77 protein-coding genes, 1 tRNA gene and 1 rRNA gene (1 of these 79 cut by a window edge) are annotated in these 97,630 nt (G+C 40.6%); 33 read left to right on the top strand and 46 right to left on the bottom strand.

The window, feature by feature from the left end:
• The 12 genes in view from ftsA to mraZ are tightly spaced (at most 33 nt apart) and all read right to left on the bottom strand, a layout consistent with a single transcriptional unit that may run on beyond the window.
• A protein-coding gene (gene ftsA / locus ACK2WI_RS11495) for a cell division protein FtsA (protein ID WP_093098379.1) crosses the window boundary here: on the bottom strand, window positions 1-631 show its 5' end (the start). It extends 752 nt beyond the left edge of the window; only the first 631 of its 1,383 coding nucleotides appear in the window; it begins with the start codon at window positions 629-631; the stop codon falls past the left edge of the window.
• 33 nt (window positions 632-664) lie between these two features.
• The gene (locus ACK2WI_RS11500; protein ID WP_312696518.1) at window positions 665-1,495 is read right to left on the bottom strand and encodes a cell division protein FtsQ; all 831 of its coding nucleotides are present in this window, start codon (window positions 1,493-1,495) and stop codon (window positions 665-667) included.
• Window positions 1,485-2,843, bottom strand: coding sequence for a UDP-N-acetylmuramate--L-alanine ligase (murC, locus tag ACK2WI_RS11505; protein WP_409150902.1), 1,359 nt, complete (start codon window positions 2,841-2,843; stop codon window positions 1,485-1,487). The genes ACK2WI_RS11500 and murC overlap by 11 nt, the downstream gene beginning before the upstream one ends.
• Window positions 2,844-2,846: 3 nt before the next feature.
• The gene (gene murG / locus ACK2WI_RS11510) at window positions 2,847-3,947 is read right to left on the bottom strand and encodes an undecaprenyldiphospho-muramoylpentapeptide beta-N-acetylglucosaminyltransferase (RefSeq protein WP_409150904.1); all 1,101 of its coding nucleotides are present in this window, start codon (window positions 3,945-3,947) and stop codon (window positions 2,847-2,849) included.
• 12 nt (window positions 3,948-3,959) lie between these two features.
• Window positions 3,960-5,153 (bottom strand): FtsW/RodA/SpoVE family cell cycle protein, encoded by a 1,194-nt coding sequence (locus ACK2WI_RS11515; protein WP_093098385.1) that lies wholly within the window; start codon window positions 5,151-5,153, stop codon window positions 3,960-3,962.
• An 11-nt stretch (window positions 5,154-5,164) separates the two neighbouring features.
• Window positions 5,165-6,538, bottom strand: coding sequence for a UDP-N-acetylmuramoyl-L-alanine--D-glutamate ligase (gene murD, locus ACK2WI_RS11520; protein ID WP_409150907.1), 1,374 nt, complete (start codon window positions 6,536-6,538; stop codon window positions 5,165-5,167).
• A gap of 6 nt (window positions 6,539-6,544) precedes the next feature.
• Window positions 6,545-7,789: a phospho-N-acetylmuramoyl-pentapeptide-transferase gene (gene mraY, locus ACK2WI_RS11525; protein ID WP_093098388.1), complete on the bottom strand. Its 1,245-nt coding sequence runs from the start codon at window positions 7,787-7,789 to the stop codon at window positions 6,545-6,547.
• A 5-nt stretch (window positions 7,790-7,794) separates the two neighbouring features.
• Window positions 7,795-9,252 carry a UDP-N-acetylmuramoyl-L-alanyl-D-glutamate--2,6-diaminopimelate ligase gene (locus ACK2WI_RS11530; protein ID WP_409150909.1) on the bottom strand — a complete coding sequence of 486 codons (1,458 nt, stop codon included), beginning with the start codon at window positions 9,250-9,252 and terminating at the stop codon, window positions 7,795-7,797.
• Between the two features lies 1 nt (window position 9,253).
• Window positions 9,254-11,380: a penicillin-binding protein gene (locus ACK2WI_RS11535; protein ID WP_409150910.1), complete on the bottom strand. Its 2,127-nt coding sequence runs from the start codon at window positions 11,378-11,380 to the stop codon at window positions 9,254-9,256.
• 16 nt (window positions 11,381-11,396) lie between these two features.
• Window positions 11,397-11,807, bottom strand: a complete 411-nt coding sequence (locus ACK2WI_RS11540) for an FtsL-like putative cell division protein (RefSeq protein ID WP_093098392.1) — start codon at window positions 11,805-11,807, stop codon at window positions 11,397-11,399.
• Window positions 11,808-11,819: 12 nt separating this feature from the next.
• Window positions 11,820-12,737, bottom strand: coding sequence for a 16S rRNA (cytosine(1402)-N(4))-methyltransferase RsmH (rsmH, locus tag ACK2WI_RS11545; RefSeq protein ID WP_312696513.1), 918 nt, complete (start codon window positions 12,735-12,737; stop codon window positions 11,820-11,822).
• Entirely contained in the window at window positions 12,724-13,197 is a 474-nt protein-coding gene (mraZ, locus tag ACK2WI_RS11550) for a division/cell wall cluster transcriptional repressor MraZ (protein ID WP_093098394.1), read from the bottom strand. Before mraZ ends, rsmH begins: the two co-directional genes overlap by 14 nt.
• Window positions 13,198-13,632: 435 nt before the next feature.
• Here mraZ and aspS point away from each other — a divergent pair, with 435 nt between their 5' ends.
• Complete coding sequence (gene aspS, locus ACK2WI_RS11555; RefSeq protein WP_409150913.1) at window positions 13,633-15,387, top strand: aspartate--tRNA ligase; 1,755 nt, start codon at window positions 13,633-13,635, stop codon at window positions 15,385-15,387.
• Between the two features lie 185 nt (window positions 15,388-15,572).
• Window positions 15,573-16,958, top strand: a complete 1,386-nt coding sequence (locus tag ACK2WI_RS11560; protein ID WP_409150915.1) for a LutB/LldF family L-lactate oxidation iron-sulfur protein — start codon at window positions 15,573-15,575, stop codon at window positions 16,956-16,958.
• Window positions 16,959-17,515: 557 nt separating this feature from the next.
• Here the strand turns inward: ACK2WI_RS11560 and ACK2WI_RS11565 are convergent.
• Window positions 17,516-19,348: a von Willebrand factor type A domain-containing protein gene (locus tag ACK2WI_RS11565; protein WP_409150917.1), complete on the bottom strand. Its 1,833-nt coding sequence runs from the start codon at window positions 19,346-19,348 to the stop codon at window positions 17,516-17,518.
• Window positions 19,349-19,427: 79 nt separating this feature from the next.
• On the opposite strand from ACK2WI_RS11565, the gene ACK2WI_RS11570 reads away from it, so the two are divergent.
• Both ACK2WI_RS11570 and ACK2WI_RS11575 read left to right on the top strand, forming a co-directional pair.
• Window positions 19,428-20,003, top strand: coding sequence for an RNA polymerase sigma factor (locus tag ACK2WI_RS11570; protein WP_409150919.1), 576 nt, complete (start codon window positions 19,428-19,430; stop codon window positions 20,001-20,003).
• Window positions 19,996-21,288 carry a carboxypeptidase-like regulatory domain-containing protein gene (locus ACK2WI_RS11575; RefSeq protein WP_409150921.1) on the top strand — a complete coding sequence of 431 codons (1,293 nt, stop codon included), beginning with the start codon at window positions 19,996-19,998 and terminating at the stop codon, window positions 21,286-21,288. Before ACK2WI_RS11570 ends, ACK2WI_RS11575 begins: the two co-directional genes overlap by 8 nt.
• 235 nt (window positions 21,289-21,523) lie before the next feature.
• Here the strand turns inward: ACK2WI_RS11575 and tsaD are convergent, their stop codons facing one another.
• Complete coding sequence (gene tsaD, locus ACK2WI_RS11580; protein ID WP_313367667.1) at window positions 21,524-22,525, bottom strand: tRNA (adenosine(37)-N6)-threonylcarbamoyltransferase complex transferase subunit TsaD; 1,002 nt, start codon at window positions 22,523-22,525, stop codon at window positions 21,524-21,526.
• Window positions 22,526-22,673: 148 nt separating this feature from the next.
• Between tsaD and ACK2WI_RS11585 the strand changes: the two genes are divergently transcribed.
• A complete protein-coding gene (locus ACK2WI_RS11585) occupies window positions 22,674-27,041 on the top strand; it encodes a translocation/assembly module TamB domain-containing protein (protein WP_409150923.1) in 4,368 nt (1,455 codons plus the stop codon).
• Here the strand turns inward: ACK2WI_RS11585 and ACK2WI_RS11590 are convergent.
• The 3 genes from ACK2WI_RS11590 to ACK2WI_RS11600 all read right to left on the bottom strand — a co-directional run bounded on the left by ACK2WI_RS11590 (window position 26,986) and on the right by ACK2WI_RS11600 (window position 30,238).
• Window positions 26,986-27,273: a hypothetical protein gene (locus ACK2WI_RS11590; protein WP_409150925.1), complete on the bottom strand. Its 288-nt coding sequence runs from the start codon at window positions 27,271-27,273 to the stop codon at window positions 26,986-26,988. The two genes, ACK2WI_RS11585 and ACK2WI_RS11590, sit on opposite strands and share 56 nt — an antisense overlap.
• A 94-nt stretch (window positions 27,274-27,367) precedes the next feature.
• On the bottom strand, window positions 27,368-29,617 hold the full coding sequence (locus ACK2WI_RS11595) for a Tex family protein (RefSeq protein ID WP_409150927.1): 2,250 nt from the start codon (window positions 29,615-29,617) through the stop codon (window positions 27,368-27,370).
• 75 nt (window positions 29,618-29,692) lie between these two features.
• Entirely contained in the window at window positions 29,693-30,238 is a 546-nt protein-coding gene (locus ACK2WI_RS11600) for a twin-arginine translocase TatA/TatE family subunit (protein ID WP_409150929.1), read from the bottom strand.
• Window positions 30,239-30,392: 154 nt separating this feature from the next.
• Between ACK2WI_RS11600 and ACK2WI_RS11605 the strand changes: the two genes are divergently transcribed.
• The gene (locus tag ACK2WI_RS11605) at window positions 30,393-31,769 is read left to right on the top strand and encodes an MATE family efflux transporter (RefSeq protein WP_409150931.1); all 1,377 of its coding nucleotides are present in this window, start codon (window positions 30,393-30,395) and stop codon (window positions 31,767-31,769) included.
• Window positions 31,770-31,815: 46 nt separating this feature from the next.
• On the opposite strand, the gene ACK2WI_RS11610 is transcribed toward ACK2WI_RS11605, so the two are convergent.
• The 3 genes from ACK2WI_RS11610 to ACK2WI_RS11620 form a co-directional block, all read right to left on the bottom strand.
• Complete coding sequence (locus ACK2WI_RS11610) at window positions 31,816-33,240, bottom strand: dihydrolipoamide acetyltransferase family protein (RefSeq protein ID WP_409150933.1); 1,425 nt, start codon at window positions 33,238-33,240, stop codon at window positions 31,816-31,818.
• A gap of 107 nt (window positions 33,241-33,347) precedes the next feature.
• Window positions 33,348-34,598: a competence/damage-inducible protein A gene (locus tag ACK2WI_RS11615; protein ID WP_409150935.1), complete on the bottom strand. Its 1,251-nt coding sequence runs from the start codon at window positions 34,596-34,598 to the stop codon at window positions 33,348-33,350.
• A gap of 27 nt (window positions 34,599-34,625) precedes the next feature.
• Window positions 34,626-37,238 carry a putative LPS assembly protein LptD gene (locus ACK2WI_RS11620; RefSeq protein ID WP_312696498.1) on the bottom strand — a complete coding sequence of 871 codons (2,613 nt, stop codon included), beginning with the start codon at window positions 37,236-37,238 and terminating at the stop codon, window positions 34,626-34,628.
• Between the two features lie 207 nt (window positions 37,239-37,445).
• Here ACK2WI_RS11620 and ACK2WI_RS11625 point away from each other — a divergent pair, with 207 nt between their 5' ends.
• The 13 genes from ACK2WI_RS11625 (at window position 37,446) to ACK2WI_RS11685 (ending at window position 54,597) form a co-directional block, all read left to right on the top strand.
• Window positions 37,446-38,339, top strand: a complete 894-nt coding sequence (locus ACK2WI_RS11625) for an N-acetylmuramoyl-L-alanine amidase (RefSeq protein WP_093098418.1) — start codon at window positions 37,446-37,448, stop codon at window positions 38,337-38,339.
• Window positions 38,340-38,408: 69 nt separating this feature from the next.
• Complete coding sequence (locus tag ACK2WI_RS11630; protein ID WP_409150938.1) at window positions 38,409-39,257, top strand: N-acetylmuramoyl-L-alanine amidase; 849 nt, start codon at window positions 38,409-38,411, stop codon at window positions 39,255-39,257.
• 55 nt (window positions 39,258-39,312) lie between these two features.
• Window positions 39,313-40,260, top strand: a complete 948-nt coding sequence (locus ACK2WI_RS11635) for an MlaD family protein (RefSeq protein WP_312696495.1) — start codon at window positions 39,313-39,315, stop codon at window positions 40,258-40,260.
• Between the two features lie 290 nt (window positions 40,261-40,550).
• Complete coding sequence (locus ACK2WI_RS11640; protein ID WP_312696494.1) at window positions 40,551-41,117, top strand: RNA polymerase sigma-70 factor; 567 nt, start codon at window positions 40,551-40,553, stop codon at window positions 41,115-41,117.
• A 96-nt stretch (window positions 41,118-41,213) separates the two neighbouring features.
• Window positions 41,214-42,353 (top strand): FecR family protein, encoded by a 1,140-nt coding sequence (locus ACK2WI_RS11645; RefSeq protein ID WP_409150941.1) that lies wholly within the window; start codon window positions 41,214-41,216, stop codon window positions 42,351-42,353.
• Window positions 42,354-42,396: 43 nt separating this feature from the next.
• Complete coding sequence (locus ACK2WI_RS11650; protein WP_409150943.1) at window positions 42,397-46,497, top strand: secretin and TonB N-terminal domain-containing protein; 4,101 nt, start codon at window positions 42,397-42,399, stop codon at window positions 46,495-46,497.
• A 10-nt stretch (window positions 46,498-46,507) separates the two neighbouring features.
• Entirely contained in the window at window positions 46,508-47,881 is a 1,374-nt protein-coding gene (locus ACK2WI_RS11655; protein ID WP_409150945.1) for a RagB/SusD family nutrient uptake outer membrane protein, read from the top strand.
• A gap of 38 nt (window positions 47,882-47,919) precedes the next feature.
• Complete coding sequence (locus ACK2WI_RS11660) at window positions 47,920-49,431, top strand: BT_3987 domain-containing protein (RefSeq protein WP_409150947.1); 1,512 nt, start codon at window positions 47,920-47,922, stop codon at window positions 49,429-49,431.
• A gap of 11 nt (window positions 49,432-49,442) precedes the next feature.
• Window positions 49,443-50,555, top strand: a complete 1,113-nt coding sequence (locus ACK2WI_RS11665; protein WP_409150949.1) for a redoxin domain-containing protein — start codon at window positions 49,443-49,445, stop codon at window positions 50,553-50,555.
• A gap of 23 nt (window positions 50,556-50,578) precedes the next feature.
• The gene (locus ACK2WI_RS11670) at window positions 50,579-51,280 is read left to right on the top strand and encodes a DUF4369 domain-containing protein (protein ID WP_409150951.1); all 702 of its coding nucleotides are present in this window, start codon (window positions 50,579-50,581) and stop codon (window positions 51,278-51,280) included.
• Window positions 51,281-51,310: 30 nt separating this feature from the next.
• The gene (locus ACK2WI_RS11675) at window positions 51,311-52,408 is read left to right on the top strand and encodes a redoxin domain-containing protein (RefSeq protein ID WP_409150953.1); all 1,098 of its coding nucleotides are present in this window, start codon (window positions 51,311-51,313) and stop codon (window positions 52,406-52,408) included.
• Window positions 52,409-52,410: 2 nt separating this feature from the next.
• Complete coding sequence (locus tag ACK2WI_RS11680) at window positions 52,411-53,349, top strand: serine protease (RefSeq protein ID WP_409150955.1); 939 nt, start codon at window positions 52,411-52,413, stop codon at window positions 53,347-53,349.
• Between the two features lie 3 nt (window positions 53,350-53,352).
• Entirely contained in the window at window positions 53,353-54,597 is a 1,245-nt protein-coding gene (locus ACK2WI_RS11685) for a thioredoxin family protein (protein WP_409150957.1), read from the top strand.
• Between the two features lie 112 nt (window positions 54,598-54,709).
• Here ACK2WI_RS11685 and ACK2WI_RS11690 read toward each other — a convergent pair whose 3' ends face one another.
• The 5 genes from ACK2WI_RS11690 to ACK2WI_RS11710 all read right to left on the bottom strand — a co-directional run bounded on the left by ACK2WI_RS11690 (window position 54,710) and on the right by ACK2WI_RS11710 (window position 59,922).
• On the bottom strand, window positions 54,710-56,818 hold the full coding sequence (locus tag ACK2WI_RS11690; protein WP_409150959.1) for a S9 family peptidase: 2,109 nt from the start codon (window positions 56,816-56,818) through the stop codon (window positions 54,710-54,712).
• 138 nt (window positions 56,819-56,956) lie between these two features.
• Window positions 56,957-58,450 (bottom strand): cell envelope integrity protein CreD, encoded by a 1,494-nt coding sequence (gene creD / locus ACK2WI_RS11695; RefSeq protein WP_409150961.1) that lies wholly within the window; start codon window positions 58,448-58,450, stop codon window positions 56,957-56,959.
• A complete protein-coding gene (locus ACK2WI_RS11700) occupies window positions 58,440-58,946 on the bottom strand; it encodes a Coq4 family protein (RefSeq protein ID WP_409150963.1) in 507 nt (168 codons plus the stop codon). Before ACK2WI_RS11700 ends, creD begins: the two co-directional genes overlap by 11 nt.
• A gap of 53 nt (window positions 58,947-58,999) precedes the next feature.
• The gene (locus ACK2WI_RS11705; protein WP_409150965.1) at window positions 59,000-59,302 is read right to left on the bottom strand and encodes a winged helix-turn-helix domain-containing protein; all 303 of its coding nucleotides are present in this window, start codon (window positions 59,300-59,302) and stop codon (window positions 59,000-59,002) included.
• Window positions 59,299-59,922: a hypothetical protein gene (locus ACK2WI_RS11710; protein ID WP_312696481.1), complete on the bottom strand. Its 624-nt coding sequence runs from the start codon at window positions 59,920-59,922 to the stop codon at window positions 59,299-59,301. The genes ACK2WI_RS11705 and ACK2WI_RS11710 overlap by 4 nt, the downstream gene beginning before the upstream one ends.
• 571 nt (window positions 59,923-60,493) lie before the next feature.
• Between ACK2WI_RS11710 and ACK2WI_RS11715 the strand changes: the two genes are divergently transcribed.
• Both ACK2WI_RS11715 and ACK2WI_RS11720 read left to right on the top strand, forming a co-directional pair.
• Window positions 60,494-60,575, top strand: a tRNA-Leu gene (locus tag ACK2WI_RS11715).
• Window positions 60,576-60,647: 72 nt separating this feature from the next.
• Window positions 60,648-61,982 (top strand): trigger factor, encoded by a 1,335-nt coding sequence (locus ACK2WI_RS11720; RefSeq protein WP_093098447.1) that lies wholly within the window; start codon window positions 60,648-60,650, stop codon window positions 61,980-61,982.
• 807 nt (window positions 61,983-62,789) lie between these two features.
• On the opposite strand, the gene ACK2WI_RS11725 is transcribed toward ACK2WI_RS11720, so the two are convergent.
• The 3 genes from ACK2WI_RS11725 to ACK2WI_RS11735 all read right to left on the bottom strand — a co-directional run bounded on the left by ACK2WI_RS11725 (window position 62,790) and on the right by ACK2WI_RS11735 (window position 65,722).
• Window positions 62,790-63,443: a hypothetical protein gene (locus ACK2WI_RS11725; protein WP_409150968.1), complete on the bottom strand. Its 654-nt coding sequence runs from the start codon at window positions 63,441-63,443 to the stop codon at window positions 62,790-62,792.
• A gap of 42 nt (window positions 63,444-63,485) precedes the next feature.
• Window positions 63,486-64,154 (bottom strand): hypothetical protein, encoded by a 669-nt coding sequence (locus ACK2WI_RS11730; RefSeq protein ID WP_409150970.1) that lies wholly within the window; start codon window positions 64,152-64,154, stop codon window positions 63,486-63,488.
• A gap of 98 nt (window positions 64,155-64,252) precedes the next feature.
• Window positions 64,253-65,722, bottom strand: a complete 1,470-nt coding sequence (locus ACK2WI_RS11735) for a DUF3943 domain-containing protein (RefSeq protein ID WP_409150972.1) — start codon at window positions 65,720-65,722, stop codon at window positions 64,253-64,255.
• Between the two features lie 165 nt (window positions 65,723-65,887).
• Between ACK2WI_RS11735 and ACK2WI_RS11740 the strand changes: the two genes are divergently transcribed.
• Window positions 65,888-66,577, top strand: a complete 690-nt coding sequence (locus ACK2WI_RS11740; RefSeq protein ID WP_409150974.1) for a hypothetical protein — start codon at window positions 65,888-65,890, stop codon at window positions 66,575-66,577.
• Between the two features lie 66 nt (window positions 66,578-66,643).
• Here the strand turns inward: ACK2WI_RS11740 and cysM are convergent, their stop codons facing one another.
• From cysM to ACK2WI_RS11765, 5 genes are read right to left on the bottom strand one after another with little or no spacing between them, the layout of a single operon-like run.
• Window positions 66,644-67,516 (bottom strand): cysteine synthase CysM, encoded by an 873-nt coding sequence (cysM, locus tag ACK2WI_RS11745; protein WP_093098451.1) that lies wholly within the window; start codon window positions 67,514-67,516, stop codon window positions 66,644-66,646.
• Complete coding sequence (locus ACK2WI_RS11750) at window positions 67,516-68,325, bottom strand: serine O-acetyltransferase (RefSeq protein WP_373865688.1); 810 nt, start codon at window positions 68,323-68,325, stop codon at window positions 67,516-67,518. The genes cysM and ACK2WI_RS11750 overlap by 1 nt, the downstream gene beginning before the upstream one ends.
• 30 nt (window positions 68,326-68,355) lie before the next feature.
• Complete coding sequence (locus tag ACK2WI_RS11755) at window positions 68,356-68,739, bottom strand: DUF3037 domain-containing protein (protein WP_409150977.1); 384 nt, start codon at window positions 68,737-68,739, stop codon at window positions 68,356-68,358.
• On the bottom strand, window positions 68,729-69,517 hold the full coding sequence (locus ACK2WI_RS11760; protein WP_409150979.1) for a HipA family kinase: 789 nt from the start codon (window positions 69,515-69,517) through the stop codon (window positions 68,729-68,731). Before ACK2WI_RS11760 ends, ACK2WI_RS11755 begins: the two co-directional genes overlap by 11 nt.
• Window positions 69,518-70,051 carry a DUF4269 domain-containing protein gene (locus ACK2WI_RS11765; protein ID WP_093098456.1) on the bottom strand — a complete coding sequence of 178 codons (534 nt, stop codon included), beginning with the start codon at window positions 70,049-70,051 and terminating at the stop codon, window positions 69,518-69,520.
• A 127-nt stretch (window positions 70,052-70,178) separates the two neighbouring features.
• On the opposite strand from ACK2WI_RS11765, the gene ACK2WI_RS11770 reads away from it, so the two are divergent.
• The 5 genes from ACK2WI_RS11770 to ACK2WI_RS11790 all read left to right on the top strand — a co-directional run bounded on the left by ACK2WI_RS11770 (window position 70,179) and on the right by ACK2WI_RS11790 (window position 74,148).
• On the top strand, window positions 70,179-70,718 hold the full coding sequence (locus ACK2WI_RS11770) for a DUF1599 domain-containing protein (protein ID WP_093098517.1): 540 nt from the start codon (window positions 70,179-70,181) through the stop codon (window positions 70,716-70,718).
• An 8-nt stretch (window positions 70,719-70,726) separates the two neighbouring features.
• Window positions 70,727-71,932 carry a BT_3928 family protein gene (locus ACK2WI_RS11775; RefSeq protein ID WP_409150981.1) on the top strand — a complete coding sequence of 402 codons (1,206 nt, stop codon included), beginning with the start codon at window positions 70,727-70,729 and terminating at the stop codon, window positions 71,930-71,932.
• Window positions 71,929-72,459: a shikimate kinase gene (locus ACK2WI_RS11780; protein WP_313368908.1), complete on the top strand. Its 531-nt coding sequence runs from the start codon at window positions 71,929-71,931 to the stop codon at window positions 72,457-72,459. The genes ACK2WI_RS11775 and ACK2WI_RS11780 overlap by 4 nt, the downstream gene beginning before the upstream one ends.
• Window positions 72,449-73,402: a glycerophosphodiester phosphodiesterase family protein gene (locus ACK2WI_RS11785; protein ID WP_409150984.1), complete on the top strand. Its 954-nt coding sequence runs from the start codon at window positions 72,449-72,451 to the stop codon at window positions 73,400-73,402. Before ACK2WI_RS11780 ends, ACK2WI_RS11785 begins: the two co-directional genes overlap by 11 nt.
• Window positions 73,403-73,560: 158 nt before the next feature.
• Entirely contained in the window at window positions 73,561-74,148 is a 588-nt protein-coding gene (locus ACK2WI_RS11790; protein WP_093098522.1) for a hypothetical protein, read from the top strand.
• A 121-nt stretch (window positions 74,149-74,269) separates the two neighbouring features.
• On the opposite strand, the gene ACK2WI_RS11795 is transcribed toward ACK2WI_RS11790, so the two are convergent.
• The gene (locus tag ACK2WI_RS11795) at window positions 74,270-75,757 is read right to left on the bottom strand and encodes a succinate CoA transferase (protein WP_093098459.1); all 1,488 of its coding nucleotides are present in this window, start codon (window positions 75,755-75,757) and stop codon (window positions 74,270-74,272) included.
• 386 nt (window positions 75,758-76,143) lie between these two features.
• Here ACK2WI_RS11795 and ACK2WI_RS11800 point away from each other — a divergent pair, with 386 nt between their 5' ends.
• Window positions 76,144-76,923 (top strand): AraC family transcriptional regulator, encoded by a 780-nt coding sequence (locus ACK2WI_RS11800; RefSeq protein WP_236736504.1) that lies wholly within the window; start codon window positions 76,144-76,146, stop codon window positions 76,921-76,923.
• Window positions 76,924-76,933: 10 nt separating this feature from the next.
• The gene (locus ACK2WI_RS11805) at window positions 76,934-77,791 is read left to right on the top strand and encodes a DUF1080 domain-containing protein (protein WP_236736505.1); all 858 of its coding nucleotides are present in this window, start codon (window positions 76,934-76,936) and stop codon (window positions 77,789-77,791) included.
• 161 nt (window positions 77,792-77,952) lie between these two features.
• Here ACK2WI_RS11805 and rpsT read toward each other — a convergent pair whose 3' ends face one another.
• Window positions 77,953-78,207, bottom strand: a complete 255-nt coding sequence (gene rpsT / locus ACK2WI_RS11810; protein ID WP_093098462.1) for a 30S ribosomal protein S20 — start codon at window positions 78,205-78,207, stop codon at window positions 77,953-77,955.
• A 118-nt stretch (window positions 78,208-78,325) separates the two neighbouring features.
• Between rpsT and ACK2WI_RS11815 the strand changes: the two genes are divergently transcribed.
• Together ACK2WI_RS11815 and sucD are read left to right on the top strand one after the other, a co-directional pair.
• Window positions 78,326-78,865, top strand: coding sequence for an RNA methyltransferase (locus ACK2WI_RS11815; RefSeq protein WP_409150986.1), 540 nt, complete (start codon window positions 78,326-78,328; stop codon window positions 78,863-78,865).
• 73 nt (window positions 78,866-78,938) lie between these two features.
• On the top strand, window positions 78,939-79,811 hold the full coding sequence (gene sucD, locus ACK2WI_RS11820) for a succinate--CoA ligase subunit alpha (protein ID WP_093098465.1): 873 nt from the start codon (window positions 78,939-78,941) through the stop codon (window positions 79,809-79,811).
• Window positions 79,812-79,885: 74 nt separating this feature from the next.
• Here sucD and ACK2WI_RS11825 read toward each other — a convergent pair whose 3' ends face one another.
• The 5 genes from ACK2WI_RS11825 to ACK2WI_RS11845 all read right to left on the bottom strand — a co-directional run bounded on the left by ACK2WI_RS11825 (window position 79,886) and on the right by ACK2WI_RS11845 (window position 82,768).
• Entirely contained in the window at window positions 79,886-80,437 is a 552-nt protein-coding gene (locus tag ACK2WI_RS11825; protein ID WP_409150987.1) for a DUF4252 domain-containing protein, read from the bottom strand.
• Between the two features lie 19 nt (window positions 80,438-80,456).
• Window positions 80,457-80,933 carry a DUF4252 domain-containing protein gene (locus tag ACK2WI_RS11830; RefSeq protein ID WP_093098525.1) on the bottom strand — a complete coding sequence of 159 codons (477 nt, stop codon included), beginning with the start codon at window positions 80,931-80,933 and terminating at the stop codon, window positions 80,457-80,459.
• A 13-nt stretch (window positions 80,934-80,946) separates the two neighbouring features.
• Entirely contained in the window at window positions 80,947-81,606 is a 660-nt protein-coding gene (locus tag ACK2WI_RS11835) for a hypothetical protein (protein ID WP_409150989.1), read from the bottom strand.
• Complete coding sequence (locus ACK2WI_RS11840) at window positions 81,584-82,090, bottom strand: RNA polymerase sigma factor (protein WP_409150991.1); 507 nt, start codon at window positions 82,088-82,090, stop codon at window positions 81,584-81,586. The genes ACK2WI_RS11835 and ACK2WI_RS11840 overlap by 23 nt, the downstream gene beginning before the upstream one ends.
• 183 nt (window positions 82,091-82,273) lie before the next feature.
• Window positions 82,274-82,768: a DinB family protein gene (locus ACK2WI_RS11845; protein ID WP_312698296.1), complete on the bottom strand. Its 495-nt coding sequence runs from the start codon at window positions 82,766-82,768 to the stop codon at window positions 82,274-82,276.
• An 84-nt stretch (window positions 82,769-82,852) separates the two neighbouring features.
• Between ACK2WI_RS11845 and ACK2WI_RS11850 the strand changes: the two genes are divergently transcribed.
• The gene (locus tag ACK2WI_RS11850; RefSeq protein WP_409150992.1) at window positions 82,853-84,742 is read left to right on the top strand and encodes a CocE/NonD family hydrolase; all 1,890 of its coding nucleotides are present in this window, start codon (window positions 82,853-82,855) and stop codon (window positions 84,740-84,742) included.
• A 127-nt stretch (window positions 84,743-84,869) separates the two neighbouring features.
• The gene (locus ACK2WI_RS11855; RefSeq protein ID WP_093098472.1) at window positions 84,870-85,718 is read left to right on the top strand and encodes a TraB/GumN family protein; all 849 of its coding nucleotides are present in this window, start codon (window positions 84,870-84,872) and stop codon (window positions 85,716-85,718) included.
• A 69-nt stretch (window positions 85,719-85,787) separates the two neighbouring features.
• Here ACK2WI_RS11855 and putP read toward each other — a convergent pair whose 3' ends face one another.
• From putP to rrf, 6 genes are all read right to left on the bottom strand, one after another.
• Window positions 85,788-87,284 (bottom strand): sodium/proline symporter PutP, encoded by a 1,497-nt coding sequence (gene putP / locus ACK2WI_RS11860; protein ID WP_313368726.1) that lies wholly within the window; start codon window positions 87,282-87,284, stop codon window positions 85,788-85,790.
• A 25-nt stretch (window positions 87,285-87,309) separates the two neighbouring features.
• Window positions 87,310-90,183, bottom strand: coding sequence for a tetratricopeptide repeat protein (locus ACK2WI_RS11865; RefSeq protein WP_409150994.1), 2,874 nt, complete (start codon window positions 90,181-90,183; stop codon window positions 87,310-87,312).
• Between the two features lie 58 nt (window positions 90,184-90,241).
• On the bottom strand, window positions 90,242-91,714 hold the full coding sequence (locus tag ACK2WI_RS11870; RefSeq protein ID WP_312698291.1) for a S10 family serine carboxypeptidase-like protein: 1,473 nt from the start codon (window positions 91,712-91,714) through the stop codon (window positions 90,242-90,244).
• Between the two features lie 44 nt (window positions 91,715-91,758).
• Window positions 91,759-93,282: a SusD/RagB family nutrient-binding outer membrane lipoprotein gene (locus ACK2WI_RS11875; protein ID WP_409150995.1), complete on the bottom strand. Its 1,524-nt coding sequence runs from the start codon at window positions 93,280-93,282 to the stop codon at window positions 91,759-91,761.
• 12 nt (window positions 93,283-93,294) lie between these two features.
• The gene (locus ACK2WI_RS11880; RefSeq protein ID WP_312698289.1) at window positions 93,295-96,522 is read right to left on the bottom strand and encodes a SusC/RagA family TonB-linked outer membrane protein; all 3,228 of its coding nucleotides are present in this window, start codon (window positions 96,520-96,522) and stop codon (window positions 93,295-93,297) included.
• Window positions 96,523-97,425: 903 nt separating this feature from the next.
• A 5S ribosomal RNA gene (gene rrf, locus ACK2WI_RS11885) occupies window positions 97,426-97,537 on the bottom strand.
• Window positions 97,538-97,630: the final 93 nt, after the last annotated feature.

Raw genomic sequence — 97,630 nt, forward strand, 5'->3', positions numbered from 1 at the left:
CTGCAGTCTTTTCCTCTTCATCCAACACAGCCTCGGATGATGCAAGAGGTTCAAGGATCAATTCAGAAACTTCAAGATCAGAGTTGTCCACACATCTCTTGATGTTCTTGATATCGGTAACACGACCTGAGATGATATGGAAGTTTGCTTCCACGCGTCTACCTGCCATACCGATAGGTTCTTTGATACCCGGTTCGTTGTCAATTGTAAATTCTTGTGGTAAAACATGGATGATCTCTTCTCCCGGAGGAAGGACCAATTTGTACATGTCCGAGATCAAACGCTCGATATCTAGGCGTCCGATTTCATCATCGTCATTCTTTGTTAAAATACCACGGTGTTGGATACTCTTGATGTGCTGTCCGGCAATACCTACATTGACAACTTTGATGTCAACGTTGGATTGACCTTCAGCCACAGCAACAGCCTCACGGATACTGGTCACCGTCTTCTGGATGTTGGCAACAACTCCACGATTAACGCCGGCAGACTCCGCTTTCCCTACACCTAATAACTCAACCTTGTTCGATCCACTACGACGACCTACAGTGACGCAGATCTTTGTCGTACCGATGTCCAATCCAACGATAATTGGATTTTCTTTTTCATTTTCTACAATTCTAGGTTTCATATGCTGTGTTTGATGCTGTATGTAATTTATTTCTTAAATCTTCTTGTTAATTTTCATTTGTAGGCTATCGATAAACCAATCGCCTTTGCGCTCGCAGACAATCTGTCCACTGTATTTCACATTCACCTTGCTATATGCATCGGATCCTACCTTCGGAAGGATATGTGTATAAAATTTCTTCAATCGGTCCAATTTGTAACTTAAAGAGTCCGCATTGCCGATGATCAGCTGCTGGCTACCCACTCTAGGAACGATCTCAATATCCTTTTCATCGTTGACATAAAGCTGAACGATCTGGTTGCTCCAAAGCTCATCGGTTTTGGTCTCTTCAACGATTTTCACCAAGTCCTTCACCAATTGGCTGTTTACAGGCTCCAATGATTTTTTGTAGCCCTCTTTAATATTTCCATTGGCAACCATCACATGTGGTACATACTTCAAAGTCACCGGGATCTTATTGCCTTTGGAGTCTACATAAAACTCTTGTCCGCCTTGATTGATAATCCTTACAACAACCTCGCGCTGTTGAACTGCAACTCGCATCGTTCCATCCATATCCATATGAACATCCGCATTGGATACATAAGGGGATTTCTTTAGTTCTGTTTCGATCTGTTGCAATGGCAATTGGTTCAATTGCTTGCCAACCACTGCTCCAAACTTCTCTTTGATCATCGATGAAATATCATTTTGATCAATGAAAGTCTCTTTCCCTTCTACCATTACTTTCAGTGCCGTACATTCCTGCACCTGGTCTTTCTTGTTGACCAAACTCATCAACATCCCCACTCCAACGATCGCCACTAATCCTAAGAAAAAATAGCCGACTTGACGCCATTGAATATTTCTTATTCTATTTAGCATGGTTCAATTCTTCTTTAAGTGGTTTAACCAGTTTGTCAATATCTCCAGCTCCAACAGTTACCAATAACTCTGGATCTTCTGTTCTCACGATTTCCAGAACTTCTTCTGGGCTTACTAAGCGTTTGTTGTCCAATTCAATTTTATTCAACAACCAAGTTGAATCAACACCTTCAATTGGCAATTCTCTTGCCGGATAGATCTCCATCAAAAGAAGTTCATCTGCCAATGCTAATACCTCTGCAAAGCCATCCACGAAATCCCTAGTCCTGCTGAACAAGTGCGGTTGGAAAACCACTGTTAGTTTCTTATTTGGATATAGCTTTCTCATCGAGGTCAAAAATGCCCTCAACTCTTCTGGATGATGTGCATAATCATCGATGTACACATTCTTATCAGACTTTACGATGTATTCAAAGCGTCTTTTCACACCTTGGAAATCCGACAATGCCGCCACGATTTTATCTGCTGCAATATCCAATAAATGGGCAACCGTAATGGCCGCTACTGCATTTTCAACATTATGCAATCCCGGAATCCCCAAATGAATATCCTTGATCACTAAATCAGCAGAATGGTAGTCAAAATAGAACTCACCATTCTCTACCCTTACATTTTCAGCATAGGCATCGCAAACCTGCTCTCTTGCATAGCTGATATCACCTGTAAATGGCAGTCCTACTTTCACGATTTTCTTTCCACCATCTACGACTCTATCCAGGAACATCTCAAAAGAAGTAATCAACTCTTGAGGGTCGCCATAGATATCCAAATGATCTGCATCCGCAGAAGTCACGATGGCAATATTAGGATGCAGGGTCAAGAAGGAGCGATCATATTCATCGGCCTCCACCACCACTACATCATTTTCTCCAAAAAGCACGTTGTTCTGATAGTTTGTACTGATTCCGCCCAAGAATGCCGAGCAATCAAAACCAGAATGTTTCAAAACATGTGCTACCATGGTAGAAGTTGTTGTCTTTCCATGCGTACCTGCAACGGCGATAGTAAATCGGCTCGCCGAGATAAAACCTAATACCTGAGAGCGTTTGAACAGTTCATGACCATTATCAACAAAAAACGCTTTCAATTTAAGGTCCTTCGGAATTGCAGGAGTGAAAATGATCAGGGTCTCATCGCTTGCCGAATTAAAAGCAGCAGGAACTGAATCCACATCATCAGCATAACTGATTGGCATTCCTTCCGCTTCTAAAGTTCTGGTAAGCTCTGTGGAGGTACGGTCATAACCAGCCACCTCACAGCCCAAACGACTAAAATAACGAGCCAATCCGCTCATGCCGATTCCGCCGATACCCAGGAGATAAACTCTTTTTATTTTGTCGATATTCATTTTCTATTTTTCTATTATACTCAATACTTCTTGTGCGATAACCTCATCTGCATCAGCCAAGGCCAATTTCAGGATGTGCTCTCCTAGTTCCCTTTGTTTAGCTCCATCCTGGAACAATCCAAGGACCGTATTCACCAACTCTTCCCTAGCCACTTGGTCTTTTACCATCAATGCGGCATCTTTCTCAACCAGGGCATTTGCATTCTTGGTCTGATGGTCATCTGCGACATTCGGCGAAGGCACTAATACCACTGGCTTTCCTACCACACATAGTTCCGATATGGTTCCTGCACCTGCTCTAGCCACGATGACATCAGCTGCGGCATAAGCATAATCCATGCGCTCTAAGAATGGCATCAACTTGATCGAGTCTGGTAATTGATCTGCTAATTCAGAATTCAATTTCTCGTAATAGTAGCTACCACATTGCCAGATCACTTGAATCCCCGCCGTTACCAACTTCTCCAGCCCTCCTTTGATGCTATCGTTCAAGGTCAATGCCCCCAAGCTTCCTCCAGTAACCAACAAGGTTTTCTTGTCCAGGTCCAATCCAAAAGCATGGATAGCTTCCTCTCGTTTACCTTCGATAGCAACTGAGGATTTACGGATAGGATTACCGGTCAACAAGACGCGATCCGCTGGAAAGAACCTTTCCATACCTTCATAGGCTACACAGATCTTCTTTGCCTTTGCTCCCAACTTCTTGTTAGTAACCCCAGCAAATGAATTCTGCTCTTGGATTACGGTAGGCAATCCCATCATATTCGCCATCATCAATAATGGACCAGATGCATACCCTCCAACACCAATTGCTGCTTCCGCTTTAAAATCTTTAAGAACTTTCCTCGCCTTCCACAAGCTTTTTACCATCTTGAAGGGAAGACTAATATTTTTAAGTAAGGACTGGCGGTTGATCCCAACGATATCCAATCCTACTATTTCATATCCCGCTGCCGGAACTCGTTCCATCTCCATCTTACCATTAGCTCCTACAAACAGGATCTCAATATCTGGAGACAGGTTTTTCAACGCATTGGCTATCGCTATCGCAGGAAAGATATGTCCTCCCGTTCCACCACCACTTATGATTACTCGATGCGCCATTCAATATTTCAATTAAATTGTTCCAACTACCACTTTGCGTGGAGCCTTTGCAACTTCTTTTTCTTCTTTAACTTTCAATTCTTCCACATTACGGCTCACACTTAGGATAATCCCCAAGGCTACACTCGTAAATAAGATCGATGTCCCCCCCATACTCACTAAGGGAAGTGGAACCCCGGTCACTGGTCCAAGACCAACGGCAACCGCCATGTTTGCCAAAGCCTGAATCGTCAGACTGAAGCCCAAACCGGCTGCCAGGAACGCCCCGAAGGCCCTCGGACTTAAGGTGACAATCCGGATACATCGATACATCAATGCGATATACAGGAAGAGCAATACCGCCCCTCCAATCGTGCCATACTCTTCAATGATAATGGCAAAAATAAAATCTGAATATGGGTGAGGTAATACGTTACGCTGAACACTGTTACCAACACCTTTACCAAACATCTCACCTGTAGCAATCGCTATCTTGGCATTATTAGCCTGGTAGTTTTTATCATCCTGGAAGGAACCTTTTCCTTCATGCACTTCTTCTGTATTGAAGAAACCTTGAATACGGCTCAGGTAAGTAGCCCGTCTAGGTCCCATAAAGATCACCAGCATCAATAGAACCCCACCGCCCATACAAACCACCGCAATCTGTTTGAAACTGATACGACCGATCAACAGCAACAAAACACTAACACCAAACAGCATCAAAGCTGTAGATAAGTTTGCCCATGCGATTAAAACGAACACAAAACAAACCGCTCCCATGATCGGAATAAAGGATTTCTTCACGTCCTTGATCTCCTCTTGCTTACGGGATAGCATCCTTGCCAAGAAGGTAATCAAAGCCAATTTCGCCAAATCCGAAGTCTGGAAAGTCTGATTGATCACCGGGATGGTCAACCAACGACTGGCATCATTTACCTTGCTTCCGAATACTAGGGTATATAACAACAATGGAATCGTGACTACCATCAGCAATTTGGAAATCCCAGCATAATAGCGGTAATCCAATTTATGTGATAGATACATCATCACTAAACCGGCCACAACAATGAAAAGGTGTTTGAATAAATAAAGTTCAGTACCCTTTCCTTCCTTGTAAGCCAAGGTTCCTACCGAACTGTAAACAGCCAATAGTGACCAGATGGACAACAAGATCACAATGATCCAGATCCATTTATCGCCTTTTAGTTTAGAAAAAATGTATTCCATTGTCCTCCTAATTATAAAGTCATTACTGCTTCCTTAAATTTGTCACCACGATCTTCGTAGTTCTTGAACCAGTCAAAGCTGGCACATGCTGGCGATAACAATACCGTATCACCCTTCTTAGCCAGATGCGAAGCAATCTGAACGGCATCACTCATCGATGCACTATTCACGATCACATCCGTATCATCTTCAAAAGCCTCATGGATACGGCCAGTATCCTTTCCGATACAGATGATCGCTTTCACTTTTGACTTCACTAAGTCCTTCAACATTTCGTAGTCGTTTCCTTTATCCACACCACCCATAATCAACACGATATCTGTAGAGAAACTTTCCAAGGCGTACCAAACCGAATTGACATTGGTCGCTTTAGAATCATTGATATAATTAACCCCACCGATACAAGCTACGTGCTCCAATCTGTGTTCCACGTTTACAAAAGAACCCATGCTCTCCTTCATCGTTTGGTTTCTCAATTCCTGAGCCTTAGCAACCAGTCCTGAAGCCATGTTGTTGTAAACATTGTGCTTGCCTTGCAGTGATAATTCTTCGATATTCATGATAAAAGCTTCTCTATTTGGTATTAAAATGTTCAAATTCTTCTCGTCGTCCAGATACGCTCCGGTATCTACTATCCCCTCTTGTGTAAATGGCAGGTGCATTGCTGCGGTTGGATGCTTCTCCAGGGCTGCCATGGTCTCCGGATCATCCTTACAATAGATAAAGTAATCCGTCGGCCTTTGATTTTGAACCATGCGGAACTTCGATGCCACATAATTCTCCATCTTATAATCATATCGATCTAAATGATCGGGTGTGATATTCAAGATCACGGCAACATCAGCGCGGAAGTGGTACATATCATCCAGCATAAAACTGGAGATCTCCAAAACGTAAGCATCATGTTGCTCTCTAGCTACCTGCAAGGCAAAGCTATTTCCTATATTTCCGGCTAGGCCTACATTCAAACCTGCATTCTTCAATATATGGTAAGTCAACAAAGTGGAAGTTGTCTTCCCGTTTGACCCGGTGATGCACAATAACTTGGCATCGGTATATTGAGCGGCAAACTCGATTTCCGAAATGATCGGAAGGCCTAAACCTCTTAATTCCTTTATCAATGGAGCCTTCTCTGGAATCCCAGGACTCTTCACCACTAGGTCGGCATTGATCACCGATTCCTTTGTATGCTGTCCCTCTTCAAATGCGATCCCCTCTTTTTCCAAAGTGGCTTTATACGTATCAGCTATAGCGCCCATATCTGACACAAACACATCAAAACCCTTATCCTTTCCCAGGATTGCTGCACCAACTCCACTCTCACCTGCGCCTAAAATTACTAGACGGCCAGTTTGGGGGTAATATGTATGTGCTATGTTCGGCATCTTCTACTATCTTACTTTTAATGTGACAATGGTCAAAATGGCCAGCATGATCGACACAATCACAAATCGTGTCACGATCTTGGACTCATGGTAACCTTTCTTCTGATAATGGTGGTGCAATGGCGACATCAGGAAGATCCTTCTGCCCTCACCATATTTCTTCTTGGTATACTTGAAGTAAGAAACCTGAAGGATAACCGATAGATTCTCAATCAAGAAAATACCACACAACACCGGGATCAATAATTCTTTACGGATCAGGATCGCGAATGCAGCAATGATACCACCGATTGCCAAACTCCCTGTATCACCCATAAACACTTGTGCAGGGTAGGCATTGTACCAAAGGAAACCTGTACAGGCTCCAACAAATGCACCCGCAAAAATCACCAGCTCACCCGAATTCGGGATAAACATAATGTTTAGGTAATCCGCAAAAATGATGTTACCCGACACATAGGCTAGGATAGCCAAGGTAATCCCCATAATAGCGGAGGTTCCCGTGGCGAGCCCGTCTATACCATCTGTAATATTCGCTCCATTGGAGACCGCCGTGATAATAAACACGACAACGACCAAGAAAACAAAGAACGTAGCCAAAGGGCTATTGACACCGAATACGTCCAATACTTTGGCGTAATCGAACTCATTGTTTTTGTAAAATGGAATGTTTGTCTTTGTAGACTTCACATTCTCAGCATAAGTCTTCTCGCCAGTTGATGGATTGATAATCACTTCCACCGGTTTTGAAGAAGTTGGATTTGCTACCTGTTGTCTTGCAACAATCTCAGGATGGAAATACATAGTAATCGCGATCAGCACACCTAATCCTACCTGACCAATCACCTTAAACTTCCCAGCCAATCCTTCTTTATTCTTACGGAATACTTTGATGTAGTCATCCAAGAATCCGATTGCACCCATCCAGATCGTCGTAATGATCATCAGGATGATGTAGATATTATCCAGTTTTGCAAAGAGCAATGTTGGAATCAAGATACCGGCGATAATGATCAGTCCACCCATGGTAGGGGTTCCTTGCTTTTTCTTCTCACCTTCCAATCCTAAATCGCGGATGGTCTCTCCAACTTGTTTTTGGTGCAGTAAGCGAATCAATCGGCTACCGAATACCGTTGTGATGATTAACGAAAGGATAACTGCCATGGCTGTACGAAACGAGATATATTGGAATAATCCAGCACCAGGAATATGGACGTGCTCGTTAAGCCAAGTGAATAAATAGTAAAGCATGCAGTTTAATTATGTTCGTTAAAAATCTTTATTAATTCCTCTTTATCGTCAAAGTGATTTTTCACCCCATTGATATCTTGATATTTCTCATGTCCTTTTCCAGCCACCAAGATTACATCACCTGGTTGCGCTAGGTGGAAAGCAGCACGGATGGCTTCTCTTCTATCCGTAATCGAGAAAACATTCTTGCGCTTATCCGCGGAAATACCAACCTCCATCTCTTTGATGATGGTAGCAGGATCTTCCGTCCTTGGATTGTCTGAAGTCAAGACCACTTTATCGCTTAACCTCGATGCCACTTCAGCCATCTCCGGGCGCTTGGTCTTATCACGATCTCCACCACAACCTAAAACCGTCAAGATCTGCTGTCCAGGTTTCCTCAATGCGCCAATGGTTTCCAATACATTTTCAACCGCATCTGGCGTATGGGCATAATCCACAATGGCAACCACACCTGTTGAGGATTTCATGGTTTCAAAACGTCCTTCTGCTCCAGTGATCTCGCTCAATGCCATCAAAACCTTCACTGTCTCTTGCTCCAATAAAATCGAAGCACCATACACAGCCAATAGGTTATAAGCATTGAAATCACCAACCAACTTCACCCACACTTCCTGTCCATCAACCTGCAATAGCATCCCATCAAAATGGCTTTCAAAGATTTTAGCCTTAAAGTCTGCCATTTGGTGCAAACCATAGGTTTTCTTATGCGCAAATGTATTCTGAAGCATCACCTGACCGTTTTTATCATCGATATTGGTCAATGCAAATGCATATCTGTCTAAATCATCAAAGAACTTTTTCTTGGCCTTGATATAGTTGGCGAAAGTTCCATGGAAGTCCAAGTGATCATGCGTGATATTGGTAAAGATGCCACCCGCAAATTTCAACCCGGCAATGCGTTGCTGAACAACCGCATGCGAACTCACTTCCATAAAACAGTAGTCACATCCATCTTCCACCATTTCCTTCAACAGTGAATTCAATGATATCGGATCAGGAGTGGTATGGGTCGCTTCCACCACACGCTCACCTATTTGGTTCTGCACCGTGGACAATAAGCCCACATGAAAACCTAATCGGCTGAACAGGTTAAAAAGCAAGGTCGCCACGGTCGTTTTCCCATTGGTACCTGTTACCCCTACTAATTTCAATTTCGAGGAAGGATTTCCGTAAAATGTAGAAGCCATTACACCTAATGCATAAGCCGAATCGCCGACTACCACATATACTACATCTTCTTTGATCTCCTCTGGTAATTCTTCTACCAGCACCACGGAAGCACCTAATTCAATCGCTTTATTAACGAATAGATGTCCATCGGTCTGATGCCCACGAACTGCCACAAACGCACTGCCCTTAACCGCTTTCCTTGAATCCAAGCATAGCGCGCTAACCTCTGTGTCCAGAGACCCACGGTAATCGATTACCGGAATGGCATGTAGCAACTCTTTCAACAACATATTAATTCAATTCTATTAGAACACGGGTGCCAGGTTTCAATTTCTGACCGGCCACCAATGATTGATTTATTACTCTTCCCTTACCTTTTACTGTAGTTTTAAAACCAGCGTTCTCCATCGCGTAGATTGCATCAACCAAACCCATCCCCTTCACATTCGGAACAACACCCTCCTTGTACTCGGAAACCGTAAAGGCTTCTGCCGAATGGTTCGCCGAATCTTTATCCGCAGCCACGATTGAATTCCAGTTCACCGATTGCACACCCAACATCTCATAAACCTTCGCAGTTGCATCTTTAGAACCTTTCAATGTGTATGGAACTTTATTTCCAGCTACATTCACTTTTCTATTGTTAAATGTTTTGTGCAATGACAAATCATTTGCAAAAACCATATCCGCCAACTCCCTGAATACCGGACCAGCAACTGAACCACCATAGTATCCATTTCTAGGATTACGGATCACCACAATCATGGAATACTTAGGGTTCTCCGCCGGGAAATATCCCGCAAAGGAAGATTGATACCTTCTAGCACCATATCCCCTTGACCCATCAGCCATCTGTGCTGTACCCGTTTTACCAGCCGAAGAATAAAGTGGGCTTTTCAATTTCTTACCAGTCCCTTCAACCATCACCCCTTCCATCATCTTCTGCATTTTGCCGATCGCTTCTTTTGAAGCAATTTGTTTATTGATCACCCTAGCTTCAAACTTCTTAACGGTAGTTCCTAGGTGTTGAATTTCTTTTACGAATAAAGGAGCTAACATCTTTCCATCATTAGCAACTGCATTGTACAAAGTCAATGTTTGCAATGGCGTCAATTTCAACTCATAGCCATAGGCCATCTGTACCAATGACAATTTACTCCAAGACCTGCTATCCGGCATTTTCACCCAAGGGTTAGCCTCTCCAGGGATCTGCAAGCCCAAAGGCTTAGCCATGCCCCATTCGTGCAACTTGCCAGTGAATTTCTCTGGATTCTTGCCATAAGCATTACCGATTGTCTTAGCGACCCCAACGTTTGAAGACTCTTCAAAAGCCTCCTTGATGGTCACCTTAGATTTCTTCGGTGGATGCGAATCCTTAATGGTATGCCCAGGAACTTTCCAAGTACCATTACCGATATCGATCACTGTATTGGTATCAACCTTATTATCATCCAATGCCACTAGGTACGACGCAACCTTGAATGTAGACCCAGGGTCAGCACCTTGTGCAATGGCATAATTGAATTTCTCTCTGTACACCCCTTCGCCATCTCTGGTAAAGTTGGCTATCGCACGCACCTCTCCGGTTGCCACCTCCATCAAAATCACGCAACCATTATCTGCATTACTTACGATCAACTGTTTTTCCAAAGCACGTTGTGCCATGTCTTGCATATTCACATCTATGGTGGCAATGATATCCGAACCATCCGTTGGAGCAACCTCCACCTCACGGTTCACTGGAATCCAAACCCCACCTGCTATACGCTGCATCAACTGCACGCCGCTCTTACCTTCGATATAATCGCCGTAAGCACCTTCCAGTCCAACACGAACCGTATCGCCCTTACTGTTTTTATAACCAATGGTACGAGCCGCCAAATTGGTAAATGGCAGAATACGCTTGTTTTCTCTAACTGCTATCAAAGAACTCGAGAATCTTTCCTTCTCTTCCTTAAAGTTTCTCAACAAAGGAAAGGTCTTCAAGACCTTCAACTGTTGGTGTGATACATTACGCTTGATTAATACGTAACGTTGTTTTTTAGCCCTTGCCTCTTTTAAATAAGTCAGGTACTGTCTGGCCGATTTATCCTTAAAAAAGGTCGCTAGCTTACTGGCCAAAGAATCCACCCGAGCATTGAACACTTGGTTGTGCTCGGATGGAATGGCCATCGCATCAAACCGTATCTCATATTCCGGAACAGAAGTAGCCAGTAAACTTCCGTCATTGGAATAAATATTTCCTCTTGCCGCTTCGATCACACGTTCGCGGATCGTCAAGCTGTCTGCAATCTCACGCCACTTATCCCCGTCCACATATTGCAAATGCAACAACTTCCCAAATACCATTAAAGCACCAAAAACCATCAGGCCAAACGCCAGGTACACCCTAATCAATATGGACTTCCTAATATTCATGTTTTGGTCTTAATCTTTATTTTACTTCCCTTACTATCTCCAACTTGATTGGCGGTTCTGTTCTTTCTTTCAATCCCAAGGTATCCGCACGCTTTGCAATCTCAGTCTGCGTCGTCAATTTCATCAACTCGGCATTCAACGATTTATAATCCCAACTCAACTCCTTCACTTCCCTGCCCAACTTATCGATCCTTCTTACCGTGTTCTCTGCCAAGTGACGGTTTGAGATATACAGCAAACCTAATAAGGCAAGAAATGCCACGAAAGGTAGATTCTTGGCAACTAGGTATGTAGAAAGCTTTTTCTGAGAAAAGAAGGTTTTCAGGAAGTCCTGGGTTTCCTCAACCTTTTCTTCCAACGCATCAGACATCTCCTCTTGCACTTCTTCACTCAGCTCATTTTGCTTTATAGTATTTCTCTTTGCCATATACCTACTCTACTATATTTTTTCTGCAATTCTCAACTTGGCACTGCGCGCCCTGTTGTTCTGTTTCACTTCATCTTCCGAAGCAACGATTGCTTTTCTACTGATCACTTTAAATGGTTTGATCTCGTTACCAAAGAAATCCTTCTCCACTTCTCCCTTGAACTTTCCTTTGGCCATGAAATTCTTCACCAACCTGTCTTCCAACGAATGGTAAGACATCACTACCAAACGACCTTCTGGCTTCAAGACCAAGGAGGTCTGCTCCAAGAACTCCTGTAATGCTTCCAGCTCCTTGTTTACCTCTATGCGCAAGGCCTGAAAAACCTGGGCATGGTACTTATGCTCTTTCCCCTTAGGGACCAGTTTCTGGATGACCTGCTTCAATTCGGCAACCGTCTGGATCGGATTGCTCAATCGGCCGGTAACAATCGTTTTGGCCAATGATTTAGCATTCTGAATCTCACCGTACATCCCAAAGATCCTGTGCAATTCTTCTTCAGGATAAGTGTTCAGCACTTTACGGGCGTCCAAATCAGCCACCTGATCCATTCGCATATCCAGGTCCGCATCAAAACGGATGGAAAAACCACGATCAGCAGCGTCAAATTGATGTGATGAAACCCCCAAGTCAGCCAAAATCCCGTCCACTTGTTTCACCCCTTCCAGTCGCAAATAATTTTTTAAGAACTTAAAATTTTGATGAATCAATGTAAATCGATCATCAGGAAGTGTGTTTTTGATGGCATCTGGATCTTGATCAAAAGCGATCAACCTCCCTTGAGGTCCCAAATGCTTCAGGATCTCCTTCGAGTGTCCGCCACCCCCAAACGTTACATCCACATAGATTCCGTTTGGTTTTATTGCTAGTGCGTCTATACATTCCTGCAACATGACAGGAACGTGATATCCGATCTCCTTATTCATTCCCATCTCCTGCAAAGTTAAATCCACCCATTACTTCCTCAGCCAATGCAGAAAAATCTTCGTCAGTACTACTGTCCATCATTTTTTCGTATTCGTCTTTCGCCCAAACCTCAATTTTATCAAACTGGCATTGCAAGAAAACTTCGCCTGTTACATGCGCATATTCCAACAATGATTTTGGCAAAAGCACCCTACCCGCAGAATCCAAAGAAAGCTCCGTAGCACCACGCATAAACTGACGGATGAAAATCCTGTTCTTCTCGTTGTACTGGTTCAATTTCGAAAGTTGAAGCATTTTTTTGCTCCATTCTTCTTTGGTATAGATCACTAAATTCTTCTCGAAACCGCGATTCATAACAAGCCCCTCGCGCTCTACATCAGGCAGTTGCCTTTTGAGCGCAGCAGGGATCACCATTCTTCCTTTGGTGTCTAGCTTGCATTCGAATTCTCCGATTAATTGAATCATTTGACCTATTTCTACTCTAATTTTAATGTAAAAGTATACACTTTCTCCCACAATCTCCCACAATGCCCCACAAAAAAGTTTTCCACATAGCCTATCGACTACAAAAAAGCCCTTCAACGCACTTTAAAAGCATAATAATATTGAAACACAATAAATTAAGAATTGTAAAAATCATCGCCATAACAGTAATATTTAGCCTCAATTCTCTTGTTTTTAAGGAATTGTAAGCCCCAAAAACAGCAAAAGTGGGGCAAAGTGGAGCAACTGAAAACAAATGATAGGTCAAGTGGGGGAAAGTGGTAGAATCAGGTGATTTTTGACCTGGAATTCATCGGACATGGAGGCAAGCCCTTCCCTCTTGCTGCTTATTGCTTAAATATTCTTTATTCTCGCATAAATGCAATAATTTTGTGGCTCAATAAAAATGAGATAATCATGCACAGAACACATACTTGTGGCGAATTAAGAATTGAAGACCTAGGAAAAACCGTAACCCTGAGCGGATGGGTACAAAAATCACGCGATTTAGGTGGAATGACATTTATTGATGTTCGTGATAGATATGGTATTACTCAGCTCACTTTCAATAGCGAAGACAATGAATCCCTTCGTAGCCAAGCCCGCGAATTGGGTAGAGAGTATGTTATCAAGGTGACTGGTACCGTAATAGAACGTTCCAGCAAAAACCCTAAAATCCCTACTGGAGATATTGAAATCAAAGTCAGCAACCTACAGGTGCTGAACGAATCCAAATTACCTCCTTTTACTATAGAAGATGAAACAGACGGTGGTGAAGACATCCGTATGAAATACCGTTATTTGGATATCCGTAGAAATCCAGTAAAGAACAGCTTATTGTTCCGCCATAAGGTGACGCAAGAGGTAAGAAACTACTTGTCTGCATTAGATTTCTGTGAAATCGAAACTCCTTATTTAATAAAGTCTACTCCAGAAGGTGCTCGTGACTTTATCGTACCATCACGCATGAACCCGGGACAGTTTTACGCACTTCCTCAATCCCCTCAAACCTTTAAACAATTGTTAATGGTGGGTGGAATGGATAAATATTTCCAAATCGTGAAATGTTTCCGTGATGAGGATTTACGTGCCGATAGACAACCTGAGTTTACACAGATTGACTGTGAAATGTCTTTCGTAGAACAAGAAGATATCTTGAACGTATTCGAAGGCATGACCCGTCACCTATTAAAGACTATCCATGGCATTGAATTAGATCAATTCCCGAGAATGACTTTTGATGAAGCAATGCGTACTTATGGTAACGACAAACCAGATATCCGTTTCGGAATGAAGTTTGGCGAACTGAACGCAGTTGCTCAACATAAGGACTTCGCTATCTTCAACAACGCTGAATTAGTGGTGGGTATCGCCGTTCCAGGCGCTGCTTCTTATACCAGGAAACAAATCGATGAATTGGTTGACTGGGTTAAGCGTCCTCAAGTAGGAGCTTCCGGAATGGTCTATGTGAAATGTGAAGCTGATGGAACTTATAAATCATCAGTAGATAAATTCTACGATCAAGCGGATCTTGCTCAATGGGCCGAGGCAACTGGCGCACAAGCTGGCGACCTGATCTTAATCCTTTCGGGCCCTGCCAACAAAACAAGAGCACAGTTAAGCGCCTTGCGTATGGAATTAGGCAATCGCATGGGCTTACGTAAGCCAAATGAATTTGCTCCTCTATGGGTTGTCGACTTCCCTTTATTGGAATGGGATGAGGAAACTGAAAGATTCCACGCCATGCACCATCCATTTACTTCACCGAAGCTAGAGGATATGCCTTTATTGGACACTGATCCAGGAAAGGTTCGCGCAATTGCTTATGACTTGGTATTGAACGGAAATGAAATCGGTGGTGGTTCCATCCGTATCCATGATAAGGACATGCAAGCCTTGATGTTTAAGCACCTAGGCTTTACGCCAGAACAGGCACAAGCTCAGTTTGGTTTCTTAATGAATGCTTTCCAATATGGAGCCCCTCCACATGGTGGTTTAGCTTTCGGTCTAGACCGTCTGACGGCTATCTTGGGAGGTCAGGAAACCATCCGTGACTTTATCGCATTCCCGAAAAATAACTCCGGACGCGATGTCATGATCGACGCTCCTGCCGAAATTGCCAAAGAACAATTGGACGAACTAAGCATCAGCTTAATCGAACCAAAAAAATAAAAAAACATAAAAGCAAAAATAGCGGTCAACGAAAATTGGCCGCTATTTTTTTGTTCTCTTGTCAAATTTTGAACAGAACTATAGTTATAAACATTATACTGCCTTTAGCAGATATTTTTTTATCTTTAAAATTGGTTGATTTTCACGCTCAACCTTTATTTTTGCATTAGCAACAGAACATCCCTATGGCACAGACAGTAGCTGAGAAATTCCTGAAAGATAGTGCTTCAAAATCCTTTGATTTACAGCATAGGCAGATTATCAATAATAATATTGATAAATATGAACATGCTTTTGAAAAAGGGAAAAGTAAGTTCCTTGACCTGGAGAATTCCAAGATCAAGGCAAACCTGATCAAATGGAAGGTGATTGAAAACCTAGATCGCTATCTCTTGGATTTTGAATCAAATTTCACAGCTCGTGGCGGCAAGGTAATCTGGGCTAATGATGCAGAAGAAGCGCGCGAGGAAATCTGGAAGATCATGGAACAGCATCAAGCCAAATCGGTGGTGAAATCCAAGTCCATGGCAACCGAAGAAATTGAGCTCAACCATTTCCTGGAAAAGAAAAACATCGAGACCATTGAAAGTGACCTCGGTGAATTCATCATCCAGCTCTTGGGACAAAAACCCTATCACTTCGTTACTCCAGCCATGCACCTGAGTTTGGAAGAAATTGCCAAACTATTCCATGAGAAATTCGACACACCTCTAGAAGCTACGGCGGAGGAGCTGACCATGAAAGCTAGGGAGATCTTGAGAGAGAAATATACCCAAGCGGATATTGGGATCACTGGTGCAAACTTCCTGATTGCAGATACTGGTGCGATCGCCATTACCGAGAATGAAGGTAATGCTCGATTGACCACCACTTTCCCTAAGGTACATATTGCAGTTGTAGGAATAGAAAAGGTGCTTCCCAGCTTAAATGACCTTGATCTTTTCTGGCCTTTATTGGCAACCCATGGAACAGGGCAAAACCTTACCGTATACAATACGGTCTTAAATGGTCCACGTAAAAACACAGAATATGACGGTCCCGATGAGATGTATGTTATCTTATTGGATAATGGCCGTACCAATGTCCTTGAACAGAAGGAACAACGCCAAGGATTGTATTGCATCCGTTGCGGCGCTTGCCTGAATGTCTGTCCAATCTATCAAAATATTGGTGGACATACCTACGAAACCACCTATCAAGGTCCAATTGGATCCTTGATCTCTCCGCACCTCAATGGCATGAAAGAGTTTAAGCACTTAAGTTATGCTTCCTCTTTATGTGGAAAGTGTACGGAAGTTTGCCCTGTAGGCATCGATATCCAAAAGATGCTTTTGGTCAACAGAAGGGATGCCGTTCAACAAGACCTCGTTTCATCCGTAGAGAAAAAAGGCTGGAGTATGTTTACCTGGGCAATCCAAAAAAGAAAGATCATTGATTTCTTTGGTGGCAAGACCAAAAACTTCTTTATCCGCAAGTTCTTCAAAAAAGCTTGGGGCAACCAACGTGAACTTCCGAAAATCGCTGATAAATCATTTTCGCAACAGTGGAAAGAAAAGCAGAAGGATAAATAGTTTATCCATACTGTATGGATGTTCGGGATAAGAGGGTTTTTGAACCAGGATGTTCGGGATAAGAGGATAGACCAAGATCTGGGAAAGAACCTGGATTTGGCTACACGGTTATCGAGCGAAGCCGAGATGCTCCTCCTTTAGCTTTCTATGAATCCCTCTCCAGCGCATTTCCAATTCTGAACGATCAGTGAAGAATCTGTTCGGTTTTCCTCCATCAGGCCCTGTCATCGTGCACCGAAAGGTGCAGGAACTGTACGCCAATAAACTTATTGATTGTATGGTTTCGATACTCTTTTTGCCTTAAATTAACGCGAAAAAGCAACAAAGAAAATTGTTGTCAACTCAACGGTTATCGAGCGAAGCCGAGATGCCGCTCGCCAACCGTGGATTCGGTGTTCGACAGGCTCACCCATCGGATAGACCAAGATAAAGACGCCTGATATGGTATCAAGCTTGGTATATATCATGGCTTATGGCTTATTTTCTATTTAAAAAAAGGTTCGCTTTCGCGAACCTTTAATAATAATAACCTTAAAAAATTATTTCCCTTCCCCTTTTTACTTTTCTGTATCAACAATTGACTTACTATTTTCTGCCATACGAATAAATTCTGCGCGATAGCCTTCATCATCTTTTCCTTTTGCTGATTTTGCACGGGCGATCAAGCTTGAAAAGCTTGAATTTTGCTTGTAATCTGAATTACGAAGCAACATCCCGAACTCAGCAACTGCAGTTGCAAAACGGAAATCCTCGCTTATGGAATCAAATGCTTTGGGGGCATCTTTCACGACAGTCTGTTGCAATTCGCTCTTATCAGATTTTGGATCTTTGTACCTAAATTTCACAGTCGCCAACTCTCCGTTCTTGGAACCCAAGTTTGGTTTATCATTATTCTGGTATTTCAAAGGGTCCACCGTTCCAATAATCGAACTCTTTACTCCTACTGGAATGATTTCATAAATCGCAGTTACGGTATGTCCAACGCCCATATCACCGCCGATCTTAGCATCATTGTTGAAGTCTTCTGCTTCCAATAAACGGTTTTCATAGCCAACCAATCTATAGGCCTGTACATAGGCAGGATTAAACTCCACCTGAATCTTCACATCCTTAGCAACGGTAAATAATGTTGCCCCAAATTCAGTCACCATCGCCTTTCTCGCTTCAGAGATATTATCGATATACGCATAGTTACCTCTTCCTTTGTCAGCCAAAGTTTCCATCTTGCTATCTTTCAGGTTGCCCATTCCATATCCAAGTACAGTCAGGTTCACTCCACTTTCACGTTCCTTAGCGATCAGGTCCTCCATCGCTTCATCACTGGACTCACCCACATTGAAATCACCATCCGATGCCAGGATAATTCTATTATTGCCATCCTTAATAAAATTCGCGCGGGCAATCTGATAGGCTTTCTTGATCCCTTCTCCACCAGCAGTAGATCCACCAGCGGTCAGTTCATCGATCGCAGTCTTGATTTTCATTTTTTGATCACCGCGGGTACTTTCTAATTTAACGCCCGCTGAACCTGCATAGGTCACAATAGCAACCTTATCTTCAGGTCTCAATTGATCGACCAACATTTTCAAGGAAGACTGCACCAATGGCAATCTATTATCACCCATCATGGATCCCGAAACATCAATCAAGAAAACAAAATTGGAGGCCTTTAAATTTTCCTTAGGAATATCTTTTGCCTTCAAGGCGATTCGCATTAATTGATGCTCCTTGTTCCATGGCGAAGTGGTCAATTCGGTATAGATCTTCACTGGGTCGCCATTGTTCGGCCCCTGTAAATCATATTGGAAATAATTGATCATCTCTTCAACCCTTACTGCATCTTTCGGAGGCAATTGACCAGCATTGATCATCCTTCTTACATTAGAATAGGAAGCAGCATCCACATCCACTGCAAAAGTTGACAAAGCTTCTTTTGTAGGGGAAATAAAACCGTTCTCATCAAAACGACCGTAAGTTTCCGTATTTTGAGGTCTAGGTTGAACATAAAGACCGTATGCACGTCCTTGTATACTTCCTATCATTTTACTTTTTGCCGTATTGCCATGGCCAATGACAACAACCTCTTCTAACAAAGTATTTTCGGCTTGCAGTATTACCTTGATGGTTATCTTCTTGCCTACCTTTACTTTTTTAGTTTCGTACCCTAAAAATTTAAAAACCAAAATATCTTTTTCAGCAGCTTTTATGGAGAATGCACCTTGCTGATCGGTCAGCGTTGATTGCTGCTTTCCTTCCACACGAACCTCCACACCAGCAAGTGCGGCTTGTGTTCCCGCCTCAGTTACAATACCTTTGATGATTCCTTCTTGGGCTAGTCCGCTACTACCTAGAGTAAGCAAAAAGACTAATAATGCAAATATTTTATTCATGACTAGTAAGTTTTGCCAAGGGATGCAGAAAAAATCAAATTTCCATAAACGAGAAAAAAAAATTAATTTTCAGCAGTAAATGAGCACTAGGACCTTGTCAAAACAGAAAAATCTATCGGATGAAGATCTGCTAAAACTCTATCTGCTGGATGGCGACCTCAACCATCTGGGTGACCTCTATCAAAAGCATAGTGAAATGGTCTATTATGTGTGTTTACGCTACTTTAAAGAGCCTGAGCGCAGCAAGGATGCCGTCATGCAGATCTTTGAAGAACTTATCGACAAAGTCAAGAAACAAGAAATCCAGGACTTCCCACGCTGGCTCTATGTAGTCAGTAAAAACCATTGCCTGATGGCCTTGCGTTCTGCAAAAAACAAACAAGAAATTGTTACAGATAATTTTGTGGAATTTTCTATGAACCTGCATCAGGAGGAAAACTATCAAGAAAGGGAGGAACAGTTATTGAGACTGGAAAGCTGCTTGGATACCTTAATAGAAAAACAAAAGAAAAGTATTCAGCTCTTTTTCATCGAACAAAAATGCTACAAAGAAGTGGTCGAAATAACCGGCTTTAGCATGAACGATGTAAAAAGCTATATCCAAAATGGCAAAAGGAATTTGAAGAACTGTATGGAAAGGAATTCTCATGAATAAGAACTTTGACATAGCATATCTACGTAAATACGTGAACGGAGAACTGAGCGACTCCGAAATGTATGCTATTGAAAAGGCATCTCATGAAGATGAACTTTTAATGGATGTATTGATGGGCTTGGAGGAAGAGAAAAAACTAAACAGCCCGCTTGAAGTTGCAGACCTACATACCGCTATTTTCGAAAGAACGCATCCAGCAAAGGTAAGACCAATCAGCTTCTATAGAAACCTATCCATCGCAGCTTCGGTGTTACTGGCATTAGGTATTGGCAGCATTTGGTATTTAAATAGAGACCAGAACAAGGTTGCTGAGACGATGGAAACCGTTGCCATGGACAACTCCGCTGAGGTCCCTACAGATACCACCTTGAACAGTATCCATCTAGATAGTTTAGATGGTATCTCGGATGAGGATAACCTGATTGCACTTGCAACTCCTACCGAACCAGTACAAGCAGAAACTGCAAAACCAGGGGAAAGAAAGCAATCTAACAAGACAAAAAGGCCTACCGTTGAAGAAATCTTAGCAGATAACCAAGATGTTTTCTTGCGGGAAGTACCCCGTGCTGATACCAGCACATTCCATGATAAACACGACAATATGATAGCTTCCAACGAGGTTGGATCGTTCAAAAGGGCAGACAAATCTAATGTTATCGTGATGAATGGCAAAGCGCCAGCCAAGGCAAAAATTACTGGACAGGTTGCCGGTGTAGCTGCCGACCGCATAAGCTCGCTTCAAGATGTCAAGAAATTAGCCACTGGCCGTGTACTAGACCAACAATCGGGAAGACCGATTGTCAGTGCTTCGGTACGTGATGTCAAAACCAACGATGTGGTCATGACTGATTCTTCCGGACAATATATCATGCCATTGACTTCCGATAACCAAAAGCTGGAAATCCTTTCCCTCGGTTATGAAAAGGAATTGATTACTGCTAGCAACAATAAAATCGTCCAGCTAAAACCTAGCTTCGGAGATTTAGATGAAGTCGTGGTGGTTGGTTATGGGAATAAGACCCAAAAAGTAAAATCAGAACCATTGGTGGGTTGGGTGGCCTACAAGAAATACATCAATGATAATTCTTACCAGACCCTCTTAGGCAAGGGCTCTGTTACCTTGGTCTTCGATATCTCTACTTTCGGAAGACCGATCGATATCAGCATCAAGAAATCCAGCAATCCAGACCTAAGCCAAAAAGCCATTCAGATTATCCAGAATGGACCTGATTGGAAAAAAGGAAATGATGGCAAAAAGATTGAAGTCAAGATCAATTTCAGATAAGATAAATCCGATTTAATTTTTAGTCAGATTAAAACATTAAAGGATAAATGAGAAATTTATCCTTAGCAATGCTGCAATTATCCTTCGGGAATGGTTCGAGACTTATTCGAGACATATTGCGAGATTTCCGAATAAGTCTCGAATAAGGTCAAGTGGTATGCTGAAATATAAATACTAAAAATTTTCTGGCGATTGCATGCCTGGAGAATCCTGAGGAAGCTCCAATTGAGCTGGGTTACACTCCCATTCTAGCTACAGGCCCTACTTCTTGTCCGATAAAATCTTCTTTCAAGAACTTTTGGTAACCGGCAATGGCAATCATGGCCGCATTGTCGGTGCAATACTCGAATTTAGGGATAAATACATTCCAATTATATTTCTTTCCCATTTCGATCAGTCCATTCCTTAATCCAGAATTCGCAGATACACCACCCGCAATAGCGATGTCTTTAACGCCGGTCTGTTTGGCGGCTTTCTTTAATTTATTCAATAGGATGGAAACGATACGGCTCTGAACAGAAGCACATAGGTCATCCATTTTTTCGTTCAAGAAATTAGGGTTCTGCTTTACTTCAGCTTGTACCAAATATAAAATTGCGGTTTTCAGACCAGAGAAACTGAAATTTAGATCAGCGATCTGCGGTTCGGGCAACTTAAAGGCATCAGGGTTCCCGTTTTGGGCGTGCTTATCGATCAAAGGACCACCTGGATAAGGCAGGTCCAAAATCTTTGCTGTCTTATCAAAGGCCTCTCCAGCTGCATCGTCCAAGGTTTCGCCTAACAATTCCATTTCAAAATAATCCTTGACCAAAACGATCTGGGTATGTCCACCTGAAACCGTGAGACATAGAAATGGAAATTGGGGTTTCGGATCATCGATAAAATGTGCCAAGATATGCGCTTGCATATGATTGACATCGATCAAGGGGATATCCATAGCCAAGGCAAATGATTTTGCGAAGGAGGTTCCAACCAATAATGCACCTAAAAGTCCAGGCCCACGCGTAAAAGCTACTGCATCTATGTCATTTTTCCGTATTTTAGCAGCAGCGATAGCTTGGTCTACTGTTGGAATGATGTTTTGTTGATGTGCGCGTGAAGCTAACTCAGGAACCACACCCCCATATTTAGCATGAATTGCTTGACTTGCAATAATATTTGACTTAATTTCGCCGTCTATACATATAGAGGCCGAAGTTTCATCACATGAAGATTCTATTCCTAGAATGATGGCCATTTTGAGAGAAGTATAAAATTTAATTTACAAAAGTATCAAAAAAATACTTAAAATAACGCTTATTAGCCTGCTCAGCATCCTTGCTCTGCTGTCGGTGATTTTATTCTCTTTACAATTTTCATCTGTTCAAACATTTGTCACTAAAAAAGTGGCTAAATACCTTTCTAAAGAACTCAATGCCAAAGTAGAAATTGGCAGCATTTACTTTAAGCCTTTCTCCGAACTGAATCTATATGATTTCAACCTTTCGGACCAAGATGGGAATCCCATTCTTTCTGCAAAAAAATTAAATGCAGATCTTATCCTAACTGATTTTTTCCAGAATAAGATTGTCATTGAAAAACTGAATATTGAAAGTGCCTATGTGGATTTCCAGGTCTACAAAGACAGTTCGAACATCAAATTCCTGCTAAACTATTTCAGTCCCAAAAAGAAAAAGAAAACAGGTCCAAAGAAAAAAATGGAGCTGAAATTATATGCCCTGAATCTGGTTGACAACCATGTCAAGATTATCAACCATACCCAAAAGCACCATAGCCGAGGGGTAGATTTTTCAGATATAGAACTGACCCATCTATCCGGTAATTTCAGCAATATAGAACAGGATAGCAGCTCGATAAAGGCCAAGATCAAGAAGTTGACTTTCCAGGAGAAATCAGGTTTTATCGTTCGGGAACTAAGTGCAGATGCTTTTGTCACGGATAAATCGATGGAATTTGAGCAGTTGCGCCTAATCACCAACAATTCTACTTTGGGAAGACACTTAAAATTCAGCTATAAAGATTTTGGGGACTTTGGCGATTTCGTCAAGAAGGTCCAGATCGAGTCCAGCATGCACAATGTATTCGTTGATTCTAAGGATATTGAATACTTTGCTCCAGACATGAAATTTGTCAAGTTCAAAGCCAAGGTAAACCAAGGAGAAGTAAAGGGTACGGTCGCCAATATGTCTGTGAAAGATGCCGATATCCAAACCGGTGAAGAAACTAGGTTAGTTGGAGATTTCAGTATCAAGGGTCTCCCCGATATCAATAAGACCATTTTTGATTTCCAAGCCGACCAATTGCGGACCAGTGCTTCGGATGTGGAAAAGTTGGTCCCTGAACTGTCGAACCAGAGTTCCTTCGCTTTGCCTGAGCAACTCCATCGATTGGGACTGATCAATTTTGCAGGGTCCTTCAAAGGATTATACAATTTATTTGATGTGGAAGGATCCTTCAACACGGAATTAGGAAAGATCGAAACCAACAGTAAAATTGATATCCAAAAGAATATTCAGTATGCTGGGAACATGAAATCCGAGGAGTTTCAGATCGGGGACCTGATCAACAGCAATACCATCAAGAATTCAGCTTTTAACTTGGAATTTGATGGCCAAAACCTAGATTTCAAAGAAATTCAATTGAATATCATTGGCGATTTGCGAAGATTCCAGCTCAACAATTACCAATACGATAGTGTATCGGTCGATGCCTTTCTATTTGAAGAACAGATTGAGATGAATGGCCATATCAGCGATCCGAATATTGCCTTAGCCTATGATTCAAAGATCAACCTGAGTGGAGAATTCAATATTTACAATGTAGACGCCCAGATCGATCAAATCAACCTGAAAAAATTCGGTTTGGTAAATAAGGATAGCATCATTATCTATGATTCCAATATCAGCACGCACCTTACAGGAAATAACTTGAACAATTTGAATGGTGATCTAAGAGCCAATCAGATCTCCATGCAGACCAGTAAGGGGAAATTCAGCATCGATGATGTGTTCTTTGCGGCTGAAGGGAATGAAACAGACAGGCTCTTGACCCTAAAATCCAATGTGATGGATGGGGAGATGAAAGGCGTAATCGACTTGAACACCCTTGTACCCTATTTCAAGGCTCTAGCCATGAAATATGCGCCTGCCATTGGCTTGGAAACCGAAAGCTACAATCCACAGATTTTTGATCTGGAACTCAATATCAAGTCTTTTGAACCAGTATCGGCTTTCTTGGATCCAACCTTAACCCTTGAAGATGGAGCCACATTGGAAGCGCATTTTAACTCTGAAGATTTTACGGCACAATTCAATGCCTTTAGCCCTTTTGTAAAATATCAAGGAGTTAATCTTCAGAATTTAAGCATTGATGAAATTGCCGATGAGCATGCCTTCTCCTTAAACCTAAAAGCAGATAAGGTCTTTTTGACGGACTCTGTTTTTGTCAATAATGTAGAGATCAACAATGTGCTTTCCAAGGACAGCCTTTTATTCAACATCAAAGGTGCAGAGGAAACCGAAAAGAATTATATGCGCTTGAATGGTAACATTCACTTCGCTCACAATAAACCCGCTTATATCCGATTTGAGGAGTCCACGATCGTGGTGAATTATGAACCTTGGGCTTTCAACAAAGACGCTGAAATGCGGGTTTCCAAAGGGAAATTCTATTTAAATAACTTAATTGCTTCCCAAGGAAACCAGCGGGTGGAATTCAATGGAGTACTATCCAATGAGGACGATAAGCTGGACATCCGCTTCGAAAGGTTCAACCTGCATTCCTTGGAAACGGTTACCAAGCCGATGGGGGTACATTTGGATGGAGAATTGAATGGAAATATCGAATTACATTCCATTTTCAAAAAACCTTATCTCTCAGCAAACGTTACAACGACACCATTGGTATGGAATCAAATTCCGATTGGACAACTGGTCCTTTTGGCAGATTTTGAGCCGGAATCTAAAGTAGCGAATCTGGATTTCCAATTATTAGATGATCGTAAAAGAGGCTTGACTTTGAACGGCACCTATCAGGTCGTATCGGGTGAGCAAGCCATTAATCTAAAAGGAAACCTGAACCAAACGGAGCTGATCTTGTTCCAGCCTTTTATCCGCACATTAGCTTCGGATCTGGAAGGAAAGATGGATGCCGACCTACAAATCACGGGGACACTTCAAAATCCGCAGATCAATGGTACAGCAAAAATAGAAAGTGCATCCTTTAAGGTCAATTATCTTAAAACCACCTATAACCTGAACAATCAGTCCGTGATGATTGATAAAAATGCGGTCATGATGAATAATTTGACCTTTACGGATTCCAAGGGACATCAGGCAGTGGCAGGTGGGGTGGTTAACCTATCTCAACTGAGCAATCCTTATATCGATGTCAATGTCGCGACGAATCACGTCATGATCCTGAACACGACCTACAAGGACAATAATTTGTATTATGGTACTGCTTACGCTACAGGAACATACCAGTTTAAAGGGTATACCTCAGCGATAGACATCAATATCAAAGCAAGATCCGAAGATAATACGGTAATCAGCATCCCTTTCAATACCGCAATGACCGTTTCAGAAAGTGACTTTATCTACTTCGTGAGTAAAGACTCAACGGTAAACAAGGAAAACGCAAATCGATATTTCCTTAAGGGCATGACGATGAACATGGACCTGGAATTGACGCCAAGCGCAGAGGTTAATTTGCAAACCGACATTGGCTCGCTGAAAGGTACGGGAACCGGAGAGATCAGTTTGAAGGTTTCCAGTTTAGGTGACTTTGAGATGTTTGGGGATTATGCGATCAATTCAGGAAAATTCCACTTTACGGCGCAGGATTTCATCAATAAATATTTCGACATTAAGCAAGGCGGAACGATTCGCTGGACGGGTTCTCCTTCTGGAGCAACCGTCAATATTACGGCAGTTTACCAACAACGAACCTCCATTGGCGACCTATACAATGCGGCTGGGCGTGCAGGGACTGATGAAAGAGTATTGGCGCAAGCAGACATGATCATCAAGGGGACCTTGAGCCAACCCGATGTCTCTTTTGACTTGAACTTCCCACAAACACCATACGTCAAGGATGAGCTTCAGGCTTACTTCAGTGATGCCAATAACGTTAACCAACAGGCATTGAGTTTGATTATCCGCAGAAGTTTTACAACTGGAAACTCCGGTGAAATCGGTAGAGAGGTGAACAATACCCTATTATCTGCCGGAACGGAAATCGCCTTTAACCAGTTGAACAATATTTTGGCACAATCCCTAAGGATCAATTTCTTGGATTTCAATATCCGATCGCTAAACGATGCCTCGGCCTCATTCCGCTTCTTTGATGATCGATTGGTACTGACAGGGGGAATCGTGGACCGCAGGAACATACAGACCACCGACCTGACCTTTTTCTCGAACCAAGTAGCAACCGATGCGGAATTGACCTATAAGATCAGAAGGGATGGAAGTTTGATGTTTAGGGCCTATAATCGATTGAACACGAGAAATATCTTATTTACACCGACGGATGACTACATCAATGCGGTAGGTTTGGTATACCGTCAAGAATTTAATACCCTTGGCGAGTTTTGGAGAAAGATGTGGACCTGGAAGCCAAAGCGTGACAGTATCCCATCAATCCCTAACATTCCGCAGGACAGCATCAGGAACTCCTCAGACAGCAGCAATAACGCTAGCCAAGGTAAAGTTCCAAAAGCCGGTTATGTTCCTCCTCCAGGCTTCCAGTAAACTCAGGCTGCTTTGCACGGTTGTACCAATACCTTGCATTCCATAGATCACCCTCCACGCGGTGGAGATAAGCATGCACATGAGCCGATACCTTATCATTCAGATGATCGATCAAATCATGGGCTTTTTTCCAATCTCCTTTCGCATCATACCATAGTGCTTGGATCTGTACCTCCCAGTCAGGATTAGGTTGCGGGTCTTTCAAGGTGGAATTAAATTCTTGTATAGTCATGGAATTAAGATATTCATTTTTTCAAGATATATGAAATCGAGAAGATGATCTTGTCGATAAAAACAAAAGGGCGATAAACGCCCTTTTGTTTTTATTATTTAAACTTGCTTGCCAGAGCAGCCAATTTAGCTGCCATGTCGGTTTCAGGAGCTCGCTCCTGACGCTTATCTGATCTTTTATCAAATCGTTTTTCCGACTGTTTCCTAGGCGCTTTTTCCTCAGTTTTCATCGACAGACTGATTCGGTTTCTTTTCTCATCAACTTCAGTCACCGTTACGGTCACTTGTTGTTGAACTTTTACGACTTCATGTGGGTCGGAAACAAAGTGGTTAGCCAATTGGCTCAGATGTACCAAACCATCTTGGTGAACGCCAATATCGACGAAAGCTCCAAAATTGGTGATATTCGTTACGATACCCGGCAGTTTCATGCCGATCTTCAGATCTGAAACTTTATTGACACCTTCGGTAAAAGAGAAAGCTTCAAATTTCTCACGTGGGTCTAATCCAGGTTTAGCTAATTCAGCCATGATATCGTTTAGCGTAGGCAATCCTACCTCATCGGAAATATATTTCTTCAGATCGACACGCTTTCTTACCTGATCATCTTTCATCAAGTCTTGGATAGATACATTGATATCTTTCGCCATTTGCTCGACCAAGGCATAACGCTCTGGGTGAACAGCCGAAGCATCCAAAGGATGATCCGCATTGCGGATACGCAAGAATCCAGCCGCCTGCTCGAAAGCCTTATCCCCTAGCCTAGGCACCTTTTTCAATTCTCTACGCGAACTGAAAGGTCCATTTTCTTTTCTATAATTGACAATCTGTTGTGCCAATGCAGGACCTAATCCAGAGATATAGGAAAGGATCTGCTTGGACGCTGTATTCAGCTCCACACCTACCGAGTTCACACAGGACATCACGGTATCATCAAGTGCAGACTGTAATTTATTTTGATCTACATCATGTTGGTATTGGCCAACACCGATTGACTTAGGGTCAATCTTTACCAATTCAGCCAATGGGTCCATTAATCTCCTACCAATGGAAACTGCACCCCTAACCGTTACATCATGGTCAGGGAATTCTTCCCTTGCCACTTCAGAAGCAGAATATATAGATGCTCCACTTTCATTTACCATAACGATAGTAGCACCGGGCATGTTCATCTTACGGATAAAATCTTCCGTTTCGCGACCCGCTGTACCATTACCAATAGCGATGGCTTCGATATCATGGGAAGAGATCAATCTTTTGATGATACGCTCAGCTTCAGCCTGTCCGCCAGCGCCATTGTGCGGGAAGATAGCTGTATTTTCCAACAGGTTTCCTTGGGCATCTAAAACGACCGTTTTACAGCCCGTTCTAAAGCCGGGGTCAATCGCCAACAATCTCTTTTGCCCAAGCGGTGCCGCCAATAGCAATTGACGAACATTATCGGCAAAAACCTTAATGGCTTCTTCATCCGCTTTCTGTCTGGTCAAGACGCGGATTTCTGTTTCCATAGAAGGCTTTAGCAGGCGTTTGTAGCTATCGGATAGCGCCAAGGACACTTGCTTGCTGGCATCATTATTTCCTTTGATATAAAGCTTCTCAATCCCTGGAACCACATCCGTTTCAGCGACATCGATATCCAAGTACAATAACTCTTCCTTTTCCCCTCTTCGCATTGCCAATACCCGGTGCGAAGGCGCATCTTTCAAAGATTCTGACCATTCAAAATAATCTTTATATTTCAATGCTGCTTCTTCCTTGCCTGGAACAACACGAGATACGAACTGTCCTTTGTTCAACAAGGTTTTACGGGCATGAGCACGCACTTCTGCATCTTCAGCGATTTGTTCTGCGATGATATCACGCGCACCGGCCAAGGCTTCTTCCATGGAAGCCACGCCTTTTTCTTCATCAATATAAGAAGCTGCATTGGTTTCCACATCCATTTTATCTTGGCTTAGCAAAAGCTCGGCAAGTGGCTGCAATCCTTTTTCACGGGCAACAGAAGCTCTAGTTTTACGCTTAGGTTTGTAAGGCAGGTAGATATCTTCCAAAGCCGCCATGGTTTCGGCAGATTTCACTTGGATTTCAAGTTCCGGAGTAAGTTTACCTTGTTCAGCGATCGACTTCAGGACGGCTTCCTTACGTTTGTCCAAGTCTCTCAATTGCTGCATGCGATCACGGATGGCGGTAATCTGCACTTCATCCAAGCTTCCGGTCAGTTCCTTGCGGTATCTGGAAATAAAAGGAACTGTTGCACCTTCATCCAATAGGTTGATGGTGGTATGCACTTGTTTCTCGCTAATCGACAATTCTTTCGATACGATAATCTCGTGGGATGTACTCATAAAATATTTTAAAATGAAAAAACAAAGCTGTTGAATGGATTCCAACAGCTTATCGATATAGAATTCTTAATTGTTTTAGGCTTTCTTAGAATTATTCTCTTCTAATGGATTTTGCTCAACTTCAGGTTCAGGAGTTTCAGTTGAGTTCGCTACTGCTTGGGTGTCATCAGCAGCTGGGCTGTCATTGCTTCCAAAATGGTCATTATAACCGTAGCTATAGTAATCGTCTTGGGTTGGCGTGCTGTATGGCTTATGCTCATACGTTCCAGCAGGAGCTGTAAATTGAGGAACTTTCTTCTCTACTACACCTTCTTCGGACACTTCCCCAGTTTCTGTAGCTGCATTGGCCTGTTCAAAGTCTTGAATAGGTGTTGCAGCAGGTTTTTTTGTTTCAGGCTCTTTATCAATATCTGTTTTTATATCGTCAATTTCTTTTTCGAAGTTATTGATCTGATCTGAAATCTCTCTCTTAATCCCCTCAGAAGCATCTTTAAATTCCCGGATACCGCGCCCCAGTCCTCTAGCCAATTCTGGTAATTTCTTGCCACCAAAAAGTAATAATGCAACTAAAATAATAAGCATCATCTCCTGGGTACCAATGTTCAAAAACGCTAAATTCATCTCTACTTTATTAATTGTTAATAAGCTAAGGTAAGTCTATTATTTTTTTTCAGCAATTTTTTGATGTAAATATTTAGAAACAAAAAGTTAACCCAAACATGATTCGCTAAGCAAGTTTTAACTCGTACCTTTGTGCTCTTTACTTTTTTCGTATATGCTGCAGAATATCAAATCCAACAAAATTTATTACTTAAGTACGATGGCTTTAGCGGGTCCGGTTGTGATATCACAATTGGGTCATACCTTGGTGCAAACAGCAGATACCATTATTGTCGGTCACTTCGCAGGGACCATCCCATTAGCTGCGGTTTCCTTGGTGCACTCTGTATTTATGGTAGTGCTGGTGATTGGATTGGGGATAGCTTACGGCTTGACTCCGCTGATTGCCCAAGAAAACGGCAGGCAGAATTATAAGGAATGTGCAAAATTACTATCCAATAGTTTTTGGTTGAACATTGTATCAGCCATCCTCCTGTTCCTATTCGTTTTTTATGGATCTATGTTTGCCATGGAGCATGCCGACCAGGACCCTGAGGTGGTAGAGACTGCAAAGCCATATCTGTTGATCTTGAGTCTTTCTATCATGCCCTTAATGATCTTCAATACCTTTAAACAGTTTGCTGAAGGTTTGGGATTCACCAAACAGGCGATGAACATAACCATCTGGGGGAATGTGCTGAACGTAATCATTGCTGTAATCCTAGTGAAAGGGATGTTCGGAATCGAACCGATGGGCGTACGTGGTGTGGGTATTGCGACCTTGGTGGACCGCATCTTGATGATGACCGTGATGGCTTGGTATGTATTGAAATCTAAAAACTTCAAGCGCTATATTGACCATTTCTCCGTTAAGTTTATTGACTTTATTAGAGTAAAACAGATTTTCAAGATAGGTGGTCCTGTGGCAATGCAATATGTATTTGAAATCGGAGCATTTGCAGGTGCGGCGCTGATCGCAGGTAAGATCGGTGCAATAGAACAGGCAGCTCACCAGACGGCGATAACATTGGCGGCAATGACCTATATGATGGCAAGCGGAATTGCTTCTGCGGCTACCATCAAGGTGGGCAATGCCTATGGAAATAAAAACTTCTTCCGATTACAGAAGTTCGCAACCGTGTCTTACCATTTGGTATTGATTTTCATGGTTATCTGTGCGATTATTTTTGCTGTGTTCAATCAGTACCTACCATACATTATCAGCAAGGATCATGAAGTGGTGGTTATGGCCTCACAGTTATTGATCATTGCAGGTATGTTCCAAATATTTGATGGTACCCAAGTGGTAGGTCTTGGTACATTACGGGGTATGGGCGATGTCAATTCCCCTACTTTCATTACCTTCTTTGCATACTGGGTAATCGGTTTACCGACAGCCTATTTCTTAGGAATTGAATTGAACATTGGAGTTAAAGGGATATGGTACGGTTTGACCTTGGGCTTATTGACCTCCTCGATATTACTATATTTCAGATACCGCTATATGGTGATGATGAAGTTGCCGATGCATCAGGCTATGATAAATGGATAAAACAAAAACGCTCTTCGGATGATGAGCGTTTTTGTTTTATTATGGATTAGATAACTCTTTCAGAGTCCCAATTTTCTAAATAATCCGCCACACGTCGGATGAACTGTCCACCCAATGCACCATCAATAACACGATGGTCATAAGACATGGAAATGTACATCATATGGCGTACTGCAATGACATCACCGAATTCGGTCTCCAGAACTGCAGGTTTCTTTTTGATCGTCCCTACGGCTAGGATAGCTGCTTGAGGTTGGTTGATGATCGGCATGCCGAAGATATTTCCAAATGCACCGATATTGGTGAAGGTAAAAGTACCACCTTGGGTATCGTCTGGTTTAAGCTTGTTGCCTCGAGAACGGTTTGCCAAGTCATTCACGGACCTAGAGATTCCGGTTAAGCTCAGTTGATCTACGTTCTTGATGACCGGAACGATCAGGTTTCCAGAAGGCAATGCGGTAGCCATTCCGATATTGATGTTCTTTTTACGGATAATATTATAACCATCTACAGAAACATTCACCATTGGGAAATCTTTGATTGCTTTGGCAATCGCTTCGATGAACAATGGCGTAAAGGTGATATTTTCACCTTCAGTTTTCTTATAGGCGTCTTTTACTTTATTTCTCCAATTCACCAGATTGGTAACATCAGCTTCAACAACCGAGAACACATGTGGAGAGGTCTTGACACTGTTTACCATGTGGTCGGAAATCAACCTACGCATGCGATCCATTTCAATGATTTCAGAATCTCCAGTACTGCTTTTCACTACTTGAGCGGCTGGAGTTTGAGGTTCTTCAACTTTTGGTTGAGGCCTTTCTTCTGAAACTGGCTGAGCAGGTTTGGGCACTTGAAGACCTTTGTTCTTTTCCAGGTAACTCAAGATATCTTGTTTGGTCACACGGCCTTCGCCCCCAGTGCCTGGAATACTGTCCAGCTCTTTTTGGGAGATACCCTCTTGTTGGGCTATATTTCTTACCAATGGGGAATAAAAGCGGATTCCGGAATGGATCTCCTGATGGTTAGGTTCAATCTGAATATTTTTATCCTGAACCTGATCAATACCTGGGATATCCTCATCTGGGATTTCTATTGGCGGTAATTCGACATTCGTGACTACCTTTTGGTAAACATCGGATTCGCTTGGAGAATCAATAGGAGTATCTGAGCTTTTATGATCCTCTTCTTGGGAGGTAGATTGAGGCTCTTGGTTTTCAATTTCAGGTCCTTCAATTTCAATCAATGCAATGACATCACCGACTTGAACCACCTGATTTTCTTCGAACAATCTTTCTTTAAGAATACCAGATACTGGCGATGGAACTTCAGAATCGACCTTATCGGTAGCAAGTTCTACGACTGCATCATCCTCATCAATATGCTCCCCAACCTGCTTTACCCATTTGGTCAGAGTCGCTTCAGATACGCTCTCCCCCATCTTAGGTAACAAAAGTTTATATATTGCCATCTATTATTATTTGGATTGTTAGATTACTAAGTTAATTATTAATACTTACTTGACAAGTGAACAAAATTAAATATTTTATCATATATATTTAACAAAATATCGTTCTGTTAAAATTCCGATTCTTGTTGAAATAAGTTCCAGAGCAACAGTAATGCCTGAGCAGTAGTACGTTCTATGTTAATCAAGCGATCATGGTGGAAGTGAAACAACTTGGTTTTTACTTCATTCGGACCCGCGATAGCTACCCAAACCGTGCCAACTGGTTTCTCTGCACTGCCCCCATCGGGTCCTGCGATGCCACTGGTTGCAATCGCATAATCTACATTTAACTTTTGCTGAACACCCTTTGCCATTTGGATAACGGTCTCTTCGCTCACGGCACCATGTGCTATCAAAGTTTCTTCCTGTACCCCTAGCACATGCATCTTGACTTCATTGGCATAAGCTACGACAGCACCTTGGAACATTTTGCTAGAACCCGGTATTTCAGTGATCAGCCTGGCGATATTACCGCCAGTACAGCTTTCCGCAGTCGCTAGGGTCTTTCCCTTTTCAGCGAATGCATGGACAATGACTTCCTCAAAGCTGACATCCTCGGTAGCCACTACTGCATTTCCTATTCGATCGACTAATTTATCCTTCCAACCTTCGGCTTCCTCTTCGAGCTTATCGAGATCGGTTCCTGTTGCAGTCAGCCTCAATCGCACGAGACCAATCTTGGGTAAATATGCCAAATGGATATGAGGCGGAAATTGGTCTTCAATTTCTGCAATATGTTCGGCTAAATGGGACTCGCCTATCCCTACCGTCAGGATATATTTATTGACTACCTTTTCTTCGGTTTTATAATCCCTTAATTTAGGAAGGACTCGATAGGTCATTAGGTTCTTCATTTCAAAGGGAACCCCCGGAAGGAACACATAGACCTTGCCGTCCTTTTCTACCCACATACCCGGGGCAGTTCCCCAATCATTGAAGAGGACATCGGCAATGGCCAAGACCTCTGCCTGCCCCTTATTGATCTCGGGCATGGTACGTCCGAATCGATGGAAGATCTGTTGGACATGTTCCATCACTTCGGGATTGTGGACCAAAGTGGTATTAAAGTATTTTGCGGCCGTATATTTGGTTACATCATCTTTGGTTGGCCCTAACCCGCCTGTACAGATGATAATATCTGCCCTGCTGGCTGCATCATGCAATGCTTCTAGGATATGGCTTTCCTGATCGGTAATGGACGTGATTTGTTGTATTTGGATTTGCTGGGCGAATAGCTCTTGGGCTATCCAAGCAGAATTGGTATCTACTATCTGTCCGAGCAAGATTTCATCACCAATGGTAATAATTTCAGCTTTCATAGATATAGTTTTATGCAGAGTGGCTATTTAGTATGTATAGTGACTCTGTCTTTTGGTCAATTTTAAATCCTGTAAAATGGATGCTTTCGCACGTATGGTAATATTGTAACTCTTATATGTTCCGAAAGGGACCCATCCGACCGACATATCCCAACAGTGCAGGTCTCTGTAGATGCTGATCTGGGTCATGGACGCCTCTTTCTGCACAAAGTCATAGCCGGTATTGAATTGGACTTTCCATTTTGGAGTCACATTAAAATCACCATGCACGTTTACCGTACTGGTCAGTCTGGTCTCCATTCTTTGCTTTTCGCGGCTGAAAACACGGGCATAGTTCATGCTGAATGAACCTGCCAAGTTCCATGGAATATTGAAATCCACGAATGCATTGGGATCGGTACTGATCCTTGCCAAGGCTTGTGCCTGTTCAGGAGTCAGGTTAGGCATTGAACTTCTCAAGGAGTCGATATTATCGCTTCTGTTTTGGTTTGCTTTTGGGTTCAAACTATAGTCAAAGGACAAACCAAAGTTGGTCAATCGCGCTAGTGTTCCGTCTTTGATCGCAAAACGGTCAATACGGTTACCGGTATATTTATCGTAAGTATAAGGATCGAAATTACCGTTGAAGTTGACATTTACTTTTTTGTCAAATAAGGCAGTACGGCCGGAGAAACTAATCTGGGAGAGCTTCAGGGAATCTGCCGCAACGTTGTAGTTACCACTGAAAGTCAGACCTTGGATAATAGGAACCTTTTTGACGCCAGTACCGGTGGTGTCTTTATCATTCCGGATCTTGGCCTCGATAGTATTGTCTACGGAGAAGCCGATACCGAAGGATTTACCTTGTGATGGAGTTCCGTACATAGCATTTTCAAAAATGGAATATCTACGATAGGTCCCGTTTTCGTCTGTGAAGTCCCTATAGAAATTATAACGCTCATCCGAGAAATCCGGACGGTAGTTCACATTGATGGATGGGGTAACGGTATGGCGCATCGCTTCGATCTTACCGATCTTCTTGTTCATCTGACCATAGATCTTGGTCGATAGGCCTGAAGATACCGAATAGTCGTAAGCACGTTTAAAGCCTTGAAGGGTATCCTTTACGCTTTCGAATCCATACGGCTGGTTTACCAATCGGTTCCTTACAGATTGTAGGTACCAACGTTCGGTATAGTTGAATGAAGTATTGAACTGGAAGTACTTCATCACATTCAAGCTTAAACTTACCGGGATATTATGTTGCATACCATTGGTAAATTTTTTCAGTGATTCTTTTCTGAACAATAGGGAGTCAGTCGTTACGATCCTGTTTTGACCTTGAAGGCTATATCCAACAGTGATTCGCTGATACCATTTTTGTTCGCCGATACGATCTTTGGAATCGAATGGGTTAAAAGTTGCCACGTTCAAACTGATCGTTGGTAAATCCAAGGTCAAGGCTCCTGTCGAAAGGTCTTGTTCATGGGACATATTTGCCGTGAAATTCACCTTGCCATCTGCAAATACTTTTCCGTAGGCCACAGAGGAACGCATGCTGTTGTTGATAGCCTGTTGCGGATTATATCCTCCTGTGGTAGCGGCATTACGGTAGGCATTACGGGAACCGAAGTTTACCGATGCTGAGAATGACGTTCCTGGATTTGCTTCTTGACGCTGCGAGTGGTTCCAGGTAAATCGGAAGTTTTTATCACGACCATAATTATCTGTTCCCTCTACCCCTTGCACGTAGGATCCATATTGCAGGGAGAAGTTACCGTTGAATTTGTAATTCACCATGTATTGGGTCCGCACATTGGCTTCCCAAGTACCTTTGGAGTACAAGGTACCCCTGATTTCTGAATCCCAGTAATCATTGAATGTAAGGTACCAACCTAGGTCGCGCATGGCAAAACCTCTGGCGGCATCTTCACCGAAGGACGGAAATAAGAATCCGGAGCTCTTCTTGTCCTGCTTAGGAAAAAAACCAAAAGGGATGGCCAAGAATTTTATGGGAATATTCGCTACCACCAAATAAGATGGACCGGCAATAATCTGTTTCTGGGTAATGACCCCTTTGGTGATCTGAATACCAAAGTGGGTATGCGGATAAGGCAAGTTACAGGTAGAATACAGCCCTTTATAGAGGGACATTTCATCGTAGATGTTTTTCCTGACCTCTTTGGCCTGAATATATCCCCCATCTACTTCGGTCATGACACCGAAGGTTTTGGGTACTTGCGTCTTATAATTGTATAAAAGGGAGTCTACAGCAATTGGAGATTCACCAGGCATGATCACAACCGGACGACCTACATATTTGCCGTTATGGTCCATTACTCCGGATGCAAACAGGACGTTGGTATTTCTATCCAAACGGATATAATCTGCTGCTAATTCAAAGCCTTGGTATTTTACTTTGGCGCCTTTGTATAAGTGTAGAACGTTTTTACTGACCTGGTTCCAAGAAGAATCATTGGCAGAAATCGTCACAACGGTCTCCAAACCACCTTGATCTTTCATGTGGACGGTATCCTGACCATTTACTTCTTTAAAGTTATTTCTACTGGTATCGGTCGGAATTGTATCTCTTTGAAGGGTGTCTATTGTAACATTTTGAGTGCGAGAATTGGTCTCCACCTGAGCCTGTAGCACAGACATCCCAATAAAAAAAAACAGAATGGAAAGGAAAAAACAACTTAAGGCCTTCAAAATGAAATATGAATGTTATTTTTGTGCTAATTTTAAACTCTTGTTGGCAAAAATAGTCAAAAATCAATAACAACGATTAGGTTTTTCAAAAGTTAATCATATTTAACAGTTTACATTTACAATGTTATTGATAGGACTAAAATAATAACGTTAACTATGAATTTCAATAAATCAATAAAAATATCAATTTCGTTCGCAGCGGTACTACTTCCCTTAGTTTTATTAAGTGGTATTGTTCGTTCTTCTGAAAAGAAAAATCAAGAGAATAATCCTCCTCAAACTTCTCAATCCAATAAAACATTCAAATTAGTCGTTATTGATCCAGGGCACGGTGGTAATCTACCCGGTGCAAAAGGTCGTATATCGGTGGAAAAAGATATCACCCTTCAGGTGGGCAAACGGTTGAAAGAAGCGATTGAAAAAGAGATGCCTGGCGTGAAGGCGATGTTGACTAGGGAAACTGACGTGGATGTTCCTTTTCACGAAAGAACAGCCCTGGCAAATAAAAACCATGCTGACCTTTTTATCTCCATTCACTGCAACTCCGCCGATTCGGACCGTCGAGTGAAAGGAAAGAATGGTCGCTACACGACCCGTACCATCAGAAACCCTGGAGTTAGTGGAACGGAAACTTTTGTATGTGGTTTCAATAGGTTGCAGAGAGGTGAATCGGAAGTGGCGGTTAGGGAGAATGCCGATATTCTTTTTGAAGAAAACTATCAAGAAAATTATGGCGGATTTGACCCGAATGACCCGTCTACTTATATTATTTTCTCCTTGATGAAGAGAACATATCGCGATAAGAGCATTAGATTTGCCACTCATATCCAAAATGAATATGTAAAAAAGGGCCGTCCAAACCGTGGAGTACAAGAATTATCTTTGGCGGTTTTAGCTTCGGCTGCAATGCCAGCGGTATTGACGGAAATCGGCTTTATTTCTAACCCAGATGAAGAAAAGTTCATGGTTTCGGAAGCAGGTCAGAATGAAATCGTGGGTAATCTGGTTGATGCCATCAAACAATATAAATCGAATTCAGTAGCGCATTAGGAATAGAATTTGATAGAAAACAGAAACGATTAGGAGAAATTGGAGAAATTGACAACAAAAAAGAAAAACGTGATTCGGAAAGTTGGGTTGGTTCTGACTTGTATCTCAGTGGTTGTATTAGCGAGTTTTAAACCAGTAGATTTACAAAACGACCAAGGTGGAAGTCCTAGAAAACTTAAGACAATAGTATTAGACCCTGGACATGGTGGGCATGATTCGGGAGCTGTAGGCAGGCAATCTAAAGAAAAGGATATCGCCCTACAGGTAGCCTTGAAATTGGGAAAGAAAATCCAAAAGGAATTCCCAGGGATCAAAGTGGTCTATACGCGTACGACGGATGTATATCCGAAATTATATGAACGTCCGGCATTGGCAAACAAGCACCATGCGGACCTTTTTATTTCTATCCATTGTAATTCTGGAGGTGCAAGTAGCCGCAGGGTAAAGAACAGCCGTGGCCGTTATGTAACCCAACGTGTTTTGAACACCTCGGCAAAGGGTACTGAAACTTTAGTGCTGGGTTTTAGCCGTACCGGTGACCAAGATGTGGCGATCCGTGAGAACGCATCCATCTTAATGGAAGAAAACTACAAAGAAAACTATGGTGGTTTTGACCCTAAAGACCCCTCAACCTATATCGTATTCTCTTTGATGAAAAGAAAGTTTAGAGAGCAGAGTATCCGTCTTGCATCTTACATGCAAGATCAATTTGCTGGATCTAGCCGTACCGATAGAGGTGTAAAAGAACAATCTTTAGCAGTTTTGGCAACCGCTGGTATGCCAGCCGTTTTGACCGAAATCGGATTTATTTCCAATCCAGACGAAGAACGCTTCATGATGTCATCCGCTGGACAAGAATCAATTGTCACCGATTTGTTCAATGCCATAAATACCTACAGAAAAAGCATAGAAAAATAAACTTTTTCTTAAATTGGCGGTTAGAACAGAGTGGTAATACTTAAATAGGGTAATTTTGAAAATATCTAACGAAACTAAAGTCGGGGCATTAACTAGTGTTGCTATAGCAATCTTATTTATAGGATATAGCTTCCTCAAAGGGAACAATGTTTTTAGCAGCGAAAATACTTTTTACACAGAATATGACAACGTGGACGGGCTAGCGGTTTCTAAACCGGTTTTGGTCAGCGGTTTCCAAATAGGTCGCGTTTCTAAACTTACCCTTCAACCGAACGGAAAAATCAGGACTGAATTTAAGATCAATGATGATTACGATATTCCATCTAATACCGTAGCAAGGATCGTAAGCGCAGATTTATTGGGAAGTAAAGCGATCGTCTTTGAACTAGGAAACAGTACCACGATGGCTAGAAATGGTGATCCTTTGCTATCGGATGTGCAAGCCAACCTAATGGAAAAAGTGGAACCCCTTCAAAAGAAAATCGAAAACTTAGTTGTTAAATTAGACTCCGTTCTTTCTGGGGTTAACTCAGTATTGGATGAAAACTTCCAGAGAGACTTCAAGAGCAGTGTGCACAGTATCTCTGTTTCATTGAAGAACCTTGAAAAGATTACCGGAGATGTGGATGGTTTAATGGGCGCTGAGAAAAACCGCTTGAGTAAGATCCTAGCCAACATGGAGTCTATTACCATGAACTTCAAGAACAACAACGAAAAGATCAATTCCATCCTTGCGAATTTGGACAACCTTTCAGATGACCTATCTAAAACGGAGATCAAAGCAACTGTTGACAATGCCAACCAAGCTATGAAAGATGTAGTGGAAATCACGAAAAAAATCAATTCAGGAGAAGGTTCATTAAGTCAGCTAATCCATGATGAAAAGCTTTATAACAATTTGACGAATGCTTCTGAGAGTCTAGACCAATTGGTGAAAGACCTTAAAGAGAACCCAGGCAAATATCTTAAGATTTCTATCTTCGGAAAGAAAGACACTAAATAGATTCAACAATCATTTTTACAAAGAGCTCTAATTTTAACTGATTAGAGCTTTTTTATTGCATTATTTTATACAGCTTAATTTGCTTAAACAACTATCAATTAATTACTTACCTAATAAATCGCTAATTGTAACCAATAATATAGTAAAGCAATAAAAGATTATTTTAATAATTTTATACTTAAAATTATCAAAGTTTAATTAATTCAACTTGATGCAACAGCAAAATTAACTACTTACAGCTATCAATTTGACTTAATTTTAACGCTAATGATTGATATTTAAGCTCTAAAATGTCCCAGTTTGAAAAATATTCTGATGAAAAGTTATTGGTCCTATTGAAAGAAAGTGACCCTAAAGCATTTACAGAAATTTATAAAAGGTATTGGGATAAACTTTTGGTGGTAGCCAGCAATAAGCTTTCCGATATCCTAGTGGCAGAAGAAATCGTCCAAGATATCTTCTTGGATATCTGGAAACGTAGGCAGAGCATCAAACTCAGTGATCAAATTGAAAGATATCTTGCCGCTGCCCTAAAGTATAAGATCATTAATCATAGACATAGACTCGCAGTAGCACAGAAATTCGTAGACTACAGCAAAAAGGCTGATGAACAGAATTTCTATTCTATGGAAAACTACCTCCAGTTTGAAGAACTTAAGACCAAATTAGAAAAACTGGTGACCCAACTACCAGAAAAATGCCAATTAGTCTATAAGCTGAGCCGTGAAGAAGGCTTATCCCAAAAAGAAATTGCCAAACGATTGTTGATTGCTGAAAAGACCGTTGAAGCCCATTTAACTCGTGCCCTCAAAAAAATAAAATCAGGTCTTAATTATATCATCTGCCTATTTTATTAAGTCAACATTAAAAAAATATTATTTTTTTTCATTTCCTATATAGGGATAAGGGCCTCGACTTTGATTATAGTTATATAGACCTATAATTAAATTACGATGATGGATAAAAATCGCTTGGCCGAACTGGAGCTGAAATGGCTTAATGGCTCGATTTCTGACGATGAGGCAAAGGAATATGCTACTTGGTACAACAGTGCCCAGAATGACCCTGTGATTATCCCTGAGCATATTGCCAGCAGCAAAGAAGAACATAAAACCAGAATCCTTGAAGGTCTATTAGCGAAGTTAGAAGGTAAGAATGTCCAAAAACTTGAACCAAAACCATTATGGTATAGAAATAAAACCTACATAGGTATTGCCGCAAGTATACTGATGGTCCTTGGCATCACCTCTTACTGGTTCATTTCAGATTCCAATCCCCCAGAAACAATTACAGTACAAGATAAAACAGCCGGAACCGAGGGCTTAATCCTTTCCTTAGAAAACGGAGAAACCGTTGAAATCGACTCATTGGCAGATGGCTTAATAGCTAGCCAAGATGGGGTTGAAATCTATAAAAAAGACGGCTCCATCTATTACAAAGGTGAAGCCGGAAAAACCTCTTTCAACACAGCACATACACCTAAGGGAAGAAAGTTCGAAATCCAACTTCCGGATGGTTCCAATGTTTGGTTGAATGCAGAATCAACCATTAAGTATCCTATCGAATTTGCAGAAAATGAACGTAAGGTCCATGTAACTGGAGAAGCCTATTTTGAGGTTTCAAAAAATCCCGAGGCACCGTTCATCGTTCAAACCGAAGATCAAATCATTCAGGTACTGGGCACTCAATTCAATGTAAACAGTTATACAAACGAGAATTCAAGCAAGACGACCCTTTTGGAGGGCAAGGTCAAAATATCATGCAAAGGTGAAGAGCTTTTCTTAAGCCCTAACCAACAAATTACTTATGACCGCAACAATGAACGATATGCCAAATCGGAGGTGAATGCCAAACAATCCATTAGTTGGGTGAAAGGATATTTCAACTTTCAAGATTCAGACCTAGCAGGCATTATGAAACAGATTGAACGCTGGTACAACATTGAAGTGGAATTCCAACCAGGTGTAAACCAAAGTCAAACTTTCTCCGGAAGGACCAGCATGAACCAAAATCTTTCCGAAGTACTGAAAGTTTTAGAATTAAGTGGAATCAAAACCCAGCTCCAAAACAACAAACTCACCGTATTCCCATGATATAAAGAAAATTACCAATAACCCTAATTACCATAACCTTAAAATGAATAAAATCAAATTAGCTATTGTCACTTGTTTGATGATGCTTTCCTTACCCTTGTTTGCTCAAAAGGTCACCCTGAATGAAAAAAACAGCAGATTAAAGGACGTACTGGAAAAGATTGTCGAACAAACAAATTATGATCTCTTTTATTCCACTGAGATACTCAAGAAATCCAAAAGAGTACGGATAAAAGTAACTGACAAGGACCTTAGATCTGTATTGGATGAGATATTCCATCAACAGACGATCTCTTATTCCATCGCAAACAACACCATTGTCCTGGTTCCTAAAAGACCAAGGATCGTAGAAACGGTCATTGAGGTCAACATGGATCAACTGGTTCGTCCGAATTTACCTCGAATGGTAGAAGGAGAGATCAGAGACCAAGCCGGTAAACCCATTCGGGGAGTAACGATCGTGAATAACAAGGACCCCAAAAACGTCAGGAGCATATCCGACATCAATGGGCGATTTAATATTGAAACCTCAAGGGGTGACTTGGTTACATTTACCTGCCAAGGTTATAAAGAGAGTACGATTTTATTTCGTGGGGAAAGAAATATGCTCGTGACGCTGTACAACCAAGTTTTAGCGGTAAACGAAGTAACGGTAGAGGCACGCGTCAAGAAAAACCTAAACTTAAATACCCAGATCGATATGACCAATAGGTCATACATGAACCTTGGACAATTACTGCAAGGTACTGTTCCGGGCTTGACCTTACAGATCCTGCCATCCAACAAAAGAAAGATTGTCGGGATCACCGAAATTGGAACTATCCAATCAGGTCAAGGCGGCGGACTTAGAAAAACCTATTATACATTGGATCAATTCCTTCAGAAATTCTACCCAAATGGGCAAAGGATGATCGATGCTATTGAAAATAAAACTAGCCTGCCTGGTGGTGGTGATGCAGGTAGATTCTTTATCGAGTATTCCAATCAAGCCAGTGTTACCCTGGTTCCAGAACTCAGAGGTTCTGCCAGTTTTGGAAATACAGAAGGGATGATGGTTATTATCGATGGATTCCCAGTAGAGGAATTCCCGGCGGACTATCCAATGGCCAATGTGGAATCGGTTGAAGTAATCAAAGACCCTAAGGAACTGATCAAATGGGGACCTCGAGCCACAGCAGGTATTATCCTGATCAAGACCAAGACCGGAAGAAAGAATCAGGTCAACATTACATATAACGCCAATATGTACTTTAAGCCTGCTCCAAAATACGACATGGCCAAATTAGGATTAGCTAGCTCAGCAGATATTATAGACTATCTAAAAAGTGCTGCAGCTTTGGACCTTATCCCTGGAGATGGAGATTTTGAAAACCTAAATTTAGCCGAAAGACTTTTCGCTTGGCGTAGGGGTAACAAAATTACCGAAGCAGAATTCAATCGTAGGATTGACTCCCTTTCGGCTCTCTCCAATGAAGCGCAAGTGGCTCATCTCCAACAGAACGTGATGTCCCAAAACCATTTATTGTCCTTTTCTGGAGGTACTCCTCAATATATGTTTACCCTGACTGGGACCTATAATAATTTCAAATCACATGGACTCAACAATAATTCCAACACCTATGGTGTAGACTTGAAAAATAACTTCAACCTGTTAAAAGGTAAGTTAATAGCAAACTGGCAGATCAATGCCAACAGGACCAATTCGCAAGGTGGTGCCAATGAACTATCCATTTACAACCTTCCCCCTGCCTATCAAATGTTCCTGGATCGACAAGGAAACTATATCTATGATCAAAAGGTTCTTGGAGAAGTCTACAATAACCTTATCATGAAAAACGGATATTTCAACCATGGCATCAATATGTTGGAAGACAGTCGCTTGATGAACAGTCTATCCAAAAACACCTTGGTTCAAAGTCGTCTGGAAATGAAATGGGATTTATTCAAAGGCTTGCGTTGGGACAACTCGGTATTCTATCGCATGACCCGCAACAACAATGACCGAATTACAGACCGACAAAGCAGTGAAGGAAGACAACTCTTTAATAATTATGGGTCACCAAACTCTGGTTCGGTAGACTTTTATGTACCACCGGGAGACATCTTAAACAATAGCCAGGACAAGTATTTACAATGGAATATCCGTTCCGGTCTTAGTTACTCCTTAAAGATCGATGAGCATACCGTTACAGCCAATATTGGTGCTGGTGGGGCGAACGAAACCAGGGAAAGACCAGGAAATATAACCCGTTATGGATACAATCAAAATACAGGAAAAGGTTCCGCAATCTTTCTTCCTGCGGGAGATAGAAATCAAGGTGTTGAAAACTTCAGAAGACTATACAGTAGTACTGCAGCATTGATCTATCCATTTGCTTTATTGACACCGTCATCAGGTGACACTTCGATCTTTAGGAACTTAAACTGGAATGCAGGAATCAATTACGATTATAAAGAGAAGACCATAAATTTCAATGCCAACTATAGCGAGGCCTTCAGTCCTAATTATGGAAAGGAGAAGTTTGCTACAACGAGGACCTTTAATTCCATAGTTGGTTACCAATTCAAACATAAAAACCTTCCCGATTGGCTATCAGGCGTTATGGTTTCTGCTGGTTTGATGGGAAATAAAATGCCTGACCTGCCTACTACGATTGGAAGTAACCGATACAGACAGGCAGAATGGAACAACTACGCCATCTGGGTCAATAATTTTATTCCCGTACCACAGGCTGGCCAATCCTCCTTCAATATTTTTGAAGAATTAAGATTGAACCTTTTTAGTGGTGATCTATCGGTTTATGGTCGATATAACACTATGAAATTGGATGGCATATCCCCTAGCGGAAGCTTGACGGATTCAGCATCTTTTAACCAACGTAGGACCCTGAGGTATTTTAGTGCAGGCTTGGAAGGAACTTTAAGAGATGGAACCTTAATGTTCAATGGAACCTTTGACCGTTCTCCAGAAGGCCAAAAACAATTTAATGGTAATATTTCCTATGATATCAAGAAAGAATCCTATTTCACTTCTGAAGGGATCAGTACATTTATGATTGGTGGAACCTATCAAGACCTTTCTTCTATCCAAGGTCTGGGCTTGATGATGGGAACCAACAGCAGTGCCGGCGGAGGTTTTGGATTGGCTACCAATAGTACGTTTTCCGTTTTGCCACCAAGGAACAAAAACATTGAAATCTATCTCCAATTTGGATTGAACAATGACCGCCATCGCATTGACCTAAGGTACTACAACCGTTCAGACCAGGGGATCACCAATAATATCCCTATTCCTACGGACCCTTCAACAGGTTTGGACAATCAGATCACCTTTAGCAATATTGTGAATAAAGGAGTCGAATTCTTCTATAAGTCTGACATCGTCAGAAAGCCAAAATTCAGTTATAGTTTCGCCATCAATGGAGCCTACAATGTGAATATGGCTAAATCAATTCCTAAAACTCCTTATTCTGCCAGCAGACAATTTCTATCGGCTTTCCGAGAAGGCTATAGCACGACCAATGTTTGGGGATACCGTTGGGCAGGCTTAAATGCACAAGGTGAACCCCAGATCTATGATGCGAAAGGTAACATCACAGCCACCCCAGATTCAACTGTGCTGGCGAATGACATCGTCTATATGGGTGCCACTAGAGCACCTTGGACAGGTGGTTTCATGCATGATATAACCTATGGCAAATTCTTCGCTCGTGTTTCCTTTATGGGAAGCTTCGGTGGTATTATGCGCCGCTTTATCCCTTCCAATTCGGGGGCCCAATACGAAAATTCCAATTTGATCAGCCAACGTTGGAAAAAACCAGGTGATGAAGCTTTCACCGATATTCCTGCGCTCACCAATGACACAGGTTTATCCATACGTAGTTTCTTGGCTCAGAACTCCAGCAATAGCTTTATGTCAGCCAATTTCATCCGACTCCAAGAAGTGATGGTCGGATGGGAAATCCCAAAGAGTTTTCTCAATGAAAAATATGTAAAAAGCCTTCGCATCTCTGCGCACATGCAAAATGTAGCCGTTTGGGCGAAAAACAGATATAAATACGACCCTAATAATGTGGATACAGGTGGTAGACTTGGTTTACCTACTCCTATTCAATATGGGGCTACACTAAACGTTATTTTCTAATCGTACAACCATGAAGACAAAACATTATTTTATCGTTCTGAGTCTTGTGATTATATATACCATATCCTCTTGTCAGAAATTCTTGGATATTATGCCAAGCACCGGAAATGTGAACCCCTCTACTCTTAAGGACTTTCAGGAAATGCTGAATAGCGACTCCATAGCACGTTGCAATTTTATTCTTGCAGACCTCATGGCCGATGACCTCAGCTTTCCTGCCCTCGCCCGAAATGAATATTACGGCAATGCTTATATGTATGCCCAACATATTTGGGGACCAGGGGAGATGGACTTTATGTACAAAAGCGCCTATGAGCGCATCCTGCAAATGAATATCCTGATCCTCAAGGCCGCTGAAGTAAAACCGAAAAATGAAGATGAGCAAAAAGGTCTTGCCATTGCAATCGCACAAGCAAAGGTGAACCGTGCTTGGTATTTTTTACAGTTGGCAAATATATATGGCCAAGACTATACCAATGGTAAAGCTGCAACAGAATTGGCAATTCCAATTTCACTGATCCCAGATGCTAGCGTTAAACCTAAAAGAGGAACAGTTCAAGAGGTATATACTTTAATCATTAAAGAGTTAAATGAAGCCATCGCTACCGAGGACTTCCCTGTTATGGGCAATACGATCATCCATCCGGGCAAAGCATCGGCCTTGGCCCTCTTGAGCAGAACCCATTTACTGATGGGAAATTACGCCGAAGCTTTGAAATCCGCTGATGAATGCCTGGCCCTGAAATCTTCTCTATTGAATTACCAGACCCTTACTGCAGCTCCATTAAATCTGCTGGACCAAAGCCGAAATCCAGAGGTTTTATTAGGTAAAACAGGTGTAGACCATGATCTAAACCTGACTTACTCTTTTAGGATACAGATCAGCAAAAGCTTAGACTCTTTATTAACGTCCTCAGATTTTCGAAGAAGAATCAACTTCGACTACTATGATGTTTTTGCCAATCAAGATGGAAAATACAATTTCAACTATAGCATTGCTGTACCAGAGGTTATGCTTATCAAAGCCGAATGCCTAGCTAGAACGGGCAAACCTAAAGAGGCATTACCGGTCCTAAATCTGCTGAGAAAAAACCGAATTGAAAATTCAACTGATTTAGTAATAGCCGATGACGAAATCTTAAAAACGGTTTTGGAGGAAAGAAGAAGAGAGCTTTTCTGCCATGGTGGCTTGAGGTTGTTCGACTTAAAAAGACTGAACCGTGAAGAAAGGTTCAGTAAAAACATCGTCCGAAGCTTTTATGACAATTATAACTATCAAGATACGACAGTCGCCATTATCAAGCCCAATTCACCGCGCTATTTGATGGAGATTGCTCCGCTGATTACCAATAACAACCCAGATATCAAACCAAATCCTAGATAATTAGTGATTCAGGTCAAGGAATACAACGCATTAATATCATGAATAGATTAATAAATATACTTTTTCGATATGGCCTCTCAGCTCTGCTTGTACTTATCGTATTCAGCAGCTTTCTTGGATGCAAGAAAGACAAGCTCGACTTATATCAAGAGGTAGCCAATGAATTCAGCAACTACCTGAGCACAACGATCGGATCGGGGACAGCCATGAAGCTTGGTGATTCTGCCGTAAACAACAGAACCCTTTCCGCACCGGGGTTACCAGTGCTATTGCAAAAAGAAGCCACACAAGAAGTAGTGGTACAAGGAACAATAGACCCTTCTCTAGTTGCGGTATATGATAGCCTCAACCATACCAAATCACCGGTATTTAAAGAAGGTGCTTTTGAATTGAGCAATAAAGGTGTCATTCATATTGAGTCTGGATTATCAACTTCAACAGACTCCTTAAAACTGCACTTAAAAAACGCCAGTCTTTTAGAGCATAATACTATTTACCTAGTCCCTATCAAACTTAAGGTCGTTTCTGGACAAGCACAGTTGAAGAGTAAGTACATGTTTGTCAAGATGAAGGTATCCATCACTCCTTCCTTGATCCAAATGGATGTGTATAAACCTGAAAGCGGTTTAAACACCAATTTTATCCGAGGTTATTATGTGATCAATGGCTATCATTCCGTAACCAAGATCAATAACCAAGAGAATGGAATCAAGGTTTTCAAATTCTCCGCCAGGATAAACCATCCATTGGATATTGCCGTTCAAGGCGGTATCAGGTTAAACAATACGGACAGTGTAAAAACTTGGGTGGAAGGGATTAAAAAGAACACGTATAATAGAATCCCGGAAAGCGCAATAAAGATCATAAAACCAACAGTCAATTTTCCTAAGGGCGATTCGGTATCCGTAGATAGCTTTGCTTTCTCAATCGACTACCAGCAACTCAAACAATCCGATAAAAACTATATCGGCATACTTGAATTGGAAAATACGAGCAATAATAATTTCGTAGAACCAATGACAGAACTGGGTGCCAATTATGCCTTGATAGAAATCAATATCCAGGAATACAATACCGAAAATATCGCTTACCCATTGCCAGCTTTGCAAGGCAATAAAATGGACCGTAGTTTATGGAAGGCAACCGCCGAGGTAAATGACAACAATAAAGATTTCCCGGTTACCAATCTTTTTGACGGTAAAATAGCCACAATTTGGAAAGCTGCAGGTAGCACACCTAAGGATATCATTATCGATATGGGAAAAACCGAAACCCTCAAAGGTTTCATCTTCAGCCCTTCTTACCTAGGTTCTTATGATATCTATTACAACTTCTCCAAAGTAGAAGCCTATTCCAGCAATGATGGCAAGACCTGGAAAAAAGAAGGAATCTTTATAGCAGGCGATATTGACAATCGAAGTACAGCGGATAGACCCGATAGGAAGAACCTAAAATTCATCAATCCAGTAACAGCAAAATTCTTCAAGTTCAACATTATTGAAAGCTCATTTGGCCTCCCATATATTTCAGAGATAGAAGGTATCAATTAAAAATTACGTATATGACAGTTTTATTAAATATTAGAAAAATCACTCCCCTGCTTCTATTAGTTGGTTCATTGTTTAGCCAAGAAGCATTTAGCCAAAATGAGTATGTGGTTAAAGGAAAAATCGAAGGCTGGCCTTCCAAGTATATCCGCTTTGAACGAAAAGGTAATTTCCCTGGTAAGGACTCTGTAGAAAACAAGGACGGTTCCTTTGAATTCCGTGGCAAGATCGAAGGACCTACCAATGCTTTCTTGGTATCCTTAGATGGAGAGGAACCTAAATATAAATTCCTTTTTTTAGAACCCGGAAATATCGAGATCCACGGGCAATATGCTAATCTAGAGGAAGCCAAAGTAACCGGTTCGAAATCCACTGACGAGTACTACGAAATCAAGACCATCCATAAAACCCTAGGCGACCAAATCGACAGCCTTTACCAAGTGTTAGGTAATGAAAAGGATGAAACCAAACAGGTTAGCATTAGCAATGAAATAAAAAGCTTGACCGAAAAAAACATTGAGATTTCGAAAACTTTCATCAAGGAACATCCTGCCAGTCCAGCAACCGTCTATGAACTTGCTGGCTTAAGCCAAGATCTAAGCTATACCGAACTCAAGAAACTATATGATGTATTAGACCCTAAGTTGATCGCAAGTGTACAGGCTGAAGATATCAATGCCTACATGAAAAACTTGGCGAACATTGAAATAGGAAAAATTGCACCTGATATTGCACAGAAGGATACAGCTGGAAACACCATCAAACTCCAAGATTTCCGCGGAAAGTATGTGCTCGTGGACTTTTGGGCGAGCTGGTGCATTCCATGTCGTAGGGAAAACCCAAATCTCCTTGCGGCCTATAAATCCTATAAAGATAAAGGGTTCGAAATCCTAGGAGTTTCCATTGACTCCAAAGCTGAGGAATGGCGCTGGAAACGCGCTATTGAAAACGATGGCGTCATCTGGCCTCAGATCTCCGACCTACAAGGCAATAAAAACGAAGCCGCTGTAACCTATGCCGTTCAAGTTATCCCATCCAACTTTTTGATTGGCCCAGACGGAAAGATCATCGCCAAGAACCTTGTGGGAGAAAAATTACAGGAAAAACTGAAAGAAATATTTAAATAACCATTCACTATAAGCTTAATTACATGAAAATTCAAACAATTCTATCTGCGCTATTCATTCAATTATTCATCACCCAACTCGGTTTTTCCCAAGATAATTTTACTGTAATAGGTAAAATTGAAGGATGGCCAACAGAGACGGTTTATTTGGTTCGTCAAGGTAATTATCCTGGAGTTGACTCAGTAGCCACCACAGATGGCAGCTTCCAATTCAGTGGCAGTATCCCTGGAGCCACCGCAGCATATCTGATCACCCAGAAAAAAAGTGGTGTCGCAAAATTATTATACGTAGAACCTGGAAACATCAGTATCAATGGTAGTTTCGACGATTTTAAAAACGTAGAAATCAAAGGTTCTCCTACCTACAATGACTTTATTGAACTCAGGGAAGGTCATGAAAAATACGACCAGGAAATGAGTAAATATGTGCAGTTACAATTTACCACCGAAGATAGCACGGTATTAAAACAATACTATAAAAGCTTAGATAGCCTGAGCCTATTGGATATTGAATACTCCAAAGACTTTATTAAAAAACATCCAAACAGCATCGTTAGCTTATCAGAAATCCAAACCTTGACCAATAGCCTCCTTAATGCGGAATTGGTTACCCTGTTCAATTCCCTTAGTCTTTACATCAAGGAAAGCCCAGAAGGTGTACTATTATCCGAAAGCCTGCCAATGATGGGCAAGGACAAACAAGAGGAAGAAATAGAAGGACAATGATAACAACTGAAATATTATAAAAACACAATCATGAAAATATACATCCAGACGATAACTGCTTTATTTTTAACCGCAGCAGTCAATTCAGCCCTTTTTGCTCAAGAACCCTTTAGCATTAAAGGTGATATCAAGAATTGGCCGAGCAAATATATCCATCTTGAACAGCGCGGTGACTATCCAGGCCAAGATTCCACCGAAGTGGTTGATGGAAAATTTGAATTCAAAGGAACGATTCCAGGTCCTACCAATTCATTTTTGGTCAATAAATCGGGTAATAACAGCACCGCATTCTTTTTATTCGTGGAACCCGGAAATATTCAGGTCAATGGCGACTTCAACAAAATAAATGAAGTTCAAATTACAGGTTCAAAGACCTATACAGATTACTTAGAGATCAAAGATTTTGAAACCAAATTGGCAGCAGAGATCAAAAAATTAGATGATCAGTACAATAATCCTCAGCCTAAGATTTCTCAAGAGGAGTATGACAAGCAAATGGATGAATTATATGCCAGTCGTAATGAATTTGCTGTTTCCTTTATTAAGAACCATGGCAACAGTGCCGTATCCATTACGGAGTTATACAACCTTGTTGGCAGCTTGGATAACAGTCAAATGAAAGAGCTTTTCCAAGGGCTTTCAGACGATTTAAAGCAGTCTCCAGGAGGTGAAATGATCAATTCATTGATCATGCAATCGGCTATTGTCGATATCGGCATGCCGGCACCTGATTTTGCCATTCCAGATACCGAAGGCAAAACGGTCAACCTATCGGATTACAGAGGAAAATATGTATTGATCGATTTCTGGGCAAGCTGGTGTGCACCATGCCGTGCTGAGAACCCAAATTTAGTGGCTGCTTACAATCAGTTCAACAAAAAGGGATTCGAGATCCTAGGCGTTTCCTTGGATAAAAAAGAGGCTGAAAAAATGTGGCGACAAGCCATCGTTGCCGATAAACTGACTTGGAAACAAACCTCCGACCTAACTGGCGTGGATAGTGATGTAGCCAAAATGTACCATGTCATACAGATTCCAACCAACTTCTTAGTGGATGCAAATGGACAGATCATCGCCAAAAACTTAAGAGGTGAAGAATTAATCAAAAAACTTGAAGAACTGTTTTAACCATGAAATTGTTTCAATCACATCCTTTTTGGGTATTTACCTTGGCTCTGGCTTTATCCTGTGTACAACAGGGAGCCAAAGCACAGGACCAAACAGACAGCATTTTCATGAACGATGCCTTATTCCACAAAGGCTTGGAGGAAAAGGTACAGGCTGCATTTAAATCACAGCAAGGAAAAACAGTACCTCAACTTCAAATCGAAGCCAAGGCATTAAAAAATGAACAATCATTTTCATGGAAATTAGTAGGTAATCCATCCACAGAGGCATTGAAGCCTAAGGACCTTTTTCAGGCAAAAAAATCAGCTGTCTTTTTGATGGGACGAATGAACCAAAAAGATAAAAATGATTATCCCTATGCCGATCTATATGCCTCCGCTTTTGCTATCAGTTCTGATGGCATCTGCGTCACGAATTACCATGTGCTCGCTGAATTGATCCATACGGATAAGCCAACAGATACTTTGCAACAAAGCAAAGACCTCAGCACTTATTTTATTGAAGGCATAGATGGTGAGGTATATGTGATGGATGAGTTACTGGCCTTTTCTTCCAGCAATGATCTAGCCGTTTTCAAGGTTAAAACGAATGGAAAGAAATTACCTTTTATTCCATTAGGTCCAGTATTATTACCCGGCGAACCCGTATATATTATCTCCCATCCAGACCATATCTATTATTATCTGAGTGAAGGCATCGTCAACAAGAACAGTTTGATGTTGAACCCGAGGACACCGGGAATCCGACAATATAGGATGACCATCAGTGCAGACTATGCGGTCGGATCAAGCGGTGCTCCTATCCTATCGGAAGCTGGCAATCTGGCTGGAGTGGTTTCTTCTACACAGACTATTCCTTCAGCTGCGCCTGAAGGCAACAAACAACAGATGGTCATGAAAAACGCTATTTCCGTACGTGCTCTAAAGCTATTAATCCAATAAATCATGAAAAGATTCATCCTTATACTATTCTTGCTACCAACCGTTCTCTTTGCTCAGGAAAAAGGAATAAAATTCAGCAATAACCTGAATTGGGCAGAGGTCAAAGAAAAAGCCAAAGCGGAGAACAAATACATCATGATGGATTGCTACACCTCCTGGTGTGTACCTTGTAAAATCATGGAACAACAGGTTTTCACAGACAGTAAAATTGGCGAGTTCAGCAACCAAAACTATGTGTCTGTCCAAGTGCAATTTGATGATGACCCTGAGGCGAATGAAGTCAAAAAAGAATGGATGAAATTAAGCAAGGAATTTGACAAGAATTATCAGGTGGATGGCTACCCTTGCTATCTCTTCTTTAATCCCAATGGCGAAATAGTACATAAAGCCTATGGCAAGAGAGAGATCAGCAATTTCCTAAACCTATTGCAAAAGGTCCCGAATCCAGATTTCCAATATTATACCTTAAGAAAGAAGTATGAGGAAAATAAGCAGGACAAAACCATATTAAAAAAACTTTTAAATGCTTCCATGGAAGCTGAGCCTGAGGATAAACAAGATCTGATCAAGGCTTATCTTTCCCAGAAACCAGCTATTGAAACGAAAGCCGAAGCACAGGTCATCATGGATGTAACCCGTTCTTCCCAAGACATTGGCTTCCCATTACTTTTGAATCAAGCTAAAAAAATTGACTCTTTGTTAGGAGAAACAGCGGCCGAGGATCTATACCGAGGAATAATAAATTTTGAAGATGCCGCCAACAAGCTCGGCCGTAAATCTCCTATGGGCTATTATATCTTGACCAGCAATCCGGATTGGTCTATTTTCCAAGATACCTTAGTTGCAAAATACCCAAATCATAGCACGGAACTGCTGGATTTTATAAAATTAAACTTCTATAAAAATGGCCTTCTGATGCATGATTATGTCCCTGCCCTGAAAGCCTATATCCAAAAATATGACCAGACCATCAGTGATAGAATGAAAATGGAATATGTGGGTGTTTTTGCGAAAAAATCTAAGGAGACTGATCTCATCAAAGAACTATTGACCTGGTCGAGAAATGCCTTTGAAAAGTCTGAAGATGTCGAAAATCTTTCCAACTACGCTTTGTTAAGCTATAAAGTGGGGGAAAAAGAAAAAGGAATCTCTTTGATGAAAAAGGCAATCACAAAGGCGGAAGAAAACCAGCTCTATGATTTGAATGAAAATTTAGACCTAATGAAGAAAGGTGAAAATATTCTTTAAATGTTGTTTATTAAGTAATGAATGAAAAAGCAAGTTATAGATCCTATACTGTCTCTTGTTTCTGTGCATTCAAAAAGCCGATTCAAATTGAATCGGCTTCTTTATTTATTTATTATTTTTTCAAGGTTTCATCCAACCATCCGAAAAACTCCCTTTGCCATACCTGTGCGTTATGACCTGAAAGCACCCAATGGTTTTCATCTGGTAAATAGACTAATCTACTTTTCACCCCCCTAAGTTGAGCTGCTTGGAAAGCTTCCAAACCTTGTCCGATTGGAACCCTGTAATCTTTACCGCCTTGGAAAATCAAGATCGGCGTATTCCATTTCGATACCAGTGTGCTTGGGTTGAATTCGGTATAGGTTTTCTCATTCCCTTGTTCCCAATAAGGTCCACCTAATTCATAGTTTGCAAAAAACAATTCCTCTGTTGTACCATACCATGACTTCATATCAAACAATCCACAATGTGAAATAAAGGATTTGAATCGACCTTCATGCACACCTGCCAATTGAAATACGGAATAACCGCCATAACTAGCACCTACAGCTCCAATCCTATCTTTATCCACGTATGATTCCTTGGACAGGTCATCGATTGCGGATAGGTAATCGGCTATCGCCTGACCACCCCAATCCTTTGAAATCTGCTCATTCCATTTCACCCCCCATCCTGGCATTCCACGACGGTTAGGCGCAATGACAATATATCCCTGACTGGCCAGTAACTGGAAGTTCCAACGGAAGGAATATGATTGGGTAACCGCTCCTTGAGGTCCTCCCTGACAGAATAATAGGGTTGGGTATTTTTTGCTAGGATCAAAGTTCGGTGGATAGATCACCCATGAAAATAGGTCTAAACCATCCGATGCCTTAGTCACCCTTGCTTCCACCTTGGTATCCGCCACCTTACTGTACAATTGATCATTGACAGTCGTTATTGGATTTAATTTTTTGGATTTGAATGCATAGTGAAATACCTCGTTCGCACGTGTCATTTTTGACAGGGTAACCACCAGACCATCCTTGGTTTCGCCTACAATACCATTGATGTCAAATTCTCCATCTGAAATCTTATTGATGATAGGCAATGCCCTATTCTTCAGGTTGGCCGGAATCAAGAGCTCAAAGATCTGAACAGTCCCTTCGGTTGGTGCCAAGAAATAGATTTTTTTATTGTCCTTGCTCCAAGCATAGGAATTGATGGTCCCATCCCAATGAGCAGTCATATTTAATTTGATTCCAGTCGCAGCTTCGCTAATGTAGATATCATTTTTATCCGATTCATAACCATCGGTTTTCATGCTCATCCAGCTCATCAATTTTCCATCAGGGCTGAAGTTTGGCGTATTGTCATACCCATTCATTCCCTCGGTCAGATTACTGGTCTGTCCTGAAGCCAGGTCATATTTGTAGATATCTGTATTGGTACTCTGTGCGTATTCCGTTCCAAATTTCTTCTTACATACATAGAGTACGGATTTACTATCTGGAGTCCAAGCAAAATCCTCTGCCCCTCCAAATGGCATGGTTGGCGAATAGAAAGGCTCATCGCCTAAGATATCCTTAGGCTCCCCAATTTTCCCGTTATCATAGCTGGCGATAAATGGATGGTTGAATTTACCATCATTCCAAGTATCCCAATGTCTGTAATCCAGATTATCATATATATAAACATTGGATTTTGGCAAGTCCTTATATTTATCGGTGCTATGGTAATCTTTCAACAGAACTTGTTTACTGAACAATATATGCTTCCCATCAGGAGAAATCTTCACATTTTCCAAGCCTCCTTCATGATTGGTCACTTGAACAGCATTTCCATCTTTCAGGCTTTTTTTCCAAATCTGTCCTTTGAACATATAAAGGACATCATCGCCCTCTACCTTTAGTACAGACTCTCCGCCGGCCTCTGAAGTAAATTGCTTAGCAACCCCGCCTTTAACCGGAATAATGAATAAATTCTTCTCCGATTTATTCTCATCAAATTGATAATTCGAAACGCCGTAAATTAACTGTGTACCATCAGCTGACAGTCCTTCTCCGGATACCCGACCCAGTTCCCATAGTTTTTGGGGACACAGGGGTTCCACCTTGCCTGAATGTCTGACACGATCTTCTACTTTTGGTCGCTCCACCTTTTGGGGAACTTCTTTTCCTTCTTGTGCAATAACCATATTATTGATCAATAAGAGTGCTCCAATCCATGATATCTTATGCATATAAAAAACGATTTGCCTGCCAATTTACTAAAGTTGACAGGCAAACCGAAATCCTTACCTAATTTACACGGCTGGCTTTCCAAAATAACAGCCAGATACTGGTGAGGTACATTCTTATGGATGTTTTACTTAACCTTATCATTGCTTTTCAAATTGATACCAGTTAATTTTTGTTGAAATGCGCATTAATACCGCCAAGATGATGAATAAACCTATGGTTCCAACGATTAATGAGTAGTCGCGTAATTGAAGCAGTACAAAGATAAAACTATAGAAAAGTGCTAATATGGCGGCAAAGTTCAAGGCCGATTTCATATCCTTGGTTATTGCTTTGATAAACGAAGAAATCAGGATAATTGTTGCAATTGCTGCAATTAAATATGCAAAATTAAATCCAATATGTTCTGAAATTGCCAGTAATAGGGCGTAGAACAGCACCATGGCAAAACCGATCAATACATACTGTATGATATGCACACGCTGTTTTTTGATGATTTCCATAAAGACTAAGGAAACAAAAGTCAAGGCGATCACCAAAGCACCATATTTGGTCACTCGGGTGGCTTTCTGATAATTGTCAACCTGTGGCAAGAAGTTAACTTGAACCATGTCATAATCATTAGCAGTCAACTGATTGTCCGTGCTAGCGCTCTGTGGTTCTGGAAACGTAAGTGCAGCGTATTCATTAGGGTGTGCATCTTCGTTGGAAAGATCGATATTCTGGAAGTTATAGATCTTATAAGGTTCTCCTGTCCATTGTTGAGCTTGTTTCCTGCTGAAATCTGGAATGGTCCAGTTTGCTTTAAAGCTTTCCGCAACTTCACGCTCATCTGGTAAAAAGTTACCATTGAAGCTCGGGTTTGCCCAATTACCATTCACATTGATCTTCGTGTTTTTTGCCAAAGGCAGGAAGTTCAAGGACTTGGAACCTTTCAGGTCAAAAGTGATCTCGAAAGACTTGTTCAAGGATTCATTGTTTTCTAATGGAAGGTCAACGGTCAAGTTCTGTTTGAACAGATCAATGTCCAGGTCATATTTACCCATCTCCATAGATTTGCCATCCCATTTAAATGCTGGATTTTCAGATAGGCCTTTTACATCCTGGATCCCAAATACCAATTTTGCATCTTGCCACTTTAGATCCGCTGGCAGTACCTTTAGCTTACTGAAATCAAAGGATTCGAAATTCCCCTTGACATTGATCTTCGAGGTATAGACGATAGCTTGATAGATTCCACGTTTTAAGGGTTCTGGTTCTACAGTAGCTGTAATCTGTGTCTGGTCTGCCATCATAAAGGCATATTCGGTCACTACCGTAGTGACCAACGTACTGGTCCCAGTACCTTCTCCATCACTTTTCATCCTTTCCCTAACCACCTCATAAGGAACAGCTATGATTGGACTTGTGATCACTTGGTCCATACCCCATTTCCTTGCTATCTCTGTAGATACATTCGTTTCTCTATTGTTGCGTTCTGAAATCAAATCTCCGATCAAGCCCAATGGAATGAGCAGGATTAACATCAGAAAGAAAATGATGAAGATCTTAACGACCAATGAAGACGTGATTTTTTCGATCAGGGATTTTTGAGAACTGTTCTCCAATCCCTCGTTAGTTGAATTATTTTCCATGTTGAATAGGATTTACTTGTAGTTTTAGTTGTTTTTTATCTAGTGTTAGTTGTAATGTGCTCAGTGATTCATTAAGGAATGCCTTAAATTCAATATGATGGAATTTATGCATGGCCTTCCCTTTTCTATACGATGACCAATAATGTGCGCTATGTTCCGGAAACACAAAGGTTCCGATAAAGATCATCGCTAGCAGGTACAAGCTCAGCTTTCCATTTCCGAACAAAAGGTATTGCATGGCAATTTCATCCGAAATTTCCGTACCAGTCTCCGTGATCAAGTGAAAGACATCATGGTTTTCCAGTTTAGGCATGACATCAAAACCCTTTTCCTTGTAGAACATCCCTAAGGCATAGCCTAAGCTTCCCTCTTGATATTCCAAAAACTCTTCTTTCTTGATCCCCCAAGCTGCCTTATATCCTTTAAACAGCTCTGCATACAATCTGGATGACCAATTGTACAGGAATAGCATAAATTTCAATCTTAGTCCTCTCATATTTAACATTTATAAAGTACTTTGTGTTTCAAAGTAGATGAACAAAAAAAAATCTATTTATATTGTTGTTTGATTAAACTCTCTAAAGCAATGATATGATTTTCAAATGCTTTAGCGCCCTTATCCGTCTTACTGTAACTTGTATTTGGCTTACGATCTATGAAGGTTTTGGTCACTAAAATATAGCCCTCCTTTTCCAGATTCTTAAGGTTTGAAGCGAGGTTACCATCGGTCACCTCCAACAGTTCCTTGAGCGAATTGAAATCATAGGAGTCATTGGCCATCAGGACACTCATGATTTGTAGCCTAACCCTATTTTCAAAAACCTTGTCATATAATGTTAAATCCAAGCTCACTTTCTTTCGTACTTTTTATGGACAATTAACCCGTAAACGATATGTAGAACGCCAAAACCTAAGGCCCAAAAAACGACGCCATATCCAGGGAAGGCCAAAGCTAACAAGCCTAATACAATTTCCAAAATCCCAAGTACCCTAACTTCTCGAAAAGTAAACACACTGGCCGCCGCTAGCGACAGTCCATAAAAAATCAACAAAGTGGAGGCTACTAAACCAAAAACATCTTTACTGATCAGGATAATGGAAAACAAACCACCTGTCACCAATGGAATCGCCATCGCTTTCAAGAGTGCCTTACTGGTCGGGTTCCAAATGCTCTGCCCAGCTTTCTTTGCTTTTGCTCTAGCCATGCTCACCCCTACCGTCACGGAAATTAACAAGACCAAAATGGCGATGATGATCAATTTCCAGAGCACCTGCTCATCGAGCACATAATAGTCACGGTATCCAAACAAACTCTTGGTTCCATATACCACAAAATATGCAGCTGCTGATCCCAATAAAGCTAAACAACCGATCAATACGCCTGAAAGTCCACTGATGGACATAAATTTCGATGATTTCTCCATCATGGAGCGGATCTGGCCTATTTCTTTTAAGATATCTTTCTGGTCCATAAAAGTACTTTGTGTTTCAAAGTAAAGGAGAAAAAAGTATATGCGCAAATATTTTTTCAAAATTTTTTAAAAGCATCCCCTATTCCATCAATAAATCCAAGATCTTAAAAGCCTGTTTTTTATCCAGTTTTTGGTCTCATTCCTTCGGACCTCGCTTTACCCTTGTTCGAGACATATTCGGAAAATTCGGAATATGCCTCGAATAAGGTCAAAATAAGCTCCAATATCCTGGTCAGAATTTTAGAAGGAATCCCTATTACTATAGAATATGGTTTATTGATTTATTATATAAAAGGAGCAGCACCCTTCCCCCTTTCCATATTTCCGAGAGGCTATTCTTTTTATTTTCCATATTTAGGAAGAGCAAAAGCGGAGGTTTACCGGTCGGGATCACTGCAAAAGCAGGATGATCTTCCAGTATTTTGAGCTTAGTCTGGTCCATTTTCAATGTTTTTTAAAAAATTAGGCTTTAAGAGACAAAGAGTTACAAAAAAACACAGAAAAAAGAGAAGAAAAAGCTTGACATATATAGGTTTGGTTTCTATCTTTGTGGCTCAATAAAATCCTAACTGCGGAAGTGGCGTAATTGGTAGCCGCACCAGACTTAGGATCTGGCGCCGCGAGGCGTGGGGGTTCGAGTCCCTTCTTCCGCACTTGATGTCCTCCTGAAAACAAAATATCAGGAGGACTTTTTTTTATTAATTGCGAAAAGCTAAAACAAGAGTATGAATATTTCACACCAGAACATTGATGACATCAACGCTAGTATCCAAGTGGAAATAGCACCTGAGGACTATAATCCACAGGTTGATAAAGCAATTAAAGACCAAGCAAAACAAGCTAAATTACCAGGTTTCCGCCCAGGAATGGTTCCTACTGGACATATCAAACGTATGTACGGTAAAGCGATCTTATTTGATGAGATCAATAAAATTATCAATGATAAAATTGCTGAATACATCGGTGAGCAAAAACTGGAAGTATTAGGCCAACCTCTTCCTAAAGAAGAAGACAAAGACGGTCAATACAACTGGGATTTCAAAGATACTTTTAAATTCGATTACGAGATCGGTTTAGCTCCTCAGTTTGACATTCCTTTCTCAGCAGAGACGGAATTCACTGAATACGACATCAAAGCTGATGAAGCAACGCTTACTGAGCGTATCAAAAACTTGCGTCGTAGCTATGGTAAAATGACCAACCCTGAAGTTTCTGAAGAAGGTGACGTTCTTTACGCTACTTTGAAACAAGATAAAGAAGACGGTATCGAAAAAACAACTTCAATCCGTACGGATATCATTGAAGATGCCAAAATCAAAAAATCATTGGTTGGCTTGAAAAAAGATGATACTGCAAAAGTTGACGTGAAGAAAGCATTCAAAGTTGCTGATCTTGCTCGTATCTTAGGTATCACTGAAGATGAGGCTGAAAACTTAGACGTTACTAAATTCGAATTGACGGTTAAAAACATCAATAGATTAGAAGAGTCTGACTTGAACCAAGAGTTCTTCGACAAATTGTTCCCTGCTGGTGAAGTAACCACAGAAGAGCAATTCAACGAAAAAGTAAAAGAAGAAGTTGAAAACCTATTCAAACAAAACTCAGCTCAAAAATTACGCAACGATATGTATACTTTCGGTATGGATAAAGTTGACGCTAAATTCCCTGAGGACTTCTTGAAAAAATGGTTAAAAGCAACTAACCCTAACTTGGATGCTACTGAAATCGAAGAAGGTTTTGAAGATTTCTTGAACAACTTGAAATGGACGATCATCGAAAACCGCATCGTTACAGCAAACAACTTAGAAGTAAAATATGATGAGGTTGTTGATTTGGCTAAAGAACGCATCTACGCGCAAATCAAAATGTACAACATCAACGAAGAGCCAACTGATGAGCAATTGCAACAATTCGCAATGCAATTATTAGGCGACAGAGAGCAAGCTAACCGTTTGTTCGAAGAAGTAAAAGCTTTAAAAGTGTTCGATCAATTGAAAGATACGGTGAAAATCAAATCTAAAAAGATCGATTTCGACAAATTCGAAAAGCTTGACAAATAAGCATTACAAGAATTAGTTATAAAATAAAAAAAGGTTAACGGAGCAATTTCGTTAACCTTTTTTTGTAGTATTTAGTAGTAAGTATTTAGTATTTAGACTCGGGGCTTTCTTTAAACGAAGGGAATGGGACGGTAGGCTATTTGAACCAGGATGCCCTTCGACGCCGCTCAGGGTACGGGATGAGAGGATGGGCCAAGATTTAGGGAAAGAACCAGGATTTAACAGATTCGAGGATAGACCAGGATTTGGATCAATTTTTCGCTGGAAAATCCCCAATACTGTAGGGGCGTATCGCATACGCCCGCCACATGCAGGCACATATGTTGGAGATCATTAAGCCTCTTCTAAATCACTTCTATTCCATCATTCAACAACAAAAAATGGTTTCCTCATCTTACGATTTCGGAATGACCCAATCCTTTAAAAAAAACAAAAATAGATTCTTCGTTTTACTCTGAATCCCTCCCAGGAATATCCAATTCTGAACGATCAGTGAAGAATCTGTACGGTTCTCCTCCCTCATGACCTTGTCATTCTCAATCGAAGATTGAGGACCTGTTAGCTATTTGAACCAGGATGTCCTTCGACGCCGCTCAGGGTACGGGATGGGAGGATGGGCCAAGATTAGGGAAAGAACCAGGATTTAACAGATTCGAGGATAGCCCATGATTTGGATCAATTTTTCGTTGGAAAGTCCACCATACGCCCGCACCTTCGGTTAAATAACTGTAAACTAACGCAGTAAACGAAAAATCTATGAAATTAAAAACAAGAAACAAATATATTTTACCTAAAAATATATTAATATCAATGATTATCAGAAAACATAATATTCCACTGAAAGCCTACTTTCAGGTATATTCCTAAACCCCAGGTACCTTGGGGAGCTTTCATACAAATAGGTCCCATTTCGTAATTGAAACTAAAGTCTTTGCCAATATCTCTATTAATTCCCCAAGTTGCGGCGAAACCTGTTGCTACTCCTTTATCAAAACTGGGTTTTTCTTTTGCTTCTTTATCTCCCACCGTTGTATCAAATGTCCAGCCTGCCATTAGGCCTAAATAACGAAGAGCGAGGAAATTTGATGAGTTATTTTTAATGGATTTGCCATTTTGTAATCGATTTGAAAAACCATAATATTTCTTGACCGCTAAGGACCAGGTCGGCATCAACACAATTGTTCTATTATAATGATTCCAACGCTCCTTGTCTCCTATTGGTAAAGCATGAAAACGTGTTAAACCTCCTAATGTAAGACCTGCATGCATCTCAAGGACAGCATCTTGAAAAACTGGCTTTTCAAACTGATATGCTAACATGGGTTTTACGATATTCGCACGGATACTATGATTCTCTGTAACATACGAACAGGTTGAATCATGATCAAGTGCATTGATTTCTTGAGCATGGGTAAATGATAAAATTAATAGGAATAGCAGAATAATTAAAACAGATCTCATGGGTTATAAAATTATCTTAGGGTTAAATAATAAACCAATTTTTTAAAAGGTCTTAGAAAAACCTATATTCAGCCAAAAAGAAGGTACTATTTCAGAATCCAAATTATAGACTAAACTTGGACCAGTCTCCAGATTAAAATTGAAATTATTACTGAGGTCTCTGTTCATCCCCCACAAGGCTACTAATCCCACTGCAGTTCTGCTGCTGAACTGTGTTCTTTTCGACTTTTCCGCATTGATGTTCTTAGTTTCCTTATTCCATCCAAGCATAACACCGTATAACCTTCCACCAAAATAATTTGCACTATTATTCTCAATGCTTTTATTTTTTCGGAGCCTATTTTCAATATTATAAAAATGCTTTACCCCGACAGACATTTGTGGCATTAAAGCGAAAAACCTAGCATTAGTCTTAAAATCTCCATATTGATCTATTTCAAACGTAAGTTTACTTATTCCAAAGCTTACAACAAGCCCCGAATTGACATCAAATACAGTTTTTGGACCAATTGGTTTTTCGTGTTGATAAGTTAAGCTTGGAACAATTAAAGAAAGTCGTATACTAGAGGTTGGTTTAACCAAATAGGCAGAATCAACTGCTCTATGTTTGCTAGAGTCCTTTTCTTGGGAATAAGTTGAAGAAGAATAGATAGTTAAGATAAATAAAAGAAGAATTCCCCTATTCCAGTTGCTTAATAATGATTTAGTCATTGTCTGTTTTTAATTTTCAGCTAAAATAAAAGCAACAAAATTAAAAACATAGAACAAAATTATATTTTATTAAAAACAAACGTCTTTTGTATTAACTTTTAGAAAAATATATTATACCCTACCGACAACCTACCATAAGGATATTCACGATTAAAGTCTGGATATTGCTGTTCATAGAAATGCCCCTGCAGGTTGAAATAACCAGAGCTCAGGTTGATTGACCAACGTTTATATAACCTCAGGCTGGCTTCGACGTTCAGTCCGTGGAGGACGTAGTATGAATCCGTACCCGAAATAGTGAAGAACACGCCTCCGTTATAATCTGCACTTAGAATAAAGCGATCTAAGAGCATCAAATCTCCACGGAACCTGTATGATGCTCCGGGGCCATAATTGTAGTTCCTACTGGCTCCATACAGCAAATATGGATCAGGAACAGCCGCCAATATCACCGCACCGGCTCCAACAGACAGATTCAAGCGATTGCCTTTTTTATATCTGAATTCAGAAAGCCAGTTATAGTTCAAACTTTGTCCGCCGTAAAAGAAGGCATCGTTGTTATAGAAATCGTAATGGGCATTCAGGGTTCCATAATGATCTCCTTTTTTAGACTTGAAGAATTTTGCACCATAAAGCAAGGCATGTACATGGACTCCATTGATAAATGAACTATCTCCATTACCCAATTCTAGGTTTACAGAGAACTGATCGAAAGGTCTTTTATAGTTATGGTCACCATTACTATAAATAAATCGTAAGCGACCGTAAAAAGCATTCTTTCCTTCATTCAGGAAATCACCTTCCTTGGCATCGAAACGACGAACCCCTAAATCCAGTTCCGCTTTGATGACCGAAGAATCCGCTCCATAATAATCATCGATCGGTTTACCCCACTTGCCATCTAAAAAGCGATTCAAACCGTTGATAGGATTCACCAATGTCGCTACGATCTCGTTTCCGATCCTATTATGGTCGGTACGATTTCTTGCTAGGATATTTCGGGATACCCGATGCATCATTTCGCCCATCAATATCCCTCCAAAAGTCGTATTGACTAAATCATTGATGGAAGGATGCTGGGTTTCCCCTGCGGTCTCCCAGATATAACTACCAGCTACGGTGGCTAGTGAGGATTGGTAAAAGTTGTAACCATTACTTCGGAAGGCATTGAAATAAATCTGTCCATGGAAAGGGTGGTCAATCTGATTAGTGGTAAATTGATTATCATCCCAGTCCCAAGCACTGAATCGCTGATGGTCCAAAAAGTTCTGGAAACTAATATATGAATAAGGATCTTTCGTAATAAAGCGATTGAAGGAAGCCGGTAAAGCTTGGGCCAAAAACCATTGGGTTCCTGCTCGCCAGAATTTCTTTTCCCTCTTGGGATTCAGGTCCCATTCTAAGGTATCCTTGATAAACGCAGGTTCATCGGGAAGGACAGTTAGGCTGTCTTTTCTAAATTGGATCGTATCAGTAACTGACTTGGTCTCTACCTGAGCTAAAGATTTTAAAGTGGATAAAATTAAGACCCACGTGAGAAGAAATAGTGTCCTGTGATTTAGTTGCAATGTAATAGAAGTTAAATTTGGCGTAAAATTAATGTATTAGCCTGAAACCATAAACTCAAATTTCGATTCCTACCCATTCGTGACAAAGCTTTTTGTCAAGCTCAAAACAGTTTGCCCTTTAAATGGTTTTAATTATATTTAAAGGTTAACCAACAGAATCACAACATGAAAAGATTATTTTTAAGTTTGGCCATTCTGCTGATGGGCTTTGCAGTCATAGCTCAATCCAAGCAGCCCCTACATGGAGCTTACCTCGCAAAAGATGGAAATGTCAATCACCTATGGCTATTTGTCGATGGCTATAGTTCCTATATCCAATATGAGGACAATAAGTATATTTCCACCTGGGGAGGTCCATTTAGCACAGCAAACAATGGAATCCAGGTAAAAGTGGAATATAATGATGCCAATCCCGCTGAGATTGGCACCGAAAAGGCCACGAATGCCCAATTAGATGGCAAAGGCATCAAAATGGGGAACCTGAACTTCACAAAACAAACCGCCAATAAACAGGATTTGGATGGTTTGTGGCGAATAACCGGCAGGAAAGAAAAAGATAAAATGTCAACCATACCTCGCGGCGATAGAAAAACCATCAAAATATTGGTAGATGGCTATTTCCAATGGATTGCCATCAATCCTGCGGAAAAGGGATTTTATGGTACTGGTGGAGGAAAATATAGTTTTAAGGATAAGAAATATACCGAGAACATCTTATTCTTCTCCCGAGACAATAGCCGGGTCGGCGCTTCCTTGTCCTTTGAAGGCGAAATCAAAGATGGCGCTTGGAACCATAGTGGCTTGAGCTCTAAAGGTGACCCGATCTTTGAGATCTGGTCTAGGGACAATAAATAGAAACTTTAACATAAAAAGAATCGGGGCTTTCAAATGAAAGCCCCGATTCTTTTTTATCAATATCTCTTAACCAAAGAGGTCTGAACTGAGGTATCGATCGCCTCTATCACAAACGATAAATACGATAATGCCTTCATCGATTTCATTGGCTACGGTCAAGGCTGCTTGGAAAGCTCCTCCTGAGCTCATACCCGCAAATACCCCTTCTTTTCTAGCCAATTCCCTTGCTCTCTGGGTTGCATCTTTTTGGTCGATGTCTATAATACGATCCACTCTACTTGGATCAAAAATCTTGGGAAGATATTCCTCTGGCCATCTTCTGATGCCGGGAATAGAGGACTCTTCAGTAGGTTGACAGCCGACGATCTGAACCTCAGGATTCTGACCTTTCAAATAGATCGAACAGCCCATGATGGTACCGGTAGTTCCCATTGCACTCACAAAGTGGGTAATCTTGCCATCGGTATCTCGCCAGATCTCAGGGCCAGTTGTCTTGACATGCGCTTCGTAATTGTCGGGGTTGGAAAATTGATTGAGAATGAAATATTCACCCGTTGCAGCTTTTTCTTCAGCATAATCACGGCTTACTTCCATATTGTCCAACAATGTAACCTTTCCACCAAAAGCTTCCATGGTCAATGTCCTTTCCCTTGTCGAAGTAGAGGGCATTACGAGCTCAATCTCCAAGCCATACATACTGGCGATCATGGCCAAGGCAATACCTGTATTGCCACTGGTCGCTTCAATCAATTTGCTGTCTTTATTGATTTCGCCACGTTCCATCGCAGAACGGATCATATTTAAAGCCGCACGGTCTTTTACCGAGCCGCCGGGATTATTCCCTTCTAATTTTGCATATATTTTCACCTTTGGGTTGTCATGAAATCCTTTGATTTCCACCATCGGTGTATTTCCAATTAAGTCTATGATATTCGCCATTATGCTAAAGGTTTAGAATCAATAAATTTAGAATTAGGTTGATGATATACGGTGGTATAAGGGTCAACGCTGCTGGTCAACCAGACATTCCCCCCTATCACCGAGTGATGCCCCACCACGGTTTCACCACCCAAAATGGTCGCACCAGCGTAGATGATGACATGGTCTTCGATAATGGGATGACGCTGGGTATTGGCCATGTTCTTTTCCACACTCAGGGCTCCCAAGGTGACCCCTTGGTATAGTTTGACATGTTTACCGATCCTACAGGTCTCTCCAATCACGATACCGGTACCATGGTCGATATGTAGGTATTCATCGATAAATGCTCCCGGATGGATATCGATACCCGTTTTGGAATGTGCATGTTCCGTTAAGATCCGTGGAATCAATGGGATTCCTTGGATCCATAGTTCATTGGCCAATCGATAGATACTGATCGCCAAAAAGCCGGGATAGGTCCGGATCACTTCATTTAAACTCTGTGCTGCCGGGTCGCCTTCCATGATGGCTTCGGCATCGGTCAGCATGCGCTGATAGATGGAAGGAAGGTTGGCAAAAAACTTTTCGGACACTTTTTTGATATTGCAGCTGGAGCATGCTTTCGTTTTGAAGAGCAAAAGATAAAGATCGGCCTCAGCCTGCTTAAAGGCAGCTTCAATTTCCTGAACCGTATTGAAAGTTCTTGAATTTCGTTCAGGGAACAACAGGTGCAGCAATTCTATTGCCCAATGGGCAATCGCCTTATTACTGGGCATATCTTGGACTGCCTGTTGTTTCTCGTATATATGTTGATAAAAATCCTCCATTATCATGGGTAGGTTGAATTATTTTAAAATTTAAAGTACTAGTTTTTCAAATAGTTCCTGATGTGTTTTTTCAGCATCTAAGCATAAGCCTGGATGAACGGCAGAGCATTGGATCAAGGTGCTCCGTTTTGCGGTTAACCAACGAAAACGTTCCGTTTGGTCCAATTGGGCAAGGGCTCCACCCGCTTTGCTTCCTAAACAGACTTGCTTCATGGATTCCAAATGAGCCCGTATCTGATCAAAGTCAATATCCTTACATAACAATTCGCAGCGGCCTTCATCCAGATGGAATAGGATATTGGCATAGCGTTGTTTTCTGCAATACAAGAGCACTCCAACATTGACAAACTCCTCCCTTTCGACACGAGGGACCAGTCTAACTACAGCATATTCGTATAATGTCCTATCCTGCATGTTGAATTTGATTTACAAAAATTTCAGAATGGCTAGCTCTTCTAGAAATAAACTCCACATAAACTTCACGGACCTCATCAGCGCTTAGATGGCGAACCTCATCAATCAACCATTCATCGGGTATTACATCTAGGATTTTCCTGATATTTTCTTTGTTGAACAGCTCTTTATAGCTTGCATCAATCTGGGCTACATCCTTAGCTTTGGATAAGAGGACATGGTCCTTGATCTGTACGAATGGCTTATCGACGGTTTCTTCCCAATTGTCCCAGTTATGGTGGAAATATAGTGCTGCCCCATGGTCAATCAGCCATAATTCTTTATGCCAGATCAGCATATTGGTGTTTTTCACGGTACGGTCCACATTCATCAGCAGGGCGTCCAACCAAACGATCTTGGAGGCTTCTTCAGAAGAAATTTCATCTACATTGGTATCAAAGGTGATCGCCCCATTCAGATAACTTACGCCGAGATTCTTTCCTACAGAAAACTTGAGCAGGTCTTGGATCTCTTCATCCGGTTCAGTTCTGCCAAATCCTTCATCCAGATTGGCATATACCATTTCAGGAACGCGCAACCCTAAGAACCTAGCGAGTTCGCCACCGATAAATTCGGCAACCAAGGCTTTTTTACCTTGCCCTGCGCCACGGAACTTGATCACATAGCTAAATCCATCATCCGCATCAACCAAGCCAGGCAGTGACCCACCTTCGCGAAAAGGTTGGATATATCGGATGATATTCACCTCTCTTATTTCAGGACTCTTTATTTCCAGCATCTATTCTATATTATAGTTTAGGAGACCCTCATAAGGATCTCCTTTGATCTTCAATAATTTGGCAAAAGCAGGTTCTGTTTTCATCCCTTGCTCCTTCAACTTGATAATCTGCTTTTTGAATTCCTTGCCAAAGGTTTCTAAAATCCTGGCCTCGATCAGCAGATGTCTATATCCATACTGTTCAGGCACTGGTCTCCCCTCTCCATAGACTTCCAGCAACATATCATCAATTTTAAAGTTAGCAATTCCAACTTCTATTCCACGCACAGTTTCTACTTTAAAGCTGTATCCATTGTGTTTTTCGAAATTTTCATGACATTTTCTTTCAAATTTATCGAGATCATACACCTCACAGGCAATATCCAAATCGCTATTCCATACAGCAATATCAATGGGAATGGTACCGATAAGGATGGGATTGAATTCATGCAAAGCTTGCATAATCTGATGATTATGGATCAATGCATAAGATTTCCGTTGCAGCGGGGTTCCTTTTTCGAGGTAAGAAAGATCATTAAACCTGGCAGATTCCATCCTTCAAAGTTAATCGAAAGTGCTCATAAATATTGATATTCGAGGAAATTGTACAGCAAAGTGACTTAAAGGTTAAGGATATTCTAGCTATATTTGTGAGACTCATACTATAATGAAAAATCAATTTATGGATACAAATACAGAATACAATCGTATTATCAACATCTGCCAAGAGCTATTTATTAAAAAGACCAAAGACTATGGTACAGCTTGGCGAATTTTACGATTAAGTTCTTTGACTGATCAGATTTACATCAAGGCTGCCCGTATCCGTTCATTGGAAGAAAAGAAGGAGTCAAAAGTTGGCGAAGGTGTTGTCGATGAATTCATTGGTATCATCAATTATTGTGTGATTGCTTTGATTCAATTGGAATTTGGCAATACGGAGAACGAAAACCTAGATCCAAAAATCGTGGAAGAAAAATACAGCGAGAAGGTGAATGAAACTAGGGACCTGATGTTTGCCAAAAACCATGATTATGGAGAAGCTTGGCGAGATATGCGTGTTTCATCGATGACCGATCTGATTTTGATGAAATTGCATCGGGTAAAACAGATTGAGGACAATAATGGCCAAACATTGGTATCAGAAGGATTACAAGCGAACTATCAAGATATGCTAAACTATGCAGTCTTTGCACTGATCAAACTAGGCTTGGCAAAATAACAAACAACATGACTTATACACAGAGCTATTCCCAAACGAAACAACCCAAACCTAATGTTTTATTATGGATTGCTAGGATTCTGGTTGGATTATTATTTATCTTCTCCGGACTGATAAAGGCCAATGATCCGATGGGATTTGGCTATAAGCTGCAAGAATATTTCCATGTGCTCAATCTTGGGTTCTTAAATGACTATGCCACATGGATTGCAATTTTCCTTTGTGCGCTTGAGATCATCTTAGGTGGTCTATTGATTTTGGGGATTGCAGGTAAGAAAGTGGCTTGGGGCTTATTGCTTCTGATCATATTTTTTACGTTTTTGACCTTTTACTCCGCATTTTTTGAAGTAGTCAAATCTTGTGGATGTTTTGGTGATGCCATCCCATTGACCCCTTGGCAGTCATTCTTTAAGGACCTGATCTTATTATTGCTAATTGTATACATCTTTTTGAAAAGGGATCAGATCAAGCCATTTATCAGAAGCCTGTTTACCAGGAACTTGCTAGCTGCTTTAATTATCCTGGGCTCTTTTGGTATTGGTATCTACACCTATTACTTCCTTCCATTCAAGGATTTTCTTCCATACAAGGAGGGAAATAATATTCCAGAATTGATGAAGGCGCCAGAAGGTGCTGAACCGGATGTATTCGAACATATCTATGAACTGAAGAATAAAACGACCAATGAGACGAAGAAAGTGACGGACAAGGAGTATATGGGTGATAAGCTTTGGGAGGATGAGAATTGGGAAGTGGTGGGGGATCCACAGACGAGATTGATCAAAAAAGGATATGAGGTTAAGATTCCTGATTTGATTATCACGGATATGGATGGGACTGACCGTACCGAAGAAGTGATCCAAAATCCCTATTATAATTTTATCGTGGTGAGCACTGACCTAAAGAAAATGTCTCCATTTGATCTGGCTGCATTAGACCGCATCAACTCGACAATCAGGGACCTTTCTGAGGATTATAATATCAGGGCAATCTTGGCAACAGCTTCGTCTTCTGATGAGGTAAACTACCTGAATGATCAAATGGACCTGGTATTAGAAACTTTCTATGTGGATGCCGTTCCTTTGAAAAGTATGGTAAGGGCTAACCCTGGAGTTATGCTGATGCTGAATGGTACCGTGGTCAAAAAATGGTCTCAGTACAATTTTCCTAGCAAACATGAGTTAATAACTAAATATTTAGACAAAGTAGAATGATTCAGCGACCAGTTTTCTTGATTGGCTTTATGGGAAGTGGGAAGACCACTTGGGGAAAGAAATTGGCGAATGCCTTACAGGTTCCTTTTGTGGACCTAGACCATGAAATCGTTGAGCATATCGGAATGAGTATCCCTGAGTATTTCGCACTGCATGGAGAAGAGAAGTTCAGGGAAATTGAAAGAGAGATCCTTCATGCCCAAAAAGATAAATCAGGCATTATATCAACTGGAGGAGGTACGCCATGTTATTTTGAGAACATGGATTGGTTATTGGAAAATGGAACGGTCCTTTATCTGAAACATAGCCCAAAATCATTATGGAACAGGTTAAGCCAATCGGATATAAACAAGAGACCAGCCTTGAAAGGATTCACAGGAGAAGAGCTCTTGGCCTTTATTGAGAGCAAATTGGAAGAAAGAAACCCATTCTATGATCGTGCCCATATTTTAGTCGATCAGATCAATACCCCTTTGGAAGAGTTAGTTTCCTTAGTAAAAGCAAACATTGAATTACATGAGCAATAGAGTTTATTCATCTATTTTTATCACTATTATACTTACAGTGCTGTCTTCGTCCTGCTTTAGGACCAACAGTTCTGGCGGTGTAAACAATATGCCGCAGGTGGATCAGGTATTCAACCTGAAGACAGTGGATGACCTGTACCATTTCTTGACTTACAATGAGAACTCCTACCCTTTGGTAAGTGCCCATCGTGGAGGTCCGAGTGATGGTTTTCCTGAAAATGCCATTCCGACATTTGCGGAGGTGGCGAGTAAGATGCCGGCCATCATTGAATGCGATATTGCCATGACCAAGGACTCTGTTTTGGTATTGATGCACGATGAAACCTTGGACCGTACCACAACCGGTAAAGGGAAACTCTCTAGGAAAACTTTTGAGGAGCTGAAAGAATTAAAGCTGAAGGATAACAATGGGGTGGTAACCAATTATAGAATCCCGACCCTCGAAGATGCGCTGCAATGGGGGATTGGCAGGGTCATCTATACCTTGGATGTCAAGAAATCGGTGCCTTATGAAAAAGTGATTGAATTGATCCGTAAGACGAAAGCGGAAGCAAACAGCATCATCATTACCTACTCGGCTAATCAAGCCGAGGTCGTAAACAGATTGGCTCCAGACCTTATGATCTCCGCTACGATCAAGAATACCGATGACCTGAACCGCTTGAGCGAGATGAGCATCCCTGATACCCGATTGATTGCTTTTGTAGGTACGAGAGAGCCTGACACTGCCCTATATACTTTGTTGAGACAGCATGGGATAAAATCTATCTTGGGAACCATAGGCAACTTGGACCGCTCTGCGGAAAGAGCCGGATACCAGTTATATGCCGATTTTATAGTAAGGGGTGCGGATGTGCTATCGACTGACCGACCATTTGAAGCCTATAAAGCATTGGATTTCTATATCAAAAAAAGAAACTTAGAATCGCCTTTTATTAATTAATATAATTTACAGAGAAAATATAGCCTAAGCCTTGTTAATATGGATTAACATGGCTTTTTATATGTTGTAACCTATATCCTACAAAAGATAAAATTTTATCAATACGAAAACATTATTAATTGCATCTTGTTGATAAGTTAAAAGAAAACAAGATTATTATGAAAAATTTACTACTAACATTAGCCTTATCAGTAGGCTGCTTATCCTATAGCACAGCACAGGTAGAAGTAAAAACCGTACCTCAATCTTCAGCGGATGTTGGTATGGCTCCGATCAGACAAGGGAATTGGATGATTGGTGGATCTGTAGGTAGCTTAGGATATAGCTTTGAAGGAGAATCCTTCAATATCCAGTTGAATCCACGTGCAGGGTACTTTATTTCAGATGGTATTGCAATTGGTGCTCAGGCAAATCTGGGTTTTACTTCGGGAAAAGATGACAACCCTAATAATTGGGGTTATGGTATTTCGCCATTTGTTCGTTATTATTTCCCTGGAGGAGCGAGCGCAACAGGTCGTTTCTTTGGACAGGGTGATGTCGGTATCGGTGGTAGCTCTGCAGGTGATGATGTATCCTTAAACCTTGGAGCAAATGTAGGTTATGCCCATTTCATCACACAAACAGTGGCATTGGAAGTTATGGCAGGCTACAATTATTCAAAAGCCAATATTAATGCTTCTGGAACTCAGAATGGACTTGGATTGTCCGTTGGTTTCCAGATTTATTTGCCAGGAAGAAACAGATAGTAGAATTAAGACCTTTTCTGGTTTGACCAGATAAGATTTCAATCAAAAATTAAATTCCAAAAAAAAAGCTTAGAGAAATTTCTCTAAGCTTTTTTGCAATAAATAAAACAATAGTCTATTATTATTTTTTCATACTTCCTGTTTCATTGAAACGAATATGCCAACTGAAGGCTTCTTCCAACAAATGTGGGGTATGTCCGCCGCGCTCACAAGCACGGTCGAAATAAGATTGTAATTCTTCTCTATAGTCTGGATGCACACAGTTGTCAATGATCTTCTGTGCCCTCTCCCGTGGCGCCAGTCCGCGCAAATCCGCCAGACCGATATCTGTTACCAAGATGTCGACATCGTGCTCTGTATGGTCTGTATGGGACACCATCGGCAGGATATGCGAAATCTTGTTGTCCTTAGATGCGGCTTGGGTCACGAAAATGCTCAGATAAGCATTCCTTGCGAAATCTCCTGAGCCCCCAATCCCATTCATGATCTTGGTTCCACCGATATGGGTAGAATTCACATTGCCATAGATATCAAATTCAATAGCGGTATTGATGGCGATGATGCCCAAACGACGGATCAAACCTGGGGTATTGGAAATATTCTGAGGACGAAGCACGAACTTGTCGCGGTATTTCTGCAGGTTATCAAAAACCCTGTCATAGCATTCTTTGGATACAGTAACCGAGGATGCCGATGCAAAGCTCAATTTACCAGCATCCATTAAGTCAAATGCTGAATCCTGCAATACCTCTGAGAACATGGTCAGGTCATAGAAATTACTATGCAAGAAACCCGTCAATACGGCATTGGCTACTTTTCCGATTCCAGCCTGGATAGGAAGCAATCGATCCGATAAGTGACCTAGATTTACCTCTTCTTCAAAAAACTCCAAGATGTGCTCGGCAATCTTAGTTGTTTTCTCATCAGGTGGAGCGATATCGGCAGGACTATCATGTTGACTGGTAAACACAATGGCAGCTACCTTATCTGGATTTAAAGGGATGGTTTTTCTTCCGATCTTATTCCATGGAGCGACAATTGGGATCACGTTTCTGTGGGGGTAGTCTTCGGCTTGGTAGATATCGTGGATACCATACACATTCTCATGAACAGAAGTATTGATTTCCAGGATTACCTTTTTTGCCAAGGCCGCAAATGTAACAGAGTTTCCTACAGAAGTGGTTGGAACCACACTTCCATCTCTGTCGATATAGGCAACCTCCAAGACAGCGATATCCACATCTGGAAGGTTTTTATTATGTAGGAGTTCGGCACTTTCACTTAAGTGTTGATCAATGAAAAGGACCTCTCCATTATTGATCTTACTCCTCAAGACAGGGTCTACCTGGAATGGCATCCGCTTTTTCAAGGCACCAGCCTCGGCAAGTTTCCCATCGGTACCATGACCAAGGGATGCTCCTGTCATTAAAGTGATCTTAATATTTTCTTTTTTGGCGCGTTCAGCTAGTGCGGGTAAGATGACCTTACTATCTCCAGCTTTGGTAAATCCACTGGAGCCTACAACCATACCGTCTTCGATTAATTTGACAGCTTCTTCGGCAGTAGTAACTTTTTCTTTGAGTCTTTCGAGACGTATTCTGTCCAACATATCAATACATTTGTGTTCCCTCTAAAAGAGTGAGGCAATATTAGTCAATATTTTATTTAATAAATTATCCATTGTAGCCAGTTACTTTTTTTGATAAAATATAAAGTAACCGATTACTTACCATACATGATTACTATAGAATTCTCGAGGAACTGATAAGAAATAGCCATAGATTGATGTTAGATGCTGTTAATTTAGAGCAAAAGCGATAATAATCAAAAGATGTGGGTATCTTTTTTTTAAAATATTTCAAAAATGTAAGGCAAACACTTGTGGCGTGTGGTCCTGAAAACGCCCTTGTTTTGCTTTTCTCAAATAAAAACAGGAAATTTATCCCACATTAACGCCTCATCTGGATGCAAAAGGAATATATTGATAAATATTATATGACAGAAGTAGATACTTATGACAACAGTATCTATTGTCATCATGCCGTAATGGGAGACTCGGTTACTGAGCACTCACACAAAAAAGGTCAGTTCCTATACACCGAAGGCGGGGTTGTCTTTTTGAAGACCGCCGAGAAGTCTTATTTTCTTCCTGCCAGACATTATATCTGGATCCCTCCTCATGTAAAGCATAGCATACATCCTAGTAGCGCCGAGGTGGTGATGAGAAACCTGTACTTTCCTAAGTACGAGACCGACACAGACTTTTTTGATAAGGTAAATATCTATCCAGTCAACGATCTTTTGATTGAATTGATCATGTTTACCAATCGCTGGAATGGAAATATCTTCCCAGAGGAGGAACCTCGCTATTCTATCGCGAAAGCATTTAAGCTCATCCTTCCGGAGCTTTCACAAACGGAGCTTCCATTGGCTTTGCCGTATCCCAAGAATGACAAACTCAAACAGATCATTACTTACCTGGAACAGAACATTGCCGAGAACATCAGTTTTAAGAGTTTAGCCGAGCATTTCGATATTTCTGAGCGGACATTGGCTAGATTATTTCAAAAAGAACTGGCAATGTCGTATATTCAGTACTTCACGATCTTAAGGATGTTAACCTCATTGAAACTTCTTTTGGACGACAAACTTAGCGTGAATGAAGTGGCGCTGCGGGTAGGGTACAACAGTTTGCCTACATTTAGCAATACCTTTAACAAGGTTATTGGCGTGCGCCCAAGTGAATATGTAAAAAACCGTAATTTACTTTTATAATCCTTAATAAATGAATTTCAAGACCATTATCGCCGGTTTGCTACTGGGAACTATGTTTTCCTGCTCAGCAACCTCCCAAGTCAACCAAAAAACAACCGTAAAAACCCCTAAACCTATTCAGTTATTTAATGGCAAGGATATCAAAGATTGGACTCCTAAGATTAGATTGCATGAAGTAGGCGACAACTATGCTAATACATTCAGAGTTGAAGATGGGCTTTTGAAAGTGCGTTATGACGGATATGATGATTTTAACCAACAATATGGCCACTTAGCATTCAATAAACCTTATGGTTATTATGTGCTAAGACTGGAATATAGATTTGTAGGCGAGCAGAGCAAAGGTGGTGAAGGCTGGGCATGGGCCAATAGCGGCGCCATGTTGCACGGCCAAGACCCTAAAACCATGTTGAAAGACCAAGATTTCCCGATCTCTATCGAAGGACAACTCTTGGGCGGAAACGGCAAGGACGAACGCACAACCTCTAACCTTTGTACTCCTGGAACCAACGTAGTGATCAACGACAAGTTATTCACCCCACACTGCTTAAGTTCGAAATCCAAGACTTACCACGGTGACCAATGGGTAACGGCAGAGTTTGTAGTGCTTGGTGATTCATTGATCCAACACGTACTAGATGGACAGGTAGTTTTGGAATATAATAAACCGCAAATCGGTGGTGGAAGTGCATCACCAGTGGATCCAAAAGTGAAACAAGACGGAAAATTATTGGATAAAGGCTATATCTATCTGCAAAGTGAAAGCCACCCTATTGATTTCCGCAAGGTTGAACTTTATGACCTAGACTCCTATAAAGGCGACAAACAGAAATTAGATCAGGTAGTGAAATCTATCCTGAGTAAATAAATATTCAATTATAAAAAAGCGACGCTGACCATTTGGTCAGCGTCGCTTTTTTATTGTGCCCTTGCTACTCCAGCAAGTTGAGGACAGAATCAGAAAAGTATACAAACAAGAAAAGGGATGTTGTAAAACACCCCTACAATATTTTATAAAGAAAGCTTAGATTACGCTAATTTATTAACGAATTTAGTCAACTTAGACTTGTTGTTAGAAGCTTTTTTCTTGTGGATAACATTCTTCTTTGCAAGACGATCAAGCATAGATACCACGCGTGGCAATAATTCTTTAGCTTCTTCTGCAGAAGTAGTGTTACGTAATTTCTTGATTGCGTTACGTGTAGTTTTCGCTTGGTAACGGTTTCTTAAACGCTTCGCAGCGTTAGCTCTAATTCTTTTGATCGACGATTTATGATTTGCCATTTCTCTTAGCTATATAATATTTTAAATCTTTTATACTTTATTTCGGACTGCAAAAATAACACAGAAAATCTAATATTCAAAATCATTTTTAATTTTTCGAAATGATTATCTTTGCAAGATGCAAAAATTATCCATGGATCAGCTCAATCGGGTTGATGTTGAAACCTTTAAATCTCAAGAGAAAACTCCCCTAGTCATTGTATTGGACAATGTGAGGAGCATGCACAATGTAGGTTCCGCCTTTCGTACGGCAGATGCTTTTGCCATTGATAAGATCGTTTTATGTGGTATTACGGCTACTCCACCGCATCGTGAAATAGAAAAGACGGCGTTAGGAGCCACCCAATCTGTCACTTGGGAATACGAGAAAGACAGCGTGGATGCCATTAAAAAATTAAAGGAGGAAGGATTTGAGGTCTATGCGATCGAACAAACCAATAACAGCATCTCCTTGGAGACCTTTGAACCTGTAACAAAAAAGAAGTATGCGGTAGTTTTTGGCAACGAGGTCCATGGTGTGGAAGAGGATATCATTGCGATCGCGGATGGCACCTTGGAAATCCCTCAATTTGGGACAAAACATTCCTTCAATGTTTCTGTTACCATAGGTATAGTACTGTGGGATTTAATCAATAAAACCAAGTTTATTAAAAAATAACAAAATACCTACCTATCTGATTTTTAGAAGTCATATCAAAATAGTAGATTTGCGTTGCAAAAAATAAGACAAAATGAGTGTATTAGTAAATAAAGATTCCAAAGTAATCGTTCAAGGTTTTACCGGAAACGAAGGTACTTATCATGCGTCTCAAATGATTGAGTACGGTACAAACGTAGTAGGTGGTGTTACTCCTGGTAAAGGTGGCCAAACACACTTAGACCGCCCAGTATTCAACACTGTTCAAGATGCTGTTGATGCTACAGGTGCAAATGTTTCTATTATTTTTGTTCCACCTGCATTTGCTGCTGACGCTATCATGGAAGCTGCTGCTGCTGGTATTGCTTTAATTGTTTGTATTACCGAAGGTATTCCAACAAAAGACATGATTCAAGTAAAATCTTACTTGAGCGACAAAAACTCACGTTTAATCGGCCCTAACTGTCCTGGTATCATCACTGCTGAAGAAGCTAAGATTGGTATCATGCCAGGTTTCATCTTCAAAAAAGGTTCTGTAGGTGTGGTATCTAAATCAGGTACTTTGACTTACGAAGCAGTAGACCAAACTGTGAAAGCAGGATTAGGAATCACTACAGCTATCGGAATTGGTGGTGACCCGATCATTGGAACTACAACGAAAGAAGCTGTTGAGTTGTTGATGAACGACCCAGAAACCAAAGGTATCATCATGATTGGTGAGATCGGTGGTGGAATGGAAGCTGAAGCTGCTCGTTGGATCAAAGAAAACGGAACTAAACCAGTTGTTGGTTTCATCGCTGGACAAACAGCGCCTCCGGGACGCCGTATGGGTCACGCTGGTGCAATCGTTGGTGGTGCTGATGATACTGCTGCTGCTAAGATGAAAATCATGGAAGAATGTGGTATCCGTGTTGTTGAATCACCTGCTGAAATTGGAAAAGCAATCGCTGAAGAATTAGCTAAATAATTCCCTTAAGCGAAAATCATAAAGAAAGCCTGACTCGAATGAGCCAGGCTTTTTTATTAACTAAACAACGAAACTTAAGATTCTTCTGAATTTTCCATTTTCTTATCCTTTTTATCTTGCTGGCTGCTTTCATAATGTTCAATCAGTTGATTGAGTTCATTTAGATTGATATCTGATTTCAGATCCACAAACACCTGATCTTCCTCATCCGTGATACCCAACATGACATTCTTTATCCTATCCCCTTTTGTTTTTGTATTGATGGAAATCTTTGAGCCATCACTGTAAATACTCATTAGCTCCTCAAAATCATTCTTCACCAGATAACTGTTGAATTTTTCGTATAGGTTGGAATCCCTTCCACCTCCTGAAACAGCCATCAATTTAATTTTCTTGATCTTCTTCAAGGCCAAGGCTAATGCAGGATCATCTTCACGCAATTCCCTGATTTTTCCACGGATAAATGTTTTCATCAGGATTCCTGGGACATTGATAGATACAATTTCAGCATCACCTGACAGTTTAGTGCCTTTTGCGAAATCCATGTTTGCTCCCCGTTTTATCATGCAACTTTGCATGCTGAAGAAAATAATAGCGGCACAAATAATTCCAATGTAGCGTTTCATAATGTTAGTTTTATTAAGGTTAGTTTTCGTTATTGTTTACTAGGGCATTGATGTCGTCGTATTTCACGGCTCCATCAAGGATCATGAATACAGTTTCTTCATCGGAGTTGATACTCAGCAACAGGTTATTCAAGAAATCGCCTTCAACATTTTCAGCTAAGAATCGGATTTTGTCACCATCGGAATTGATCACCAACAATTCTTCGTATTTAAGGTTTCCAATTGCTGAACTTACTTCCTTCTGGATGGAGGAACCTGCATTTTCAAAAACCAACATCTTGATGGAATTGATCTTGCTCAATAACGGTTTGATGGTTTCCACGTCGGCATCATTGATCTTCATCTTGTTCAACATCTTGAACATTGGTTTACCAATCTTGATCGAAGTAACCCCTTTTTGCTCCTTATATTGCTCAAATATTTGATCCAATTTAGAGATCTGAGCCTGTGCCATGCTTGCCACAAATAGGCTGATTATTAACATGAACGTTTTCATAGTTTTCATTTTTTTAGATTTCAATTTTTAAATACTTAATGTTTTCAACTCCCTCCATCCCTTTCTTCAAATTAGAGGCAGCAAAATGCAAGGCAGTCTCCGTAACCTCAAGAGCTTTCTCTTCATCATAGATCCTGACGCCATTGACTTCAACAAACAACTCTTCATTCTTATCAGGTTCAGCTTGCACTGCTTGTTGAGCCTGCGCTGAAGGTTTCCTTGTAGAGGCTAATTGCGTGCTTTTAAAGGAACTTTCCTCCTCATGCTGACCATTGCGCCAATCATCCTCAGCGACAGCTGTAGGTTCGTCCTTAGGCAGCTCCACATCCAATGCTTTCGGACTTTCATTCGCTACAGCAACTTTTTTAGGATTTTGAATATCCGTATTGCCATTGAATTGGCGGATCAGGAAAAATCCCAAAAGCAAAGAGGCCGCAATACTAGTCAGTGTAATGATTCTTCGAGACAATGGAATGATTTTCTTTTCAGCCGGTATTTCAGCTTCGACTTCATCCATAAAACTCTCAAAATCCCAGTCCATCTTTTCCTCAGGTTGCTTGAGCATGGAAAAGAATTCTTCATTCTCCAGTTCTTTCAGCTGACGCTCCTCTTCCAGGGATGTCTTACCTTCCCAGTATTTAGCTTTCAGCTTATCCAATTCTTCTCTTTTCATATTCAAAAACCTTAGTTAAGTTTACTCTTACGCTGTTCCTAGCTCTAGAGAGATTGACCCTCACTGCATTCTCTTCCAGCCCTGCCATCTCGGCGATGTCTACAATTTCATATTCTTCAATATCCCTTAGGTACATCACCAGCCGTTGCTTTTCCGGCAACCCATCGATCATTTTCATGATTAGCTCTTTGGTCATCGATGGATACTTCTCATGTTGAATCTCTGCGGGCAATTGATTTAAATATTTCGCATGCCTTCCCAGTTTATCAATTTTGTTGTAGGCCATATTTCTGACCATTTGCATGGCAAAAGCTTCTACACTCTTCAACTGTGTCAATTGACCCCTCTGCTCCCACAGTTTCATCATCACCTCCTGTACCAGATCGTAAGCATCTTCCTGATGTTCCAGAAACCTATTTGCAAACCGGTACAACTTATCCTTCAGGACAAATACCGTATTTTTAAAGGTCTCTTGGTTCATCATTATTAGTGCTTATTTAATAACAAGACAGATTGCACTGCCCATCTATTACATGGAAAAATAAAAAAACTGAAAAATATTTATAAACTACTCATATTCAGTATTAAAAATATCATTAATTCCTTCCATATTTAACAAAAAATGCCAGAAGGTTATCTTCTGGCATTTAATTTTTTTGAAATCTACCTATTTCTTTTCATCTGCAGAAGGTCCATACAAACCCGGTACAGGAATATCCAACAATCTTAGGTAAACAGTCAACTGACCTCTATGATGAATCAAATGATTATTGATCACAAAACGAAGTGCTCCAAGTTTTGGCATCTCACCCACAACGTAGGTATCGACTCTCATTGTCCATTTGCCGAACCAATCCTCTTCTGGAAATTCGTCGATAGTTTTTTCATTTCTTTTATACCCTTCATCTAGTGCTTTCTTCAGTTCCTCCACACTGTTTGGGTGAAATGGTTTATAGTCAGTCGCTAAGTTAAAATCGTTTTTCGTCAAAGCATCTGAAACCCAATTATGCAGCTCTACAATATGCCCCGCTAAATTGCCTAATGACATGGATTTTTCATGAGGTTTAAAAGACAAGTCCTCATCTTTCAATCGATCTAAGATCCTTCTTGTGTTATTGGTTTCGCGCTCCAATTCTACTAAAAATCCTTCTTTAATGCTCATATAAATAATGTATTAATGTTAACCTAAGTTATCAAAAAAAGTATAACTTTAACTTTATTAAACTAAAATAAAAAACCTATCCAAATGAAGAAATTATTAACTCTTTGTATCCTTTTCCTCCTATTAGGTATACAAAGCAAAGGTCAGGATGCCAATGCCGATTATGTAAAAACGCATTATGACAAAACCGAACAGTACATCACCATGAGAGATGGTACACGACTGTTCACCTCAATCTATTCCCCAAAAGACAAGTCGAAGAAATACCCTATCATGCTGAACCGAACTCCTTATACCGTTGCCCCCTATGGCGAAGGGAAATTCAAGGCCAGTTTGGGAAATTTCCCAGAGATGATGAAAAAGGGTTATATCTTCGTTTACCAAGATGTACGTGGTAAATGGATGAGTGAAGGTACTTTTGAAGACATTCGCCCGACCAAAACCAAAGAAAACAAGCATACCATTGATGAAAGTACGGATACTTACGACACCATCGATTGGTTGGTAAAGAATCTAAAAGGAAATAATGGCAAAGTGGGTATGTATGGTATCTCCTACCCAGGGTTCTATTCTACTGTAAGCCTAGTGGGTAGCCATCCAGCATTGAAAGCAGTTTCTCCGCAAGCGCCAGTTACCGACTGGTTCATTGGTGATGATTTTCACCATGGAGGAGCTTTATTCTTGGCAGATGCTTTCCGTTTCATGTATTCCTTCGATGCGCCAAGACCAAAACCGATTACCAATGAAAATGGACCAAAAGGATTTCAGTTACCTTCAAAGGACCTTTACAAGTTCTTTTTGGACAACCCAACTTTATCAGGCTTAAAAAATGAATACCTAAGCCATACCGTTAAGTTCTGGGACAATTTGGCGAAGCACAGCACCCTAGACAGCTTCTGGGTGGCTAGAACTATCACCAATCATCTAAACGACGTTAAACCGGCTGTAATGGTGGTTGGCGGTCTTTACGATGCAGAGGACACGTATGGTGCTTTCCAAACCTACAAACAAATCGAAAAACGCAACAAAAAGAATAACTCCATCTTGGTAATGGGACCTTGGTTCCATGGAGGATGGGTTCGTGGAGAAGGTGATTATTTTGGCGATATCCGCTTTGGACAAAAAACAAGCTTGGATTACCAAAAGAAATTTGAAGCACCTTTCTTTGAATACTACCTAAAAGGTGAAGGATCCTTCAACCCTTCCGAAGCCAACATCTTTTTCACTGGCGCCAATGAATGGAAGAATTTTGACCAATGGCCGCCAAAAGATGTGTACACTAGTGAGCTTTTCCTGAACGGAAATGGCAAGATCACAACCCAAGCTGACGAGAAAGCTGAATCCTTTGTAGAGTACGTGAGTGACCCGAACAAACCGGTTCCTTTCCAAGAAGGTCTGATTGAAAACAGAACCAGAGAATACATGATCGCAGATCAACGTTTCGTGGCCAATCGTCCAGATGTCATGGTTTTTGAAACAGGGGTATTAACCTCGGACATTACCATGGCAGGTCCGGTTGTTGCCGACTTAAATGTTTCGATGACAGGCACCGATGCTGATTTTATCGTGAAGATCATCGATGTATACCCGGACAGCTCTTCTGCAACATCTGCAGTTAATGAAAAAGTAGTAATGCCTAATTACCAAATGCTAGTTAGAGGAGAAATCCTACGTGGTAAATTCCGCAATAGCTTTAGTAATCCAGAAGCATTCAAACCCAATGAAATTACACCTGTGAGTGTGGTGTTGCCAGATGTAGCACATACTTTCAAAGCAGGACATAAAATCATGGTGCAGATCCAACACACTTGGTTCCCATTAGCAGATAGAAACCCTAATCAATTTATGGATATCTATAAAGCCAAGGCTGAAGATTACATCAAGAATACACATAGGTTATACTTTGATAAAAACCATCCAAGTAAAATCAAATTTGAAACTCTTGGAGATTTCAAATTGAAAACTGGAGAATAACAGAAAGGGACGAACTAAAATCGTCCCTTTTTATTTTCTTTTTATTCCAGTTTCTAATTATTAGCACATTTATTGTAACGATTGATTACGATCATATACTTACTATTTGAATTTACACTAAAACAATATGAAAAAACTAATCCTTACTGCAATGGCAATTATGATGACCATTGCCTTATTTGCCCAGAACAAAGAAACATTCCTATGGAAAGTATCAGGAAACGGATTAACAAAGGATTCTTATGTCCTTGGCACCATCCACATGGCATGTGGTCCTGATTTCAAAATGGAAGATAAAATTAAAGAAGCCGTCAAAACAACCGACCGTATTGCTCTAGAACTTAATGCTAGCAATCCAGAAACTGTCAAATCATTACAGGCCCATATCGGACCAGTTCCGGGTTTCTTTGATGGTCTAGCACCTGAAAAGAAACAATTGATCGACTCTGTCCTGACTGCCAAGAACCTATCACCTGCTATGTTAGATCAAGTAGGTCCAGCAGTGCTGTTGTCTATTTTGTCCATGCAGGCTTTTGAATGTCAAGATCCTAAGGACATGAAATCGATGGAATTAGAATTGCTGAAATTAGAAGGAGCTGCTGGCAAACCAGTTGATGAACTGGAAACAGCGGAATTCCAGATCAACTTAATGAACGAATTCTTCAAGGCTGAAGACCTTTATACTTACCTAAGGGATCTGGATAAAATGAAGGCAACAACCAAGGATTTGGTGTCCAAATATTTTAACAATAAAGTTTCTGAGGTTGAAGAGTTATTGTTTAAGACCTCTTCCTTTAGTCCAGAAAAAGAAGAAATGATGTTGACCAAAAGAAATCAAGAATGGTTGACTAAAATGCCTGAAATGATGAAAGCCAACCCAACATTCTTTGCCGTTGGTGCAGGACATTTATTAGGTAAAAATGGTGTTATCCAATTATTGAAGGACAAAGGATATAAAGTTACGCCTGTTCTTTAATCTGACCCTATAAAAAAGTAAAGCGCTGATCGAATCCGACCAGCGCTTAATAATCAATCTGTTGTTTATCTATGATTTGACGATGCGTTTTACTTCATCGAACTCATCCTGAATTTCCTGATTTACAGGTTTTGATAACAAGGAAACTATGACAATGGTTAAAAAGCTCAATATAAAGCCCGGAATCATTTCATAAACGTCCTTATGATCATGAGGTACATATACCCACAATAACACGACGGCACCTCCAACTAACATTCCTAACAAACCGGCCATAGCAGTAGTTCTTTTCCACAGAAGGGATAATAACACAATTGGTCCAAATGCGGCACCAAATCCAGCCCAAGCATTTCCAACCAAATTCAAGATACTATCCTTAGGATTCAGGGATAATAACAATGCAATCACAGCAACAATCAAAACGGAAAGTCTGCTCACTTGCAACATAGTCTTTGCGGAAGCTTGCTTGTTGAAGAAGGTTCGGTAGATATCTTCCGTCATGGAACTCGAAGTCACCAATAATTGAGAAGAAATTGTACTCATTACTGCAGCTAGGATCGCCGACAATAGGAATCCACCGATCAAAGGATGGAATAACACCCTTGAAGTGTAGATAAAGATAGTTTCAGCCATTTCCTTCGATCCATCAAACTTGGACATGGTAGCCGTATCAAATTTAGCTAAATAGGCAATCCCGAAAAGACCTACCAACATAGCACCACCTACTGTGAAAATCATCCAGGTAATACCGATATTTCTAGCTTTCGGAATGTCTTTAACACTATCAATTGCCATGAAACGAACCAATATATGGGGTTGACCAAAATATCCTAATCCCCAAGCAAGAAGGGAAACAATGGAGATGGTGGTCGTTCCTTTAAATAAGTCCAGGTAATCCGAATTTTTATTGTCAATAATGCTAATGGTTTCCCCTAAGCCACCAATCTGTGTAACCATCACAATAGGCAAGATTACAAGGGCCGTTACCATAATGGTACCTTGTACGAAGTCTGTTAAACTTACCGCCAAGAAACCACCTAAAAAAGTATACAGAACCACGACAAAAGTCGTTACATACAAACCAGTGTAATAATCCATATTAAAGGCTGATTCAAACAAACGTCCTCCCGAAACCATACCTGCAGAGGTATATAAGGTAAAGAAAACCAGGATAAACACCGATGACGCAATTTTCAACAATTGAGTCTTATCATGGAATCTGTTTTCAAAAAACACTGGTAATGTAATGGAGTTCTTGGCAACCTCAGTATAAACGCGCAACCTTGGGGCGACTAAAACATAATTTAGGAAAGCTCCGATGGTCAAGCCAATGGCTATCCAAGAACTGGATAATCCGGCGGCGTACATCGCACCTGGCAAACCCATCAATAACCAACCACTCATATCAGCAGCGCCGGCGGACAATGCGGTAACTGCGGCGCCCATTTTACGCCCTCCAATTAAAAACTCCTCTGAGTTACTCGTTGATTTCTTCCAGGAATAAAAACCTATCAGAACCATCAATAGCATATAAAGGCCAATGGAAATTAATTCGTATGTATTCATGTAATAATTTTAATTTGTAAAGATGCTATAAAATTGCTGGAATTTCCACTCCTTTTAAACGATTAGTTAAAATATTATCTGCTTTATTGTCAGTTTTCCCTATTTCTTTCAACAACTTAATCCCATCTACTTCATAAGGATATAGTGCTAATGCTTCGTCAAGAAGACTTAATGCCTTATCCGTATTGCTTTCTTTTAAATTGATCAATGCCTGACTGACTAAATCCGATGCTCTATAAAACAGGCTGTTATTGCTTTTCAATTTTTGGCGAAATGCCTTTGCATCATCCAATCTGTTATTGGCCGCCAACAGCCTCACCAATCTTTGGTTATACAAAGGTTCCAATCGAATTGGATCACCACCTCTTACCATCAATTTATCCAAGAACTCATTCAATTCTTTGGTTTTCCCTTGTTTGGCATAGACCTCAGCAAATAGCAATTCAAACTCTGGTCGGTTCACTTGAGAAGCTTGCAGAGTACGATAGATCTGTTGTAGATTTTTCAATGCTTCATCATATTTCCCATTTGCAGTCAAAGCTTCAATATGTTGCGTACGGATAATATAATTTTGCGGTTTCTGAGCAGCTAAATGTGATAAAACAGCAATCTCATCAGCATAACCTAGCAATGATTTCTGCCATGCCTTGAAAGTCTTGGAATCATCTTTTCTATCCCGTAGATAGGTAGAGATCTCCGATCCATTTTTCACATACTCATCCGCCACATCCATGGCTTGTTTCAGCATACCTCTTTGGAAATAGAAATTCCTTAAGATTCCAGAGTTCTTAGCTTTTTCCATGTAATCGACTTCGATATCATAAGCTTTTTTGAGCAATGCCGCCTGCGCTGCTAAATTATTAGGTTGGGTAGCCATAAGGATATTCCCTTCTACCGAATAAATAGGAGCATAATTAGCATCGATTGCTTTCGCAGATTTCAATCGGTTTGAAGCCTCATCATAATTACCCTCTGACAACAAATATTCAGCATAATCAACGAAAGCTGGCAAATATTGCTGATCATATTGAAGTGCAGTATCCAGATAAGAATACGCCTCTTTAAGGTCATTCTTAGCTGAGTTTCTAGCTAAATTCACATATACCTCAGACCAATTCGAAGCCATAGCCTGTTTATCACCGGCCAAATAAGCTTTCTCTTTAGTGATCATATCATCCAAAAAGGCATACATCTTAGGATCCTTGGTCTTCAGGTCGTTCAAGGTATTCATCGATTTAAAATCCAATGGATGCACTTTAACCATTTCAAAATAGGCCGGATAGGTCTGCGCTAAATACTCAGACTCATTGTTCTGTGAATAATAGTCTAGGGTCAGTCCATTTTCCATGGCATTATAATATAGCTCACGGATCTTTCTATTTTGCTTATCTGTCAATACCTGACCATGGAACAGATGCACATATTCGTGCAAGATCACATTTCTTTCTTGAAATGCTCCACGCTCCACATATTCAATGGCTGCAGCACCCGATCCTACTCCACGGATATCCATCCATTGACGATTGTCAAAAGTTGAGTTAAACCTGAAGTAAGGAGCTTTCATGGCTAAAGCCAAATCGATATGCAATGGCGGAACGACAAACACGCGATGTTGTTTTACCAAAAATGGAAAATATACCGTAGCAGTATACAATTGATTCCAAGCCATGCCTTTTGCAACATTTCCAGGATAATAAGCAAGATCAGGAAAGACCTCCAAGAAATCATGCATATTGGTAATATTAGGATTTTTTATTGCTGCACTTATACTAGGATAAGTTTTCAGATAAGGAATTCTTTTGGATTTGATAACTGCTGCCAATCCATTGTGGGCAGGCCCATAATGGTGCTTTTCATTTAAAATATTTAAGAAAATCTTTTCCGCATTATCCAATCTTTGTTTCCGATCGGAGGCATCAAAATCACCGTACAACAGGGATGCTTTGTGCATTTCAGGTAATACGGATTTTGGATGTGCTTTTTCTATTTGATCTACCTTTTGAAGCGCTGCCTCAATTTTGTTTCCGGTGAACAATTCATCGGCCTCCTCCAACTCATGTCTGATGGTTTTTTCATTTTCATCCACATAATCGGCGTAGGTCAAATTGGTATGGCCATTTCCTAAATGCCAATGAGATTGAAAATGCAATGGATTTAGCGCCAATGCAATTTCCCATTGGGCAACCATATCACCTAATTGAGTCGCATCAATCCTTCTCCAGATTGCATAACCATAATAAAACCTGGCATCCGCATTCAAAGGATTTAATTTCAATCCTTTGACCAATACTTCCTCAGCGTCTTTAGGTTTTTGGTCCCAAAAGAAAACATCTGCTTTCAAAAAATACCCAGCAGCATTATTAGGCATTTTCTCAATAAGACTATTCGCTAAGGCTAAAGCCTCAGGGTACTTTTTCTGTAGCATCAAGGCCCTTCCCAAAACAAGGTTTGTTTCGATGTCATTTGGATTTTTAAGCAAAAGAGCTTTACTCATTTGCTCGGCTGTTTCCAATTCCCAAGCCTCAATTTTTAGAATGGCAAAAGCACGTTGTACTTTCAGGTCAGCTTGATCTTTTTTACTTAATTTTAATAGGTCTTGTTCCGCAGCTTTGAAATCATTGTTTAGCCAATGGTATTTAAATTTTAATACAGCTGCTTCTTGAGCATTAAGTTTCTTTCCTAGGTTTAATTCATTGTTTACTAAGTTCCATTCACCCAGATCCATAAGATGATTTAAGGTCTCATATTTAGATTTAGAATCCAACTTAAGATCTTGAATAAATTTGGTTTTCTCTTGATCAAGATAAGTTTTGACCGCTTTGGTGTCATTGATATAGTCTTGAGCTTGAACCGTACCTAATCCGGCAAAGACGAAAAGAATAAGATGTTTAATTCGCATAATACATAAGAGATAAAAGCCAGTCCGAAGGGAAGGACTGGCTTAATTAAAAAAAACACTAGTATTTAGCTGGTTGATCAGCTGCTGGTAAAGATTTTTTAATGAATTGACGAATATCTTCGTTTGCTTTGATTAAGTCTTCTTTACGTAAATACATCATGTGACCACTTCTGTATCCGATCCAACTCATTCTTGATTTCAATTTACCAGAAGGATCCATTTGCCACATATTATACTTCGCATTGAAATAATCACAAGCAGCATCGTAGTACCCTGACTGAACCATTAAATGCAAGTAAGGGTTAGCTGCCATCGCTTGTCTTAAATTATAACCTGTGTTGTCATTGCTTCTATCCCAAGGATGAACTGGTCCGAACATATTATATTTCACATCCGCCTTATAATTCAGCTCATTGGTATAATAGTAATTAATTGCTGGGGTAAAGGAATGCAACCAAGAAGTTAATTCTGAATTATAATCTGGACGTTCACCACCATCGCGGAAGTCCATACCAATATATCTTGAATCCAAACGACCCACAGTTTTACCTTGATCACGCAATAATTCTTTCCAATATAAGGCAGTTGGAATATCCATATTGTTTTGCTCAATTACAGTTTCAGACAATCCAGAATATCTAGCCATTTTCTTGATCACTGCTGATTTTTCTGCAGCACTGATACTAGAACCTTTTGCGATAGCTGGAAGTAGTTCTTCGATAGTGAATTTTTCCACTTCAGGAAGGAATTCTTCTAAATCTCTGTTTTGCAATTCTGGAGCTAACTGCTTATGGTACCATGCTGTAGCAGCATAGTATGGCCAAAAGTTAGCTTTTTCCACTGCACCTTCTCTCTTAATACCAAGATCAGTTGGAGATACTAAGATTACTCCATTCAAGTACATCCATTGAGCATTTTGCAATTCTAAGGCTAAACCAGAAACACGAGTAGTACCATAACTTTCACCGATTAAATATTTAGGTGATGCCCAGCGATTGTTTCTAGTTACAAATGTATTGATCCATTCCGCTAAATATTTGATATCGGCATTGGTACCAAAGAAAAGAGAACGATCAGCTTTTTCGTCTAATATGCGTGAATAACCGGTATTGATTGGATCAATGTACACGATATCGGCCACATCTAAGATAGAATATGGATTTTCCTTTACACCATAAGGTTGTAATGGATAACCTTCATCATCGATGTTTAGCATTCTAGGACCAGTGTATGCTAAGTGCATCCAAACTGAACCTGAACCTGGGCCACCATTGAAGGAAATTACTAAAGGTCTTTTTGCTCTGTTACTGATATCATCACGGGTATAATACGTGAAATGAACAGTTGCTAAAACATTGCCTTTTTGATCCCAAACTGGTTGTGTTCCGGTCATTGCTGTATAGCCAAATTTCTGACCATTTGCAGTAACACTATGTTTTGTAACAATTGTGCTATCTGCTAAGGGCATTCGTTGAGCCTGCACAGCAATCGTCATAATTAGTGCTGATAAAATTAAAATGTATCTTTTCATTGTGTTTATATTGTTGATAATTGATTACAATTGAAATTTATTAATTATTGTCTGGTATCCCAAAATACTCTTTCCAACATGCTAGATTTCTGTTTGATATTTGGATTATTGTTTGCTTCTGATTGAGAATATAACAATGATCTTGGAACCTCATCGTAAATAGCTATTGGTTTTTTCAAAGGTGTCAATGCAGGATAACCTGTTCTTCTGTAATCTGTCCATGGTTCAGCAACAACCCCAAAATTAGCAATGTACTTTTCGGTAATAATCTGTTCTAATTTTTGCTGGTTTGTTCCTGCTAAAGTACCCTTACTTGCCATATAAGTGGCCAAGCTGCTTGCAGGTAATTTACTTTCATCAAATGAAGCCTTAATGCCCGCAGCATAGAATGTTTGCGCTTCTGCTGCTGCTCCATTCATCAATGCTGCCTCAGCACGGATAAAATTATACTCTGCAAAAGTCAACAATCGAGCAGGAGATTCTCCACTATAGGAAATAGCCCCTGTTTGTAATGCTCCTTTAGCATCCACCATACTAGGATTGAAGGAAGTCACATTTCCATATAAATATTCATGTAATCTGGAATACTCACTGGATACATTCGCATCCATTACACTTGAACCTTTATAGGTTTTGGGATTTGAAAAATATGGGAATGGCGTAAAATACCTCTCTCTACGTGGATCTTCATTATTGTTCATCAAATCGACGATATAGCGATTCGGCAAGAACTGATTTCTATATTGACCCAATTCAATACTGTAAATCGGATTCTGACGTTGGGGAGAACTTAAGAAGTTCATTGTGAATCCATCCTCATTGCTAGCAAAGAATTTTGCACCTGAATTAACGAGCTCATTGATCTTGGTTTTGGAGAAGTTAGGATCTTTTGCTGAATAATGCAGGTAAATTCTCAATTTTAAGGTGTTTCCAAATTTCTCCCATTTTTCCTTAGATGTTGCCCAATTGCTTGAAGCATAAATGGCGGAAAACGAATTTGGAGAAAGAACAGAAGTCCCGGCATTGATATCTGCAATTCCTTCATCGATTAAACGGATCAAATCTTTATAGATCAGTTCATCATCGTCAACCTCTGGCTTTAAGTTTTCTCCAAACATTGAAGCATTAAAATAAGGAACATCTCCCCAGGCATCTACTGTTACTTGATAAATAAAAGCTTTCAAAAGTTTCGCTACACCTGCATAATGAGGACTACCCTCTTCTGTTGCTTGTTTAATGAGAACTGATATATCACTTAATGCAGTACCAAACAAGGTTACCCATTGATTATTAATATCAGAATCATTCACGTTGTAACGTTCATATTCTTTAAAAGCGACGTGTCCTTGAACAGGTCCTTGTCCACTAAATTGTTGAACAAAAGCGCCACTTACACGTAATAAATCACTCGCCCCAAAATATCCCACATTTACAGTCACAGCAGGCAGTAATTGATTAATACCAACCTTAGTAACGTTGTTTGGATCATCATTTACATCCAAAAACGAACTGCAAGATGCAGCACCTAACAAGGTAGCGACTGTTAATAAACTAAATATCTTTTTCATCTTCTTTCAATTTTATAAGCTAAATCTTACACTACCTCCAATGGTTCGCGGTGTTGGACTGAATCCAAACTCCAATCCCCTTGCATTACTGATACCTAACAAGTTTTGTTCTGGATCAAGGTGTGGGAAATTTGGAGCATAGGTCAACAAGTTCCGACCATAAACCGAAATATTAACTCCTTTAATAAAATTCTGTCCTTCCAACCATTTTGTTGGCAACTTATAGGAAATGTTAGCCTCTCTCAGTTTTACAAAAGTTCCATCCAATACATATCCTTCCCAGGCTACATATTTACCTTGTAAGCTATAGTATTGTTGGGCAGAAACGTAGGTAGTATTTGGTGAACCATCTTCTAATACACCTTCGAAAATATATGGCTTAGTCACATTTCCTGAACCATCAATACGTTCAAATTCCGCTGTTTCTTCAGCTACACCCTGGATTCTTAAATCTCCAATGGTCCTTGACATCACATCACCTTTATATTTGAAATCTACTAAGAAGGATAAGGTAAAGTCCTTATAGTTAAAGTCATTGGTCCATCCTAAATTAAATTTAGGGTTAGGATTTCCTACTTTTTGGACACTGGTTGTTGGTTTTGGTAATCCATTGGCATTAATAATCATTCGGCCTTGATCGTCCCTTTGGTATGCATTTGACCAAATCTGTCCATATTCTTGTCCGGCCACTAATCTAATGTTAGGAGAGGTAAATCCACCAATGGAGATATTATTTACTCCTGGTGCCAATTCTTCAACGATTGATTTGAATTTGGTAAAGTTAATTCCTGATCTCCAAGTGAAGTTTTCTTTTTGAACAGGCACTAAGTTTAACATCAATTCAACTCCTTTGGTCGATAAACTACCTGCGTTGGTCACCATGGAAGTAAAACCAGATGAAGATGGTGCCGGTACGGCAAATATTAAGTTACGAGTATCTCTTTCATACACCGATCCCTCAAAGCTGATCCTACCATTGTACAAAGACAAATCTAATCCCAATTCATACTCTCTTGTAAACTCTGGTCTTAAGTCATTATTTCCAGCGCTATTATTCAATGTATAGCCTGCCAGTCCATTATATGGAAAACTTACTAAAGTGGAAACGAAACCATCAGAAGCACTTGCTCTACCGAAATAAGTGTTTGTTTCGTATGGAGAAGTTCCTTTACCTACTTCACCCACATTGGCACGAACTTTTGCCATGGTCAATACATTTGATTTTAGACTTGGAAATGCATCAGTCAACACTAAACTCACAGCTGCTGCTGGATAAAAAATGGAGCGATTTCCCTTGGATAAAGTTGAGGAAAAGTCATTCCTAGCCTTTACATTCAAGGATAGATAAGATTTATAATCCATTACCACGTCGGCAAATACCCCTACTTGTCTGTTTTGATTGATATTTCCTGAAGTATTAAAAGTCAAGAAGTTACTTTGGTTATCAAAATTTGGCAATACAATACCTAAACCGGTAGACTGTAGCGTATTTCTATTATTTGCAATAATTTCATTACCTACTGTAGCGATCAAGTTCCAGTTTTCAAACACCTTCTTATTCGCAGTCACTGTGAAATAAGAGTTGATGTTTTTCATTGAAACATTGCGATCCTGTACCCCACCTGCTCCAGCAGAGCTTGTATTTCCATTACTGCGGATTCCCTTATTATCGAAACCCTTCGATACCATACTGAAAACATCGGCACCCACTTTTAAATCAGCTGTTAACCAATCAAGGAAATCATATTTCAAGTTAATGTTACCGTAGAAGCGGTTAACCTCATTGTTATTTCTAATATTTTCGATTGACCAGTATGGATGATCCTCTGGCGCAAACCATAATTGGTTGCCTTCCGCATCTTTAAATGGCATATTGGTCAAATCATAACTTCTTGGTGTATAAATACCTCTCCAAAGTGGATTGGCACCTTGGTTACCAGCTTGTGTACGATTTGAAAGGTTATTCACATAAGAAAATGAAGTACCAACTTTAAATTTTTCGGTTAGGTCAGTAGAAGCATTTACGGAAATATTATTTCTAGTAAGCTTATTGCTTGGAAGGAGACCTGTTTCTACAGTATATCCATAAGATACACGATAGTCATATTTTTCTCCAGAACCTGTAAAACTTAAATCGTTTACAGAACTTACAGAGTTTTGAAGGATATCATTGATATTATCTGGATAGGCTTGCAAATTCTCTTTATCGCCAAACCAGTTGGTCACCTCTTGTCCAGCTATCTTTGGTCCCCAAGATCCAGTTACGGAATTATTATAGTTTCCATTACTACCCTGAGCATATTCATTTTGGAAAGCTGGCATTCGGGAAACCAAACCGACACCTGTATTTGTTCCTACTGATATTTGATTTTTTATTCCTTTTTTAGCTTTCTTGGTCGTGATCAAGATTACCCCCGAGGCTGCTCTAGAACCATAAAGAACAGTTGCAGCAGCACCCTTAAGAACGCTCATAGATTCAATATCCTGAGGGTTGATATCCGAAATACGACTTGAATTTACAACCCCAGAGTTAACTGAGTTACCACCACCTGAATTATCCAAAGGAATACCATCTACCACATACAAGGGTTGGTTACTTCCAGTGAAGGTCGAAAATCCCCTGATGGTAATGTTTGATCCCGCAAATCCACCACCCGAACCACTTACTTGAACACCTGATAACCTACCTGCCAAAGCATTGGTAACATCCGGAGTTGGTGATTTCGATAATTCGTCCGCTTTGACTTCAGCTACCCCATATCCCAAAGTCTTACGGTCACGTTTAATACCAAATGAAGTGACAACTACCTCTTCAATATCTGTTGAGGAATTCTCTTTTAAGACAATTCTCATCTGTGTAGCGGTGTTGATTGGCATTTCGGTCGTCGCATAGCTCATGTGGCTGATGACCAAAACACCTTTTGGTTTTGTCGTCTGAAAAGAGAATCTACCCTGATCATCCGATTTGGATCCTTCATTTGTGCCTTTTACCAAAATAGAAGCGTTAGGAACTGGCGCTCCTTGTTCATCCACTAAAACACCTTTTACAGTTGTTTGTTGAGGGAGACCAAAAGAATAATCCAGATTCGATTCTATTTTATCTGTTTTCCAAAGATAGTGAGGCGCGGCCTCAGCATTTGCCATGAACAAAATAGAACTTGAACAAAGGACAAGTTTTAAGAGATTCATAGGCTTTAGGTAATTTATGTTTGGAACGTCATTAGGTTTATTCCAGCTCATAATTTTAGTTTTTTAAATAAATTGTTATTAATAAATTATTGTTTTAATTATTATGCAACTAAAACTAACTAAGGTGGCAATGATTTATTTTCCATAAACATCATAAAATAGATTAATTCAAAAAAATTTATAATATATAATAGGTCATCACACCTATCTGGTTAATTAAAATTCTATGTCGGCAAAGTGAAATTTTGGCTTATCGGCTAATTATAAAAACCAAGATATAAAAAAAAATATACCATAAAATAGCCGAGAATAAGATATTTAAGAAGTTGAATAGATAAGTAAACGAATGGACAATATATGTTTATTTCCAAAATTATATTAGGTCACAAACTTGCTATAATCTATCAAAAACGTAGATTTATTAGGATTAATAGTATAAACCATATAAATAAACTGCCTAAACCATACATTTATTGAAACATAATAATTGTTAGACAGGACCTAAAAATTAATATTATACATCTAATTTTAACTCTCAGGTTTTTAAATTTCCATAAAGACTATAGCAAGGTTTTTTAAGATTTATTTTCCTAATAGAAAAATCAAAAAGTGTTGATAACAAGGAGGGAAAAGAGCTGGATGGGAAAGGATGTTTAGGAGAGTTAATTAGGATGAGGGATGGGAGGATTGATGGATGGGATGGGAGGATTGTTTGAACCAGGATGGATGGGATGGGAGGATGGACCAAGATCTGGTAAGGGACCAGGATCCACTTGATGGGAGGATGGACCAAGATCATTCGGCAGTAACTTGCGCCTGAACGTCCCCCATTCCGTAGGGGCGGATCGAATCCGCCCGCCGCCGTGCACCGGACCTGCCTGCTCCCTGGTTTGCTTACCGTTTCCCCCAAAAACAGAAAGCCCGCTGTCTGTTGACAGCGGGCTCCCGTATAAGATTAGGCACCGACCTACTCTCCCACCTGTTACGGCAATACCATCGGCTCTGGCGGGCTTAACTTCTCTGTTCGGAATGGGAAGAGGTGGACACCGCCGATATAGGCACCTGAATACCTTTTTGTACATGGCCCCTTGGGGCAGCGTACATTGACATGTTATTGGAAGAAAAGATCAGAAAAAGAGAGAGGACAACAGGTCTATCC

Origin of the sequence: Sphingobacterium sp. BS-2 (assembly GCF_046161205.1) — a bacterium.
In the GTDB taxonomy this organism is placed as follows: Bacteria; Bacteroidota; Bacteroidia; order Sphingobacteriales; family Sphingobacteriaceae; genus Sphingobacterium; species Sphingobacterium mizutaii.

What these genes read in the sequence shown, in the direction of transcription:
- ACK2WI_RS11500 (WP_312696518.1), bottom strand. Translation starts at nt 1,495, where the DNA reads ATGCTAAATAGAATAAGAAATATTCAATGGCGTCAAGTCGGCTATTTT.
- murC (WP_409150902.1), bottom strand. Translation starts at nt 2,843, where the DNA reads ATGAATATCGACAAAATAAAAAGAGTTTATCTCCTGGGTATCGGCGGA.
- murG (WP_409150904.1), bottom strand. Translation starts at nt 3,947, where the DNA reads ATGGCGCATCGAGTAATCATAAGTGGTGGTGGAACGGGAGGACATATC.
- ACK2WI_RS11515 (WP_093098385.1), bottom strand. Translation starts at nt 5,153, where the DNA reads ATGGAATACATTTTTTCTAAACTAAAAGGCGATAAATGGATCTGGATC.
- murD (WP_409150907.1), bottom strand. Translation starts at nt 6,538, where the DNA reads ATGCCGAACATAGCACATACATATTACCCCCAAACTGGCCGTCTAGTA.
- mraY (WP_093098388.1), bottom strand. Translation starts at nt 7,789, where the DNA reads ATGCTTTACTATTTATTCACTTGGCTTAACGAGCACGTCCATATTCCT.
- ACK2WI_RS11530 (WP_409150909.1), bottom strand. Translation starts at nt 9,252, where the DNA reads ATGTTGTTGAAAGAGTTGCTACATGCCATTCCGGTAATCGATTACCGT.
- ACK2WI_RS11535 (WP_409150910.1), bottom strand. Translation starts at nt 11,380, where the DNA reads ATGAATATTAGGAAGTCCATATTGATTAGGGTGTACCTGGCGTTTGGC.
- ACK2WI_RS11540 (WP_093098392.1), bottom strand. Translation starts at nt 11,807, where the DNA reads ATGGCAAAGAGAAATACTATAAAGCAAAATGAGCTGAGTGAAGAAGTG.
- rsmH (WP_312696513.1), bottom strand. Translation starts at nt 12,737, where the DNA reads ATGGGAATGAATAAGGAGATCGGATATCACGTTCCTGTCATGTTGCAG.
- mraZ (WP_093098394.1), bottom strand. Translation starts at nt 13,197, where the DNA reads ATGATTCAATTAATCGGAGAATTCGAATGCAAGCTAGACACCAAAGGA.
- aspS (WP_409150913.1), top strand. Translation starts at nt 13,633, where the DNA reads ATGCACAGAACACATACTTGTGGCGAATTAAGAATTGAAGACCTAGGA.
- ACK2WI_RS11560 (WP_409150915.1), top strand. Translation starts at nt 15,573, where the DNA reads ATGGCACAGACAGTAGCTGAGAAATTCCTGAAAGATAGTGCTTCAAAA.
- ACK2WI_RS11565 (WP_409150917.1), bottom strand. Translation starts at nt 19,348, where the DNA reads ATGAATAAAATATTTGCATTATTAGTCTTTTTGCTTACTCTAGGTAGT.
- ACK2WI_RS11570 (WP_409150919.1), top strand. Translation starts at nt 19,428, where the DNA reads ATGAGCACTAGGACCTTGTCAAAACAGAAAAATCTATCGGATGAAGAT.
- ACK2WI_RS11575 (WP_409150921.1), top strand. Translation starts at nt 19,996, where the DNA reads ATGAATAAGAACTTTGACATAGCATATCTACGTAAATACGTGAACGGA.
- tsaD (WP_313367667.1), bottom strand. Translation starts at nt 22,525, where the DNA reads ATGGCCATCATTCTAGGAATAGAATCTTCATGTGATGAAACTTCGGCC.
- ACK2WI_RS11590 (WP_409150925.1), bottom strand. Translation starts at nt 27,273, where the DNA reads ATGACTATACAAGAATTTAATTCCACCTTGAAAGACCCGCAACCTAAT.
- ACK2WI_RS11595 (WP_409150927.1), bottom strand. Translation starts at nt 29,617, where the DNA reads ATGAGTACATCCCACGAGATTATCGTATCGAAAGAATTGTCGATTAGC.
- ACK2WI_RS11600 (WP_409150929.1), bottom strand. Translation starts at nt 30,238, where the DNA reads ATGAATTTAGCGTTTTTGAACATTGGTACCCAGGAGATGATGCTTATT.
- ACK2WI_RS11605 (WP_409150931.1), top strand. Translation starts at nt 30,393, where the DNA reads ATGCTGCAGAATATCAAATCCAACAAAATTTATTACTTAAGTACGATG.
- ACK2WI_RS11610 (WP_409150933.1), bottom strand. Translation starts at nt 33,240, where the DNA reads ATGGCAATATATAAACTTTTGTTACCTAAGATGGGGGAGAGCGTATCT.
- ACK2WI_RS11615 (WP_409150935.1), bottom strand. Translation starts at nt 34,598, where the DNA reads ATGAAAGCTGAAATTATTACCATTGGTGATGAAATCTTGCTCGGACAG.
- ACK2WI_RS11620 (WP_312696498.1), bottom strand. Translation starts at nt 37,238, where the DNA reads ATGTCTGTGCTACAGGCTCAGGTGGAGACCAATTCTCGCACTCAAAAT.
- ACK2WI_RS11625 (WP_093098418.1), top strand. Translation starts at nt 37,446, where the DNA reads ATGAATTTCAATAAATCAATAAAAATATCAATTTCGTTCGCAGCGGTA.
- ACK2WI_RS11640 (WP_312696494.1), top strand. Translation starts at nt 40,551, where the DNA reads ATGTCCCAGTTTGAAAAATATTCTGATGAAAAGTTATTGGTCCTATTG.
- ACK2WI_RS11645 (WP_409150941.1), top strand. Translation starts at nt 41,214, where the DNA reads ATGATGGATAAAAATCGCTTGGCCGAACTGGAGCTGAAATGGCTTAAT.
- ACK2WI_RS11650 (WP_409150943.1), top strand. Translation starts at nt 42,397, where the DNA reads ATGAATAAAATCAAATTAGCTATTGTCACTTGTTTGATGATGCTTTCC.
- ACK2WI_RS11655 (WP_409150945.1), top strand. Translation starts at nt 46,508, where the DNA reads ATGAAGACAAAACATTATTTTATCGTTCTGAGTCTTGTGATTATATAT.
- ACK2WI_RS11660 (WP_409150947.1), top strand. Translation starts at nt 47,920, where the DNA reads ATGAATAGATTAATAAATATACTTTTTCGATATGGCCTCTCAGCTCTG.
- ACK2WI_RS11665 (WP_409150949.1), top strand. Translation starts at nt 49,443, where the DNA reads ATGACAGTTTTATTAAATATTAGAAAAATCACTCCCCTGCTTCTATTA.
- ACK2WI_RS11670 (WP_409150951.1), top strand. Translation starts at nt 50,579, where the DNA reads ATGAAAATTCAAACAATTCTATCTGCGCTATTCATTCAATTATTCATC.
- ACK2WI_RS11675 (WP_409150953.1), top strand. Translation starts at nt 51,311, where the DNA reads ATGAAAATATACATCCAGACGATAACTGCTTTATTTTTAACCGCAGCA.
- ACK2WI_RS11680 (WP_409150955.1), top strand. Translation starts at nt 52,411, where the DNA reads ATGAAATTGTTTCAATCACATCCTTTTTGGGTATTTACCTTGGCTCTG.
- ACK2WI_RS11685 (WP_409150957.1), top strand. Translation starts at nt 53,353, where the DNA reads ATGAAAAGATTCATCCTTATACTATTCTTGCTACCAACCGTTCTCTTT.
- ACK2WI_RS11690 (WP_409150959.1), bottom strand. Translation starts at nt 56,818, where the DNA reads ATGCATAAGATATCATGGATTGGAGCACTCTTATTGATCAATAATATG.
- creD (WP_409150961.1), bottom strand. Translation starts at nt 58,450, where the DNA reads ATGGAAAATAATTCAACTAACGAGGGATTGGAGAACAGTTCTCAAAAA.
- ACK2WI_RS11700 (WP_409150963.1), bottom strand. Translation starts at nt 58,946, where the DNA reads ATGAGAGGACTAAGATTGAAATTTATGCTATTCCTGTACAATTGGTCA.
- ACK2WI_RS11710 (WP_312696481.1), bottom strand. Translation starts at nt 59,922, where the DNA reads ATGGACCAGAAAGATATCTTAAAAGAAATAGGCCAGATCCGCTCCATG.
- ACK2WI_RS11720 (WP_093098447.1), top strand. Translation starts at nt 60,648, where the DNA reads ATGAATATTTCACACCAGAACATTGATGACATCAACGCTAGTATCCAA.
- ACK2WI_RS11725 (WP_409150968.1), bottom strand. Translation starts at nt 63,443, where the DNA reads ATGAGATCTGTTTTAATTATTCTGCTATTCCTATTAATTTTATCATTT.
- ACK2WI_RS11730 (WP_409150970.1), bottom strand. Translation starts at nt 64,154, where the DNA reads ATGACTAAATCATTATTAAGCAACTGGAATAGGGGAATTCTTCTTTTA.
- ACK2WI_RS11740 (WP_409150974.1), top strand. Translation starts at nt 65,888, where the DNA reads ATGAAAAGATTATTTTTAAGTTTGGCCATTCTGCTGATGGGCTTTGCA.
- cysM (WP_093098451.1), bottom strand. Translation starts at nt 67,516, where the DNA reads ATGGCGAATATCATAGACTTAATTGGAAATACACCGATGGTGGAAATC.
- ACK2WI_RS11750 (WP_373865688.1), bottom strand. Translation starts at nt 68,325, where the DNA reads ATGGAGGATTTTTATCAACATATATACGAGAAACAACAGGCAGTCCAA.
- ACK2WI_RS11755 (WP_409150977.1), bottom strand. Translation starts at nt 68,739, where the DNA reads ATGCAGGATAGGACATTATACGAATATGCTGTAGTTAGACTGGTCCCT.
- ACK2WI_RS11760 (WP_409150979.1), bottom strand. Translation starts at nt 69,517, where the DNA reads ATGCTGGAAATAAAGAGTCCTGAAATAAGAGAGGTGAATATCATCCGA.
- ACK2WI_RS11765 (WP_093098456.1), bottom strand. Translation starts at nt 70,051, where the DNA reads ATGGAATCTGCCAGGTTTAATGATCTTTCTTACCTCGAAAAAGGAACC.
- ACK2WI_RS11770 (WP_093098517.1), top strand. Translation starts at nt 70,179, where the DNA reads ATGGATACAAATACAGAATACAATCGTATTATCAACATCTGCCAAGAG.
- ACK2WI_RS11775 (WP_409150981.1), top strand. Translation starts at nt 70,727, where the DNA reads ATGACTTATACACAGAGCTATTCCCAAACGAAACAACCCAAACCTAAT.
- ACK2WI_RS11780 (WP_313368908.1), top strand. Translation starts at nt 71,929, where the DNA reads ATGATTCAGCGACCAGTTTTCTTGATTGGCTTTATGGGAAGTGGGAAG.
- ACK2WI_RS11785 (WP_409150984.1), top strand. Translation starts at nt 72,449, where the DNA reads ATGAGCAATAGAGTTTATTCATCTATTTTTATCACTATTATACTTACA.
- ACK2WI_RS11790 (WP_093098522.1), top strand. Translation starts at nt 73,561, where the DNA reads ATGAAAAATTTACTACTAACATTAGCCTTATCAGTAGGCTGCTTATCC.
- ACK2WI_RS11795 (WP_093098459.1), bottom strand. Translation starts at nt 75,757, where the DNA reads ATGTTGGACAGAATACGTCTCGAAAGACTCAAAGAAAAAGTTACTACT.
- ACK2WI_RS11800 (WP_236736504.1), top strand. Translation starts at nt 76,144, where the DNA reads ATGACAGAAGTAGATACTTATGACAACAGTATCTATTGTCATCATGCC.
- ACK2WI_RS11805 (WP_236736505.1), top strand. Translation starts at nt 76,934, where the DNA reads ATGAATTTCAAGACCATTATCGCCGGTTTGCTACTGGGAACTATGTTT.
- rpsT (WP_093098462.1), bottom strand. Translation starts at nt 78,207, where the DNA reads ATGGCAAATCATAAATCGTCGATCAAAAGAATTAGAGCTAACGCTGCG.
- ACK2WI_RS11815 (WP_409150986.1), top strand. Translation starts at nt 78,326, where the DNA reads ATGCAAAAATTATCCATGGATCAGCTCAATCGGGTTGATGTTGAAACC.
- sucD (WP_093098465.1), top strand. Translation starts at nt 78,939, where the DNA reads ATGAGTGTATTAGTAAATAAAGATTCCAAAGTAATCGTTCAAGGTTTT.
- ACK2WI_RS11825 (WP_409150987.1), bottom strand. Translation starts at nt 80,437, where the DNA reads ATGAAACGCTACATTGGAATTATTTGTGCCGCTATTATTTTCTTCAGC.
- ACK2WI_RS11830 (WP_093098525.1), bottom strand. Translation starts at nt 80,933, where the DNA reads ATGAAAACGTTCATGTTAATAATCAGCCTATTTGTGGCAAGCATGGCA.
- ACK2WI_RS11835 (WP_409150989.1), bottom strand. Translation starts at nt 81,606, where the DNA reads ATGAAAAGAGAAGAATTGGATAAGCTGAAAGCTAAATACTGGGAAGGT.
- ACK2WI_RS11840 (WP_409150991.1), bottom strand. Translation starts at nt 82,090, where the DNA reads ATGATGAACCAAGAGACCTTTAAAAATACGGTATTTGTCCTGAAGGAT.
- ACK2WI_RS11845 (WP_312698296.1), bottom strand. Translation starts at nt 82,768, where the DNA reads ATGAGCATTAAAGAAGGATTTTTAGTAGAATTGGAGCGCGAAACCAAT.
- ACK2WI_RS11850 (WP_409150992.1), top strand. Translation starts at nt 82,853, where the DNA reads ATGAAGAAATTATTAACTCTTTGTATCCTTTTCCTCCTATTAGGTATA.
- ACK2WI_RS11855 (WP_093098472.1), top strand. Translation starts at nt 84,870, where the DNA reads ATGAAAAAACTAATCCTTACTGCAATGGCAATTATGATGACCATTGCC.
- putP (WP_313368726.1), bottom strand. Translation starts at nt 87,284, where the DNA reads ATGAATACATACGAATTAATTTCCATTGGCCTTTATATGCTATTGATG.
- ACK2WI_RS11865 (WP_409150994.1), bottom strand. Translation starts at nt 90,183, where the DNA reads ATGCGAATTAAACATCTTATTCTTTTCGTCTTTGCCGGATTAGGTACG.
- ACK2WI_RS11870 (WP_312698291.1), bottom strand. Translation starts at nt 91,714, where the DNA reads ATGAAAAGATACATTTTAATTTTATCAGCACTAATTATGACGATTGCT.
- ACK2WI_RS11875 (WP_409150995.1), bottom strand. Translation starts at nt 93,282, where the DNA reads ATGAAAAAGATATTTAGTTTATTAACAGTCGCTACCTTGTTAGGTGCT.
- ACK2WI_RS11880 (WP_312698289.1), bottom strand. Translation starts at nt 96,522, where the DNA reads ATGAGCTGGAATAAACCTAATGACGTTCCAAACATAAATTACCTAAAG.